The 115,343-nt window shown below is 28.8% G+C and carries 107 protein-coding genes and 1 pseudogene (2 of these 108 only partly in view); 24 read left to right on the top strand and 84 right to left on the bottom strand.

From position 1 onward, the window contains the following. Positions 1–77: the 5' end (the start) of a M14 family metallopeptidase gene (locus BTO18_RS11215; protein ID WP_226789086.1), read on the bottom strand. The gene continues 1,195 nt to the left of window position 1, outside the view; 77 of the gene's 1,272 nt are visible here — the first part of the coding sequence; its start codon is at positions 75–77; its stop codon lies off the left edge, out of view. A 125-nt stretch (positions 78–202) separates the two neighbouring features. Between BTO18_RS11215 and pdxR (BTO18_RS11210) the strand changes: the two genes are divergently transcribed. Next, on the top strand, positions 203–1,627 hold the full coding sequence (gene pdxR / locus BTO18_RS11210; RefSeq protein WP_146106919.1) for a MocR-like pyridoxine biosynthesis transcription factor PdxR: 1,425 nt from the start codon (positions 203–205) through the stop codon (positions 1,625–1,627). 50 nt (positions 1,628–1,677) lie between these two features. Here the strand turns inward: pdxR (BTO18_RS11210) and BTO18_RS11205 are convergent, their stop codons facing one another. From BTO18_RS11205 to pdxR (BTO18_RS11165), 9 genes are all read right to left on the bottom strand, one after another. Continuing rightward, positions 1,678–2,799, bottom strand: coding sequence for a T9SS type A sorting domain-containing protein (locus tag BTO18_RS11205; protein WP_105016304.1), 1,122 nt, complete (start codon positions 2,797–2,799; stop codon positions 1,678–1,680). A 32-nt stretch (positions 2,800–2,831) separates the two neighbouring features. Further along, the gene (locus BTO18_RS11200) at positions 2,832–4,088 is read right to left on the bottom strand and encodes a putative porin (protein ID WP_105016303.1); all 1,257 of its coding nucleotides are present in this window, start codon (positions 4,086–4,088) and stop codon (positions 2,832–2,834) included. A gap of 20 nt (positions 4,089–4,108) precedes the next feature. Further along, positions 4,109–5,638 (bottom strand): M14 family metallopeptidase, encoded by a 1,530-nt coding sequence (locus BTO18_RS11195; RefSeq protein WP_105016302.1) that lies wholly within the window; start codon positions 5,636–5,638, stop codon positions 4,109–4,111. 2 nt (positions 5,639–5,640) lie between these two features. Next, complete coding sequence (locus tag BTO18_RS11190) at positions 5,641–6,942, bottom strand: porin (protein ID WP_105017561.1); 1,302 nt, start codon at positions 6,940–6,942, stop codon at positions 5,641–5,643. A gap of 16 nt (positions 6,943–6,958) precedes the next feature. Further along, complete coding sequence (iadA, locus tag BTO18_RS11185; RefSeq protein ID WP_105016301.1) at positions 6,959–8,107, bottom strand: beta-aspartyl-peptidase; 1,149 nt, start codon at positions 8,105–8,107, stop codon at positions 6,959–6,961. Continuing rightward, entirely contained in the window at positions 8,108–9,490 is a 1,383-nt protein-coding gene (dcuC, locus tag BTO18_RS11180) for a C4-dicarboxylate transporter DcuC (protein WP_105016300.1), read from the bottom strand. 16 nt (positions 9,491–9,506) lie between these two features. After that, complete coding sequence (locus tag BTO18_RS11175) at positions 9,507–10,511, bottom strand: lamin tail domain-containing protein (protein WP_105016299.1); 1,005 nt, start codon at positions 10,509–10,511, stop codon at positions 9,507–9,509. Between the two features lie 92 nt (positions 10,512–10,603). Beyond that, a complete protein-coding gene (locus BTO18_RS11170; protein WP_105016298.1) occupies positions 10,604–12,367 on the bottom strand; it encodes a T9SS type A sorting domain-containing protein in 1,764 nt (587 codons plus the stop codon). Between the two features lie 133 nt (positions 12,368–12,500). Continuing rightward, complete coding sequence (pdxR, locus tag BTO18_RS11165; RefSeq protein ID WP_105016297.1) at positions 12,501–14,012, bottom strand: MocR-like pyridoxine biosynthesis transcription factor PdxR; 1,512 nt, start codon at positions 14,010–14,012, stop codon at positions 12,501–12,503. A 93-nt stretch (positions 14,013–14,105) separates the two neighbouring features. On the opposite strand from pdxR (BTO18_RS11165), the gene BTO18_RS11160 reads away from it, so the two are divergent. The 3 genes from BTO18_RS11160 to BTO18_RS11150 are packed head-to-tail and all read left to right on the top strand — an operon-like array spanning position 14,106 to position 17,554. After that, positions 14,106–15,161 (top strand): serine hydrolase domain-containing protein, encoded by a 1,056-nt coding sequence (locus BTO18_RS11160; RefSeq protein ID WP_226789087.1) that lies wholly within the window; start codon positions 14,106–14,108, stop codon positions 15,159–15,161. Further along, the gene (locus BTO18_RS11155) at positions 15,148–16,101 is read left to right on the top strand and encodes a hypothetical protein (protein WP_105016295.1); all 954 of its coding nucleotides are present in this window, start codon (positions 15,148–15,150) and stop codon (positions 16,099–16,101) included. The genes BTO18_RS11160 and BTO18_RS11155 overlap by 14 nt, the downstream gene beginning before the upstream one ends. Positions 16,102–16,117: 16 nt before the next feature. Next, positions 16,118–17,554 carry an SLC13 family permease gene (locus tag BTO18_RS11150; protein WP_105016294.1) on the top strand — a complete coding sequence of 479 codons (1,437 nt, stop codon included), beginning with the start codon at positions 16,118–16,120 and terminating at the stop codon, positions 17,552–17,554. A gap of 56 nt (positions 17,555–17,610) precedes the next feature. Here the strand turns inward: BTO18_RS11150 and BTO18_RS11145 are convergent, their stop codons facing one another. The 11 genes and pseudogenes from BTO18_RS11145 to BTO18_RS11095 all read right to left on the bottom strand — a co-directional run bounded on the left by BTO18_RS11145 (position 17,611) and on the right by BTO18_RS11095 (position 32,425). Then, positions 17,611–18,582, bottom strand: a complete 972-nt coding sequence (locus BTO18_RS11145) for a type I phosphomannose isomerase catalytic subunit (protein WP_105016293.1) — start codon at positions 18,580–18,582, stop codon at positions 17,611–17,613. 242 nt (positions 18,583–18,824) lie between these two features. Continuing rightward, positions 18,825–19,022 carry a hypothetical protein gene (locus BTO18_RS11140; RefSeq protein ID WP_146106918.1) on the bottom strand — a complete coding sequence of 66 codons (198 nt, stop codon included), beginning with the start codon at positions 19,020–19,022 and terminating at the stop codon, positions 18,825–18,827. Then, on the bottom strand, positions 19,015–23,007 hold the full coding sequence (locus BTO18_RS11135) for a T9SS type A sorting domain-containing protein (protein ID WP_105016291.1): 3,993 nt from the start codon (positions 23,005–23,007) through the stop codon (positions 19,015–19,017). The genes BTO18_RS11140 and BTO18_RS11135 overlap by 8 nt, the downstream gene beginning before the upstream one ends. 5 nt (positions 23,008–23,012) lie before the next feature. Beyond that, a complete protein-coding gene (locus tag BTO18_RS11130) occupies positions 23,013–23,225 on the bottom strand; it encodes a response regulator transcription factor (RefSeq protein WP_105016290.1) in 213 nt (70 codons plus the stop codon). 312 nt (positions 23,226–23,537) lie between these two features. Continuing rightward, positions 23,538–24,176, bottom strand: coding sequence for a response regulator transcription factor (locus tag BTO18_RS17865; protein WP_105016289.1), 639 nt, complete (start codon positions 24,174–24,176; stop codon positions 23,538–23,540). Further along, on the bottom strand, positions 24,169–25,458 hold the full coding sequence (locus BTO18_RS11120) for a sensor histidine kinase (RefSeq protein WP_105016288.1): 1,290 nt from the start codon (positions 25,456–25,458) through the stop codon (positions 24,169–24,171). The genes BTO18_RS17865 and BTO18_RS11120 overlap by 8 nt, the downstream gene beginning before the upstream one ends. Further along, positions 25,455–27,161, bottom strand: a complete 1,707-nt coding sequence (locus BTO18_RS11115; RefSeq protein WP_105016287.1) for a ligand-binding sensor domain-containing protein — start codon at positions 27,159–27,161, stop codon at positions 25,455–25,457. The genes BTO18_RS11120 and BTO18_RS11115 overlap by 4 nt, the downstream gene beginning before the upstream one ends. 28 nt (positions 27,162–27,189) lie before the next feature. Beyond that, positions 27,190–27,342: pseudogene (locus tag BTO18_RS18225) on the bottom strand (magnesium chelatase subunit ChlI family protein); the annotation flags it as partial. Beyond that, complete coding sequence (locus BTO18_RS11105; RefSeq protein ID WP_105016286.1) at positions 27,333–27,488, bottom strand: T9SS type B sorting domain-containing protein; 156 nt, start codon at positions 27,486–27,488, stop codon at positions 27,333–27,335. The pseudogene BTO18_RS18225 and the gene BTO18_RS11105, both read right to left, overlap by 10 nt. Further along, positions 27,467–30,841 (bottom strand): FIDD domain-containing protein, encoded by a 3,375-nt coding sequence (locus BTO18_RS11100; protein ID WP_105016285.1) that lies wholly within the window; start codon positions 30,839–30,841, stop codon positions 27,467–27,469. The genes BTO18_RS11105 and BTO18_RS11100 overlap by 22 nt, the downstream gene beginning before the upstream one ends. Positions 30,842–30,889: 48 nt before the next feature. Beyond that, positions 30,890–32,425: a YifB family Mg chelatase-like AAA ATPase gene (locus tag BTO18_RS11095; RefSeq protein WP_105016284.1), complete on the bottom strand. Its 1,536-nt coding sequence runs from the start codon at positions 32,423–32,425 to the stop codon at positions 30,890–30,892. A 98-nt stretch (positions 32,426–32,523) separates the two neighbouring features. On the opposite strand from BTO18_RS11095, the gene BTO18_RS11090 reads away from it, so the two are divergent. Continuing rightward, positions 32,524–34,200, top strand: a complete 1,677-nt coding sequence (locus BTO18_RS11090; RefSeq protein WP_105016283.1) for a S8 family serine peptidase — start codon at positions 32,524–32,526, stop codon at positions 34,198–34,200. 81 nt (positions 34,201–34,281) lie between these two features. On the opposite strand, the gene BTO18_RS11085 is transcribed toward BTO18_RS11090, so the two are convergent. The 9 genes from BTO18_RS11085 to lpdA form a co-directional block, all read right to left on the bottom strand. Then, positions 34,282–36,861 carry a phosphoenolpyruvate carboxylase gene (locus BTO18_RS11085; protein ID WP_105016282.1) on the bottom strand — a complete coding sequence of 860 codons (2,580 nt, stop codon included), beginning with the start codon at positions 36,859–36,861 and terminating at the stop codon, positions 34,282–34,284. A gap of 158 nt (positions 36,862–37,019) precedes the next feature. Beyond that, positions 37,020–37,406 carry a hypothetical protein gene (locus BTO18_RS11080; RefSeq protein ID WP_105016281.1) on the bottom strand — a complete coding sequence of 129 codons (387 nt, stop codon included), beginning with the start codon at positions 37,404–37,406 and terminating at the stop codon, positions 37,020–37,022. A 41-nt stretch (positions 37,407–37,447) separates the two neighbouring features. After that, positions 37,448–39,409, bottom strand: coding sequence for a protein-disulfide reductase DsbD family protein (locus BTO18_RS11075; RefSeq protein WP_105016280.1), 1,962 nt, complete (start codon positions 39,407–39,409; stop codon positions 37,448–37,450). Positions 39,410–39,411: 2 nt separating this feature from the next. Continuing rightward, complete coding sequence (tilS, locus tag BTO18_RS11070; protein ID WP_367889232.1) at positions 39,412–40,740, bottom strand: tRNA lysidine(34) synthetase TilS; 1,329 nt, start codon at positions 40,738–40,740, stop codon at positions 39,412–39,414. 88 nt (positions 40,741–40,828) lie between these two features. Then, on the bottom strand, positions 40,829–41,650 hold the full coding sequence (locus BTO18_RS11065; protein WP_105016278.1) for an alpha/beta hydrolase: 822 nt from the start codon (positions 41,648–41,650) through the stop codon (positions 40,829–40,831). A gap of 2 nt (positions 41,651–41,652) precedes the next feature. Then, positions 41,653–42,117, bottom strand: coding sequence for a type II secretion system protein GspG (locus tag BTO18_RS11060; protein ID WP_105016277.1), 465 nt, complete (start codon positions 42,115–42,117; stop codon positions 41,653–41,655). Continuing rightward, the gene (locus BTO18_RS11055; RefSeq protein WP_105016276.1) at positions 42,110–42,352 is read right to left on the bottom strand and encodes a hypothetical protein; all 243 of its coding nucleotides are present in this window, start codon (positions 42,350–42,352) and stop codon (positions 42,110–42,112) included. The genes BTO18_RS11060 and BTO18_RS11055 overlap by 8 nt, the downstream gene beginning before the upstream one ends. Next, complete coding sequence (locus BTO18_RS11050) at positions 42,349–43,674, bottom strand: anthranilate synthase component I family protein (protein ID WP_105016275.1); 1,326 nt, start codon at positions 43,672–43,674, stop codon at positions 42,349–42,351. The genes BTO18_RS11055 and BTO18_RS11050 overlap by 4 nt, the downstream gene beginning before the upstream one ends. Positions 43,675–43,751: 77 nt before the next feature. Further along, entirely contained in the window at positions 43,752–45,152 is a 1,401-nt protein-coding gene (gene lpdA, locus BTO18_RS11045; protein WP_105016274.1) for a dihydrolipoyl dehydrogenase, read from the bottom strand. A gap of 98 nt (positions 45,153–45,250) precedes the next feature. Here lpdA and BTO18_RS11040 point away from each other — a divergent pair, with 98 nt between their 5' ends. After that, positions 45,251–45,724, top strand: a complete 474-nt coding sequence (locus BTO18_RS11040) for a heme-binding domain-containing protein (protein WP_105016273.1) — start codon at positions 45,251–45,253, stop codon at positions 45,722–45,724. Continuing rightward, positions 45,725–46,963, top strand: coding sequence for a glycosyltransferase (locus BTO18_RS11035; protein ID WP_105016272.1), 1,239 nt, complete (start codon positions 45,725–45,727; stop codon positions 46,961–46,963). A gap of 7 nt (positions 46,964–46,970) precedes the next feature. Here BTO18_RS11035 and BTO18_RS11030 read toward each other — a convergent pair whose 3' ends face one another. Genes BTO18_RS11030 through BTO18_RS11000 form a run of 7 tightly spaced genes read right to left on the bottom strand, consistent with a single transcriptional unit; the run spans position 46,971 to position 53,001 of the window. Continuing rightward, the gene (locus BTO18_RS11030) at positions 46,971–48,191 is read right to left on the bottom strand and encodes a carboxypeptidase-like regulatory domain-containing protein (protein ID WP_105016271.1); all 1,221 of its coding nucleotides are present in this window, start codon (positions 48,189–48,191) and stop codon (positions 46,971–46,973) included. A 51-nt stretch (positions 48,192–48,242) separates the two neighbouring features. Then, positions 48,243–50,267 carry a M3 family metallopeptidase gene (locus tag BTO18_RS11025; RefSeq protein WP_105016270.1) on the bottom strand — a complete coding sequence of 675 codons (2,025 nt, stop codon included), beginning with the start codon at positions 50,265–50,267 and terminating at the stop codon, positions 48,243–48,245. Positions 50,268–50,320: 53 nt separating this feature from the next. Then, positions 50,321–50,800, bottom strand: a complete 480-nt coding sequence (purE, locus tag BTO18_RS11020; RefSeq protein ID WP_105016269.1) for a 5-(carboxyamino)imidazole ribonucleotide mutase — start codon at positions 50,798–50,800, stop codon at positions 50,321–50,323. 5 nt (positions 50,801–50,805) lie between these two features. After that, entirely contained in the window at positions 50,806–51,180 is a 375-nt protein-coding gene (locus BTO18_RS11015; RefSeq protein WP_105016268.1) for a type II toxin-antitoxin system death-on-curing family toxin, read from the bottom strand. Then, complete coding sequence (locus tag BTO18_RS11010; protein WP_105016267.1) at positions 51,177–51,356, bottom strand: hypothetical protein; 180 nt, start codon at positions 51,354–51,356, stop codon at positions 51,177–51,179. Before BTO18_RS11010 ends, BTO18_RS11015 begins: the two co-directional genes overlap by 4 nt. 23 nt (positions 51,357–51,379) lie before the next feature. Beyond that, on the bottom strand, positions 51,380–52,537 hold the full coding sequence (locus tag BTO18_RS11005) for a 5-(carboxyamino)imidazole ribonucleotide synthase (RefSeq protein WP_105016266.1): 1,158 nt from the start codon (positions 52,535–52,537) through the stop codon (positions 51,380–51,382). A 47-nt stretch (positions 52,538–52,584) separates the two neighbouring features. Then, the gene (locus BTO18_RS11000) at positions 52,585–53,001 is read right to left on the bottom strand and encodes a Rieske (2Fe-2S) protein (RefSeq protein ID WP_105016265.1); all 417 of its coding nucleotides are present in this window, start codon (positions 52,999–53,001) and stop codon (positions 52,585–52,587) included. 185 nt (positions 53,002–53,186) lie between these two features. Between BTO18_RS11000 and greA the strand changes: the two genes are divergently transcribed. Together greA and BTO18_RS10990 are read left to right on the top strand one after the other, a co-directional pair. Continuing rightward, positions 53,187–53,660, top strand: a complete 474-nt coding sequence (gene greA / locus BTO18_RS10995) for a transcription elongation factor GreA (RefSeq protein WP_105016264.1) — start codon at positions 53,187–53,189, stop codon at positions 53,658–53,660. A 121-nt stretch (positions 53,661–53,781) separates the two neighbouring features. Further along, on the top strand, positions 53,782–54,171 hold the full coding sequence (locus BTO18_RS10990) for an HIT family protein (protein WP_105016263.1): 390 nt from the start codon (positions 53,782–53,784) through the stop codon (positions 54,169–54,171). Positions 54,172–54,207: 36 nt separating this feature from the next. Here BTO18_RS10990 and BTO18_RS10985 read toward each other — a convergent pair whose 3' ends face one another. Next, a complete protein-coding gene (locus BTO18_RS10985) occupies positions 54,208–55,365 on the bottom strand; it encodes a sensor histidine kinase (protein WP_105016262.1) in 1,158 nt (385 codons plus the stop codon). 79 nt (positions 55,366–55,444) lie between these two features. Between BTO18_RS10985 and BTO18_RS10980 the strand changes: the two genes are divergently transcribed. Further along, the gene (locus tag BTO18_RS10980; RefSeq protein WP_105016261.1) at positions 55,445–56,305 is read left to right on the top strand and encodes a flavin reductase family protein; all 861 of its coding nucleotides are present in this window, start codon (positions 55,445–55,447) and stop codon (positions 56,303–56,305) included. A 13-nt stretch (positions 56,306–56,318) separates the two neighbouring features. Continuing rightward, positions 56,319–56,687 (top strand): DUF3127 domain-containing protein, encoded by a 369-nt coding sequence (locus BTO18_RS10975; RefSeq protein ID WP_105016260.1) that lies wholly within the window; start codon positions 56,319–56,321, stop codon positions 56,685–56,687. Between the two features lie 198 nt (positions 56,688–56,885). Here the strand turns inward: BTO18_RS10975 and BTO18_RS10970 are convergent, their stop codons facing one another. Both BTO18_RS10970 and BTO18_RS10965 read right to left on the bottom strand, forming a co-directional pair. Further along, the gene (locus tag BTO18_RS10970) at positions 56,886–57,122 is read right to left on the bottom strand and encodes a DUF1456 family protein (RefSeq protein ID WP_105016259.1); all 237 of its coding nucleotides are present in this window, start codon (positions 57,120–57,122) and stop codon (positions 56,886–56,888) included. A gap of 12 nt (positions 57,123–57,134) precedes the next feature. Further along, complete coding sequence (locus BTO18_RS10965; RefSeq protein ID WP_105016258.1) at positions 57,135–57,758, bottom strand: YqaA family protein; 624 nt, start codon at positions 57,756–57,758, stop codon at positions 57,135–57,137. 125 nt (positions 57,759–57,883) lie between these two features. On the opposite strand from BTO18_RS10965, the gene BTO18_RS10960 reads away from it, so the two are divergent. Next, positions 57,884–59,263 (top strand): short-chain fatty acid transporter, encoded by a 1,380-nt coding sequence (locus BTO18_RS10960; protein ID WP_105016257.1) that lies wholly within the window; start codon positions 57,884–57,886, stop codon positions 59,261–59,263. Position 59,264: 1 nt separating this feature from the next. Beyond that, positions 59,265–59,900 carry a leucyl/phenylalanyl-tRNA--protein transferase gene (gene aat, locus BTO18_RS10955; RefSeq protein WP_105016256.1) on the top strand — a complete coding sequence of 212 codons (636 nt, stop codon included), beginning with the start codon at positions 59,265–59,267 and terminating at the stop codon, positions 59,898–59,900. Between the two features lie 178 nt (positions 59,901–60,078). Here aat and BTO18_RS10950 read toward each other — a convergent pair whose 3' ends face one another. From BTO18_RS10950 to BTO18_RS10910, 9 genes are all read right to left on the bottom strand, one after another. Continuing rightward, complete coding sequence (locus tag BTO18_RS10950; RefSeq protein WP_146106917.1) at positions 60,079–61,047, bottom strand: glycosyl hydrolase; 969 nt, start codon at positions 61,045–61,047, stop codon at positions 60,079–60,081. A 167-nt stretch (positions 61,048–61,214) separates the two neighbouring features. Then, entirely contained in the window at positions 61,215–62,432 is a 1,218-nt protein-coding gene (locus BTO18_RS10945) for a thioredoxin family protein (RefSeq protein ID WP_105016255.1), read from the bottom strand. Positions 62,433–62,437: 5 nt separating this feature from the next. Continuing rightward, positions 62,438–63,184: a DUF4097 family beta strand repeat-containing protein gene (locus tag BTO18_RS10940; RefSeq protein ID WP_146106916.1), complete on the bottom strand. Its 747-nt coding sequence runs from the start codon at positions 63,182–63,184 to the stop codon at positions 62,438–62,440. A gap of 82 nt (positions 63,185–63,266) precedes the next feature. Beyond that, positions 63,267–64,082 carry a DUF4097 family beta strand repeat-containing protein gene (locus tag BTO18_RS10935; protein ID WP_105016253.1) on the bottom strand — a complete coding sequence of 272 codons (816 nt, stop codon included), beginning with the start codon at positions 64,080–64,082 and terminating at the stop codon, positions 63,267–63,269. A gap of 13 nt (positions 64,083–64,095) precedes the next feature. Beyond that, entirely contained in the window at positions 64,096–64,845 is a 750-nt protein-coding gene (locus BTO18_RS10930; protein ID WP_105016252.1) for a HEAT repeat domain-containing protein, read from the bottom strand. After that, positions 64,845–65,381 (bottom strand): RNA polymerase sigma factor, encoded by a 537-nt coding sequence (locus tag BTO18_RS10925; RefSeq protein ID WP_105016251.1) that lies wholly within the window; start codon positions 65,379–65,381, stop codon positions 64,845–64,847. The genes BTO18_RS10930 and BTO18_RS10925 overlap by 1 nt, the downstream gene beginning before the upstream one ends. Positions 65,382–65,518: 137 nt before the next feature. After that, positions 65,519–65,923 (bottom strand): large-conductance mechanosensitive channel protein MscL, encoded by a 405-nt coding sequence (mscL, locus tag BTO18_RS10920; RefSeq protein ID WP_105017558.1) that lies wholly within the window; start codon positions 65,921–65,923, stop codon positions 65,519–65,521. A 54-nt stretch (positions 65,924–65,977) separates the two neighbouring features. Continuing rightward, entirely contained in the window at positions 65,978–67,078 is a 1,101-nt protein-coding gene (gene alr, locus BTO18_RS10915; protein ID WP_105016250.1) for an alanine racemase, read from the bottom strand. Continuing rightward, on the bottom strand, positions 67,075–67,731 hold the full coding sequence (locus tag BTO18_RS10910; RefSeq protein ID WP_105016249.1) for a thymidine kinase: 657 nt from the start codon (positions 67,729–67,731) through the stop codon (positions 67,075–67,077). The genes alr and BTO18_RS10910 overlap by 4 nt, the downstream gene beginning before the upstream one ends. Positions 67,732–67,832: 101 nt before the next feature. Here BTO18_RS10910 and BTO18_RS10905 point away from each other — a divergent pair, with 101 nt between their 5' ends. Beyond that, positions 67,833–68,654 (top strand): DUF8457 domain-containing protein, encoded by an 822-nt coding sequence (locus BTO18_RS10905; protein ID WP_105016248.1) that lies wholly within the window; start codon positions 67,833–67,835, stop codon positions 68,652–68,654. A gap of 76 nt (positions 68,655–68,730) precedes the next feature. Then, positions 68,731–69,711, top strand: coding sequence for a glycosyltransferase family 4 protein (locus BTO18_RS10900; RefSeq protein WP_105016247.1), 981 nt, complete (start codon positions 68,731–68,733; stop codon positions 69,709–69,711). A gap of 6 nt (positions 69,712–69,717) precedes the next feature. Here the strand turns inward: BTO18_RS10900 and BTO18_RS10895 are convergent, their stop codons facing one another. Then, positions 69,718–70,056 carry an arsenate reductase family protein gene (locus BTO18_RS10895; protein WP_105016246.1) on the bottom strand — a complete coding sequence of 113 codons (339 nt, stop codon included), beginning with the start codon at positions 70,054–70,056 and terminating at the stop codon, positions 69,718–69,720. A gap of 42 nt (positions 70,057–70,098) precedes the next feature. Here BTO18_RS10895 and BTO18_RS10890 point away from each other — a divergent pair, with 42 nt between their 5' ends. Both BTO18_RS10890 and BTO18_RS10885 read left to right on the top strand, forming a co-directional pair. Then, complete coding sequence (locus BTO18_RS10890; RefSeq protein WP_105017557.1) at positions 70,099–70,554, top strand: DinB family protein; 456 nt, start codon at positions 70,099–70,101, stop codon at positions 70,552–70,554. A gap of 42 nt (positions 70,555–70,596) precedes the next feature. Continuing rightward, positions 70,597–71,745 carry a cystathionine gamma-synthase gene (locus tag BTO18_RS10885; RefSeq protein ID WP_105016245.1) on the top strand — a complete coding sequence of 383 codons (1,149 nt, stop codon included), beginning with the start codon at positions 70,597–70,599 and terminating at the stop codon, positions 71,743–71,745. Between the two features lie 49 nt (positions 71,746–71,794). On the opposite strand, the gene BTO18_RS18180 is transcribed toward BTO18_RS10885, so the two are convergent. From BTO18_RS18180 to BTO18_RS10870, 3 genes are read right to left on the bottom strand one after another with little or no spacing between them, the layout of a single operon-like run. Beyond that, positions 71,795–72,010, bottom strand: a complete 216-nt coding sequence (locus BTO18_RS18180; protein ID WP_105016244.1) for a PLDc N-terminal domain-containing protein — start codon at positions 72,008–72,010, stop codon at positions 71,795–71,797. A 3-nt stretch (positions 72,011–72,013) separates the two neighbouring features. Next, positions 72,014–73,630, bottom strand: a complete 1,617-nt coding sequence (locus BTO18_RS10875; protein WP_105016243.1) for an Ig-like domain-containing domain — start codon at positions 73,628–73,630, stop codon at positions 72,014–72,016. A 55-nt stretch (positions 73,631–73,685) separates the two neighbouring features. Beyond that, positions 73,686–74,375 (bottom strand): ComF family protein, encoded by a 690-nt coding sequence (locus BTO18_RS10870; protein ID WP_105016242.1) that lies wholly within the window; start codon positions 74,373–74,375, stop codon positions 73,686–73,688. A 99-nt stretch (positions 74,376–74,474) separates the two neighbouring features. Here BTO18_RS10870 and BTO18_RS10865 point away from each other — a divergent pair, with 99 nt between their 5' ends. Next, the gene (locus tag BTO18_RS10865; RefSeq protein WP_105016241.1) at positions 74,475–76,022 is read left to right on the top strand and encodes a glycine--tRNA ligase; all 1,548 of its coding nucleotides are present in this window, start codon (positions 74,475–74,477) and stop codon (positions 76,020–76,022) included. 208 nt (positions 76,023–76,230) lie between these two features. On the opposite strand, the gene BTO18_RS10860 is transcribed toward BTO18_RS10865, so the two are convergent. The 6 genes from BTO18_RS10860 to BTO18_RS10835 all read right to left on the bottom strand — a co-directional run bounded on the left by BTO18_RS10860 (position 76,231) and on the right by BTO18_RS10835 (position 83,063). Further along, positions 76,231–76,878, bottom strand: a complete 648-nt coding sequence (locus tag BTO18_RS10860; protein ID WP_105016240.1) for an Imm26 family immunity protein — start codon at positions 76,876–76,878, stop codon at positions 76,231–76,233. Between the two features lie 302 nt (positions 76,879–77,180). Continuing rightward, positions 77,181–77,678, bottom strand: coding sequence for a hypothetical protein (locus BTO18_RS10855; RefSeq protein ID WP_105016239.1), 498 nt, complete (start codon positions 77,676–77,678; stop codon positions 77,181–77,183). Between the two features lie 41 nt (positions 77,679–77,719). After that, complete coding sequence (locus BTO18_RS10850) at positions 77,720–78,241, bottom strand: DUF3575 domain-containing protein (RefSeq protein WP_105017556.1); 522 nt, start codon at positions 78,239–78,241, stop codon at positions 77,720–77,722. Between the two features lie 127 nt (positions 78,242–78,368). Continuing rightward, positions 78,369–81,746: a DUF8818 domain-containing protein gene (locus BTO18_RS10845; protein WP_105016238.1), complete on the bottom strand. Its 3,378-nt coding sequence runs from the start codon at positions 81,744–81,746 to the stop codon at positions 78,369–78,371. 58 nt (positions 81,747–81,804) lie between these two features. Next, positions 81,805–82,299, bottom strand: coding sequence for a methylated-DNA--[protein]-cysteine S-methyltransferase (locus BTO18_RS10840; RefSeq protein ID WP_105016237.1), 495 nt, complete (start codon positions 82,297–82,299; stop codon positions 81,805–81,807). Further along, the gene (locus BTO18_RS10835; protein WP_105016236.1) at positions 82,299–83,063 is read right to left on the bottom strand and encodes a TatD family hydrolase; all 765 of its coding nucleotides are present in this window, start codon (positions 83,061–83,063) and stop codon (positions 82,299–82,301) included. The genes BTO18_RS10840 and BTO18_RS10835 overlap by 1 nt, the downstream gene beginning before the upstream one ends. Before the next feature lie 102 nt (positions 83,064–83,165). On the opposite strand from BTO18_RS10835, the gene BTO18_RS10830 reads away from it, so the two are divergent. Both BTO18_RS10830 and BTO18_RS10825 read left to right on the top strand, forming a co-directional pair. Beyond that, positions 83,166–84,518 (top strand): DEAD/DEAH box helicase, encoded by a 1,353-nt coding sequence (locus BTO18_RS10830; RefSeq protein ID WP_105016235.1) that lies wholly within the window; start codon positions 83,166–83,168, stop codon positions 84,516–84,518. A gap of 157 nt (positions 84,519–84,675) precedes the next feature. Beyond that, positions 84,676–85,041, top strand: a complete 366-nt coding sequence (locus BTO18_RS10825; RefSeq protein ID WP_105016234.1) for a DUF8840 domain-containing protein — start codon at positions 84,676–84,678, stop codon at positions 85,039–85,041. A 145-nt stretch (positions 85,042–85,186) separates the two neighbouring features. Here the strand turns inward: BTO18_RS10825 and BTO18_RS10820 are convergent, their stop codons facing one another. The 4 genes from BTO18_RS10820 to BTO18_RS10805 all read right to left on the bottom strand — a co-directional run bounded on the left by BTO18_RS10820 (position 85,187) and on the right by BTO18_RS10805 (position 89,023). After that, on the bottom strand, positions 85,187–85,795 hold the full coding sequence (locus BTO18_RS10820) for a DUF6705 family protein (RefSeq protein ID WP_105016233.1): 609 nt from the start codon (positions 85,793–85,795) through the stop codon (positions 85,187–85,189). Positions 85,796–85,807: 12 nt separating this feature from the next. Continuing rightward, positions 85,808–87,301 carry a hypothetical protein gene (locus BTO18_RS10815; RefSeq protein ID WP_105016232.1) on the bottom strand — a complete coding sequence of 498 codons (1,494 nt, stop codon included), beginning with the start codon at positions 87,299–87,301 and terminating at the stop codon, positions 85,808–85,810. A 251-nt stretch (positions 87,302–87,552) separates the two neighbouring features. Next, positions 87,553–88,098, bottom strand: coding sequence for a hypothetical protein (locus tag BTO18_RS10810; protein ID WP_105016231.1), 546 nt, complete (start codon positions 88,096–88,098; stop codon positions 87,553–87,555). Between the two features lie 79 nt (positions 88,099–88,177). Beyond that, positions 88,178–89,023 (bottom strand): OmpA/MotB family protein, encoded by an 846-nt coding sequence (locus BTO18_RS10805; RefSeq protein WP_105016230.1) that lies wholly within the window; start codon positions 89,021–89,023, stop codon positions 88,178–88,180. Between the two features lie 115 nt (positions 89,024–89,138). On the opposite strand from BTO18_RS10805, the gene BTO18_RS10800 reads away from it, so the two are divergent. Then, on the top strand, positions 89,139–90,119 hold the full coding sequence (locus BTO18_RS10800) for an FAD:protein FMN transferase (RefSeq protein WP_105016229.1): 981 nt from the start codon (positions 89,139–89,141) through the stop codon (positions 90,117–90,119). A gap of 3 nt (positions 90,120–90,122) precedes the next feature. Here BTO18_RS10800 and BTO18_RS10795 read toward each other — a convergent pair whose 3' ends face one another. From BTO18_RS10795 to gpmI, 5 genes are all read right to left on the bottom strand, one after another. Beyond that, entirely contained in the window at positions 90,123–90,899 is a 777-nt protein-coding gene (locus BTO18_RS10795; RefSeq protein WP_105016228.1) for a class I SAM-dependent methyltransferase, read from the bottom strand. 26 nt (positions 90,900–90,925) lie between these two features. Continuing rightward, a complete protein-coding gene (locus BTO18_RS10790) occupies positions 90,926–91,300 on the bottom strand; it encodes a GxxExxY protein (RefSeq protein ID WP_105016227.1) in 375 nt (124 codons plus the stop codon). Between the two features lie 55 nt (positions 91,301–91,355). Beyond that, complete coding sequence (map, locus tag BTO18_RS10785) at positions 91,356–92,168, bottom strand: type I methionyl aminopeptidase (RefSeq protein ID WP_105016226.1); 813 nt, start codon at positions 92,166–92,168, stop codon at positions 91,356–91,358. 127 nt (positions 92,169–92,295) lie between these two features. Further along, a complete protein-coding gene (locus tag BTO18_RS10780; protein WP_211295600.1) occupies positions 92,296–92,874 on the bottom strand; it encodes a thioredoxin family protein in 579 nt (192 codons plus the stop codon). A gap of 2 nt (positions 92,875–92,876) precedes the next feature. Next, positions 92,877–94,394 (bottom strand): 2,3-bisphosphoglycerate-independent phosphoglycerate mutase, encoded by a 1,518-nt coding sequence (gene gpmI / locus BTO18_RS10775; RefSeq protein ID WP_105016224.1) that lies wholly within the window; start codon positions 94,392–94,394, stop codon positions 92,877–92,879. Between the two features lie 255 nt (positions 94,395–94,649). Here gpmI and BTO18_RS10770 point away from each other — a divergent pair, with 255 nt between their 5' ends. After that, complete coding sequence (locus BTO18_RS10770) at positions 94,650–95,036, top strand: ankyrin repeat domain-containing protein (RefSeq protein WP_105016223.1); 387 nt, start codon at positions 94,650–94,652, stop codon at positions 95,034–95,036. Positions 95,037–95,112: 76 nt separating this feature from the next. Here the strand turns inward: BTO18_RS10770 and BTO18_RS10765 are convergent, their stop codons facing one another. Both BTO18_RS10765 and BTO18_RS10760 read right to left on the bottom strand, forming a co-directional pair. Then, the gene (locus BTO18_RS10765; protein WP_105016222.1) at positions 95,113–95,328 is read right to left on the bottom strand and encodes a PLD nuclease N-terminal domain-containing protein; all 216 of its coding nucleotides are present in this window, start codon (positions 95,326–95,328) and stop codon (positions 95,113–95,115) included. 135 nt (positions 95,329–95,463) lie between these two features. Further along, complete coding sequence (locus BTO18_RS10760; protein ID WP_105016221.1) at positions 95,464–95,721, bottom strand: hypothetical protein; 258 nt, start codon at positions 95,719–95,721, stop codon at positions 95,464–95,466. Positions 95,722–95,885: 164 nt separating this feature from the next. Between BTO18_RS10760 and BTO18_RS10755 the strand changes: the two genes are divergently transcribed. Both BTO18_RS10755 and BTO18_RS10750 read left to right on the top strand, forming a co-directional pair. After that, positions 95,886–97,646 carry an aromatic amino acid hydroxylase gene (locus BTO18_RS10755; protein WP_105016220.1) on the top strand — a complete coding sequence of 587 codons (1,761 nt, stop codon included), beginning with the start codon at positions 95,886–95,888 and terminating at the stop codon, positions 97,644–97,646. Positions 97,647–97,654: 8 nt separating this feature from the next. Continuing rightward, entirely contained in the window at positions 97,655–97,969 is a 315-nt protein-coding gene (locus BTO18_RS10750; RefSeq protein WP_105016219.1) for a rhodanese-like domain-containing protein, read from the top strand. Positions 97,970–97,972: 3 nt separating this feature from the next. Here the strand turns inward: BTO18_RS10750 and BTO18_RS10745 are convergent, their stop codons facing one another. The 14 genes from BTO18_RS10745 to lacZ all read right to left on the bottom strand — a co-directional run. Then, complete coding sequence (locus BTO18_RS10745; protein WP_105016218.1) at positions 97,973–98,626, bottom strand: response regulator transcription factor; 654 nt, start codon at positions 98,624–98,626, stop codon at positions 97,973–97,975. Positions 98,627–98,671: 45 nt separating this feature from the next. Further along, on the bottom strand, positions 98,672–100,783 hold the full coding sequence (locus tag BTO18_RS10740; protein ID WP_105016217.1) for a tetratricopeptide repeat protein: 2,112 nt from the start codon (positions 100,781–100,783) through the stop codon (positions 98,672–98,674). A 701-nt stretch (positions 100,784–101,484) separates the two neighbouring features. Then, positions 101,485–101,892, bottom strand: coding sequence for a hypothetical protein (locus BTO18_RS10730; RefSeq protein WP_105016215.1), 408 nt, complete (start codon positions 101,890–101,892; stop codon positions 101,485–101,487). Positions 101,893–101,907: 15 nt separating this feature from the next. After that, complete coding sequence (locus BTO18_RS10725) at positions 101,908–103,002, bottom strand: hypothetical protein (RefSeq protein WP_146106915.1); 1,095 nt, start codon at positions 103,000–103,002, stop codon at positions 101,908–101,910. Positions 103,003–103,092: 90 nt separating this feature from the next. Next, positions 103,093–103,803 carry a DUF6498-containing protein gene (locus BTO18_RS10720; protein ID WP_105016213.1) on the bottom strand — a complete coding sequence of 237 codons (711 nt, stop codon included), beginning with the start codon at positions 103,801–103,803 and terminating at the stop codon, positions 103,093–103,095. A 68-nt stretch (positions 103,804–103,871) separates the two neighbouring features. Further along, complete coding sequence (locus BTO18_RS10715; RefSeq protein ID WP_105016212.1) at positions 103,872–104,822, bottom strand: GSCFA domain-containing protein; 951 nt, start codon at positions 104,820–104,822, stop codon at positions 103,872–103,874. Positions 104,823–104,828: 6 nt separating this feature from the next. After that, the gene (locus tag BTO18_RS10710) at positions 104,829–105,164 is read right to left on the bottom strand and encodes a hypothetical protein (protein WP_105016211.1); all 336 of its coding nucleotides are present in this window, start codon (positions 105,162–105,164) and stop codon (positions 104,829–104,831) included. Then, positions 105,164–106,741, bottom strand: a complete 1,578-nt coding sequence (locus tag BTO18_RS10705; RefSeq protein ID WP_105016210.1) for a T9SS type A sorting domain-containing protein — start codon at positions 106,739–106,741, stop codon at positions 105,164–105,166. The genes BTO18_RS10710 and BTO18_RS10705 overlap by 1 nt, the downstream gene beginning before the upstream one ends. 2 nt (positions 106,742–106,743) lie before the next feature. Beyond that, a complete protein-coding gene (locus BTO18_RS10700; RefSeq protein WP_105016209.1) occupies positions 106,744–108,366 on the bottom strand; it encodes a DUF1800 domain-containing protein in 1,623 nt (540 codons plus the stop codon). A gap of 707 nt (positions 108,367–109,073) precedes the next feature. Beyond that, on the bottom strand, positions 109,074–109,895 hold the full coding sequence (locus BTO18_RS10695; protein WP_105016208.1) for a T9SS type A sorting domain-containing protein: 822 nt from the start codon (positions 109,893–109,895) through the stop codon (positions 109,074–109,076). Positions 109,896–110,062: 167 nt separating this feature from the next. Then, positions 110,063–110,218: a hypothetical protein gene (locus BTO18_RS17655; RefSeq protein ID WP_170063259.1), complete on the bottom strand. Its 156-nt coding sequence runs from the start codon at positions 110,216–110,218 to the stop codon at positions 110,063–110,065. A gap of 26 nt (positions 110,219–110,244) precedes the next feature. Next, on the bottom strand, positions 110,245–111,834 hold the full coding sequence (locus tag BTO18_RS10690) for a DUF8693 domain-containing protein (protein WP_105016207.1): 1,590 nt from the start codon (positions 111,832–111,834) through the stop codon (positions 110,245–110,247). Then, positions 111,825–112,361, bottom strand: coding sequence for a hypothetical protein (locus tag BTO18_RS10685; RefSeq protein WP_105016206.1), 537 nt, complete (start codon positions 112,359–112,361; stop codon positions 111,825–111,827). The genes BTO18_RS10690 and BTO18_RS10685 overlap by 10 nt, the downstream gene beginning before the upstream one ends. Positions 112,362–112,551: 190 nt before the next feature. Continuing rightward, on the bottom strand, positions 112,552–115,343 hold the 3' portion of the coding sequence (lacZ, locus tag BTO18_RS10680; RefSeq protein WP_170063258.1) for a beta-galactosidase, LacZ type. It continues 421 nt past the right edge of the window; the window shows 2,792 of its 3,213 coding nt (coding positions 422–3,213); its start codon lies beyond the right edge, outside the window; it ends in the stop codon at positions 112,552–112,554.

The raw sequence follows: 115,343 nt of genomic DNA, 5'->3' as shown, positions 1-115,343 counted from the left end.
TTAGATGCTCCACAACCAAATAATAATATTACAAATGATATGTAAAATAGGTTATCTAAAAATTTAATTTTAATCAAAATTTATTATATAAAATTGCTGTATTATTATAAAAAATTAAATATATTGAAATAAATCGCTACATTGCACCTACCAATTCAAAAAAATTTTACCTACCAATTTGCAGTTTAATATTAAAAACTTATTGCTAGAATCAAAAAAGTGGAAACTAAAAGGGGAGGCTTTACACAGTAAACTTTACTTATCTATCAAAGAATTAATTATAAATGGGAGTATTCCTTTCGAAACTAGGCTTCCACCTAGCAGAATTTTAGCCAAAGATTTATCAATAAGTAGAAGCACTGTTTTAAAAGCTTTTGACTTATTATCTTTTGAAAGATTTATTTCTTCTAAAAAGGGTTCTGGGTATTATGTTAGTTTTAGAGTTAAAAAGAAAGAACTGAAAAATGAAAACTTAAGTTTAAAATATCCATCTATTTCTAAAAGAGCTCGCCTTTTTGAAAAATATAACCCAGATGTAATCGATAATTTTTCAAAAAAAAATATTGCATTTAGACCAGGTCTTCCTCCTTTAGATATTTTTCCAGTTCAAACTTGGAAAAATCTATCTAATAAATATTGGAGAAATGCCACTCCTACAAGTTTATCTTATGCACCTTCAGAAGGTTTAACAGATTTACGAGTTTCTATATCGAATTATCTTAAAATTTACAGAAATTTAGATTGTGATTTTCAGCAAGTAATTATTACTTCTGGCTCTTTGCATGCCCTTTATTTGGTTGGGAATGCTATAATTGATAATTCTGATAAGGTAGTTATGGAAAACCCTACTTACCCTAGAGCTCATAATCTATTTAAAAGTTTAAATGCAGAAATTATACCTTGCGAAATAGATAGTAAAGGGTTGATGATTGATAGTATAAAAAATACAAATGCTAAACTTATTTATACAACTCCATCTAATCAATATCCTTTAGGTGTAAAAATGACTAAAAAAAGAAGAGTTGAACTTTTAAAATGGGCTAGCAAGAATAATTCTTTAATTATTGAAGATGATTATGATCATGAATTTAGTAATTGGGAAAAACCTAAACCTTCACTATTTAGTCTAGACAAAGAAAATAGAGTTATTTATCAAGGTACTTTTAATAAACTATTACATCCATCTTTACGAATAGGATATTTAATTTTACCAAAGTATTTATTAAAACCAGTAAAATCTATCTATGAACAGTCTAGTAGATTTGTAAATCTTTCTAATCAAATAATTTTAAATAATTTTATAAAAAAAGATTATCTAAACAGACATATTAGAAACGTTATTAATGTATCTTTAAAAAGGAAATTACTTTTTATTGAATTAACAAAAAGTAGTTTAAAAATTAACTCAAATAAAAGTGGACTCCATGTAATTGGAGAGTTAAAAAATAAGTTTGATGATAAAAAAATTCACAAAATTTTATTAAAAAACGATGTTGTAGCTTTTCCTTTATCTAACTATTATATTACGAAAGAGCAAAGAAATGGGATTGTATTAGGTTATTCTTCTGTAAATGAAAAAGTAATGAAAGATAAAACATTGATTTTAAATTATATTTTGAATTCATAAAAATAATTTATAACTCTTGTTGCCAAAGAAATTTTCAATAAAAACAGTACTTATTTCTTCAAAAATTTTATTTTTTTATTATTAATATCTAAAAAGTAGCAGCCAGAGTTTAAATGAGAAATATCTATAACATTTTTTTTCTTTTCTTTACCAATAAAACTTCCAAGTATAGAATAAATCTTTATATCTGTTTCAATACCTTCAATATTTAAAATGTCGTTAGCAGGATTAGGATAAATTTTAATACTATTTTTAATATTGATATCACTTATAGACAAAGAACTCATTAGTATATATTGCAAAGCATCTTTTGCCATTTTTCTTCCTTCGTGAGAAATACCAGAAACTTCGTGTTTTTCCCAATTGAATTGCACATTCATATTTTGAGCAGTTGTTTCGCTAGTTTCAAAATAATAACGTCCTCTTTCCAATCTATGCAAACCTTGTTGATTATCTACTATTGTATTATGCCTTAAACCAGCAGCATTTGGGTCATTATCATCTTTACCTAAATGTATTATTAATTTTTTAGTGAAGGCTTTCTCTAAATCAGAATAGGGGAGTTGTCCATTTTGAATTCCATAAGGAAAAACAACAGTATTTTCTGGCACTGTATACCAACCAGCATTAGAACAAACAGCAATATCTAATTTGCTCTCTGGCATATAGGTTACAAAACGATGTAGAAATTGTGAACCAGCTGAATGCCCCCAAGCATTATACTTTTGTTGTGTGCCAGAAATATCAGCCTTTATTGTCTCAAAAATTGGATCTATAACAGAAAATGTCCACTCATTTTTCGGGTTGAATGTAGATATACTTGGGTTATCACCATCATCAAAAATATTAGCTAAATTATATTTATCTCCAGTTGGGAAATCTGCATCAGAAAACTCTGGCGCAAATACCATAAATCCGTTTGCATTTGCCATAGAAATCCAATAATCTCTATAATCATCTGCATTTCTATTAACTCCATGGAAAGAGAAAATAATGGGCATTTTTGTAATATCTCCATTTGGGATATGATAAAACACCTTTATCTGCTTATTATTTAGTGGAACTTCTGGAGTATAAATAAAAAAACCAGTAGAATTTGAACTTAAATTTTGACCAAAAACACTAAAAGAAAACATCAGAAAAAAAAGAAATAATACTTTACTTTTTTCCATAAAACAATATCTATAAATTACAATATACTAAATTAAAAAGCAATCTGAAATAGTACTTCAAATTGAGAAATACTACTACCAATTGATGGGTTTAAATTAGAATAAGCTGTTTGTACTTTTAAATTATTGCCTTTAAAATATTTGGTTAAACCAATAGTAAATGCGTTTGCATCTTGCAAAATTGAAGCTGTTTGGTTTTCAAATTCTGGACTCATACTTTCATAGCGAACATCAAAACTATAGCCACTTTTTGTTACATAACCTGTTTGAACATTAAAACTATCTCCCAAAACTAAAAATTGACTGATTTGTGTTGGTGCTAATAATTGTGTTGCATTTGCATCTGTATATACCAAATCTAAATTGCCAGCACTTGTGTTTACATATTCTGCTAAAAATGAAAAACCTTGGTATTTTAATAATATATCTGAATACAGTTGATTATAATCTGGCAAATTATTTGCACCATTAGCATCATACAGTAAAAAATCGCTGTGACCTTCTCCATTTGCGTTGCTTGCTCCTTTATTTGAACTTCCTGCAAAACCAACAACAAGTTTTAGCTTTTCTTCTCTACCTAAATCTGCACTTGTTAAATCGTTTCCATCTTTAAAATACCCTAAAGGATATAAATCTAAACGACCTCCAATCTTTAAACCTCCCAAATCTGTATCTCTAGAGTTTGCACCAAAAGAATTTCGTCCATCTCCAGAAGTGACAGCTAACATTGGTACTATTCCGAATTTTTCTCCAAATTTAGACTCTATAAAAACTCCAAATTCACGACCTGTACTACTAAAAGTTTGGCTTAAAAAACTACGATCGTTAAATTGTAATCGATCTTCTCTGTAGGTCATTTCTCTATTATTGACAAAAGTTTGCTTCTGACCAAAACTAATGGTGATATTTTCTGTTGGATGATACCCAATCCAAGCATCCATTAAAGGATCTGATAAACTATAATCTAGCTGAATTAAAAAACTCACTTTTTCTTTTTTTGCATTTCCAGAAAATTGCAAAAATGTTCTTTTAGAATTAAAATTGTTATCTGCATCAGAACCCGACATTTTAATATTTTGATAAGAGGGTTGAATAAAACCGCCTAAATTAAAATGATAATCGCCATCATTAAAAGAAAAGTCTAAACCGTTTCCTAGACTAAACATTGCTTTGTTTCGTTCTTCATCTTCAAATTCATCATCATCTTGTGCAATTGCAAAAAATGGAATACAAACACATATTAAAGTACAAAGTGTTTTTGTGTAATTAAAATTCTGAAATCGTTTCATATTCGATTGTATTTATTCTTTTATTTTAAAATTCTGTAAATAGGTAATATTGCGTCTTTTTTTGTTCTGATTAAACCAAAAGTTACAAAGCTATTTGGTGCTTCTGGTTCTAAAACTTCTACAACTAAATTTGCATTTTTTTGGTCTAAAGAAACTTTAAAGGTCCCTTTTGGAAAGTTCTTATTTAAAGTATGCAACTCTGTTTTTACTTTTTGTAAATTCATCTGTTCATACTTTTTTGAGTTTCTTTTGTAAGCAATAATTTTATAAGCTTCTACTTCTGTTTCTGTATCTTCATCTAATGTTGTTACTTTTACACCCAATACTTTTAGTTTTGCTATAATTTTTTGCTGATTTGCATCAATTAAATACGCTTTGGGTGTTGGTCTTGTTAGCGTTGCTGATGATAACCAAGCGTCTCTTTTTATAACCTCTAACTCAATAATTTCTTCTGTATCTAAATCTAGCACTTTTACTTTTCCTTTGTAGACTCTCCTTTTACTATTAACTACAATTTCTTTTTGAGTATCTATGGCCTTTTGAATGGTAGATTTAAGTTCCTTTTTATGTTTTATTGCCGTTTTTAAGTAAGAAATTGCCACTAAAAACATCGATTGTATTCTTCTCTTAAAACTAGTTCTACCTAAATTTACTCCTCTAATTTCTATTAAAGAAGAAACTGCATTGGTTAATGCATAATTTGTTGCACTAGATCTTGCACTTATAGAACCCTGTTTAAAATGAATATCTCCTTTGTATTTTGATGAAGATATATAAGGATGATTTCTTAATTTATTCTCTGTTAAAACATCAGAAGCATTTTTTACAAACACTTTTTGTGTAAATTCTCTTAAATTTTCTGGAATATTTAAGTTTGCACTGTACAAAAACATTACATCAAAAATATTTGCAACTCCAAAATTTCCTAATTTGGCAAAATCTTTTCTGTATGCAGTATATTCGTGAAAATCGACAGCAACTTCTGGAGTAAAATCAGAGAAAGCTTGTTTTAAAATAACACTTTCTTTTGCCATTAATTTGGTTTGATCTCTATTTAAATCTAACCCATTAGCTGCATATCTATCTTTTTTAAGATAACCATCTATATTAGCCATTGGTATTACAGCTAAATCAATATCATCTAATAAATGTTTGTAGTTTTCATCATTTAAAAGCTGATACATTATATACAAAACGCCTTCTGGACTTGCCATTTCATTTCCGTGCAAACCTCCTTGAAAAAACACTTTTATTTTTTCTTTTTTATTCGGGTTTGTCATTCTTACAAAAGGAATTTTTTTCCCTTTCTGACTTTCGCCTATGTAAGTAATCTGTACTTTTTTAGGATGATTTTTCTTTAAATCATCTATAAAAGCATATAATTCTTTGTCTGATGTATAGCCCTTTTTCTTTTTTAATGCTGGTGTTACATTTTTTACTTCCTCAAAATCTGGAAAGAATTTTTTAGTAATACTTTTTGTCTGCGGATTTAACTGCCCGAAAACACTTGCTGAAATAAATAAAAATAATATGTAGCTATATTTTATCATTCTTAAAAAGCCAGTGTTAACATTACTCTTACCAAACTTTCATTACCTGTAATGGGATTGCTGTTTAAATCATTTATGCCATCATTTGCATCAACATACGTGTATGATGCCTGTATTTTAGCACCATAACTTCTTGATAAATACTTACTAACCCCAATTGTGTAATAATTTGGTCTGTTATAAAAAGTAGCGTTATTTAAAAAGGAATGTTCATCTGCAATTAAGTGTGTGTATCTTCCATCAATTGAGATTCCGTTTCTAAATAAATACCCCATTTGAATGTTATAGGCTTCTCCTAACATCATTCTTCCTCTTACATAGTTTTCGATATCTTGTGTTCCATTTACTAGAAATGTTGAAGATGTAGAACCATCATTTCTAACTCTCTGTGTTATATTTCCTGGAACTGAAGCTGTAGATTTTATGAATTCTCCTAATGCTGAAAAACCTTTGTATTTGAATAAAAAATCGACTCCATATTTTGTATAATCTGGTAAAGCATCGTTATTGTTTGCATCTAAATACACAATAGCTCCACTATCTCTTCCTCTTCTGCTGCTCATTCCATTATTTTGACTCAAATGCACACCAACTACTAATTTTGGCGTTCTTTCTCTTACGACATCAGCTTGTCTAAATTGCCCAAAGTTTGTAAATAAACCGAAAGGAAGAAAGTCTAATCTTCCCCCAACTTTTAAACCTCCTCTATCACCAGAAAAAACGTTAGCTCCATCTCCATTTGTGAGCACGAAATATGATTTTAATTGTGAACCTCCACCTGTTCTAAAGCGTCCGTCAAGAAATAATCCAAATTCTCGAATACTTGCAAAAGCAGAGGTTAATCGACTTCTTTCTATGAGTTGTAATGAATTAGAATTCATAAACAATTCTCTATTGTCTGTTTGTGTTGCTCTTTGCCCAAAAGTTACTTTTATTCTGTTTGTTATTGCATATGTAATAAAAGCATCTAATAAATAATTGCTGTTTTCTGTTTCAACTTCATTTTGACCAGCCAAATCTACTTGTAAACGATAACTAAAACGTTCGTTAGCAGATTTTCCAGATAAACGCAAACGCAATCTTCGCATTCTAAATCTGGTTTCTGCATCTGTAGTTCCATTAGAATATCCTCTGACTTCAAAACCAGGTTGAATGTATCCTTGCAACTTTACAGTACTACCATTATCGTTATTAAAATTATAACCTTCTCCAAAACTATAACTGTTTAATTGAGTGTTTTGAGCTATTGACTCAACTACGAACAAAAAAACTATTAAAGCAATAATTATTTTAAAATTCCTCATAATTATATTTTTCATCTTAAGATTCAAAATTCCCTTTTACAATAACTTTACCATCTTTCATCATTTGTTTTCCTTTAGCAAATACATCAACTAGGTTTAAATCTTTATCAAAACAACAGAAATCAGCATCATTATTTACTTTGATAGTTCCTTTGTGTTTTAAACCTAAATTTTTAGCAGGATTTGTAGTGACCAACTTAAAAGCTTCTTCTATAGATACGTTTCCTTCTTTTACTAATAATATAGTTTCTTGAAGGTTTTTATGAATCATTGCACTTTTTGTACCAACATCTTTACCATCTGCGTCAAACTTTGTTAAACCTGCATGACCATCTGTACTAAATGTAAGATTATCTATAGAAACTCCTTGTTCTAAAGCATACAAAACAGATTTATAAGGAGCTATATATTGTGATGCTGCTGTGGTTATGTCTATCATTCCTCCTAATTTTGCAAACTCTATAGCTTGGTCAAATAAAGGTTTTGTTCTAGCTACGTGTGTTGGAGAGATGTGTTCTATTGGAAATTGATATTTTTGAACGAGTTCAAAAAGCAAATCCATTTTGGTATCTAAATCGCCTAAATGAACATGTAAAATTCCTTTTTTTCCACCAATAAATCCACCATTTCTTATTTGATTTAATTTTCTTAATAACTCAATTGCTGTTGGGTAAGAAGAACGGATATCACTTATCGCAATTTTACAGCCTACAACTTTATCAATAAAAATCATATCAGCTTGAATTGAATCTGTAATGGTTGGTGTATCAACTCCATAATAACCACAAAACATAGAGGTTGAAATACCTTCTTGTTCCAGAGCTTTTACTTTTCCATATAAAGTTCTAATGTCTCTAACTGTGCCATCTGTACCTAGTAAACTATTTATGGTTGTAGATCCACAAGCTATGAGTTCAGAAAGTTGTACTTCTGGTGTCATAGAAGAAAAACTTTTTTTGCCTCCTGCACCAATTACGTGAATATGCTGATCGATTAAACCTGGAGTAACTATTTTTCCTTCAGCATCCCAAACATTTGTTTTATCATTAATATAAGCGTCTAGATTATCTTCAATAGCTATAATTTTTTCGCCAACAATTAAAATATCTTTTGTACCCAAAAACTTTGGGCTATATAATTTTGTATTTTTTAGTATCGTAAACATTTATATATAGTGATATGTTAACATTATAATTAATGCTACAGTTAGAGGAATTAAATTTCTTTTCACAATTTGCAAAGTGGTAACTCCTGCAATTTCTGCAGTTGCAATAATAACACCTGCAACTGGCGAAACTGTTCTACCCATAGATGCAGATAATTGCATTGGTAAAATTATAGAGCTACTTTCTATACCTAAAGATTTTGTGATTTTAGGAATTAAAGGACCAAATGCAAAAAAGGATGCATTTCCACTTCCCATAAGCATTGATGCCAAGAAAATCATTACAGACATTACAATACCAATACCAACTGCACCTAAACCAGCATTTTCTGTAAGTGAAATTAATCCGTCTATAAAACCTAAACTTATCAATCCTTTTGCAAAAATATCTGCTGTTATAATTAACGTAACTACGGTTTTAAAAATATTACCCATTCCGTTCCAAAATGTTTGTAAAGAACTCATTACTTGTTTTATATTTCGGGTTCTAATCAGCTCAAAAATAATAGCGATGAATAAACTGATAAACATTGCTGTTGTTGTATCTAAAGTGATTGGTGTTGGAAAAAAGTCAAATATTTTGGAAAAGACAATCAATAATATGATTGGTAAAACAGGAATAATAGCATAAATAATTGGTGTATCATTTTGAGTAATTTCTTCTGTTTTAACATCAATCGTATTTGTTTTATCTTCATTTGTTTTGTCTTTTTTATCAAAATACTTATTTACCAAATAATACGTAATCATCATTGATATTGTTAAAGTCCAAACTAAAGGAATTTGATAATCTAAAAAGAAAACAATAGTATCTATGCCTGTTATTGATGTTGCACTTGCAGTTATTGCTGATGCTGGGCCAATACCAAAAGCTGTAGCTGCTGTAATTACAGAAACTGCAGATAATCTACTCACACCTAAATTGACCAAAATTGGAAATAAAGATGCCATAAGTAATAAACCCAAACCAGCTGCAGATGGAATAGCCGTAAATAAAATTTGGCCAATAGGGATAACCATAGATGCAGCTAAGTAAGGGTATTTTTTAAATAATTTTAAAGGCTTCATTGCAACTTGAACTAACATTTTAGAAGCTCCTATTTTATCGATATAGGCTACAAAACCGCCAATAGACATAATCATTAAACCTACACCTGAATTGGTTTTTGCAAAAGATTCTTTAATGTATCTAAATAAATCGAAACCAGAAAAACCTGTTGGATTTTTTAACACTGGTAAATTGTAATTTAAAATTTGAGCAACAATAAGCATTAACAAACCTGCAATTAGTAAAACTGCGTGTGGATTGTATTTTTTTAGCAAAAGCCTTGCAACGATTACTACAAAAAATAAGGAAATGAAAATGCCTAAATAACTGCTCAAAGTAAATTTTTAAATTTTAAAATGATGAACCATCTAATTTAGTTCCTGGTGAAAATAAGGCTCCATTAGCTGCTGTAATTGTTGAATGTTGCTCAAAACTACCTGTTAAATCCGGGTTTCTTGTGTATGATTCATTTGGATTGTTTGATAAAGGTTCAACATCAAAAGTCAGGATAACTGCACCTGTTGTATCTTTAATGGTTATTACATCTCCACTGTTATTCATATTTAATAATCCTTCAGAGGCTGTTTGAAAGGTAACAACTCCAAAATTTGTAGGTGCTACTCCTCCTCCAAAAAGAACTAATACTCCATTTTTAGGAATAATAGAACCAGTAGGAAAAGTGTGTCTTAATCTACTTGCATCTTCTATAGTGTAGCCAGAAATATCTAATTCTAATCCAGAATTAAAAAACTCTATAAATTCATCTTCATTTGCATCTCTTGTTCCATCTCCATTTGCATCTCCAGTTAAGTCAGAAGCTGGATCATACAAGACTTCGTTGATGATAAATCCTAAAAACGGACAACCATCATTTGCAATATCTCCTGGTGTATTAGGGCAATTATCGTTTGCATCTAAAACACCATCATTATCAGAATCTGCATCATCATCATGTAAAGAAATGGTAATTTCATTTATTCCCAATGCTAAAAATCCAGAAGCATTACCAAGACTGGCTATGATAGTTTCTTCACCTTCTATGTCTGTATCTTGTATGCTAGAAATAGTTAGAGAACCTGAAGTATTCCCTGATGAAATTGAAATACTTGTTCCTGAAGTTGAATAATCTGATGTAGAGGCTGTGCCAGTATAAGTGATTGGAATTGTAATATTTTCTGCAGCACTACTATTTAAAGTAGCAGTTAAAACAACAGATTGTGAATCCTCACCTAAATTTACAGTATCTACAGAGAGTTCTACAGCTGGTAATATATCTTCTGTTTCACAAGAAACTAAAACTAAACTCCCTAAAAATAAGGCGATAAAATTTTTAAATAAAGATTTTGAAATATTCATTTTCTTATTGATTTAATTTTCTAAATAATGATAAACCAACTAGTACTATTTTAATATAGCACTAGTTAAAATATATAAAATAGTATCTAATACTATTTCACCAATAATTTTTTAGTAATTGATGAATTTGCTTGTGATATCTTAATTAGATAGATACCTGTAGATAGATTTTCAATATTTAATTGTTGATTATTTACGAATTCACTTTTTACTCTTTTCCCTAAAAGATTAAAGACACTTACCTCTAATTTATCATTAGAATTAGATTGAATTGTAATAAATCTATTTCCTACTGAAACTGGATTTGGAAATAATTTAAAATTACTCTCATCTAAATTATCTATAGATAGTGTTGTAGCTCCATCAAGTTTTGTTCCTGGAGAAAAATCTAAACTAGTGTTTGCATCTGTATGTAACACAAAATTACCAGTAATATCTGGACTCCTAGTTACAGATACATTAGACCCATGATTAATTCCTGTTGATGAACTTGCATAAACAAGTGCAATATCATCATTTGTATTTTTAATCGTAATTAAATCTCCTCCATTTGTTAAGCTTAATGATCTATCATCTGCTATAGCTCCTTCTGATGCAGTTTGTACTATAGCTCCTCCAAAAGTTCCTGTTGGTGTTCCTCCACCAAATAAAACCAATGAACTTTTAGCTGGAATTATTGTTGATGCTGGAAAAATATGTCTAGGTGCATCATTGTTTAAAGCAGTTGCATCAAACATTTTGTAGCCACTAATATCTAAAGCAACATCTGAAATATTAAAAAACTCAATAAATTCATCTTGAGAAGGATCTCTTGTACCATCTCCATTTGCATCACCTTCTATTGCTGTTGTACCAGAATCATCACTTGCTGGGTCAAAAAGTACTTCATTAATGATTAAAGGAATACAAGCAGGACTTTCTACTGTTTTACTTAAATCGCAAACTCCACCATCTGCAGTATCATTAATTGTTACAGTAATATCTGTTCCTTCAGCAATTCCAGAAATTTCTATTGTACCTGTTGCCATTGATGTTGGATTATCTCCACCAACAGTACCTGATGTTGTACTTACAATAAATGTTTTTCCATTATTTCCACCAGCAAAATCAATATAGGCTGTATAAGTATCATCTGATGCTCCTACAGCTACAGTTGTACAAGATGTATTTATATCACCTAAACTTGTAGTACAAGTATTAGCAGTTGGTGTCCAACCAGAACCAGAACCTAAAGAATATGTGCTTCCTAGAGTGGCAAAATATGTTTCTAAATTTTTAGTTTTTGGATCTGCAGAATCTTGACAATTTGTAAAATCATCTAAATCATTTTCTGCTGTAATATCCCATTGTGAGCGATCCCAAACTCCTGTATCTGCAATGCCTGTTTTTCTTGTTGCTACTGCATCATTATGATTCCAATTAGATTCAGTATCGTTATCTGCATCTGTCATTGTTTTACCAAATTGACTTACAACATTTCCATTTAAGACTATTTGATAGCCATCATCTCCGTTTGTAGCTGTTGAAGTTATCACAGTATTTACATTTTCTGTAAAAGTTGTATTTGGAAATTCTGCTTGCATTAAAGGGATATCTCTTACTATATAAACAAAAGAATTTGTAACAGAACCTAAACCTGTAACATCTATTTTGGTTCCATCCCAAGCACCACCATTACTCATATAATTTACAGTTACTTCTGTTGAAAAATCAACAGTTCCATCAACATACAGTTCAACAGTTTTTACAAATGGATCTGCACACCCAGCTTCAATAATTTTTGTAATTGTTACATTTTGCGAAAAGCTTAAAAATGAACAAAAAAGAAAAGAAAGGAAAAAGTAGTTTTTTTTCATATTTATCGGTTTTATGTTTTAATAAAAATTGTTAGTGTAGTAAAGTTATAGTAGATTTAAACTTATATTTAATACCAATTCAATAAAATTATAAATACCAATATGCAAGTGTTATTAATTAGTTTATAAAATTTCAGAATTCTTTGTTTAAAATTTCTTTCATTTGTATTACTTTTTGTTTAATAACATTTAATCTTACAGCTGCATACCCAAAAATTAACCCTTGTTCTTTTTCCTTACTCAAAAAGCATTTACTTAAAGAGAATACCACTATTTTATGTTGAGATAACTTTTTTACAATTGCTAATTCTTTTTTTTCGCTTACAGGCTTTTTAAATTTTGCTATTACATGAAAGTTAGAAAATACTTTATGTTCTATGAACATTGTTTTGTTGTTATTTTCAAACTCTTTAACAAACGTTTCGTGTCTTAATTTAGCTGTTTTTGTGATGTTTTTAATATGCTGAAATAAATAATTTCTTTCTATAAATTGATTCATAACTACCTGAATAGAAGGTGTTACAAATCGATGAGAGTGTTCTTGCAAGGCTTCAATAGTTGGTCTTAAAAAATTTGGGACAATCATAAACCCTAATCTTAATGAAGGGTGTAACAACCTATTAAAAGTACTTAAATAAATAGTTCTATCTTCTTTATCTAAACTAAAAATGCTTGGTAAACTTTCTGTATAATTTGCAACTTCATTTTCATAATCATTTTCAATAATTAAGCCCTTATTTTTTGATGCCCACTTTAATAATTCTTTTCTTCTTTTTAAGCTCATTTTAACACCTGTAGGATAGTGGTTTGATGGTGTGGTGTGTATTAATTTTGGTTTTAAATTATTTAACGATTTTATTTTTTTTATATCAACTCCTTCATCATCAAGACCAACTCCAAGAATATTTGCTCCTTGACTTTTAAAAACTGAATGTACATTAGGAAAGGTAGGATTCTCTAAAATAGCAGCATCTCCTTTTTCTATCAATGCAGAAGTTATTAGGTATAAAGATTGTAAATTACCAGAAACAACAACTATTTGATTATGATTACATTTTATATTTCTACTTACATTCAAATAATTTCTGAGGCTTTTTTTTAGCTCTTCTAAACCCGTAGATTGATGATAAGATAATCCTGATGATTTTATATGTCTCCAATACGTGTTTAATAAATTTTTCCACTGATTTACTGGAAAAATATCCATAGGTGGTAAACCTGGTTTAAACGTTAAATGGCTATCATTAGGCCTATTTATTAAGGACATATTTGTTAAAAATAACTTCCCTTTTTTTGTAATTTTAGGATATTTAAGCTTTTTATTTTTCTTATTAAAATCGTTGTTTTCTATACTATTGATAGAATTATCGTAATTCACTCTATTTCCTGATCCTACTTTTGCTAAAATTAGTTTTTCTAATTGTAATAATTCGTAAGTTTTATTAATTGTAGTTCTAGAAAATCCCAACTCTTCAGCTAAATATCTTGTTGAAGGTAGTACCCAATTATGAGGTAAATCTTTATTTATGATACATTTTTTTATACTTCTATATAAAACGATGTAGATATTAAAAGGTTTTATTTTTTCTTGATTTTCATATTCTTCTTTAATTCTACTAATTGCAAACTTATAATTGGTATTCATAATTTATAAAAACTGGTGTTACGAATATATTAAAAATTCAAGTTAATTTGATACTAAACTAATTATTCATCATTATTAAAAATGATTTTTAGAATGACAATCAATAAGAATAAATTAGTGAAATATACCATAGTATTTTGTACGGTGTTTATCTTATTCAGCTGTAATACAGCAAATAAAAAAGGATATTCTCCAAAAAAATTAGAAGTTTTAAAAGCATTTTTAGAATCAACTGGTGCGACTTCTATGATAGTTGTAGTAGAAGGTGAAACTATTTTTAGCTGGGGAAATACATCAGAAAAACATATTATTCATTCAATAAGAAAACCCTTAATTCATTCATTAATTGGAATTGCAGTTCAGCAAAAAAAAATTGACACTTCTATGACAATGAAAGAATTAGGTATTCAAGATATAGCTCCTAAACTTACAGATATAGAGTCTAAAGCAAGAGTAGCTGATTTACTAAAGTCAAAATCTGGAGTTTATCATTTGGCATCAGCAATGACAAAAAATATGAAAAAATATCTTCCAAAACGCAACTCTAAACAACCTGGGACTTATTATTTTTATAATAATTGGGATTTTAATACTTTGGGAGCAATTTTAGAAAATCAAACAGAAAAAGGTCTTTATAATTTATTTCTAGAGAATATAGCAATACCTTTAAAAATGAAAGATTACAAAGAAATTTCTATAAATATTGATGGTGATTCTAAAGAAAAAACAGATATTTCTAATGTAGATGGATATTATAAATATCAAAAAAGTAAATCGGCATATCCAGCATATCATTTTAGAATGTCTAGCAGAGATTTGGCTTTATTTGGGCAGTTATATTTAAATAATGGTGTTTGGAATAATAAACAAATTGTGCCAAAAGAATGGATAGATGTTAGTACAAAACCATATTCTGTTTATAATAAAAAAAAGAGAATTGGCTATGGAATGTTGTGGAGATTAAATTTAACAGAAGATTTAAAAAAAATGAATTCATATTTCCATACAGGTAAAAGTATTCAATTACTTGGTATATATCCCCATTCTAAAATGGTAATAGTTCACAGAGTTAATACAGAAAGAAAATATGCATACAATAAAGAAGATTTAGATAAAACTATTCAACTTGTTTTTGATGCCAAAATTTAAAATAATGTATAGAGTTTCTTCGAAATTTTTTAAAATTCTTTTTTATATCATATGTGTATCTTTTATTTCTTGTTCTGACAGTTTATCAGAAATTAATATTGATGCATCAGTTTTAAACAAAAACACAACTGGAAGTGGCTTTTTTGAATATACAAATCAAGTATTACTAAAAGATAAAATCATCAAAACTTTCTATCATATTCCAACAAATGTTAATTCTAATACCAAAGTTTTATTTGTTTTTCATGGAGGTGGAAGAAACGCAAAAGATTACAGAGATGCTATTATAAAAAAAGCTAATGAGCATCAATTTATAGCAATTGTTCCTGAATTTTCTATTGAAAATTTTCCTGGAGGAGATGGTTATAATTTAGGAAATGTATTTATTGACGGAGACAATCCAACAGCAAATACTTTAAACCCTAAAAATGAATGGACTTTTTCTATAGTAGAATCTATTTTTGACTTTGTGAAACAGGAAATTGAAAATACTTCAGAAAAATATCAGATTATTGGTCATTCTGCAGGTGCTCAATTTGCACATCGTTTATTTATGTTTATTCCAAGCGCTTCTTATGATAAAATAGTTTTGTCTTCTGCTGGCTGGTACACAGTTCCTAATTTTACAATTGATTTTCCTTACGGATATCAAAAAAGCCCTTTAGAAAATATAAATATTAATGATTTATTTTCGAAAAAGATTTTTATACAAGTTGGAGAGTATGATAATGACCCAAATGCTTCAGGTTTACGTAGAAATCAATTTGCAGATGTGCAAGGCATTAATAGATTTGAAAGAGCATATCATTTTTATGATAAAGCCAAAGAATTAGCCGATTTAAATAATATCAGTTTTAACTGGAAAGTACGTACTAATCTTGGCTTAAATCACGATTATAAAACTGCTTTAACAATGGCATCAGATTTAATATTCAAATAAAATAAACGATAAACAGATGATTAAAAAAAGAATAGGTTTAGTTTTAGGACCATTATTGTTTGTGATTATTTTATCCTTTTTTAACCCTGAAGGATTATCTGCACAAGCAAAAGCTGTTTTAGCATCTGCTATTTGGGTAGCAGTTTGGTGGATTACAGAAGCAACCTCTATTGCAGTTACAGCATTGTTGCCAATTGTATTATTTCCTTTAACAGGTGGTTTAACTTTGAGTGAAACTACAGCTTCATTTGGACACAAATATATTTTTCTTTTTGTAGGTGGTTTTATACTATCTATAGCCATAGAAAAATGGAGTTTACATAAACGTATTGCACTAACTATCATAAAAGTTGTTGGTACAAATGTTACGCAAATTATATTAGGTTTTATGATTGCTACAGCTTTTTTATCTATGTGGATTTCTAACACAGCTACTGCAGTAATGATTTTACCTGTAGGAATGGCAATTGTTGCACAACTTAAAGATAATCCTGATACTATTGAAGATGAAAATAAAATATTTGGAAAAGCATTAATGTTAGCAATTGCATATAGTGCTTCAATAGGAGGAATGGCTACTTTAATTGGTACACCTCCAAATTTAGTTTTGGCAGGTGTTGTACAAGAAACTTATGGTACAGAAATTACTTTTGCACAATGGTTTTCTTTTGGATTTCCTATCAGTATTGTATTTCTATTTTTATGCTGGTTATATTTAACCAAAATTGCGTTTACTTTCAAACAAAAAACATTTCCTGGAGGAAAAGCTGAAATTGAAAAAAGATTAAAAGAACTAGGTAAATTCACTTTTGAAGAAAAAATAATTTTAGCTGTTTTTATATTAACAGCTCTAGCTTGGATAACTCGATCTTTTTTTATTAAACAATTTATTCCTGCTATAGATGATACAATTATAGCGATAATTTCTGCAATAATATTATTCTTATTACCAAGTAAACAAAAAGGAAAACCTATTTTAGAATGGAAAGACACCATCAATTTACCTTGGGGAATTTTATTACTTTTTGGTGGTGGAATGGCTTTGGCTTCTGGCTTTGAAAAAAGCGGATTAGCAGTTTGGATTGGCTCTCAAATGACGGCTTTAGAAACTGTTCCTTTACTTGTTTTATTGTTAATATTAATTGCTTCTGTAAACTTTTTGACAGAAATCACCTCTAATTTGGCAACAACTGCAATGTTACTTCCAGTTTTAGTTTCGTTAGCAGCTGCAATTGGAGTACATCCATATTTTCTTTTAGTTGGTGCTACAGTTGCTGCATCTTGCGCATTTATGTTGCCTGTAGCTACTCCTCCAAATGCTGTGGTTTTTGGTTCGGGTTTATTAAAAATCGAAGACATGGTTAAGAAAGGAGTTTGGCTAAATATTGCATCAATTATACTTTTAACATTAGTGGTGTACTTTCTGCTTCCTGTAATTTGGGATTTATTTTAAATATAGATTAATAAAAAATCTGAATAAAAATTTTACAGTTTTTCAAGATTATAAAACTAAAAATAAACTTCTAAAATTTTAGCACTTTTAGATTTTAATTGAACTTTTTTAATTGATGCAGGTAATAAAAGAGTTTCCCCTAGTTTAACGGAATATTTAATTCCTTCAGAAATCAAATCCATAGAACCTCTAACACATATATAGATTATAAAAGAATCGATTTCGGAATAATCTTTTTTAATAGTTGAATTAATGTCTAAAATATTGGTTCTAAAATAGGGGGTATGGACTAATTTATTAGAAATATTTTTGTCTAAATTATAATTGATTTTATAATTTTTATACAAATTAAAATCAATTACATCTATAGCCAAGTCATTATGTAAATCTCTTTTTTTACCAGTTTTTACATCAATTCTATTATAGTCATAAATTCGATATGTAATGTTAGAAGTTTGTTGAATTTCTGCTAACATAACACCAGCACCAATAGCATGAACTCGTCCAGTTGGGATATAAAATGCATCCCCTTCATTTACATTTTCATGATGCATTACATTCAAAATAGTATTGTTTTCTAAATGGTTTTTATAATCTTCTTTTGTCATTTTTTCTTCAAAACCAACAATTAATTCAGCATCTTTATCAGCTTGCATTACATACCACATTTCGTTTTTTCCAAAGGAATTATGGCGTTCTTTTGCCACTTTATTATTTGGATGTACTTGAATTGATAATGGAGTTTTTGCATCAATAAACTTAATCAATAAAGGGAATTCGTTGCCAAATTTTTTATATACAGCAGTTCCAACAAAGTCACCTTTAAATTGATCTATTAAGTCTTTTAGACTATTCCCCTTTAGCACACCATCAAATACCAAAGTTTCATCACCAGAAACATTTGAGATTTCCCAAGATTCACCAACGTTTTTTTCATCGTAATTCTTATTTAATTCCGTTTTTAACTTTTCTCCACCCCAAATTCTATATTTAAAAATTGGTTTAAATTTTAAAGGATAAAGTTTCATTTAAAAATGGTTCAGATTAAAGAACGATAAATATAATATTTACATTTGTTATCACAACAATATGGAGAGTTTTCTTTAAAACTGAATGACATATATGCAAACCACTAAAAAATAGTATTATTACTTGGTGCATGATTCATTTTTCATCAATAACTCCTGTTTCAGAAAAAGTAAATATATTAATAGTATTTAGTTTATTGACTTTATATTATAATTTTGTAATTCCTTTATTTTTTTAAACTTTATAATCCACTTCCAGGAGCTTCAGGACTTTGAGATTGTGCTTTCTGTGGATTTAATATTAGATAAGTTCCTAAACCTTTTAATACAGCATATTTACCATAGTTACCTATTTTTTTTATTGCTTCTTTTCGAGAGATTTCCTGTTCTATTTTATTCTGTTTGTGCATTGGTTTAGGCATTTTAGTTAAATTACTCAATGATTATTTTTTTGGTTTTCTTCCCTTTTTCAGTATTTAAAACTACGATATAAACACCTGTTTTTAGATTGGGTAATTGTATGTCATTTACTCCTTTAGCTGTAAAATTTGTTTTTAGAATTTCTTTTCCAAGAAGATTAAACAAGGTGAGTTTTGCGTTTCCATTTTGAATACCAACAACTCTTAAATTGTTTTTATCTGTTGTATAGATACTAATGTTTTCTGATGCGTAATTATTGTGTGTAGAAAGAGCAGAAGAGGCTGTATGTAAAAAGAAACGTCCAATTCCGTTTGTGTTTTCAGTAATGGTAACTGTATAACTTGTATCATTTAAATTGATAAAAGTATGGGTTTGTTTGTCCTCTAAATACACAGAAATGGTTTTTGGTAAGTTTAAAGATGCTGCTGAAATTGTAATTTCTGTATTGGCATCCACTGTAATTCCAACAGGAATTATCATACTTTCTAAATCTGAATTTGGCAAACATTGCAATGCAAAATCTGTTCCATTACTTTCTGCAACCAAATGTGTATAAATAGCTAAACTATTTGTATTTTCAGAAAAAGTACCTGCATCATAACCAAGGTCTAAACCAGCAGTTGTATTTTCAATATATTTTATTTCTGTGGCTATTGTTTTTTCATCATTAGAAATAGACAGTTTTATGGTTGGTGAAGTATTTGTGTTTTTAGAAAATAAATTTCCTGTTTGGTGTTTTTGCAATATTTTGTCAATAGTAAGTGTTGCTCCACTATTTGCAGCTTCTACAAAGAATGCTTGTCCTGGAGCTATGTATTTTGCACTTCCTGTTGCGTGGTTCAAAACATCATATTTGCCTTCTAAAGCATTCCATAGATATACAGCTATTCTTGTAGGGTTTAATTTTGCTGCGTTAAGCGTTAAGAAATTATTAGTTGCGTCAGCATCCGTATTTAGGCTTAAAAAAGAGGTATAGGGATTTCCAATTAAATTCCATTTGCTACCAACTCCTGCACTATTATCTGTTATTGAAAAAGGAACATTATCTGTGTGCAAAGTGCCAGAAAAAGTAAGTGTACCAGCAGTTGATTTTTTTATAGAATATCCTTTTCCTTTGGTAAAAGAACCAGCTACATCAATATTATTTGTACCAGTATTATCTGTATAATATTCATATTTGTTGGTAGCCAAAGCATTGTTGTAAGGCGCAATTGCGTATTTGTTTCCACTTCTAGCTACATCATCTTTAAAAGTATTGATATTTTGCCCATTTACAGGTGATGAAACTAAATGCCAATTTGTAGTTAAATATCGTTGATAACTAATGTTAGATGTTCCTGAATAACTGCCACCCAAAATAAATGAGCCACTACTTGTTGCATTAGAAAGAATGGTAAAAGTGCCATTATTTGTAAAATCTCTGTTGATGGTTAACGATTTGTTAGCATCAACAGTTAGAATTACTCCAGTATCTAAAAATACATCTTTGGCAACTGCGTTTGCAACAGTAACATTGGGTTCATTTGGTATTCCACCTCTAAACAAAATGCTTTTTGTTGCTGTAGGAATTCCATCTGACCAATTATTGATATCATTCCAATTGCTGTCAGTATTTCCTAACCATTCTGTAATTGTTGCATCATATTCATAAGCACCCATATCTATAGTTCCTGTTTTTCTTGGATTACCTAATAAATCTTTTGTTTCCATATTTTTAGAATCATCACCAGCATTTAAAACAGAAGAGCTTATTTTTAGTCGATAATCATTAGTAATTTCATCTACAAAAGATGGATTCATAAATGTAAAATTACCACCAGCATTTGTGATACCAGAAGTAATGCCTATACTAAACGAATTATTACTTACTGTTATAGAACCACCAGAACCAAATTTTATAAGGTCTTGAGTTGTACCTACATTATTATAAAAAATAGAATTGGCAACAGTAACAGTAGCACCAAAAGCACCAATTGCTCCAATATTATTTCCTGAATTTTTAGCAAACGTACAATTAATAACAGTTAACGTTCCTAAATTAGAATAACCTGCACCACCTCTTAATGTTGCAGAATTATTGTGAAATACACTGTTGAAAATACTTAAGCTACCTGTACCAGTTTTGAAAAATGCACCTCCATTACCTTTAAAGCTTCCCAAACCTTGAGCAATATTATTTCTAAAAATACAGTTCTTAACAGTTATAGCTGTTGCAGTACTATACATACCTGCTCCATAATCGCTTTCTGCTAGTAAACCACCATCTGCATAACTGTTTTCAAAAATAAAACCATCTAGAACTACATTGTCTTTTTCTATATAAAAAATGGTATGACTATCACCTGCATTAGCAGAGTTTGAGTTGTTTAAATCGCCACTTAAAATAGTTGGATTTTCATACCAGTTGCGTTCTGAAACCAACGTTTCTGTACCATTAAAACCACCATAAATGGATACGTTTTTTGGTGGTGAAAAATAAACACTCTGGTCTGAATTATGTGGTTTATAAGTGCCTTTGGCTACCCAAATTTCGTTATTAAAACAAGTTAACGGATTGTTTAATGCATCTTGTAAATTGGTGTATGCATTTGCCCAAGAAGTACCATTATTTAAACCTGTAGCTAACGCATTTACATATACTTTATTTGGGAAATCTAAACAAGGGTTTCTTGGGGTTTCATAAGCACCCATATCTACTGTACTTGTTAAATCTCCATCACCATCTGTAATTCTTGTATTGCCAGCCAAATCTGTGGTTTCTGTAACAGCAGTATTGTCTCCTGTATCTATAGCAGGAGATGTACTTTGTAAGGTAAAATCACCATTGGCTAAATCTGTAAATAAAGGGTTTGTATCTAAATTATTACCTCCATCTACTAGAAAATTATTAGTTGTCCAGTGACTAGAACCACTTCCACCATAATTCGCAACAATACTATTGCTTATTATGGTGTGTTTAGTTCCAACATTATTAGGTCTTGTTATAGAGGCTTGTAAAGCTGTTGTGCTACCATTATGAGTATTGTTCCAAAAAATAGAATTTTTTATGTTTAAATTTAAAGCTGAATGACTTTGGTCAATTGTACCTTCTGAACTAGAAGAAGTATTGTTGTTATTTACAAAAACACTATTTGTAATATCCAATGCTATACCTGCCATTGTTGAGCCGCTTAAATATATACCTGCTCCTCTGCTTGCAGTATTTCCATCAAAAACAGTATTGATTATTTTTACAGTTTTTTCAGTTCTAATACTTATTGCACCCCCATTTCCTCCATTGGTATTGTTTTTAAATGTAGAGTTTTTTATAGTAATCACTTCACCAATAGGTGCTTCATGTATACATAAAGCAGCTCCTACAAAACCTCCTAGTTTTGAAAAATGGTTCGTTATTTCGCAATTGTTTATTAATGATGTTACACGTCTTCCAATATAAATTCCAGGATACGACCCAAAATTATCATCATAACCTTCGGTAATGGTTAAACCATCTAAAATTACATCGATACTAACACTTACACTTGGGCTCATTTGTAAAATAGATAATGAGTTGTCTGTTGCTATTGAAGTATTCCCAATATTACCACTCAAACTGGTTTTGTAAGTTGTTGCGTTTCTAGATGCTAAATCTATAGCACCATTTGTTGGGGAGAAACCTCCATAAATATTTACATTAAATGTAATATCAAAATAAATAGTTCTGTCTGTACCAGAAGTTGGGTAATAGGTGCCTTCTGCAACATAAATTGTGGTTAATGTAGCACAATCTTTTACTGTTGTTAAAGCTGCTTGTAAATCTGTAAATGCATTTGCCCAAGAAGTACCTGTATTAGTACCTGTTGCTGCTGCATTTACATATACAATGTCAGCCGTAAAATCTCCACAGGCAAAATAATTAGTAGAAGCGTTGGTACTATTTTTAATATTAGTAGGGTTGTGTACTAATACATTGGCATTTATGGTATGTATTAAGGTTATAACAAATAAGAGTAGCGTTTTTTTCATCTCTATTATATTTTAGTTTCTATACACCATAACAACAATGCGTTGTTGGTAGGTTTTAAATGCAATTTTTTAATGATGTTGCTTCTGTGTTTTTCTACAGTTTTTGCAGAACAACCTCTTAAAGCGGCTATTTGATTAGAGGTTAAACCAGATTGAATCGATTTTAAAATCTCTTTTTCTGTAGATGTAATTAAAGATTGTGTTGTAGGATTTTCCATACACCAAAGTTCGATGTAAGTAAAAAAAGTTACGTACGTATAATTACGTATATTTTAAATTTATTGATTTCAGCCACGAATTCACGAATTTAATCTGTGGAGATTGTTTCTGTTTTTTGTTTTTAACGAAGCATACTTTTTAGATTGCAGATCAATCCTATCCATTTTAAATACGATACTAAATATCCTGCAAGGTGTTTTTTTGGGCCTTGTAGGTATTGATTGTCTTTTGAATATACCTACAAGGTTTTTGAAACCTTGCAGGATGGACTTAATAGACTTAAAATAGATGCTTATTAATTGAATTTGGGGTTACTCTAAAAGTTTTTTGTTTTGAGCACACCATTGTGTTAATTCGTGTGCCCTTCCTTTTAAATCTAATTTAGTAATACTGTTGCTTCTGTGTTTTTCTACAGTTCTTTTAGAAATAAAAAGTGCTTCAGCAATTTGAGTTGTAGATTTGCCTTCAGCAATTTTGAGTAATATTTTTTTCTCTGAAGAGGTTAATAAACGTATTGTATTTAATTGATATTGTACTTCTGATAAATTTAATGCTTCTATGGGCTTGCTAAAATATAAATGACCATTTAACACACTATTAATGCATTGATCTATGTTTTTTAAAGCATCGTCTTTAGCCAAATATCCTCTAATATTTAATTGTTTGGCTTTTAATGCATAAGCAGCTGTTTTATGATATGACAGTAAAATTATTTTTGTAGACAATTCTAAAGTTTTACATTTTTCAGCTACTTGCAAACCAGAAAGTTTTGGCATTTCTATATCTAACAACGCTATTTTTGGTTGATGTTCTTGTATGGCTTCTAATGCAGTTTGTCCATCAGTTACTTTGGCTAAAATTGTATGTCCTTTTTCTTGTAAATACATTGCCAATCCGTTTAATAATAAAGGATGATCGTCTGCAATGATTAATGTAGTAGGCTTAAACATTGGTGTATTTTAATTGCACTGTTGTTCCTTTGTTTTTTTCTGATGTAATTGTAAGTTTAGCAGGAATCATTTTACTTCTTTCTTGCATTGTTTTTAACCCTAAACTATCTATTTCATTGGCTTTTTCTGAAACTGTAAATCCTTTTCCAAAATCTTTAATTTCAATTAAAATAGTATTGCCATTTTTTTGCAAGATAATTTTTATAGATGGAGAATTTGCATATTTAATTGCATTATTGATTGCTTCTTGTACAATTCTATAGATGTGCAATTGTTGATTTTTAGAAAAATACCCATCAATATTTTCTATATGTGCATCAAAAAATATTTGTTGTGTATCATCTAACTTTATTACCAACTGGTTTATGGCTTCTGTTAGTCCAAATTTTTCTAACACAAAAGGATGCAACCCTAAAGAAACATTTCGCAAATTGATTAACGTCTTTTCTGCCAATTTTTGATTGGTGCTATCTTCTTTAAATTCCAACTGATTTTTAAGCAACATTAAATCTTGTGCAATACCATCGTGCAAATCTCTAGACAAACGTTTGCGTTCGTTTTCTTGTTCTTTAATTAAATCTTGTGCAAATTGTGTTTTTAGCTGATATTTTTTTTGTTGTTCTGCATAATACCAAATAGCGATTACCAAGAACACCAATAAAAGTAATAAGTAAAACCAAATTGTTTTGTAGAAAAACTCATCAACAGTAAGGGTTAAAAGTATGGGTAAACTCACTTTTTTATTGGCTAAATTGATGGCTTCTATTTCTAAATCATAATTGCCAGCAGCTAAATTAAATAATCTAATTTCTGTTTTGTTTCCTAGATTAATCCACTGTTGTTTGTTTAAGCGATATCTATAATTGATTTTGGTAAAATCATACATTCCAAATAAAGCAAATTGAAGATTTATAGTTTTATTTTCGGGAGATAAAGTGATTTTTTTTAGTGCATTTAGTTTTTCTGGTATTTTTTCAACAATGTCTTTTTTAAACTTTTTCTTATAGTAAGAAACTTGTGTAAGTTTTAAAGAAACATCTAACTTTTTTTTAGAAATTGTTTTTGGATTAAAATAACTTAATCCTTGTAAAGTACCTACTAAAAAAGAACCTTCAGTAGTTTTTAATGCACTATATCTGTTAGCTTCGTAAAAACTTAAACCATCATTCATCGTATATCTTGTTGCTTTTTTTGTTGATGGATTAAAGGCAATAATACCATTATAGGTATTCATCCAAATTTTATCATCAGTAAACAAAATAGTAGCTATACTTGCTTTCAAAGCGTCTTTATACAGTAATTGAAAGGTTTTTTTAATTGTGTTAAATTGATCAATTCACCTGAACTATTCCCAACTAAAAGTCCATATTTTTTATGAAATGCAATCGCTATAAAAAAATTGTTATTGAGTGCTGTTTTAGGTAATGTATGTAGTTTTATTTGGTCGTTTTCATAAATCAGTAAACCTTCATCACAAGTTAAATAAATGAGCTCATCAACTTTTAAAATTCCTTGTACATCATATTTTTTAGTGCTTTTAAGCACAATATTCTTTTTTGTTTTTTTATCAAACTTCATTAAATTATGTTCGTAAGTGCCATAATAAATAAAGTTTTCATCTGCTGTAGATGTAGCTACTGGATAATAGACATATGTTTCAACTTTTTTAGTTTTTTTATGGATGCTGAAAATTCCATTGTGATTATTTCCCCATAAATAGGTATCGTCTTCAAAAATACCTCTAGTGCTGTTGGGTATAAACAATTGATTATTATGTTTTAATGTAAAATTTTTAACAAGTTGGGTTTCTAAATTTAAAATATACCAACCATTTAATTCTGTGGCAACCAATATTTCATTTTTATTAAGTTGATGCATTGCTCTAATGCTTTTGCCTTCTAAAAATGTTTTAACGTTATTTTTTTTAAATGTATAATGATGGAAAAACCCATCATTAATAACGTAAAGTTCTTCCTCTAAATTTCTAGAAACTATTATAGCTTCTTCTTTTAATTTTGTTTGAATTACTTTTTTGATATCAATCTTATTATAATCGATTTGGAATTGTAATTGAGAATTAACGATATATTGTTTTAAAATATTACCATTAACATCTGCATTTGTTTTCCCATTAAATAAAATATTGTCATCAGATTTTTTTAAAATAGCTGTTTTTGTCCAGCTATTTTTTTTAGGATTGTATTGATACAATTCTTGCAGTTCTATAAAAGCGACGTAAGTAATATCATCCTCTTTAAACCAAGCGTCTATCTCTAAAAAATAATCTATTTTTTTATTTGTTAAACCTAAATCTTCTTTAGAAATGGTTTTTAATAAACGACCATTTTTATCATATAAACGAACACCTGAATGTGTGTCGCTAATCATATAAAAATCATCAAAAGGTATAAAATTTGAAAAATGAGGATATTTGTTTTTGTCTTTATTAACGATAGGTTTTTCAAGTTTTTTAAAACTCAATTTATTATTGATTCGATATAAATTGGTTTCATCTTTATCTCTAAAATATCCCAAAACATAATCTTTGTAAGGGAATAAATATATATTTAATATTTGTTCGTTTGAAGGAAGTTTGACTTCTTTAAAATGTAATGTATTTGGATTGATTAAAAAAAGTTTATCTTCATTTCCATAGGATAAAATGGCATAAAAACAACCATCAGTCCTTTTGACAAGTGCTATATTAATTGGTTTTTTACCTAAATGTTTTGGAACAGCAACAGTATGAAACCTATTACCATCAAAACGTTGTATAATGGCAGTTCTTTTATTGATATCTGTATCAAGAAGTTGAAGATTACTGCCAGAAACCCAGAGCCAGCCTAAATCATCAAAAACAGTAGATACTACTTCATAAACATTAAAACCATCTTGTAAAGTATAGGTATTTTTGTTTTTGGAAACATCATATTGTGCAAAAGTTCCGTAAGAAATGAATATCAGTATGTAAAGAAGATATTTCAAAAGAAAAATTTGTTTAAAAGTAAAGAAATTATCCTAACCAACCATCTCTATCTAAACTTCTGTATTGAATAGCTTCTGCAATATGATCTGGAGAAATAGCAGTTTCATTTGCTAAATCAGCTATAGTTCTAGAAACTTTTAAAATTCTGTCATAAGCTCTTGCAGAAAGGTTTAGTTTCTTATTAAGCTAAAATTTCCAGACCTAATTTTTACTTGATCATTTTGATTTACTAAAGTTACACGAAACCAATAATCGTTTGTTGAGAGTATTTTTCCATTATATGTTCCATCCCAGCCAACATCATTTATTGTAAATTTAGAAACCATTTTACCATATCTATTAAAACAGTAATTATTCCACTTTTATAGAAACTTTTGCTGATGCCTTTTATTTGCCAAAAATCATTTTGATTATCGCTATTTGGTGTAAAGAATTTTGGGAAACTAATTAATGCAATTTCAAAAGTTTGAGAACCACAGTTATTCTTATCATTCACTTCAACAGTGTAAATACCACCCTCTAAATTTTCAAAGAGAGTGTCGTCTTGATAATCAAAAAGGATATTTGAGTTTTCATCTAAAAGACGAAATTCATAATCACCTAAACCTAAATTTTGGGTATTTATTCTGATAAAATTATTTTCAGAATCATCTTGTACTTCAATATCATTAATGTTTATCGTAGAAATTGAAGATTCTCTAATTCTAATGCTTAATTCATCAGAATTACAGCCTTTGTCTGAAGTTGCAATTACGCTGTAAACTCCACCTTCAAAAACATCTACAGCTGCTGTTGTACCAACAATTACATTACTTTCATCTCTCCAAGTATAACTATAATTCCCTAAAGGATTATCAATTTGAATGCCTAATCTTGGGTTGTTATCCATACAGATAATATCATCTGTAATCAGGTTAAATGAAGGTTTTTCATTGACTATAAAATCGATTGTAGTTTCTTCGAAACAGACATCATAAATTGGGTTTTCTAAACGAACTTTTATGGTTTGAGTAGACGAAGCAAAAGGATTGGGCAAGGGGCTAGGTAAGGTATTGTTATTCTCATCAAAATACTTGACTATTAAACCTGTTTGACTTCCTAAAATAGTATTTTCAATAGTAGAGGTATCAAAATTTGTAATGCCATCAAAATCATCATCACAGACTTCTAGTGGTAGTATTGGGTTTGCTATTGGAACTGTATTTACTACAAAATCAATCGTAGTTTCATCATAACATTGACCATCTTTGTCTTGAGAATTGGTATTTGTTATTCTTGCTGTAATTTTTTGAGAATCAGTAATAAATGGATTTGGAAGAGGGGAAGAAAGTTGATTGCCTGTTTCATCAAAATAGCTCACTGCTACATTATTTTGACTACCTATTATTGTTGATTGAATAGCTGATGTATCAAAAGAGAATAAACCATCTCTATCATTATCACATTCAGGATCAAGATTTACCATATTTGCAACAGGAACGTTTTCAACATTTAAAGTAATATGAGCCCCTAAACCAAGGCAAGAATTATCCACTTTACTATCAACTCTAATATAAATAGTTTGTTGATTTGGAGAAGATGTATTTTGATAGTTATCTACATTAGTGATTTTATTTTCTTCTGCTAAAGCGTCGTTTTCATTTTTATAATAAGTAATGTCTAATTGTTGATTGGTAGGAAAAATATTGATAATATCATTAGTTACTGAACTAAAGTCAAAAGTTGCTATACCATCATTCAAGTTAACTCCATCATCACATTCATAAAAAATTTTCGAAAAGTTTAAAGGAATTTGAGTTGTAGAAATAATCAAATTAACTTCACTTATTCTTAAACAACCATTATTATTTTCTACTCTTGCACAAATAATATCGTTACTAGCAATTTCGTTTATATATGCTGTAGAGTTTTGTATAGGAGAAGAATTATTTTCTGCTAAATTTTTTTCTTCAAAAAAAGTAATAGTATAATTATCTTTATTTGTTACTATTTTTTCTTTTACTTCATTCAAGTTAAAGGAGCTAAAACCATCAGAATCGTTATCACATTGGTTTAAAGTAACGTTAGAATTAATTATGGGTAAATCAAAAACTTGAAAATCAATTTCTGATGTACAACCATCGTTTGTAAAATAGCTTATTTTTACTATTCCGCTTGCAACTGCTGTTACAATTCCGTTATTATCTATTGTTGCAATAGCACTGTTAGACGAAGCCCAAGGATTCGAAATTCTTGGAGTTCCACCACCAATAAGTTGTGTTGTTTCTGTTAGACAAATATTAAAATCGCCAGCTATACTAGTCGCTTTAAGTTGTAAATTTATAGGATTACTTTGTAAAAAATTAGAAGCAGATTCAATTTGAATTCTATAATCACCACTAGAGACTAAATTAGCTGGTAAATTACAATTTATTATTCCATCTGTATTTGTTCTTACAGAGCCAATTTCAATGGTGTTAGTAAAATTACCATTTTCATCGCTCAAAGAAGCTACAAATAATGTGTTTTGATCAAAATCACCAAACAATTTAAAAGAAATATCGAAATTCTCTGAAGAACACAATGATATTGGTGAAGGAGTGGTTATTTCAATATTTTTTAGTACATCTGTATATGTAGATAAAAATATACTTCCGTTTTTTTCATAAACAACTAAAACATGATTTGTCTTTGAACTTCTAGCAATATTATGGCTACCTCCATTAGCAACAACAATTGGTGTCTCAAAACTAATTCCTTGATTGGCACTTACACTTATCATTAAATCACCATTATCGGCTCTATAGCCATCTATCAAAGCTCCTTTATTATCTGCATATAGCGTTCTTCCTTCTGGAGTGATGGTGTTTTTACCAAAAGTTATGGTTTGTAAAACACCCGTTTTTGTGTTTATTCTATAACCAGAAGTACTTGGTACAGTTGGATCTCCATCTAAATCACCTCCAGCCACAAAAATAAATGTTCCATTAGGGCTGTCACTCAATGCATAGCTAGAAAAATAAACTTTTCCACTAGGAATTAGTGTTGTTGAAGTCAAAGATTGTCCTTGATCTGTACTCTCAAAAAGTAGTAAGTCAGGATTATCCATAGGAGTGTATACAATACCATTTAGATCTATTAAAACGTCAGCATATACCATTGAAACTCCGGTATTTATTTCATTAAAATTCCCTGTCCCGTTATTATCATTAGAAAATAGTTTTTTACCTTGTTGGTTTATTAAATAGATGTTATTGGCATACGAAGCAATATGAATATTACCAGCTATACTATCTCCTATAACTCTAGCATTAGAGAAACTGTCACCCAAGTTTACGCTTTTGGTAAAAAAAACACTAGTATTTTCTGTCCAAGCAATATATATAATATTACTTTGACTAACGTTAATCTCTGGCTCTAAAGAAATAGAGTTCGCAATTAGAATACTTGGTAAAAAACTTTCACCATTATTTATACTTTTTGCAAGTCTTATTTCAGTTCCGTTTGCATAAACAACATATATGTTTCCATTGGAGTCTGTTGCTACGTTTCTACTGGTATTTGCACTTCCTATTCCATTTGAATTTCCGAAATCACTTACTTCAACATCAGAAAAAACTGCAGTTTGACTGTGAATATTATTTGCAAATAATATAAGAATTAGTAAGAAAGAAGTGATTATTTTTTTGATTTTCCTCAATTTTTTTAAATATATAAATTAGTTCAACAATAGCTAAATAGAGCTTTTCTACCCCAACCAACCCTCTCTATCCAAACTTCTATATTGAATAGCTTCTGCAATATGATCAGGAGAAATATCATTTTCGTTTGCTAAATCTGCAATAGTTCTAGATACTTTTAAAATACGATCATAAGCTCTTGCAGAAAGGTTTAGTTTTTCCATAGCTGTTTTTAAAAGAGATAAACTTTCTGGAGATAATTTACAAAATTCACGAATCTGTTTTACACTCATTTGCGCATTATAATGTACATTTTCAAAATCTTTAAAACGCTCTGATTGTATCTCTCTAGAAGCTGTAACTCGCTTTCTAATTTCTACAGAAGATTCTCCTTTTCGTTCTTCGGATAATTTTTCAAAAGGAACAGGAGTCACTTCTATATGAATGTCAATTCTATCTAATAAAGGACCAGAAATTTTACTCAAATAACGTTGCATTTCTTGTGGTGAAGAGGTCATTGGAGAATTTGGATCATTAAAAAAACCAGATGGAGAAGGATTCATACTTGCTACTAGCATAAAACTTGCAGGATAAGTCACTGTAAACTTTGCTCTAGAAATGGTAACATCTCTATCTTCCAAAGGTTGTCTCATCACCTCTAAAACCTCACGTTTAAATTCGGGTAATTCATCTAAAAACAACACACCATTGTGTGATAGTGAAATTTCTCCAGGTCTTGGATATTGTCCTCCACCAACTAAAGCTACATTACTTATTGTATGATGTGGACTTCTAAATGGACGTGCATAAAGTAACCCTTCGTTTTTAGTTTTTCCAACTACAGAATGTATTTTGGTAGTTTCCAGTGCTTCGTGTAAAGTCATTGGAGGCAAAATACTTGGTAGTCTTTTGGCTAACATGGTTTTTCCTGATCCTGGAGGACCTATTAAAATAATATTATGACCACCAGCTGCTGCAATTTCCATGCATCTTTTTATAGATTCTTGTCCTTTTACATCAGAAAAATCAAACTCAGGAAAATCTATGTTTTTATAAAATTCTGCTCTTGTATCTACAATTGTTGGTGCTATTTTAAGATGGTTATCAAAATGATTAATTACTTCAAGAATATTTTCTGCACCTAAAACCTCTAAATTATCTACAATAGCAGCTTCTTTTGCATTTTCTTTGGGTAGAATTAAATATTTAAAACCTTCTTCTCTAGCTTTTATGGCAATTGGCAAAGCACCTTTTATGGGTTGTAAACTTCCATCTAAAGAAAGTTCTCCCATAATTAAGTACTCATTTATTTTATCAGAATTAATTTGATTTGAGGCAGCCAAAATTCCAATAGCTAGAGTTAAGTCATAAGCTGCACCTTCTTTTCTAATATCAGCAGGTGCCATATTTATGATAATTTTTTTACCAGGAAGTTTGTAATTATTGTTATTTAATGCTGCTGAAATTCTGTAAGAACTTTCGCTGACGGCTTTGTCTGGTAAACCTACCAAATGATAGCCAATTCCTTTGTCAATATTAACCTCAACAGTAATTGTAGTGGCATCTATACCAAAAACAGCAGAACCGAAAACTTTAACTAGCATATTTTTTTGTTTAAATGTAAATAAAAGAAATAAATTTTTGTTTTGTAATATAAAATGAATGATATTTAAATTATACTTGTCTTAAATCTAATAATTCTATGAAAAGATATCTTTATTTAATTTTACTAATAATCTTTTTTTATTGTTCTGATAAAAATAAACATTATCATCCAATTAAATTTAATCAGAAATTTAATTCAACAAAAGAATTGAATGAAGTCGAATCTAAAATATGGTTTACAAAAGATGTTTTGTTAGATTCCATTCCTGGCATAAGTCTTAATCGTGCTTATGATAGTTTACTATCAAATATTAAGGTGAAAAAAGAAATTATTGTCGCAGTTTTAGACACTGAAATAGATATTAACCACGAGGATTTGGAGGGTAAATTTTGGGTTAATCTTGATGAGATACCAAACAATGGTATAGATGATGATAATAACGGATATATTGATGATTTAAATGGTTGGAACTTTATTGGTAATAGTAAAGGTAAAAACATAATTTATTCAAGTTTAGAATGTGTTAGAATTATTCAGTTGTTTAGTGAAAAATTTGCTGATAAGAAACAAGATGAGATAGCTGAAAGCCAAAAAAAGGAATTTCAAACTTATCAAGATGCTATAAAATACTACAATCAGAAGTTGAAGGTAATTCAAGCTGATAAAGAGTATGCAGATTTTTTGTACAATGGATATCCAGCAGCAAAAAAAGCGTTAAAACATATATTTCCTAAAGAAAATTATAATACTAAAAGTTTAGATAGTTTATATAATTTATACAAAATAGAAAATAAGAAACTAGCAAATCACGCATATTTTCTCTCTGACTTTATAAAGTATGATTTATCTGAAGAGTGGATTAATAATTATAGAAAAGGGGTTATCAATAAAATAGATAAAACTTATAATTTAGATTATTTTGACAGATTAGATATAGACTCTTTCCCAAACAACATAAACTTCAAAAGTTATGGAAATAAGCATATCAGTAATAACATTAATGAATTTTATCATGGGACTCTAATAGCAGGATTAATTGCGGCTAAAAGAGAAAATAATATTGGTATTGATGGCATATCTGAAAACATTAAAATAATGCCAATTGCAATTTCATCTAATGGAGAAGAGAATGACAAAGACATTGCTTTAGCAATAAAGTATGCTACTGATAATGGAGCAAAAGTTATTAATATGAGTTTTGGTAAAAACTTTTCTCTTCACAAAGAATGGGTTTTTGAGGCTATTAAATATGCTGAAAAGAATGATGTTCTAATTGTTTCTTCTGCTGGAAATTCTAGTTATAATTTAAATGAGTTTAACAATTATTTCCCAATAGATAATATTAGTAATAATGAAGAAATTTCAGATAATTTCTTGCTAGTTGGTTCTTCATCCAGTTCATTAAACAAGGAGTTAATGTCATATTACTCAAATTATGGAAATATAGATGTGGATTTATTCGCTCCAGGGCAAAAAATTTACACGACCATGCCAAAAAATAAATACAAGTTTGATAGCGGCACTTCTCTATCCTCAGCTATTACTTCTGGAGTTGCAGCATTAATTTACTCTTATTATCCTGAATTAAAGGCTTCTCAAGTTAAAAAAATTTTAATGGACTCTGGATTAGAATTTTCTATTGAAGTAAAAACACCTACAAAAGAGAATAAGAATAATACTACTCCTTTCAATAAGCTTTCTAAATCTGGGAAAATTTTGAATGCTTACAATGCCTTAATAATGGCTGATAGTATTTCTATGTTAAATAAATAATAAAGGTATTATTCTAAAAAAATAACAAAAAAAAGTGCAACCTTTTAAAGTTACACTTTGTATATATTTTTAAATGATAGTTTAAGCCGAATTCCGACTAGCATTAATATTACCAAATAAAGAACGCATTACCATTTTTTCAAATACTTCAATCTCTGCTTCATTACCTTCGGTTTTCTGCAAATCTTGTACTTTTTTAAGAGCATATTGCTGAATGGTTAACAATGGTAAAACGATTTTTTCACGAATTTCAATTGAAGCTTTTCCTACTGGGAAATTCTCCATTAATTCAGAATGACCAGTTAGTTTTAATAATAAACGTTTAGTTGTTTGATATTCTTCATGAATCAATTTCCAGAAATCACCATAAATTTCATCGTCTGCCATGTAAGAGGTTAATCCAAAGAAAGATTTGGTTAAACTCATCATACTATTTTCTAACAAAGTTTTAAAGAAATCGGATGAATTATAAAACGCTACAATCTCATCAAATCTACCAGCGTCTTCGTATTTTTTTAAAGCTGTACCTACACCAAAAAAACCTGGCACATTTTGTTTTAATTGACTCCAACTACCTACAAAGGGTATCGCTCTTAATTGAGAAAAATCTAGGGTATCAGAATTAGAGCGTTTACTGGGTCTACTACCAATATTTGTCTTTGCATAGTATTTTAAGGTACTCATTTTTTCTAAATACGGTAAAAAGCATGGATGTTTTTTAAAATCTACATAAGCTTGATAACTAGTAGAGGCTAAATCTTCGATTAAGTCTCTATGAGTTCCATTAATTTGATCTTTTGTAAAAACCTCATTTTTTATACCAGAACTTAACAATTGTTCTAAATTGTATTGAGCAGAGTCTTGGGTACCAAAATTGGAACTAATGGTTTGTCCTTGTATGGTTAATTGAATTTCTTTGTCTTCAATAGTTGGTCCTAAAGAAGCGTAAAATTGATGTGTTTTTCCTCCACCTCTTGCTGGTGGTCCTCCACGTCCGTCAAAGAAAATTACTTCAATATCAAATTCTCTAGAAACCCTTGTTAAGGCTTCTTTTGCTTTAAAAATCCCCCAGTTTGCCATTAAATAACCACCATCTTTTGTTCCATCAGAAAAACCTAACATAATGGTTTGTTTGTTTTTTCTTTTAGATAAATGATGTCTGTAAGCTCTATTAGAGTATAAAGTTCGCATTACATTTTCGGAATTTTCTAAATCGTCTACGGTTTCAAAAAGAGGAATAACATCAACAGGTAATTCGTTTTCAAAACCACATAAATTAAGCATAGCAAACGTTTGCATTACGTTGAGTGCAGTTTGGTTATTACTAATAATATACCTGTTTGCACCACGTTCTCCATTTCTTTGTTGAATGGTTTTTAAAGCATAGATAGACTTGATAGTTTTTTTAGACATTTCATCTGTAAGAACTTCAGGGTCTATATTTCCTTTAATAATTGCCAAAATCTCAATCTGTTCTTCTTCTGATAAGTGGTGATAGTTTTTAGGGAAAGTAGTATCGCCAGCAGCAAGCAAATCTGTTACAATTTGGGTGAATGCTTTATGATGTACTCTGCTATCTTGTCTAATATCTAAAGTCGCAAAATGGAAACCAAAAATGCGTACTTTATTAATAAAATCATTCAATTCTTCTACAAATAATGAATCGTGTTTTGCTACAATGATTTTACGTGCGGCTTCAAGTTCTGATAAAAGAATTTTTTGAGAGAAATTCACTTTTGTATAGCTTCTAACAACATGTTTGTACAAACGCTTTTCAACTCTTGCTAAAATTTCTTGAACTCCATCAAAAGTAAAACGTCTTTTTAAACGTCTAACATCTCTATAATAATTTCTTAAGATTGATTGACGCAAACGTTCTGCAACATCTAACGTAATTTGAGTAGTCACAAACGGATTTCCATCTCTATCTCCTCCAGGCCAAAAACCTAAATCTATAATTTCATTATCTGTTGGATGACCATCATAAATGTGATGTTGAATATAGTTGTAAATTTTACTTACAGAATCGTAAAATACATTTTCTAAATACCAAATTAAACTAACAGCTTCATCATAAGGCGTTGGCTTTTTCTTTTTATAAAAAGGAGTTTTACCAAGTTGAGCTAATAATTTTTTGATGAGTAATAAATCATCATTTTGAATCGCTTTATCTAAATCAGTAATAATACCTAAAACTGAACCTGGATAAAATTGAGTAGGATGTGCAGTAAGTACAACTCTAACTTTAAATTCTTCTAAATATTTTTTTAGTTCTTCTTTTTTATCACTTAAAATGGCTGTTTCTTTTGAGTTACGAAGTGTACCAAAACCATCCATATTATTTACAATAGGGAATGCTGCATCTTCAATAGCATCAAACAAAACAACTTGACGTTCTATGTATTGAATAAACTGAAACAGTAAATCTTTTTTTTCTTTTTCTGTAGGATTATCTTGAAATTTCTTAAAAAATTTCTCAACGATTTCTGTTGGGTTTTTCCCTTTTTGAAATCCTTTTTCACATAATTTATGAAACAAAGGCAACAAGACACCAGTGTTATTTATAGTATCAAAAGGAAGTGTGATAAATATGCTGTTGTAAATTTGATATTTAGACAACACATTATCGTTAAACCTTGTCAATTTTGGTAATGCAGACATAATCCTTGAATTTTATGCTGTGAAATTACAAAAAACCAAAAATAAAGAACCTAGGTTTTTATGAATAATTAGTTTAAAATTTACGAAAACGATAGAATTTTAGCTTAATTTTCAGAAATGCTTAATTTCTGATAAAAACTTTTGAATTTGTTATTTTTTTATTGGGTTGGTTGTATGTTAAGTGGGTTTGGGCATTGTAAATTCCAATGAGTGGGATCGTGTTTTCTTATCCAACCCTTAAGTAAGTATTCATCTCTATAAGATATATAGTCATCATAAATAAATTTTGAAGGGGTAACACCAATATCTCTAAAATTGAAAGAAAATAAATTTAAGTCTAAACCATCTTGATTTAAATACACAAAACGAAGATTATTCAATTTTAGTTTTTTATTGAAATTCGTAAATGAGTTAGCATTATTAGAGAAACTAGAGAACGTATAAATACTAGTTATTTTTTTTGATTGGTGAGTGTTCTTTTTTTGAGCACTGAAAGAAAAACTGAATAATAAAGTAAGTAATAGTATTTGATATTTTATTTTCATAATGTTTGGCTTTACATAATTGTATCAAAATTCATACCAATTTACTTAAAATTTCGTAAACCTTCTTGCAACCAAGTATAATAAGTTTCATTGTCAGTGTATTGTTGTGCAGTATTTAAAACTTCTAAATTTGGACTTAATAGAACATAATAAGGTTGTGAAGCGTTTTTAAAATTTATTACTTGAAATGTTGACCATTTATCACCCACAGTTTTAATTCTTTTTACTTTTCCATTTGGTTTTAAAAAATCGAACTGTTGGTTTGTTGGTAATTCTTTTTCATTATCATCAACATATAATGATATTAGGATATAATCATTTTTTAAGGTTTCATAAATATTAGGAACACTCCAAACATTTTCTTCCATTTTTCTACAGTTTACGCAAGCCCAACCTGTGAAATCTAATAAGATTGGTTTGTTTTTTTGTTTAGCCACAACAAGGCCTTCTTCAAAATCTTTGTAGCATTCTAAACCTAAAGGACAATCTGTTTCTTGCTCATAAATACTATAGAATTGAGGAGGAGGAAAACCACTTAATAAACTTAAATTCCAAGTAGGGTTTTTTAAAATTCCTGGAGTAATATAGATGACAAAAGAGATAACCAAAACACCAAATGAAATTCTTGCAAAGGATAATTTTCTTATAGGAGAATCATGAGGGAATTTAATTTTTGCAAACAAATACAAGGCTAAACCTATAAAAATAATAATCCAAATTCCGATAAATACTTCGCGTTTTAATAAACCCCAATGAGCAACTAAATCTGCATTTGATAAAAATTTAAATGCCAGAGCAAGTTCTAAAAAACCTAAAACTACTTTGGTAGTATTTAACCATCCACCAGATTTTGGTAAAGAGTTTAGCCAATTAGGAAACAATGCAAATAACGCAAAAGGCAAGGCTAAAGCCAAACCAAAACCAGACATGCCAGCTGTGAGTTGTGTTGCTCCACCATCTGAAGTTAAAGAACCTGCTAATAAAGAACCTAAAATTGGTCCTGTACATGAAAACGAAACAATAGCTAAAGTTAACGCCATAAAAAAGATTCCGATAATTCCTCCAATAGATGAGGCAGAATCCATTTTGTTTCCCCAAGAACTTGGTAGTGTAATTTCATAAAATCCGAAGAACGAAAAAGCGAAAAACACCAAAACCGCAAAAAAGAAAATATTTAACCAAACATTAGTTGAAATTGTATTTAAAATTTCTGGGTCTAAATTATCTAAAAAATGAAAAGGTAAACTCAATAAAATGTAGATGAGAACAATAAAAAACCCATACAGAATAGCATTAAAAATACCTTTGCTTTTATTTTGAGATTGTTTTGTAAAAAATGAAACTGTTAAAGGTATCATTGGGAAAACACAAGGTGTTAATAAAGCTAATAAACCGCCTATAAAACCAAGGAAAAAGATACTAAATAAGCCATTTGCATTCTCGGATTTTGTGTTTGCAACATTTTTTAAAAGTGATGTATTTTTTAAATTTAATTTTAATTGTTTTGTTAAAGCAGAACTTCTTTCATCAACCGAATTTGAAATATTAATTTCATTTTTAGTTAGAGAAAGTGTAAAAGGTTCATCAATATTTATACAGGCTGTTTCACAAACTTGCCCAAAGAAATTCAGTTTTATTTGTGTAATTTCTTTATTTGTTAGTTGAATTCTTTGTGTAATTATTGCTTTATCTTTAAAAACTATTTCTTCTTTTTCCCAAACTTCAGAATACTTTTTAAAAGTATCTTTTTCATCAGCTTTGCCTATTAATTTATAACCAGTTTCTCCTTCTACAATCGAAATTACCAAAGGTAAAGATGCTTCATCAGGATTATATTGAGAATATAAATACCACCCTTTGTATAGTTTTGCATCAAAAATGATATCATATTCTGTATCAGATATTTTTTTTACTGAAGTACTTATTTTTATAGGTTCTTCTGCAGTTTGTGCATTTAAAACCAATGTAGACAAAAAGATGAAAAGTGTGATGAATTTCTTCATTATTATAAAGTTATTTGTAAAATATTTTTTGTGTTTATATTTACTGATGAACGTCTATCTTGTCTATGATTAATAACCCAAATAATCTCATTTTCAGCATTACAAAGTAGCCAAGCATTTTGTTTTTCTAAAAGTGAAAATTTTTCATCTTTAAAAAATTTGCTCAACTTCTTTTTTCCTTGCATTCCTGTTGGATAAAGATAGTCTCCATTTTTCCATTTCCTTAGTATTAAAGGATACTTTAACAAATCTTTATCAACCAGAATTGCTTGTTTTTTTTGTGTTGATTTTTCGTCTACTTCTTTAAAAACTAAATGAATTGGTTTTGTAATTTCTGATGTATTTTTATCAATTTGAAAAAAACTTTCGACTTTACTCAAAGTGACATCTTTATTTTTAGATAAAAGTAAAAAATCTCTGTCTTTAATTAATTGATGAGAACTAGAAATAACATATTTTCCAGATTCAGCATCTAACAAATTTACAACGTCATTCCACTCTGTAAAATTATATTTTTTTAAAAGTTGATATAAGTAAGCTTTTGGATTTGAAAGTGAGGTTAACTTGGCAATATCAAATTTAATAATACCATTTTCAGATTGTAGAATTTCACTAGAAACTTCATTAATTCTATCTTCAACAATCTTTTTAGATTCTTGTAAATGATTTAAAGTTTTAGAAAAAGAGCTTAATAAGCTAGGATTAATTTCTTTTAATATTGGAAGTACCTGATGTCTTATTTTATTTCGAATATATTTTGTTGATGCATTACTAGCATCTTCTCTCCAAGTTAAGTTGTTTTTTGTTGCATAAGCTAAAATTTCATCTCTAGAAAATGGGAGTAGAGGTCTAATAATATTTTCGTTTTTTGTAGGTATTCCTGTAAAACCTTCTAGACCTGTTCCTCTTGTTAAGTTAATTAGAAATGTTTCTAAATTATCATCTGCATGATGTGCTGTTAAGATATAATCGAAATTGTGTTTTGCAGCAAGTACTTGAAACCAACTGTAGCGTAACTCTCTAGCTGCAATTTGAGTAGAAAGTTTATTTTTAATTGCAAATTGATTAGTGTCAAATTTTTTTGTAAAAATCTGATTACATGATTTTTGAGATAATTTTATCGCAAATTTCTCATCTAAATCACTTTCTTTTTCTCGTAATTTAAAATTACAATGTGCTAAAGAAACATCAAAATTTAAAGTATTTAAAAGATGAGTTAAAACTACAGAATCTAAACCTCCAGAAATGGTCATTAATAATGATGCATCCTTTAAAAAAGGAAAATTAATATTGATATGTTTTGTGAATTTTTGAAGCATTTGTACCTTCAAAAGTAAGAATTTTAGTTGGCTTGTCATTCCTGTAGAAACAGGAATCTATAATCTTCAAGATTCTGAAACATATTCAGAAAAATTGTAATTAAAGTTTAGCATTTAACCAGTTTACAACATCTTCTAGCATTTCTACTTTGCATAAATCGTTATGCAATTCATGATAACCATCTTTGTATAGTTTTAGAGTTGCTTTATTAGTATTATTTGCAAATTCTTGTGTGCCCTTAAAATCAATTATTTTATCATCAGTTCCATGTAAGAGAAACATTGGCATCATTAATTTATTAGCATTTTCAATCGCCCATTTTCCAGTGTCAATAAAGGTTAAAGAAAAATTTGGACTTATTTTATTATGAATTAAAGGATCATTGATGTACGCATCAACTTCAGTTTTGTCTCTAGAAATATGATTTGCATTCAATTCATTACTCATTGTCATAGAAGGTGCAATTTTTTGTAGCAATTTACCAACTGCCAATTTAATTTTAGGTGGTTCAAAAGCCAATTGTAAAAACGGACTTGTTGCAATTACGCCATTTAAATTAGAAGTCTTTTTAAGAACATAATTTATAACAACATTTCCACCCATAGAATGCCCATACAAGAAAATAGGTTTTTCAGGAAACAACTTTTTCGCTTTTTCTATTGTTTTGTTAACGCTTTCTAAAACAGCTTCAAAATTTGGATTATGACCACGTTTTCCTGCTGTTTTACCATGGCCAAAATGATCAAAGGCTACTACAGAAAAATTATTATCGGTTAATTTTTGAGCTACATGTTGATAACGTGCAGAATGTTCTCCCATTCCATGAACTAAAACAACAACAGCTTTAGTAGTATTTGCTGTCCAAGTTTGACCGTAAAATTTGGTGTTATAAATATTGAAATTGAATTCTGAATGTTTCATAATTAGTGCTCTTTAGCGTATTTTATATCATCAGATGTGTTCATTTTTTGATCTTTACCTAATGAGACGATGCTGTAATTTAAGGAATCTTTTGATAATGTATAAATAAATTCATTTTTCCAATAATCTTGAGTTATATTTTTTCTCAAAGGATTGTTTCGAATAATATCTTTTAATTGGTTAGGATATTTACCAAATTGTTCTTTTTCAGCCTCAAGAATCTCAACTATTAAGTTTAACTTTTTGTTTGTTTCTTTTATTGATTTATCTTTTAGTTTAATGTATGATAATATTGATAAGCTAATGATAAAAAGTAGGAAGAAAATTAAAAGAGGTTTATTAATAGGATGCCAAACTATGCTTTTAGGAAGATTGTTTTCTTTTTCAAACTTTCTTCTTTTTTTAACTTTAAACCAATGTTTAATATCTAGATAAAGTTCTAAAATAAAAGCAATTAAATCAGCCATTATTTCTACTTTTTAACCAAACTCTAATCTCTTTTTTTAAAGACTGTTCTGGTTTTGGTAATGGAATTGTTCTCCCAAATTGCTTACTTCTGTTAAATTTTGAAAAGGTTATTTTTAGTTGTTTCCATTCTGCTGGATACATTTTTAAAAACCCACCAAACATATTAATTTCATTTGGCTTTTCTTGTAAACTCTCAAAAACCGCACTGAATTTTTCTTCTTTTTCTTTAATCATTTTTCATTAGAATTTAACAACACAAATCGCATCGCTTTTGCCTTAAGTAAACACTCTTCATATTCCTTTTCAGGAATCGATTTTGCAGTGATTGCACCACCAACAGAATACGAAATGTATTTTTTTACAGAATTGTATAAAATACTTCTGATGACAACATTAAAATCAAAATCGCCATTTGGTGTAAAATAGCCAACTGTACCAGAATACAAACCACGTTTAGTTTCTTCGAGATTTTCGATAATTTTCATCGCAGAAACTTTAGGAGCGCCTGTCATACTTCCCATAGGAAACGTATCTTTTAAAACGGTTACAGAATGCGTGTTTTCATCAATTTCTGAAACCACAGTAGAAATCATTTGGTGTACTTGCTCAAAAGTGTACACTTTACAAAGCTCTTCAACTTTAACACTTCCTTTTTTTGCTGATTTTGATAAGTCGTTTCTAACCAAATCTACAATCATTACATTTTCTGCACGCTCTTTAATATCTCTAGATAAATCTGATGCTATTTTTTCGTCATCAATTTTACTTCGTAATCGTTTTGCAGTTCCTTTTATAGGTTGCGAAATAACTTTATTTCCTTCTTTTCTAATATATCTTTCTGGTGATGCAGATAATAAATATTGATGTTCAATTTTTAGGAAAGTAGCAAAAGGTGGCTTTGAAATTTCATTTAAATCTTGATATACTTTAACTGGATTAATACTACTATTTTCAGCATAAAATTCTTGACAAAAGTTAGCCTCATAGATATCTCCTCTTTTAATGTGTTCAATTACTTTATTCACTTTAGAATGATATTCGTCTTTATGAATTCGAAGTTTTATTTTGATGTCAGAGTCAGCTGATTCGTTTTTGAGATTTCTCGATTGCACTTGAAATGATAAAGTAGAAATATCCTTAAAATCAGTTTCTATGTCATCATCTACGAGTTTAAGGTATTGAAATTCAACAGTATTTTGGTTGATGAAAAACAATTTTTGAGGTTGGAAAAAGTACAAATCAGCAAAATCTAAACCATCAAAATTTTTGGAAGAAAGTTGCTCTACATCGTTCTTAACATCATAAGAAATATAACCAAAAATATAATCTTGAGTAGTAGATTGGTATTCTTTTAACTTCTCAAAAGCATTAGAATAATCAGTTTTAATCGAAGTAAATTCTTCAACAGCCAAACCACAATCAAAACTAGAATATTGCTGTTTGTAGTTGTTTGAGTCTAACCATAAAACCGTTTCAAATTGTTGTGCCCAAAGCAATATTTGCTTTTTAAATTGATCAACATTTTCAAGCTGAAAAGTTTTAATGGTTCTTTGCATAGAATTGTAAAAGTACTTGAAAGTTTTTAGAACAAAAAAACCTCACAAAAGTGAGGTTTTTAAATTATTATTTTTGTTTAAGCATTTAATGGTTTTCCATCCCAAGCAGCTTTGGCAGCTTCTTTTACAGCTTCAGAATATGTTGGGTGTCCATGGCAAATTCTAGCTAAATCTTCAGCAGATGCTCTATATTCCATTGCAACTGCAGCTTCCATAATTAAATCTGCAACTCTAGCACCAACCATATGAACTCCTAAAATTTCATCTGTATTTTTATCTGCTAACACTTTTACAAAACCGTCAATATCTCCACTTGCTCTAGATCTTCCTAAAGCACGCATAGAAAATTTACCAGCTTTATAGTCAATTTTTGCATCTTTTAATTCTTGTTCTGTTTTACCTACAGCAGCAGCCTCTGGCCAAGTGTAAATAATTCCAGGTACTAAATTATAATCAATATGTGGTTTTTCTCCAGCTAAATATTCAGCAACAACAACACCTTCTTCTTCTGCTTTATGCGCTAACATTGCACCTTTTACAACATCACCAATTGCATAAATATTTTTAATATTGGTTTGCAAATGGTCATTAATTTCAACTTGCCCTTTTTCGTTTACTTTAACACCAGCTTTTTCTAAACCTAAACCAGCTGTATACGGTTTTCTACCAACAGCTACTAAACAGTAGTCACCAGTAAATGTTACTTCTTCCCCTTTTTTGTTATTTGCTTTTACAATAATTTCATCTCCATTTCTTTCTACAGCAGTAACACCTGTGCTAACATTAAATTTTATACCTTGTTTTTTAAAAACCTTTGTCAATTCTTTAGAAACATCAGCATCCATAGTTGGTGTAATTTTAGGTGCATACTCAATTACAGTAACGTCTGCACCTAATCTTTTATAAACAGAACCTAACTCTAAACCAATAACTCCACCACCAATCACTAATAAATGTTTTGGCACTTCTTTTAATTTTAAAGCTTCAGTAGAAGTTATAATTCGTTCCTTATCAATATTGATAAAAGGTAAAGTAGACGGTTTTGAGCCAGTTGCGATAATAATATCTGTACCTTCAATTACTTCTGATGAACCATCATTTTTTGAAATTTTTACATGAGTGGCATCTTCAAAAGAACCCAAACCTTCAAAAACTTCAATATTATTTTTATCCATTAAATATTTGATTCCTCCAGTTGTTGTTTCTACAACTTTAGCTTTTCTATCAACCATTTTTGTAAAATCGAAAGATGGTTTTTCTACAGAAATTCCATGCTCTTCAAAATGATGAACAGCATCATAAAAATGGTGAGAAGAATCTAATAGTGCTTTAGAAGGAATACATCCAACATTTAAACACGTTCCTCCTAAAGTGCTATATTTTTCGATAATAGCTACTTTTTTTCCTAATTGTGATGCTCTAACTGCTGCAATGTATCCTCCAGGACCAGAACCAATAACAATAATATCGTATTTCATTTTGTAAGAAATTTAGAAACACAAATTTACATATATTTTTAGAGATTTATAAAGGATTTTAGTAGTTTTACAATTGTAATAGTATTAAAGTTTTACCAATGAAAATTCTTAAAAAAGTAGGTGTCGTTTTATTAATCATTTTAGTTATTGCTCAATTTTTTGGTCCAGAAAAAAATGATGGAAATATAGATACTGTAAATGCTTTTATTGCTGAAACAAATCCGCCAGCAAATGTTTTAGAAATAATGAAAACTAGCTGTTTTGATTGTCATTCAGCTAAAACAAATTACCCTTGGTATAATAGTATAACACCAGTAAATTATTGGTTGGACAGTCATATAAAAGATGGTAAAAAACATCTTGATTTTTCGAAATGGAATGAATATTCTTTAAAAAGAAAAGAGCATAAAATGGATGAATTGTATGAAGAAGTTGAAAAAGGAGAAATGCCTTTAAATTCATATACTTGGACACATTCTGAAGCAAACTTAACACAAGAACAAATTGATGCAATTGTTACATGGGGCAAAAAAGTGCAAGCAGAGTATAAGCAAAAAATGACTGCTAAATAATTGAATAGACAATCAATTTTAATCATTGGAAATGTTTGGGTTGAACCAAATTCTTCTGCTGCAGGTAGTAGAATGTTACAATTAATTGAGTTATTTTTAAAGCAGAATTATAATATTACGTTTGCATCAACTTCACAAAAAAACAGCAATGCTTTAGATTTAAAATCTCTAGGAATTGAAGAGGTATCTATTGAGTTAAATTCAGCTAATTTTGATGATTTTGTTCTAAACCTAAATCCAAATATTGTAGTGTTTGATCGATTCTTAACTGAAGAACAATTTGGTTGGAGAGTTGCTGAAAATTGCCCAAATACTTTGAGAATTTTAGATACTGAAGATTTACATTTTCTACGCAAAGTAAGACATCAGCAACTTAAAAAAGGGGGGGAGTTTACCAATAAAGCTTTATTAAAGTCTGATGATACAAAAAGAGAAATTGCTTCAATTTTACGTTGTGATTTATCTTTAGTAATCTCAACTTATGAAATGGATTTGCTAAAATCTGTTTTTAAAATTGATGAAAGAATCTTGTATTATTTACCTTTTTTACTAGATAAAATTAATGAACATCAAATAAAAAATTGGAACTCTTTTGATAAAAGAGAACACTTTGTGTTTATTGGTAATTTTTTGCATAAACCTAATGTTGATGCTGTACTCACTCTAAAAAATCAAGTTTGGGGTAAAATGAGAGCATATTTACCAAATGTTGAGTTGCATATTTATGGAGCATATGTAACACAGCAAATTCAACAATTGCACAATCCCAAAGAAGGTTTTGTCATTAAAGGATTTGCAAAAAACTCAAAAGAAGTTATTCAAAATTCTAAAGTACTTTTAGCTCCCTTACGTTTTGGAGCTGGAATTAAAGGAAAATTAACAGAAAGTATGCTTTGTGGTACACCAAGTGTTACCTCAACTATTGGAGCAGAAGGGATGTCAAAAAATAATTTATGGAATGGATTTGTAGAAGATGATTATAGCAATTTTGCTTTAAGAGCATCAGAATTGTATCAAAATAAAACCATTTGGTTAAAAGCTCAAAAAAATGGAATTGAAATAATAAACTCTTTTTACGATAAAGAAAAATTAAGTAAACCTTTTATAAATCAAATTAAGTTAATTCAAGATAATTTAGAAAATCATAGAACTCAAAACTTTTTAGGGAGTTTGTTACAGCATAAAACCTTACAAGCCACAAAATATATGAGTAAGTGGATTGAAGAGAAAAATAAATAGTTAATTTTTAGTCTTCTGTTGGTATATAATCTAAAGGCAGTGTATTTGCAAATTTCTCATAAGACCAATATCCTTCATATAAAACGTCTAATGGATTAACTAAATTGCCTGTTACATCTAATATTATTTTATCATCAATAGGAATAATGGAAGAAGTTTGTGGTAAAGGCTTTCTTCTTTTGCTAAAGATATTTCTTCTTAAATAACCCATCTCTTCTTTTTCTTTGGTATAAACTACACTTAAGTTATTTTCAAAAATTAGTTGATACGTATTATTTTTAAAGCCAAGAATATCTTCTTTTTTTAATTTAGATTTATACAAATAATCTCTAAATTTTGGTAAACGTGATTTTCTAGTAGTTACTAATGCAGAATCTAAAGCAGTTTTTGGGTTGTCAATTTTTTTGGAAAAATTAATCATTAAACCTCTATTCAATCTTAAAAGCTGTCTTGCTTTTCTAATTTCTTCATCAGAAGGTCTTTCTGGGTTTAGAACTCTCTTAAATTGATTTACAATAAACCCCTCTTTAGTGAAAGTATCATTTAAAAGTGACTTGTAAAAATGTACTGGAGAACCATTATAAGCTACTTGTCTATTCTTTTTCCAACGTCTTTGCTTACGTTTTCCACCTTTTAGTTCTTGATATCTAGTATATCCGAGATAGGTAATGTAATTTTTATGTCTAATAAAACTTTCTAATTCGTAAGTGATTAAATAACCTAAAGCTTTATGTTTTATTTGTAATGGTTTTCTTGCATAAGCTGTGAGTTTATTTTCTTTGTAATCGTAATCAAAACTCAACACTTTTGGGTTTAAAATCTCACAATCTTCAGCTAGTTCTGTAGTACCAATAAACTCTCTTTTAAAAACAGCTAAATTATTTTTCCATTTATCATCATAAACAGTTTTTTTGATAACAATTTCATCTAATACATTTTCCTCTTCAACAAGAGCAAATACCAAAGGTTTTGTGTAAGTAGATGTATTTAAGGAATATGCAATCTTTTTATATCCTAGATAAGAAACAATCAACTCATGTTGACCTTCTTTTACAGGGATTGAAAATTCGCCATCAGCATTTGTTGTTGTACCTAACATAGTATTGTTTAAGTACACAGCTACGCTTTCTAAAGGACCTTTTTCGTCATACACAGTACCTTTAATAATTATTTGTGAAAAAATAGAATTCACAAACAAAGCTAATAAAATAAAAAAAATGGTTCTCATCTTAATTATATAACGTATCAAAGATAAATTTATAACAATCTTTTAGAATTTTTATTCAATTTTTAGTAAACCAGCTCTTTTTAACAAAGCATCTGGTTTTGGTGCTGCACCTCTAAATCGTTTATATAAAACCATTGGTTTTTCAGTACCACCTTTTGATAATATATTTTCTTTGAATTTTGTAGCTACTTCTTTATTAAAAATCCCTTCTTCTAAAAAGTATTCAAAAGCATCAGCATCTAAAACTTCTGCCCATTTGTATGAGTAATAACCAGCAGAATAACCTCCTTGAAAAATATGAGAAAACGCTGTACTCATACAATTTTCTGCAACATCTGGATATAGTTTTGTTTCAGCAAAAGCCTCTTTTTCAAATGCTTTGATAGATTTTATATTTGAAGGATTTTCAGAATGCCATTTCATGTCTAATAACCCAAAACTCAATTGACGTAAAGTTTGCATTCCTTCATGAAAACTTGCAGATTCTTTAATCTTTTCAACATATTTCATTGGGATAACTTCACCAGTTTCGTAATGTTTGGCAAACAACTCTAAAGCCTCTTTTTCATAACACCAGTTTTCAAAAATCTGACTTGGTAATTCAACAAAATCCCAAGAAACAGAAGTTCCTGATAAACTATTATAAGTTGTATTTGCTAACATTCCATGCAGTGCATGGCCAAATTCGTGAAACAAAGTAGTAACCTCATTAAATGTTAATAATGATGGTTTTGTAGCTGTAGGTTTTGTAAAATTACAAACGATAGATACATGAGGTCTATCATTAATTCCGTCTTTTGTTTGTTGAGATTTGTAACTCGTCATCCAAGCACCATTTCTTTTTCCTTTTCTAGGATGATAATCCGCATAAAAAACAGCAATAAAATTCCCATTAGTATCAGTAACATTGTAAGTTTTTACATCTTCGTGATATTTTTCAATATCATTTACTTCTTCAAATTTTAAATCGAACAAACGATTTGCAATTTCAAAAACACCATCAATTACGTTTTCTAATTTAAAATATGGTTTTAAAATCTCTTGGTCTAAATCGAATAATTCTTTCTTCAGTTTTTCTGAATAATAAGCACCATCCCATTTTTGCAGTTGCTCTATTCCGTCTAATTTTTTAGCATAAGCTGATAAATTTTCAAATTCTTTTAGAGCAGCAGGTTTCGCTTTTTCTAACAAATTATTCGAAAATTCGATTACTTTCTCTGGAGATTCAGCCATCCGTTCTTCTAAAACAAAATGAGCATGCGTTTTATAACCTAATAAATTCGCTCTTTGTTGGCGAAGATTTACAATTTCAAGAACTATTTTTTCGTTGTTAAATTCATTATCTTGAAATCCTTTTTTACCTGCAGCGATTGCCATTTTTTTGCGCAATTCTCGATTATCAGCATAGGTTAAAAATGGAATGTAACTAGGGTAGTGTAAGGTAAAAATATAGCCTTTTTTATCTTGCTCTTTTGCTAACTGACTCGCTGCTTCTTTTACAGATTCAGGTAAACCAGAAACCTCCTTTTCATTAGTTAAATGCAATTCGAAAGCATTGGTTTCAGCCAATATATTTTCTCCAAACTTTAATGATAATTTAGATAGTTTTGCATCAATTTCACGAAGTTTGTTTTTATCTTCTTCTTTTAAATTTGCACCATTTCTAGCAAAACCTTTGTATTGTTTATCTAACAACATTTGTTGTTCTGCAGTTAAATCTAGATTTTCTTTAGCATCAAAAATAGTTTTAACTTTTTTAAATAAAGCTTTATTTAAGGTGATGTCATTTCTAAATTCACTTAACCAAGGTGATATTTCTTGCGCTATTTTCTGAATTTCTTCATTTGTTTCTGCTGAATTTAAGTTGAAAAAAATACTGGTAATTCTTCCTAATTTTGAACCTGTAAAATCTAAAGCAACTGTTGTATTTTCAAAAGTTGGAGTATCAGTATTCTTAACAATAGCATTAATTTCATCTTTCGCAATTTCAATTCCTTTTTGGATTGCAGGTTTGTAATGTTCTGGCTTAATTTGTGAAAAAGGTGCTGTATTAAAATCTTGTAAAAGTGGATTCATTTTTAAAAAATGTGTAATTGTTTATTTGTTTAAACGTGTAATTGTTGAAAAACCTATTTTTTTATTCTTTCAGAAGCTTTTTCAACCTTTATTTTTAAACCTTCTTTGTAAGCGATTATTTTATCTAGAACACATTTGTCTGAAGCACCAATAATTTGTGCAGCTAAAATACCTGCATTTTTTGCGCCATCTAAAGCCACAGTTGCAACAGGGACTCCTCCTGGCATTTGTAAAATGGATAAAACAGAATCCCAACCATCTATTGAGTTTCTACTTTTAACAGGAACACCAATTATAGGTAAAGGACTCATACTTGCGACCATTCCTGGTAAATGTGCTGCACCTCCAGCACCAGCAATAATCACTTTAATTCCTCTTTTATGTGCGTTTTTAGAATAGTCAACTAATTTTTCTGGAGTTCTATGAGCAGATACAATATCTACTTCAATTTGAATATCCATACCTTCTAAAATGTCTATTGCTTCTTGCATTATTGGAAGATCAGAATCGCTTCCCATTATTATTCCTACCATATTTTTTATTTATTCAAATGGTCAACCAACCAAGTTTTAATTTCATCAAAATTCATTTTACCTTCTGAAGCTTTAATTACAAATTTATAGGTATCTTCTTTTGATGCATTAATTGAAAAACCACCTTCTATCAGTAACATTTTCATAAAGGCATAAGCCATTCTTTTGTTTCCATCAATAAATGGATGATTAATGATTAAACTTTCGAAAAGTGCTGCAGATTTATCAATAATAGATGGGTATAAATCTTTTCCATCAAAAGTTTGAAATGGTCTATTTAATGCAGATAAAAGTAAAGATTCGTCTCTTAAACCATAAGAACCACCTGATTTTTCAGAGATAATTTTATTCAGTTCAATAGCAAGTTTTTTTGATATCATTTTGCCAATTCTTCAAATAACCATTGCTCTTCTTTCAAAAGATTTTTAACAATTGTAATTCTATTTTTATCTTTTGATGATAGTTTTTGTAAATAATTTAAAGCCTCTTCTAAATTATCATTTGAGAGGTTGTCAATTATATTTTTTAGATTTTTCTTTTTTTCTATAACTGTCATAATACATCAAAAATACAAAAATACTATTTGCTTATCACTCTTATCGTTTCTTTAACTTTTTGCGCGGTTGCTCTTGCTTTTTCAACATCAGCATTTACTATAGTTACGTGTCCCATCTTTCTAAAAGGACGTGTTTCTTTTTTCCCATAAATGTGAGGCGTAACTCCATCAATTTTTAAAATTTCTTCTATATTTTGATAAAGAACATCACCAGAAAAACCTTCTTCACCAACTAGATTTACCATAATTCCTGCAACTTTACTTTCTGTGTTTCCTAAAGGAAGATTTAAAATAGAACGTAAATGTTGTTCAAATTGATTTGTATAACTTGCTTCAATTGAGTAATGCCCAGAATTGTGTGGTCTTGGAGCAACTTCATTTACTAAAATTTCATTGGTGGCTGTTTGAAACATTTCTACAGCTAATAAACCTATAAAATCTAATTTTTCAACGACTTTTAAAGCAACTTCTCTCGCTTTTTTAGCTACTGATTCTTTAATTCTTGCAGGGCAAATAACATATTCTACTTGATTTGCTTCTGGGTGAAATTCCATTTCTACAACTGGGTAAGTAGTTGTTTCTCCATCAGCATTTTTGGCTACAATTACAGCTAATTCGTTTTTAAACGGAATTAATTGTTCTGTAATACACTCCACATTAGGTAACGATTCTAAATCAGCAAAATTTCTTACAATTTTAACGCCATTTCCATCATAACCAAAACGTGCAGCTTTCCATACAAAAGGAAAATCAATAATATTATTTTCTATACAAAGTACTAGTTCTTCTAAATACGCAAAATGAGAAAAAGGTGCAGTTGGTATTTTATTGTCAAAATAAAAATTCTTTTGTCTTGCTTTACTCTGTATTACTCTTAAATCTTTTGGCTTTGGATAAATGGCTAACCCTTCTTCTTCTAGTTTATCAAGAGCATCTAAATTTACATTTTCAATTTCAATAGTTAGTACATCTACAGTTTTACCAAAATTATATACAGCATCAAAATCTAATAAATTTCCAACAACAAAGGTATTGCAGATTTCAGCACAAGGTGCGTTTACATTATTATCTAAAATTGAAGTATGAATATCGAATTTTTGAGTTTCTGCCAAGAGCATTCTACCTAATTGACCACCACCTAAAACACCTAGTTTAAAATCTGAAGAAAAATAGTTTTTCACTTTATATCTTTTTTCACAAAAATAAGCATCTAAAGCTAAAAAAACTATTAAAAATTTGTGATTCGGATTGCTGTTCCGTTTCTAAAAACTTGATACTGAATTGCAGGGCATTGTGCATTATCTGTTTGAGGAGCACCACCAAAGTCTACACTGTATGTGCTTTCATCACAGGTACATTTTAAAAGCCTATTTTCAAAAATCATAGCATTGTCACAATCATTGTTAGGGCAAAGTTTATCAAAAGCAACAAAGTCATTTCCGTTTTTATTAAAGAGTAGAATACCTTTTGTGCCTCCATTTATGTCTGCATGACCTCCTGGAGTTTGTGCATTAATTAATTGTGGGTTATTTAGATCTGTATTAAGATTTAAAGGTAAAGTTCGAATGCAATTTGCAAGATTTTCATTACTAGAACATGAAAAAAGTAGGATTGTTAAGCCAAAAAAAAGGATTTTTTTTATCATTTAAGTTTCTCATTTCTTTTAAAACGTAGCTAATTTACAAATATTTTGTACATTTGTAACCTGAATCTCATTCCAGTTTTTGGTGATGAGATTTTTATTTTAAATTACTTGACTTTAAACGAGTTAAAAAAACAGATTCATCTTCATAAATAGTATTTAGATGGATTTTTTAAATTATAGAAAACATGAGTAACATATCTTATTATTCACCTGAAGGATTAAAAAAATTAAAAGATGAATTAATTCATCTTGAGCAAGTTGAAAGACCTAGAGTAACTCAAGAAATTGCAGATGCAAGAGATAAAGGAGATTTGAGTGAAAATGCAGAATACCATGCAGCAAAAGAAGAACAATCTCATTTAGAAACCAAGATAGCAAAGTTGAAAAATGTGGTAGCAAACGCACGTATTTTAGACGAAAGCCAATTAGATACTTCTAAAGCACTAATACATTCTAATGTAAAAATTAAAAACACAACAAACGGAATGGAGTTTACGTACAGATTAGTAGCTGATTCTGAAACTGATGTAAGAAAAGGTAAATTATCTGTAAACTCGCCAATTGGTAAAGGTTTGTTAGGGAAGAAAGTTGGAGAAGTTGCAGAAATTAAGGTGCCTAATGGAATTATGAAATTTGAAATTGTAGATATTTCAAGATAAGTAATTAAGAGGATAAATGAATAAGTAATTTCATTTTAAAATATAAGTTCGGGTTTTGGCTATGGTTAAAACCCGAATTCTTTTTTATATATTTAGTCTTCATTAAAAAAAAATCATAAAAATGAGCATATTTACCAAAATAGTAAATGGAGAATTGCCAAGTTATAAAGTTGCCGAAAATGAAGATTTTATTGCTTTTTTAGATATTAATCCTAATGCTAAAGGGCATACTTTGGTAGTTCCTAAAAAAGAAGAAAATAAAATTTTTGACCTATCTAAAGAAGAATATGTAGCATTAATGGACTTTTCTTACAGAGTTGCTAAAGCTTTAGAGAAATCGATAGTTTGTAATAGAATAGGAATGAGTGTAATTGGTTTAGAAGTGCCTCATGTACATGTGCATTTAATTCCGATAAACGGTATGGCTGACATGCAGTTTATGAAAAAAGAAAAACTTTCTAATGATGAGTTTGTGGTTTTAGCTAAAAATATAGCTGGGAATTTTGAATAAAAGTAAAATATGAGAATGAAAAGCCTTTGTATTTAACTAAATCTTATCTAGAACAATCTGAAACGTAGTTCCTTTCCCTAATTCAGATTTCTGCACAAATATTTTTCCATTATGATAATCTTCTACAATTCTTTTAGAGAGCGATAAACCTAAACCCCAACCACGTTTTTTTGTTGTAAAACCTGGTTTAAATATTTGTTTAAACATTTTTTTTGGCATTCCTTTACCAGTATCAGAAACTACAATTTTTACTTTTTTAGATGAGTTTTCTATACTTAAATTAAGTTTTCCTTTCCCTAACATTGCATCTATAGCATTTTTTATCAAGTTTTCTATTACCCAACCAAAAAGTTCTGTGTTTATATTTGCGTCAATTTTATTGTCTTTAGAAGAAAAAGAAAAAGAGATTTGTTTAGAGCTTCTCGATTCTAAATAATCAAAAGCTTGTTTTGTAATTGCTACAATATTTTCTTTTTTCAATTCAGGTTTTGAGCCAATTTTAGAAAAACGATTGGCAATTGTATTTAAACGATGTACGTCTTTTTCAATTTCTTCAATATAAGTTTCATCAATTTTCTCCATCTTTAAAATAGAAATCCAACCAAGAAGTGATGATAAAGGTGTGCCAATTTGATGTGCAGTTTCCTTTGCCATTCCTGTCCATAACTTATTAGTTTCTGCAGCTTTATTAGAGTTATAAAACAAATAAATTACCGTTAAAAAAAGTACTAAAATTAAAAGTAAAGCTAAAGGGTAATAGGTAAGTTTATCTAACAAATCAGAGTCTTTGTAGTAGATATAATCAGTTTTTCCTAAATAATCGACTCTAATGGGTCGATTTTGACTTTTCATAATAGCTAACTGTTCTTTAAGATATTCAGGATCATTTTCTTTTTTAGGATTTAAATTATTTGAACCCTTTATTTGACCATTAGAATCAACTAAAATAAAAGGAATATCTTTGGTTTTACTTATTATTGTAAGTGGTAAATCTGAAATATTCTCATCTAATTCTTCTACACTAGTGGTGTTAAATTCTTTAATTGCCTCTCCATGTATTTCCATCTTATCTCTTTCTGCTTGCTTAAACTTCTGAAAGAATGAGTAGGTATTCCATAAAATAAGAACAACAATTATAAAAGATACAAGTATTGTAATTCTTTTAAATAATAAAGTATTAGAAAAGAAATTCATCAAAAACAAATATAAAGATTTCAAGTATATAACTCGTTTCAACTTTACATAGTATCTTTATACATCAAAATTTAATAATATGCTTTCTATAAATCCAAAAGATATAACTGTTGGTAAATTACATGGCTATTTGCTAGGGGCTATTGCACCAAGACCAATAGCATTTGCAAGTACTGTTGATGCTAAAGGTAATCCTAATTTATCACCATTTTCCTTTTTTAATGTATTTGGGGCAAATCCTCCTACACTAATTTTCTCACCTGCAAGAAGTGTTAGAAATAATACTACAAAACATACATTAGATAATGCAGAAGAAACCAAAGAGGTTGTAATTAATGTTGTGAATTATGCTATAGTACAACAAATGTCTTTAAGTAGTACAATGTATGCAAAAGGTGTAAATGAATTTGAAAAAGCTGGGTTAACTATGCTTAAATCAGATATTGTACAACCTTTTAGAGTAGCAGAATCACCTGTGCAATTAGAGTGTAAAGTAACAGATATTATTTATACAGGAACAGAAGGAGGTGCAGGGAATTTAATAGTTTGCGAAGTTGTAAAATTACATGTTAATGAGGATGTTTTAGCAGATGATGGTAGTATAGACCAATATAAAATTGATTTAGTTGCTAGAGCAGGAGGTAGTTTTTATAGTAGAGCTAGAGATAGTTTTTTTGAAATTCCTAAACCAATTTCTTCATTAGGAATTGGTGTAGATGCAATTCCTGATGAAATAAAAAATAGTGATATTTTAACAGGAAATAATTTAGGAATGTTAGGCAATGTAGAACGAATACCTGATGTGAAAACTGTTGATAACTTTAGCAAAGAACATCCTGAATTTATTGGGTTAGAAACCTCAAAAAAACATACATTTGCTCAAGAGTATTTAAAAATAAATGATGTAGAAAGTGCTTGGAAAGTGCTTTTAATTAAATAGTTAAGATTATAGTATGGAAGTTATAGGAAAAATTAAATTGATTGGAGATGTTCAAACATTTGGATCTAATGGATTTAGAAAAAGAGAATTAGTTGTTACTACAGATGAGCAGTATCCACAAATGATAATGATTGAATTTATTCAAGATAAAACAGATTTATTGAATAATTACAATGTAGGGCAAGATGTAAAAGTATCTATCAATTTAAGAGGTAGAGAATGGATAAATCCACAAGGAGAAGCAAAATATTTTAATTCTATTCAAGGATGGAGAATTGAAAATTTAAGTCAAGCTCCACAAGCTCAAAACTTACCACCTGTAGATCAGTTTCAGCCAGCATCTAATGTTTCTGATGAAGAGCCAGACGATTTGCCATTCTAAAAAAGCTTGAATTTTAGATACAAGACTTATTTGAGTCAAGAATCAATGTAAGAAAAGAGTGCAATTTCTAATAGTTGCACTCTTTTTTTATAAATTTATTTTGAATAATAGGTAATGTGAAATGTTTTTATCAGTGAACCTAGCTTACTTTTGTTAGTCTTGATTCTTATATCTAAATATCCAACAGTCCAAAAAAATCTATGATTTTTTTGGCATTGGTCCACGCAAATGAATTATCAGTCCATTGAGAAAATTACGTAGAAATTGATCTCCACATTCCATATATTTTGGATGATCTTCTTTTCTAAAAATTGCTCCTAATTCTCCTTTTGTTACTTTAAAATCGACTAAAGCACAAATTTCGATAATATCTGTATCTCTTAATTTATGAGCTACTCGAAGTTTTTTGAAAATATCATTATTGGTTAATCCCATAATATTATTGTTTTAATGAACCACTTTAAAAATAGCCCAGCCATAAATAGCGAATCGTAATAATCTAAATAACCCAAAAAAAACGACATTTTTAAAAGGATATTTTATCATACCAGCTGCCATACACGCTATAGAAAAAGGCAAAGGCAGTAAAGCACCTACTAATATTAAAATACCTCCCCATTTTTTTGTGTTATCTAGATTTTTAGCCATTTTAACCTCTAAATAATCACTAATAGATTCAATTTTCAGTGTCATTCTTCCTAAAAAATAAGTTATTAACCCACCTGTGTATGAAAGAACAGCTAGAATAGATAAATTTAAAATAGGCTCATTGGTTTTTTTTGTCCAAGCAATAAAAATTTCTGGAGGAATTAAGCCCAGCAAAGTTTCAGAGATAAAAAATACACTTAAAACTGAAGTTCTTGAGAAAGTTTCTGTAAAATAACGAAGCCCATCATTTATATTGTAAACGTATTTATTAAATAATACAATTGCTAAAACAATACCAATTAAGGGTAAAAAAGCTTTTTTTAAACTTTCCCAAACAAATAAGTAAAAACCAGTTCTAGCATAGTATTTATGCACAAGTTTTACTCTTTCTTTTTGAGTTTTTTTTCTTTTTTTTCTAGGCATTTATTGATCTAACACATTAAAAAATGATTTGCAAAAATAGTGACAATATTTTTATGATTTTGTATTAGTTGTTAGATTAACTCTTTTTTAAGAATTTACTAAATTAGCATACAAACTAAAAGAAAATGAAGGTTACTAAAATTATTGAAAATATATTTAAGAACTATTTACCTTCACCTTTTACAATTGCAATTTTAATTACTCTTTTTACATTTTTGTTGGCATTTTTTTTCACAAAACCAGAGACTAGTGCTTTAGTAAATTATTCAATAGAAGTTTTACAGTTTTGGGAGAATGGAATTTGGTCTAATAACCTGTTGGTTTTTGCATATCAAATGATGTTGATATTGGTTTTAGGTCATGTTTTAGTGTTAAGCAAACCTGTAAGTAAGGCAATTTTAAGTATCACAAAATATTGTACAAATACAGCAAATAGTGCAGCAATCATTGCTTGTTTAACGATGCTAGTTGCTTTTTTTAATTGGGGTTTAGGATTAATTTTTGGAGCATTATTAGCTAGAAAAGTTGCAGAACATGCACAGCAAAAGAATTACAAAATTAATTACCCAATAATTGGAGCAGCTGGTTATGTTGGTTTAATGGTTTGGCATGGAGGAATTTCTGGTTCAGCACCAATAAAAATTAATGAAGATGGGCATATAAAAAACATCATGCAAAATATATCTTCGGATGAAATTTTACAACAAATACCAAGTATAATTGATTATTCTGAAACTGTTTTTAGCTGGTGGAATTTACTAATATTTTTTACAGTTTTAGTAACTGTATCTTTGACATTCTATCTGTTGGGTAAAAAAGCAAAACTTACAAAAATTAATTTACCTATTTATCAATTTGATAAAGGTATAACCATAAAAACCAAAGCAGAAAAGTTAGATAATTCTAAATTTTTAGGAATTTTATTCGGAATTATTATAATTATTACTTTTGGTATTCGCTATTTAGATGATATTAAACAACTAAAAATCACACCTAACTTAATTAATTTTTTGATGTTAGGTTTAGGTTTGATTTTACATGGAAGTTTTAAAAAATTTACAAATGCAGTAGGTGAATCAATATCTGATATTTCTGGAATTTTAATTCAGTTTCCTTTGTATTTCGGAATTATGGGAATTATGAATCAATCTGGAATGGTAAATCAAATTTCAGATTTTTTTGTATCAATCTCGACAGAAACTACACTGCCAATTTTTACATTTTTTAGTGCTGGTTTGGTTAATATTTTCGTACCAAGTGGAGGTGGACAATGGGTTGTTCAAGGGCCAATTGTTGTAGAATCTGCTTTAAAATTAGGTGTTCCTTTACCTAAAGCAATTATGGCTTTAGCCTATGGAGACCAAATTACAAATATGTTACAACCTTTTTGGGCTTTACCATTATTAGGTATTACCAAATTAAAAGCAAAAGAGATTTTACCTTACACTTTAATTGCAATGGTTGTTGGAGCAACAATTTATATTTTAGGCTTGTTATTAATTTAGTATGATATGGCTCACTGACAAAATACAGTTTCCATCTTATGGACTTGCAACCAAAGAAGGCATTATAGCTTTGGGTGGAGATTTATCTACAGAGCGATTAACATATGCTTATAAAAATGGAATTTTTCCTTGGTTTTCAGAAGGAGAACCCATTGTATGGTATTGTCCACCAGAAAGAATGGTGTTGTTTCCAAATGATTTAAAAATTTCTAAATCGATGCGAAAAATTATCAATAAAAACAAGTTTAAAATTACAGAAAATAAGGCCTTTGAAGAAGTAATCTATAATTGTAAAAATATTGATAGGAAAGATGGTTTTGGAACTTGGATTACTGATGATATGGAACAAGCTTATATTAAGCTTCATAAAAAAGGAGTAGCAAAATCTATAGAGGTTTGGCAAGGAGAAGATTTAGTTGGTGGTTTATACGGATTGGAAATAAATGATATTTTCTGTGGAGAAAGTATGTTTAGTAAAGTGTCTAATACTTCTAAATTGGCTTTTATACATTTAATTAACTGTAATAAATACAAATTAATTGATTGCCAGATTTATAATAAACATTTAGCAAGTTTAGGTGCTAAAGAAATTGATAGAGATTTGTTTTTGAAGATTTTGAAAAATGAAATTAGATAATTGGATTTTTTCTAAACACTTCTACTATAAATCATATTTTTTTACAATATTTAGATAAATATCAATTAGTCACCAATTTTTATAAATTACTCGTCTTAACTCAAATAACTAATTATATATGTTGCTGATTTAAGTTCTTATAATTCAGTTTTATATTTTTAAGAGTAGATAGAGTATATTATTGATTTTTTAAATATTTTTCTTTTTGTATTTCTTCTAGCCATTTTTTAGAGATATACTCACTCTTTTGGATTCTAGAATCTACATTTTTAAAATAATCATTAGTAGCCCACATTATTTGAGATTTCCATTCAACATTTATGTAGCTAAAAGCTTTAATGACATCTTTATTGTCTTCAATAGTTTTAAAAAAAGGGATAAACCATTTTTCCCAAACCAATTTAGCTTCCTTTTGATTACTTAAGTTTGCATGAAAATTACCAAATTCATCTTTTAAAACTGGGCAAGCTTCTGCAATAAAAACTGGTTTGTTGTTTTTTCTTGCAAAAGTCAACATTTCTGTATCTGGATTGTTAAAATAAGAATATCCACACCAATCTACATATTCATCTCCTGGATACCAATCTTCTAACACTTTTTGGTTTGAACCTGTTCCTTTAGATTGCCATACAAAAGCAACATTATTTACCTCCATTTCTTTAAGAATATGATGTATTCTTTTAAAAGCTTTTAGGTAATATTTCTTCTTGTAATTGTTCCAATCCCAACCATCAAACTCATAACCAATTCTTAAAAAGACAGATCTTTTTGTACTTTTAATCCATAAACCTAGTTCTTTTATCAAATTATCGTGTTTGCCCTTTGCCACATTTTTATCATGATTTACCATTGATAAACCAATGGAAAGCATTGTGTTTTTAAACTTTGGATTATCTACATAAAATTGCAAACATGTATCACCTGCACCCCAATTTGCTTTGGTTTTTGTGCCATCTAAACCTTTTATATAGTAACTAAATGAGTAATCTCCAGGAGATAAATTAGTGTAAGCAGTTATTCCTGCAGGAATATTAAAGGTATCTACATAACCAGCATTATAATTTTCAAAACCACCAACAGCTTCTAAATCTTGACCAATAAAAAATAAGACTTTACCATCATTAGGCTCAAATTTATTGGATTTCATTTCTTGCTTTTTTTGTTGATTAAAACTCTTTGCGCAGAGAAAGATAGATAACAATATGATAAAATTGTATTTCAATTTAGCATTAATTTTAACTTTTACGAATTTAAGCAAAAACAAACAACCATCTCTAAAATGAGATGGTTGTTTAACCAATAAGATTTTTTTACTTAAAGTTTTTTTATTAAATTTTCTAATTTTGTCGTTTTTCTGCCTTCTTTTTTTCCTGCTTTAATTGCTATTTGTGCTACTCTTTTGGTATCTTTAATATTCCCAGACTTATGTAATAAAAGAGCATAAGTATCTAAATAATCATATTGAGGTTCTTCATCAGTAACCTCTTTCATCCATTTTAAACAATGTTGAATTACTTCTTTATCTTCACATTTTAGATATACTTCCCAACTAAAATGATTGGCATATCCATTACTAAATTTCCTCTCTTTTTTTAATTCTATATAAATATCTAATAGTTCACTCCATTTATTTTGAGATTTTAATAAATCTTTTTTAGCACTGTCTATTATATTTTTAGCACTTTCTTTATTTAAAGCTTTCTTAACATAGGCTTCAGCTTCAATAAATTTTTCATTATTTTTTTCTAAAATAGCTTCGTCAAACCTACCAAAAGCTATTGAAAACATTAATTTTTTTACATCTGTCTCACCAAAAAGATTTATATATTTTTCCTTATTATTAAGAACAGTATATGCGATTTCTTTAGATGTTTGGCCTCCAAAATAGGTTAGCGTAGAAAAATATTCTTCTGAAAATTTATTTTTATGAGTAACCCAATATTCATTTAAATCTGCTGGATTAAGTTTCGTATTTGTTCTGTTTACAAAATCTACATAAAATTTTGGGTATTTAGTAGCATCTATATCATTTGAATAACCTTTAATTACTTTATTTTGATTATTAAGAACTATACTCTCATTTTTAAAATCGAGAACACTTTTACTTAATGTTTTAAAATTACTCCCTGCAAAACCGTATTTTCTATTTAGTACAAATCCCTCGTTATTCAGTATTAAACCTGTTGGATAGCTACTAATATGATGTTTTTTAGATAAGTGAAAAATAGTATCGTTTTCTGCATTGTATTTTAAAAGTATAAAATCACGTTTAAGGATATTCTTTATGGAGTCATTTTGAAATATTAGTTTATCTAACTTTTTGCAAGGTGCACACCAAGTTGTATAAAAATCGATAAAAATTAACTTATCTTTTTTAGAAGCTATTTTTAAAGCTTGTTTATAATTTTGATCAATTACTATAAAATCTTCAGATAATTGAACTTCATTAGAAATTAAAGATTGCGAGGATTTTTTTTCATTTTTACAACTAAAAAATAAAATGAAAATTATAAATACAAATGTATATTTCATGATAATTATATTTTTCGCAAATAAATATCGCCACTAATAGTGTTAAGATTTAAAGACGCAGTTCCTTGATTAATTTTTGCATGAATTTTAGAACCATAACCCTTCTTCTTGTTTTTATCAAAATCGATGTCTAAATCAGAATAAATACCTCCTGATAAAGATTTTGCAGTAAAAGTTGCATCAGAAATATAAATATCGATATCGCCACTAATCGTTTTTAAATACATGTCTTTAGAATGTTTTTTTATAGTGATATTACCACTAATTAAATTTAAATTTAAAACCCCTGCATAGCTTTCAGCTTCTACGCTTCCTGAAATACTTTTCACTTTAAGGTTCATGTTTTTTGGCACATAAATTACATAGTCTACAATATTACTATGTCTGTGACTATGACAATCATCATCATCTTTTTTACTTTTATCATCATTATCATGACTATGCTTATGAGAATAATAACTTCTATATTTCTTAAAATACTCCCCATAATCTGATATTACAGTATAATAACCACCAACATTTTTTGTTTTAAAGCTAAAGTAATCATTGTGTTTATTATCATCAATATTAACAGTAGCTTCTACTGAAATTTCATTTTTATTCCAATTTTTAACAACAATATTGTTGGCAAATTTTACATTTACTAAAACATCGTCTATACCATTAGATTTTGTGTTTTCTGTAATTTTTTTTTGAGCTGCTAGGTTGTTAAAAATCAATAACAATCCTATGAATAAGAGAAATCTTTTCATTTTGTATATTTTAATTAAGTGAGTTGATTATTTAAAGCTGAACTATAAAATGCTAGTTCAGCTTTAAAAGTTTGGTTAAATTTTACTTTTTACGTAAATAAATATTACCCATTGATGATTTAATATAGATTTTTACACCACCACCATTTAATTTAGAAACAATACTTTTTCTACCACTTACATTTTTTAAGCCTTTCTTTTTTGGTATTTCAAAATCAAAATCTGTGTACACTGTGCCTTGAGTTCTTAATTCTAAATCGGCTTTAGTGTTTGCAGGTAAAGCAATATCAATTTCTGATACTGAAGAACTAATTGTTATAGGTGATTTTTGGCTTACTACATCAAAATCAATATCAACTTTAGCAACATTAGCATCTATAGTAATTGGACCAGTGACATTTTTCATTTCTACTTTTCCAATATTTGAAGAAGCTTCCACCTCACCAGTAAAACCCTCAACATAAATAGAGCCTAAATTTCCAGAATCTAAAGAAACATTCATGGTTTTAGGTAGTTTCATAGATAAACCACGTCTTTGAAAATGAGATTTTAAATCGTTAACATATAATACACCATCTTCTTTGTAAATTGAAAAGCCAAATCCTTTAGTGTTATCTTTTCCTCCTGGATAAACAGCTGTTAACCCTTTTCTTTTGTCTTCTTTATTTTGTTTTCTTTTTTCTCTATCACTTCGTATACTCCAGTGAACATTATCCTTGTCTTTTTTAGATTTTGTTTCCGAAATAATAAATTGATTAGTAGTGCCCACTTCTAACTTTATAGTTGTATTAGATGATAATACTACTTTTTTTATTCCTGTTAAATTGTATTTAAACTCTTTATTCTGTGCAGAAATTGTTGCACCAACAAATAAGATGATAACAAATAATTTTTTCATGATTTCTTATTTTTTATAATAAACTTGATAAATTTAATTTTAGTTGTTGTTTTACATATTGAGGAGTCTCCTCGTTGTCGAGCATTTTTTCCATAGGTTTAATTGCTCTTTTTTCTTGTATATCAGATAAAATTTGAATTACTTCTAGTTGAATAGTAGGGTTTTTATCCGTTTCAAGACTTTTTATAAAAGCATCTCTTACCATTTTTTCTTCTGAAAATTTACTTAATGCTTCTGCTGCAGCCAGACGCACATTGGTATTTTTGTCAAAAAACAAACGATTGATTAATGCTTTTAAAATTTTTGTATCTTTTATAGAAAAATCTTCTGTAGATATTACTGCTTCTATTCGTTTGCTTGCAGAATTATTTTCTAATAAAGCCAATACTTGGTTTTGATTGTTATTTACTTTAGATTCATTTGATTGATATTTACCTAGTAAAAAAGCACTTAATACGATTACAATACTTGCAGCAATCCTTAAAAATTGTTTCCAGTCTGTTTTGGGTTTCAATTGCACAACTTTTGGTTGTTGATTTTCGATTTCTTGTGCTAACATTTTATCGAAACTCAATTGTAAATTAGCAGAAGGAGTTTCCATTTTTTCACTGTTTAGAATGTTTAAAAATGAATTTAATTCTTCTAATTCTTTTCTTAAAGTTTCCGAATTTTTTAATTGATTTTCTACGTCAATTTTATCTCCATTAGAAAGAGAACCCTCTAAATATAAACTCAATTTGTTTGTAATATCATTCTGCTTCATTATATTTCTGTTTGAAAATAAATTTCCTTTAACTTCTTAATAGCTCTATGCACTTTCACTTTTACAGCATTTTCTGTACTGTCAATTATTTGTGCAATTTGCTCATATTTTATTTGCTGAAAACGATGCATTACAATCAATTCTCTATCAGAATTCGATAATTGTAATAACGCTTTTTGCAAATGATCTAACTCTTCTTGATTACTTTCAGAAACTAATGTTTCATTAGCACTCAAGGTATCATCATCAATTAAATTTGAACGTTCTTTTTTTGTTTTTTGATAATGACTAGAAAAAATATTGCGAGCAATTGTATATATCCAAGCTGCAAAATTTCCACTTTTATAAGATGTTCTGTATTTAATTACTTTTATAAAAACATCTTGAGTTAAATCTTCACTAACCATTTTATTATGAACCATTTTGTTGAAAAAGTTATACATACGTACATTATATCTTTCAAACAGAATTGTTAACTGCTCTAATTTGCCACTGGCAATTTGTAACATGAGTTCTTCGTCAGTTAAATGTTTCAACGATTGTTTTGGTTAGTTTCTATTATTAAAACCATCAATTTACAAAAAGGTTACATTTAGAATTAAATTTTTTTGCACAAAAAAAATCCTGAACAAAAAGTTCAGGATTTATACACACGTTTACTTTAAAAAATGAATTATTTTTTAGAAAGTAAATCTCTTATTTCGGCTAATAAATCTTCTTGACTTGGGCCTTTTGGAGCTTCTGGTGCTGGCTCCTCTTTCTTTTTAGTAGCATTTACACCTTTTACTATCATAAACATTACAAAAGCTACAATAATAAAATCGATTACGTTGGTAATAAAATCGCCATATAAAACAGCAACCTCACCTGAAACTTTTCCTGTTGCATCTGCAACACCTTCTTTAACAATCCACTTCATGTCTTTGAAGTCTGCATTGAAAATTAGGCCAATAAGTGGAGAAACAATTCCACCTGTAAATGAAGTTACTACTTGTTTAAAAGCAGCACCCATTACAAAACCTACTGCAATGTCAATAAGGTTTCCCTTCATTGCAAAATCCTTAAATTCTTTAAGCATTCCCATTTTTAATTGATTTTTAATTTGTTAGTGGTGCTAATGTACTAATTTTTTTTATCTCTTTAACACTTTCTTAACACGTTGAGAAATGGCTGTTAAAGTTTCATATACTATTGTTTCTGAAACTTCTGCAATATGTTTTAACATTTCTTGGCTGTTAAAAACGATAACTTCATCACCTTCATTGCAATCAATTTTAGTAACATCAACCATAATCATATCCATACAGACGTTACCAATAATTTTAGCTTTCTGATTATTAATAAACACATATCCCTTTTTGTTTCCAAGTTTTCTTGATAAACCATCTGCATGACCCACAGGAATTGTAGCTGTTTTAGAATGTTTTTTAGCAACAAAAGCTCTATTATAACCTACAGTTTCTCCGGGTTCTATTAAATGAATTTGAGAAATAATTGACTTTAAATTGTGTGTGTTTTTAAGTTGAGCAGTTTCTTTTTCGTCGTTTCCAAAGCCATACAAACCAATGCCAATTCTAACCATATCAAATTGAGCTTTTGCATAATTTACAACTCCAGAAGTATTTAGAATATGTAATAAGGGTTCATAGTCGAGATGCTTATAAAATTGTTTGGCTATATATGCAAAATTATTTAGTTGATTTATGGTAAACTCCTTTTCTTCTAAATCTTCACTAGCTGCTAAATGAGAAAATAGCGATTGTACTTTTACATGATTGGTCTCTTTTAGCTTACTAATTATAATTGACAAATCATTATGCCAAAAGCCCAACCTGTTTAACCCTGTATTGAATTTAATATGAATGGGATAATTCATTAAAGGGGCTTCATCTGCAAGTTTTAAAAACGCATTAAATATTTTAAAATTATATAAATTAGGTTCTAACCTGTACTCTACAATAGTTTGTAGATTTTGTATTTGAGGGTGTAGCACTAAAATGGGTGTTTTTACTTTAGCCTCTCTTAGAGCAATACCTTCATGAGTGTAAGCTACAGCAAAATAATCTACTTTGTCTTGTAGGAATTGAGCCACTTGCACACCATCACTTCCATAACCAAAAGCTTTAACAACAGCCAATATTTTGGTGCTAGGTTCTAATTTTTGTTTAAAATAATTTAGGTTATGCTCTAAAGCATTTGCATCAATTTCTAGAACAGTTACATGATTGTTCATATTTGTGCTGAATTTACTTCAGTATCATCTGAACTTGTTTCAGAACCTTTTAAGTTAGATTCAGAATTTTCTTTTTGCTTTTGCAAAGCTTTGTAATAAGCAGCTCTACTTAAGGGTTCATATTCTTGAGTTTCACCTAATAATACCAAATCATCATTTTGTGCTTTTCTAAAACTATAATGAGCTAAATTTCCTGTATGTGTACAAACTGCATGTACTTTGGTTACATACTCTGCAGTAGCCATTAAAGCTGGCATTGGGCCAAAAGGTTTACCTTTAAAATCCATATCTAAACCAGCTACAATCACACGAATTCCTCTATTGGCTAAATCATTACAAACAGCAACAATTTCATCATCAAAAAATTGAGCTTCATCAATACCAACAACATCAACATTATTGGCTAATAATCTAATATTTGACGAAACTGGCACAGGAGTTGAACGAATTCTAGAATCGTTATGAGACACTACTTCTTCGTCATCATAACGTGTATCTACTGCAGGCTTAAAAATTTCTACATTTTGTTTGGCAAATTGTGCACGTTTTAGACGTCTAATCAATTCTTCTGTTTTACCAGAAAACATAGAACCACAAATTACTTCTATCCAACCAAATTGTTCTGTGTGATTTACAGTATTTTCAAGAAACATTTTGTAATTTTAAGCGTTAGAATTTTATAATTTTATTTAATTTTCGGCGTTTACAAATTTATAAATATTTAGCAGTAAATAGTAACTATAACAAACAACTTATGCACAAAAAATTAGAAGCAGATTTAATTAGTTTAGCACACAGCATTTTAAAAATGAAAAATAAAGAAGATGTATTTGCGCTAAAAGATAAAGCTAAAGATGTTTATGAAAAGTTATCAATGCTAGCATTTGTAGAAGAATATGTTAATGTTACTCCTAATTTAAACGAAACAAAATCTGAACTTGAAGAACAAGTAATTACCGCTTTTGAACTAAAAGAAAAGCAAATAAATTCTGAAATGAATCAGGGTAATGTTTTAACAGAAAGCGAAGATGAAAAAATTATTTATAATTTAATTGATGAACCAAAAGAGGAAGAAAAGCAAGTTGTTATTGAAGATAAAAAAGAGGTAATAGAAACTAAAACAATAAAAGAACCTAAAGTAGAAGAAATTATAGAGCAACCTTTTGATGAGCTAGAAGAGCTTATGTTTGCAGATAATACTACTGCAACCAATTTTAAAAATGATGTAAAAGATGTTGGAGAAAAGAAAACACCTACTTTAGAAGACGAATTGCAAGATACCATTTCTGTTGATGTTATTGCAGATTTGTTTGAAAACGCACAACCAAAATCTTTAAATGATAAATTATCTGCAAATATTCAGATTGGACTAAATGATAGAATTGCTTTTGTAAAACATCTTTTTGAAGGTGACCAAGAAAACTATAATAGAGTAATTTCTCAATTAAATACGTTTAAGGCAGAAAAGGAAGCTAAAAAGTTCATTAAAAATATGGTAAAACCAGATTATGATTGGTCTAATCAAGAAGAATTAGAAACTAGGTTTATGGAAATTATAACACGTAAATTTGCCTAAATAAGTTTAAAGTTTAGAGTTTAAGATTCAATATTGATGCTTCAAACTTCAAACTTCAAACTTCAAACTTAATTATTTGAAACCAATATTAATACATACCCACTTTCACAAACGAAAAACAGGAGTCACTAGAAGCATAGAAAATGTACTCCCTTTTTTTGATGATGAATTTGAAACTTATGTCTATGGTTCTAATATTGATGGAAAACATATTACTACTTCAAAACTAAAATCCTTTTTATTTTCTGATGCTAAAATTGTGGTGCATTGCCATAGAAACAATGAGATTTTAAAAATGCTTTGGTATCGAATTTTAGGAGCAAAATTTACTTTAATAGCTACAAGACATGCAGAAACCAAACCATCATCGCTTACAAAGTTTCTTTTAAAAAAAGCAGATAAAGTTGTTACACTTATTAAAACGATGAGTGCCAATTTAGGCATACCAAACACCATAGTTGGTCATGGAATTAAGGTTGATGAATTTATACCAAATCCAAAAGCAAAACTCAAAAACGTTGCTCAAAAAAATATTATTCTAAATGCAGGTAGAGTTCGTAAAGCCAAAGGTCAAATCATTTTATTAGAAGCTGCAAAAGTTCTGCAAGATCATAAAGATTGGGCTTTGGTAATTGTTGGCAAATCTGATAAACCAAATTTTTTAGAAGAACTCAAAGCAATAGCCAAAAAACATGGTTTTGAAAATCAAGTACATTTTATTGACGAAACTAGAGATATTATTAAATATTATCAAGCATCAAAAATAGTAGTAGCACCAAGTTTTTCTGAAGGTTTTTCTCTGGTAACAGCAGAAGCAATGGCTTGTGAATGTTCTGTAATTGCTACAAAAAATGTAGGTGTGCATTCAGAATTAATTACGCATAATAAAAATGGATACCTGTTTGAAGCAGGGAATAGTGAAGAACTACAAACATTACTTAAAAAAAGTATAACAGCAAAAATTCCCCATTTAGGAAAACAAGCTAGACAAGAAATTTTACAAAATTGGAGTGCCAAAAAAGAGGCAGAAAAATTGATGAAAATATATAAAAACTAAAATTTTTTATTTTTTCATTTCTTCAACAACCTTTTTACTATTACCAATAAAAATTTGGTTATCAATTATAAAAACTGGGCGTTTTAAAAAAGTGTATTCTTGCAAAAGGTAATCTTTGTAGTCAATTTCAGATAAATCTTTGTTTTTTAAATCTAATGACTTGTATAGTCTTGCACGTTTGTTAAATAAAGCTTCATAACTTTTAGAAAGTTGGTACATTTCTTCTAATTCATTAGCTGTAATAGGGTTGGTTTTTATTTCTTGCTGTTCAAAACCTTCTAAATTTAGGTCCTTTAAAATTCTTCTACAAGTATCACAAGTTTTTAAAAAATAGACTTTCTTCATTTTTTATCAATTATATTTACAGTATCAAAATTAATGATAAAAATGAATACTCAATTTGATATTTTAAGAAAATCTAGAGAACTTGTTATTAAAGAATTAGAAGGGTTAACTCTAGAGGGAATTCATAAAATCCCTGAAGGTTTTAAAAATAGTATTGCTTGGAATGTGGCACATTTGGTTGTAACACAACAATTGTTGCATTACAAATTATCTGGACTAAATCCTTTATGTACAGACGAGTTAATTGAAGCACATAGAAAAGGAACATCGCCAACAAAAACTTTTACAGCAGAAGAATTTGAAGAGGTAAAAGAGTTGTTAGTTGCCCTACCAAACACATTAGAAGAAGATTATACTGCAGGCATTTTTAAAAATTATACAGAATACCCAACAAGTACAGGTTTTGTGTTGAGTTCAATAGAAAATGCAATACCTTTTAATAATTTTCATGAGGGGATTCATTATGGAATTATAAGATCAATCAAGAAATTTTTGTAAACTTTTGTCTTTTTTTAGACTATAGATAGAAATATATAAAACATGAAATTTAATACCAAAACAATTCACGGAGGTCAAAAGCATGAAGAAGCTACAGGTTCTGTTATGCCTCCAGTTTTTTTAACATCAACATACGCACAATCCAGTCCTGGCCAGCATAAAGGTTACGAATATTCAAGGGGAGCAAACCCAACAAGAACCGCTTTAGAAAATAGCTTTGCAGCAATTGAAAACGGTACACATGGTTTTGCATTTTCATCAGGTTTATCTGCAATTGACTGTGTTTTAAGAACCTTAAGTCCAGGAGATGAAATTGTAGCTGGTGATGATTTGTATGGTGGAACTTATAGAATGTTTACTCGTTTGTTTAAAAAATATGGTTTAGAATTTTCTTTTGTGGATATGAATTCAGTTGCTAATGTTACTGATGCCATTACAGAAAAAACAAAATTAGTTTGGCTAGAAACACCAACAAATCCGTTAATGAAAATTGCTGACATAGAAGCGATTTCGTCAGCTGTAAAAGCTATAAATTCAGATATTTTAGTTGCAGTTGATAATACATTTGCGACCCCTTACTTACAACAACCATTAAGTTTAGGTGCTGATATTGTTATGCATTCTGCAACTAAATATTTAGGAGGGCATAGTGATTTAGTTATGGGAGCTTTAATGGTAAAAGATGCAAAATTAGCAGAAGAGTTACACTTTATTCAGTTTGCAGCAGGTGCAGTAGCTGGGCCAATGGATTCTTTTTTGGCTTTAAGAGGTATTAAAACACTACATATTAGAATGCAAAGACATTGTGAAAATGGAAGGGCAGTTGCTAATTTTTTAAAAAATCATCCAAAAGTAGGAGAGGTATATTACCCAGGTTTTGAGGATCACCCTAATCATGAAGTGGCTAAAAAACAAATGAAAGATTTTGGAGGCATGGTTTCTTTCCGTTTAAAAGATGAGAGTAGGGTAGCTGCATTTCAATTTTTAGAAAATACACATGTATTTACTTTGGCAGAATCTTTAGGAGGTGTAGAAAGTTTGGTAAATCATCCAACAACAATGACTCATGCTTCAATACCAGAACCAGAAAGGTTGAAAATAGGAATTACAGATTCTTTAATTCGCTTAAGTGTTGGTATAGAAGATGAAGAAGATTTACTTGCAGATTTAGATCAGGCTTTAAATTTATAATTAAGTACACCTTCTATTAGATTATAATAGGTGGAAGGTGTTTTATACTTTAAAACCTAGATTTTTTTCTAGGTTTTTTTAGAATAAACTTTCTTTTTAATTGAAAATATATTATTGCTCCAATAATTGGAATAAAAAATACAATTAAAAACCAGATTCTATTTAATCTATCATTTTCAAATTTTGTTTTAGTAATATCATTTATCGCTTTAAACCAAAGTATAATTGTTAAAACAATAAGGGTAATAAGGGTTAGGGTTTTCATAGTTTACTCAATGGTAAAATTTTCTTCCAAATAAAAGTTGGCTCTTAAATTATAGTTGTTTATGGCTTGATGGTATATTATTTTTTCTGGTTGAATGCGTTGTAAATAACTACCTGTATCCCATTTTCTATTATTATTCTTATCGATAATAACTCTAATGGTATATTTTTTAGGTTCTAATAAATCAAAAATAACCTTGTTAGAAGAGTTTGTAAACTGGCGTTCAACAAGTTCATTTTGTTCTCTACCAGTTAATAACTCTACAATAGTATTTTTATTATTAGTGTTATTTAAATTGATAGTAATTCTACCATAATCATCAATTTTTTTGGTAACAAAGTTATACGTTAAGGTATCATTTTTAATATCAAAAATATCAGTAAATGTATTTGGTAATGCTGTAAGTTTATATTTTTGACTAGGTTCTTTCTTAAAAAGAATACCAATTTTGTTCTCTTTTTTAGAACTTAAAATAGTATAGTTTACAGCTAAAGTATCTTTGTCAAAAAGTGTTATTTTGGTAGTGTCAATTTTAACAATTGGATTATTACTATTAACAAAAAAAGTATCTCTAAAATGTAAAACACTTTTAATTGATGCATTTATTGCTAAAGAATCTAATTTTTTCTTACGCAATCTAACAGTAACAGTATCAATATAATCAGCGTTAGAAATGGTGAAATTTAAAGAATCAGTTTTAAAAGGGCTAAACCAATAATTTAGCGTGTCTTTATCAGTTTCATACTTGGCTATACTTTTAAAATCTTTTGGGACATCAGAAAGAAGGTCAACTTTTAAATCTCTCAATCCACCTTCAAAACCAAACTGAATTTTACCTTTAGTAATTTCTTTGCCTCTTTTAAATTTGTAAGGTTGATTTTCTTTAAACAAAACAATTGGCTTTTTTATAATACTATCTCTAGGTAATTGAATAGTATCTGCAACAAAACCAATTTTATCAGTTTTAGAATTAAAAATATAATCACTAGAAGATTCTTGTAATGCTAACATTAAGTATTTACCCTCTTTTAGATTGGTAAAGTTAAAAAGTGTAGTATCTAAAGTACTTGTAATATAGTTTGGTTTTTGTTTATAGATAATTGAATCTCTAAAAGAAGTGTCTAGTTTGTAGAGAAGAACATTAATATTTTTAGGAGCTTCAACTAATTTAGCATCTACTATTGAACCAGACGTTTTGAGTGAATCTATATAGCTTCCTGTAGAAAAAACATATTTAAAATTTTCGAGTTTATTTCCTTCATTATTATCTTGAACTGCGTTACCAAAGTTAAAAATGTAAGTTGTATTCTTTTTAAGTGTATCTAAAATCTCTATTTTAATAAAATCGCTTGCAGAACCTTGAGGAGAAACCAAAGGAGGATTTTTCATAGGTGGTGATACTACGAATTGCTTGTTCAATTCTTTTAGAACGATAAACTCATTAAATTCTAGTTTTACCTTGTCTTCGTTAAAATTTGTAGCCCCATAAGGTGGATTTGCAACTACAAATAAAGGTGCTTTTTCATCTTTAGGGCCACCATCAGGTCTTCCTGTTCTTGCACAGTTTGTAAAAAGTGATGTAAAAAAAAGAATAAAAAGGAGTCTATAAACGATTTTCACAAAAATAATTTACTGCAAATTAACGATTAATTTTTCAATATAAAATCATAAACTTTTACGCTGTGTAAGCAATAGTTAAAATACTTATTTTACAATGTTTAGATTTTTGAAATTGTTTGGCACAAGCTACCAAAGTAGCACCTGTTGTAATAACATCATCGATAATTAAAACATGTTTATTGTTAAAATATTTAGGTTGTTTCAAAGAAAATTGTGTATCAACATTAGTAAAGCGTTCAAAACGAGATTTAAAGGTTTGTGTTTTAGTTGATGAAATTCTAACTAAATTATTTTCTACAAGCGGAATCTGTAAATGGTAGCTTAACCTTTCTCCAAATTTAGTTACTTGGTTATATCCTCTTTCTCTAATTTTTTTAGAATGTAAAGGTACAGGTATTATAACATCTACATTTTTAAATTCTTCATTTTCTTTTAAAATTTCTCCTATCCAATTGCCAAAAAATATTCCAATGTCTTCATTATCTTTATATTTTAACTCATGTATTAGCTTTTTTGCAATTCCTTTTTTTGTGTAAAACAACAAAGCAAATGCTTTTTCAATTATAACACTGCCATAAAAAGTATGTAATATTTTATTATCACTGTAATTTGTAATGTTTGTTAGGGGCAAATCGTGCCTGCAAATTGTACAAATAGTGTGTTCATTTTGTAGTAACTTATCTTCACAAATAGCACATAAATCTGGATAAAATATCTGTACTAGATTTTTTAAAATTTCTTTCATAAGTAATAGCAATTCAACCTAAAGATAATAAAATTAGCTATACAGATTGTTGTTTTTTTAGTTGATAAATTTATGCAAACGTTTATCTTTGCCCTCATTATGGCAAAACAAGAAGATCAGTTTAAAAAGGTTTTATCACACGCAAAAGAATATGGTTATGTATTTCAGTCTTCTGAAATTTATGATGGTTTAAGTGCGGTTTACGATTACGCTCAAAATGGAGTTGAGTTAAAGAAGAATATTAGAGATTATTGGTGGAAAGCAATGGTGCAAATGCACGAAAACATTGTAGGTATTGATGCTGCCATTTTAATGCATCCAACTACTTGGAAAGCTTCTGGTCACGTAGATGCTTTTAACGATCCTTTAATTGATAATAAAGATTCTAAAAAACGATACAGAGCAGATGTTTTGGTCGAAGATTTTAGAGAAAAAATCAATCAGAAAATACAAAAAGATGTTGCTAAAGCACAAAAACGTTTTGGTGATGCTTTTAATGAGGAAGAGTTTAGAGCTACAAATCAAAATGTAATTCGTCGTCAAAAACAAATTGATGAAATTTCTGCAGAATTGACAAGAGTTCAAGAAGAAAGTGATTTGGTTGGCTTTAAACAATTAATTGTAGATCTAGGAATAGGTTGCCCAGCTTCAGGTTCTAAAAATTGGACAGAAGTAAAGCAATTCAACTTAATGTTTGGAACGCAAATAGGAGCATCAGCAGAAAATTCTACGCAAGTATATTTAAGACCAGAAACAGCACAAGGTATTTTTGTAAACTTTTTAAATGTGCAAAAAACTGGACGAATGAAAATTCCTTTTGGAATTGCACAAACAGGTAAAGCGTTTCGAAATGAGATTGTTGCAAGACAATTTATTTTTAGAATGCGTGAGTTTGAACAAATGGAAATGCAATTTTTCGTAAAACCAGGCACTCAAAAAGAATGGTATGAAAACTGGAAAGGATCCCGTTTAAAATGGCATTTAAGTTTAGGAATGGGAGAAGAAAACTATCGTTTTCATGACCATGATAAATTAGCACATTATGCAGATGCAGCAGCAGATATCGAATTTAATTTTCCTTTCGGGTTTAAAGAATTAGAAGGAATTCACTCAAGAACTGATTTTGATTTAAAAGCACACGAAGAATTTTCAGGTAAGAAATTACAATATTTTGACCATACAGAAAATAAGAGCTATGTGCCTTATGTAGTAGAAACTTCTATTGGTTTAGATAGAATGTTTTTAGCAGTTTTCTCAAACTCATTACAGGAAGAAGCATTAGATAATGGAACCACAAGAACCGTTTTAAAATTGCCAGCAGTTTTAGCACCTTACAAAGCAGCAATTTTTCCTTTGGTTAAAAAGGATGGTTTACCAGAAGTTGCTCGTAAAATTATGGATGATTTGAAATGGGATTTCAACGTTTTTTATGATGAAAAAGATGCAGTTGGTAAACGTTACAGAAGACAAGATGCTGCAGGAACTCCATTTTGTATTACAGTAGATCACGATTCTTTAGAAGATAATTCTGTTACCATAAGACACAGAGATACAATGGAACAAAAGCGTGTTGCCATATCAGAATTAAAAGAAATTATAAAAGCCGAAGTTGATGTAAAAACTTGGTTGCAGAAAATAGATTCATAACAATTTTTTTCAATAAAAAAAATAATCCTCATCAATTTTTAATTTTGATGAGGTTTTTGTTTTTATAAAATTTCTCTAAATGGTTCAAATAAAACTTTTAAAATAATTATTGTAGCATTTGTATCCTTAAAGTTAGTGGTAATTTTTTTTGATTCCTGTAATTTGGGATTTAAATTAGTTTTCAGATAAAATTAAAAACGTATTAGTATTACCATAAAATTGCTTTACCCTTAATATGATTTGGGACTTCATTAAAAGGAACAGTATAATGCATATTATAGTATAATTTTAAGTTTATCCAATCTTGCATATCGTAAAAATCTTCTATTTTTAACTTTTTACGATTTAAGACCTCCATTGATAGTCTTTTTTCAATATGATTGTGAGATAAAGCTGCATTACCTTCCAAATGCTTTACTTGGTCATAGTTCGCTGATATTCGTTTAAATGGTCTTCCCTTTTCAAAATAATTCCAACTAGTTGCATCTTTTTCATATTTATGTATAGCAAAAACATCTGAACTAAAGCCTCTAAAATCAGGGATATTTTGCTCATAATTTCTTAATAAACTTGTTCCAACAATTTGATATTTAGAATTTTTAATAGCATATAAGATATCTATAACGAATAAAGGACCTGTTAGTGGTTTTGATTCAATAAATTTAATATAATTAAAAATATTTTCTTTTTTTTCAATGTAATTATATGGATATATTATATAATGAAGAGTTGTAGATAGATCAATTTCAGAAAAATCACACATATTAACTACTTTTGCAAAAGTATAGCCTAAATCAAAATTCAACTTTATTCTTATAATTGTTCCACTTTCTATTTTTTTATTTTTTTTTGCCATATTTCTCTAAACAACAAAACTGATATTTTATACAATTCGCTTTTATTATTAATTATTCTTTTTTTTCTTAAAATCTCCTGTCAAATTTGGAATTCTTTCTAAAGAGTAATGACCTGATTTCTTTATGTTTTTATTTGAAACAATATCTAAAACACCATTGAATTTATTGGTTAAAATAATACTTTCAGTGCTGTTTTCATTAATGTTTAAATCGTTAGAAATCGCTATTGCAGATTGTGTTTTTAAGAATAAATTTTGTGGATAATGTTTCGAAATTTTAGCTTTTGTAATGGCTTTAAAAATTAAAACCTCCAGCCAACATTTAAACCAACTCTTGGTACTAAAACTGGTGAGTCTGTACCAAATAAATTACGTCCAACTCCACCATATAAATCTATCACTAATCCTCCACTTGAAATATATTTTGTACCAACAGCAACACCTAAAGCACCATCTGTATATTTTACATCAAAAATACCAGAATCTTTTACAGATTCCTTCTTTCCAGAATTTATGCCTAAAAAACCTTCCCCAAAGAAGTTCCATTTTTCATTGGTTGTAAAATAATGACGATAATAAGGAGTAATCATCATGTTTTCATTATACCTAAAATCAATATTTTGTTCAGCCAAATTAAAGAGAGCAGAAATACCAAAAGAAGAATCTTCATTGATATAATTTTCATAAGAAAATTCTAAACTTCGAATCACAAGTGCATCTGCAACATCTAGCTTAATTTCTCTTTGAGTAAAACTTAAACCACTTGTAAGTATAGTAAAAACTATTAATATTTTTTTCATAAAATTTTATTGAATTTGCATACTAAATTACAAAAATAGAATTAAAATCTATATCCAACAGAAATACCTATTCTACCATAAGCTTCATTATTATCACTAGAGACTAAATTACGTCCAATACCCAGTAACAATTCTGTAGTAAAACCTTTTTTTGATACAAATTTACCTCCAACAGAAACACCCATAGCAAATCCAGTTTCAAATTTTTCGTTTGTTCCAAAAATAAAAGGATTGTCTCTAGCAGAAAATAAAGCACCAAAACCTTCAACAAAAAAACCTCTTGCAAATTTCCCAGAGAAATATCTTCTATAATAAGGAGTTATAGCAAAATTTAAATCAGTTTCAGCTGTATCTGTATTTAAAGTTGCAGCGATACCAAAAGAAGATTCTTCATCGATTAATCTTTCATAAGAAATATCTATCCATTTTGCTGCTAATAGTGTTAAGGCATTTATTTTTACTTCTCCTTTTTTATCTACATCTTGTGGAGGAGTATTTTCTTTTTCTTGAGCATTTAATGTGATGCTAACTAGTAAAACAATAAGTAAAGTAATTTTTTTCATTTGTTTGATTGTATTAAGTATTAGATTAGTATTCTTATCAAAGAACATACCAAGATTATAACTTTTTAATAAGTTGTAATATTACTATATACAGACGAATAAAACCAAAAATGGTTGCGTTATTTTATCAAAAATTTGCTCGTAACTGCACACTTCCTGTATGAATCGTTTTAGAGTTTTCACTTTTTCTACCTAAATAGCTCAAGTTTAGATTTAAAAATGAATTTAGTTTTTGATTAAAAATTAAATTCCAAGTATAATTAGTACCAGCTTGCAAACCTTCTAACATTTGGTAGGCTACTGGTGAATTTGAATTCCCTTCAAAATCATTTAAAAATACATTTACATTTGCAGATATCTGGTTTTTCTTTTTACCTATATAAAAGTATTCAACCCCAAATTTTTGTTGTTGTAACTCTTCCATATTTAAAATAGTATTGTGCTTGTTTTTAAGATGATAAAAAGCTGTAAACCGATTGTTAGTGTTGTATAAAAAACTAATTTTTGGCTGGAGTTCATTGGTATTAATTGTATAGTTTCTATCTGTAAAATTCTCCGTTTCTAGTTTATTTATAGATGTATTTCCCATAAATTCAATCAACCAAAATGTTGAAAATTTATGAATATAATTTATTTGATGTAATTTGATATTATTTTCTTGATTTCCAATAAAAAACTGTTGTTTAGATTGTGAATTTCCATATGTAAAAGTTGTACTATGCTTTTGTAAATCTTTATTAAAATATAGGCTGTTTCTAAAATTTAAATTAAGGCTTATTAATGAACTTTCATCAAAATCAAAAGGGTTAAGTTGAAATGAATTATCTATTCTTTCTTGCTCATTTTCCACAGTTAAAAAAGCTTGATTGTAAAAATAGGAAACAAATTTTTTAAATCCTTTTTTAGTTGCCCAATTTCTTGGATTTAGAGTTACGTTCTGTTGCCATTTTGCACGTTGAGTAGCAATAAAACGCAAATTGGGTTTAGGTAAACGCAAGTAATTGGCTTGATCTTGAAATTGAGCTACTTCAAACTCATTAAAATCTTTTACACCATCATTATTATAGTCAATCCAAGTGTAAAAGCCTAAACCTGGTTCTGTAAGTACATATATATAATCTTGTCTAGCTACATTGCCAGAAGAAGTTTCATAAACTGTGCTTAAATTTAAAAAATTATCAAATAGTTTTTGATTGAATACTATTCTTGAATTTAATGCTTTTTCATCATTTGTAAAGCTATTTTCTGTAATTCTATAATTTGCAAATACACTTAAATTGGTGTTCTTATTTTTTATTAGTTTACTGTTGATGTAAAATGTTTTTCTATTATTAATTTCGGTAAATCTATTCGATTTAATACTATCATTATCTCTATAATTTACCCCGATTTTTGCAAATATCTTGGTGGAATCTCCTATACCAAAATAGCCTTCATATTCTTTAAAACGATGACTAGTATTTATAAATTGACTGGCGTTCTCATTTTCTCGTAAATTGGTTTCAAAATTGATAAACGTACCAAACCAAGATTTTTTTAAACTATGTTCTGCATTAGCTTTAGCTCTAAAAAATGAATTATTTTCTAGTGGTGATGAATTATTTAGGAAACTAACATCAGCAAAAAAAGTGGTTTTATTGGCTTTCAGTTTTGATTTAAAATCGTGTTTACTGCCTTTAAAACCATTGTCATAACTTAAATTATTAAATCTGTAGCTGATATAATCATCTTTTTTATTTGTAAGGTTAAATTCTGATTGAAAAAAGTTTTTGGTAGCTCTATTTGTTAAGATATTCCAATCTCTATTAAATTCTACAGGTTCCCAACCTTGTTCTGAAAAGAAATTTTTATCGGCAAATTCATGGCTAATTTTACTAGTTAGTTTCCATTTTTTATCAATTAATGTTTGTCGCCAATTTACTTTTGCAGCTAAAGCCACGTTTTGATCATCGCCAATGGTAGAAAATAAATTAGCATCATAATTACTAACTGCAATTTCAGCATCTAGACTTGTTTTTTTAGTTGCATTTAAAGCAGGTTTTACAATAAATAGTTGAGATTTAGAAGGAGCAATTAATCTAACAACTGGGCTAAAATCTCCTTGATTAACTCCAACAAACTTAAAAATATTACCAATAGCAATGGTATTGTCTAAAATATAATCGCCATTATTTACGCCAACATTGGTAAAAGCAACTGTGTATAAAACATCGTTTTCATTTGTTGAATATTCAAAAAACTCGTTATTTCCAATAATTACCTTTTTATACAATACTTTATTTTCATTAAAAGTATCTATAAAAGCACTTTCTGCAAACATGGCACTTGTATTATTACCAGCATTGGCTAAAATTTGTTTTTGAGCATCTGTTAAACTTTGTTGTAAAGGCTGACTTTTTACATCATTTTCACTGTAAAAATAGCCAGCAATACTAAATTTTTCTCCCTTGTAAGATGCTTTATTATAGGTAATAAAACGTGTGTAATTTCGTTCTGCATATTGAAAATCAATCCATACCCTCATATCATTTGTAATAGGATATGTAGTATTAAAGGTAATTTCACCCAAATTATAATTTACCATATAATCTTCGTTTTCGCCACGTTTTATTTGAACTCCATTTACATATACTTGCTCACTACCTTCAATAATTAAAATTGCACTTTCGTTATTTGCTCCAAAAATTTTATAAGGGCCTTGGTTACCTTCAACTCCTGTAAATGTAAATGTGTTAAACTTACCTCTTACAACTGCACCAGAAGCCAACACATTTATTTTGTCATTAATATTAGCTTCAACCTCTAAACCTGCTACTTGTTTTGCAAACGGAAAAAAGAAGGTTTCGTTGTTTTGAATAGATAAATCACCAGCTTTTACACGCCAATTTTTGCTTTCCATTTCTATAAATACTCTATCAAAATCTGTTAAGTTTTGAGAGTATCCATTCTCTTGAATAGGAATATTGGTGTCAAAAATATTTGCTCTTAAGGTTACATTTTCTGATAATTTACCAGCAATTTCTAGGTCTAAAGCAGAATTAGTTACTGCATTTTGGTTATTGCCAGTAGTTACACCTCTCGTAATGAATCCTCTTGTTTGTAAACCATCAAATAGCTTTATATCATTAGCTTTTTTGTTAGTGGTTAGGCTGTATAAAGTACCATTACTATTTGTGTTTTGTAAGATGAGTTTATCATCAAAAGGAGTGTAAGTCTTTGTGATGAATTCTGGAATTCTAAAATACTCAACAATAATTTTAGGGTATTTTTTACTGTTAATAATAAGTTGGGCTTTACTAAAATCAATTTGATAAGCAGTTTTTTTAAGTACAGTTTTTAATGAATCTGTAATTTTAAATTTTTGAGAATTTATAGGAACAGAATCTAATTGAATGGTGTCTTTTTTTACCTCAATAATTTTTTTCCTAAAATCTGTGGAAATTGTTTGCGATTGGATTGAAAACCCAACAAAAAACAAAAAGAAAAAAAGAATTTTTTGAGACATATAAAACAAAACGTTCTTAACGTAAAAATATGTTTTTTATGTTTTAAAAAAGCTGAAATTAAAAAAGAGATTGTTGTTTTGCAGGATTCTCATGATTTAGCAACCATTTTTTACGCCAAATTCCACCTGCATAACCTGTGAGAGAACCATCAGAACCAATAACTCTATGACAGGGAATTATGATCCAAAGAGGATTTTTGCCATTGGCTGAAGCCACAGCTCTTATCGCTTTTACATCGCCTAAAGCTTTACTTTGTTCTAAATAGCTTCTTGTTTTTCCGTAAGGAATTTGTAAAAGACTTTTCCAAACTTTTTTTTGAAAATCTGTTCCTTTAGGATTCACAGTTAAACCAAAACTAGCTCTTTTCCCTTTAAAATATTCTTCTAATTGCACTACACATTCTTGTAGACAATATGGTACTGATTGATGTAACAATTCTTCTGCAACAGAATAATCATCCAAAACAGAAACAGATTGAATTCCATTTTTATCACCAACAATTTTTGCTATTCCTATTGGGGTTTTGTAGTATGTGGTTTGTACTTCTTGCATTATATACCAAAAATTTCTTTAGAATTTTGAGTTGTAATTTCAGCAATTTCATCAAAAGTTAAACCATAAATATCTACTAATTTATCAACAACATTGATAATATAAGAGCTCTCATTTCTTTTTCCTCTATATGGTGTTGGTGCTAAATAAGGTGCATCTGTTTCTAAAACAATGTGTTTGATGTCTATTTCATTTAAGAATTTATCAATTTTCCCATTTTTAAAGGTTGCAACTCCACCAATTCCTAATTTCATATTGTAAGAAATGGCTTTTTGAGCTTGCTCTTTAGTTCCAGTAAAACAGTGAAAAATTCCGTACAAACCTTTTCCTTTTTCAGTTTCTAAAACTTCAAAGATTTCATCAAAAGCATCTCTACAATGAATTACAATTGGTAGTTTTTTTTCTTTTGCCCATTTTATTTGAGTTCTAAAAGCTTCTTGTTGTTGAGAGAGAAAACTTTTATCCCAATACAAATCGATTCCAATTTCACCAATTGCGTAGAAGCTTCTTTTGTCAATCCATTCTTTTACGTGTGCTAATTCCTCTTTGTAGTTTTCTTTTACAGAGGTTGGATGCAAACCCATCATCAAAAAAACATCTTCAGGATTTTCTTTCTCTAAAGAAAACATTTGTTCTGTATAAGAAGAGTCTATAGCAGGAATAAAAAAGCGAGAAACGCCTGCATCTTTTGCACGTTGTATCATCGCTTTTCTGTCTTCATCAAATTGTTCTGAATATAAATGGGTGTGTGTATCTGTAATCATCAAAAAAAGTTGAATATTGAATAACAAAATTAAGAATATTAGTGCTGATAAAATCAAAAGATTACATCTTTATAAACTGTATCTTTGTATAAAATGTAAAGGATGACTTTCAAAGATTTAGACTTATCGAATCAACTACAATATGCGATTGATGATTTGGGCTTTGAGAACCCAACTCCAATTCAAGAACAAGCATTTTCAGTTGTTAGATCTGGTAAAGATGTAGTCGGAATTGCGCAAACAGGTACAGGAAAAACCTTTGCATATATGATGCCAATTTTACGCGATTTAAAGTTTTCGAAACAACAGCATCCAAGAGTTTTGGTGTTGGTGCCAACTCGTGAATTGGTTATCCAAGTTGTAGATGAAATTGAAAAACTATCAAAATATATCAATACAAGAGTTTTAGGAGTTTATGGAGGTACAAATATCAATACGCAAAAACAAGCTATTTTACAAGGGCAAGATATCATCGTTGCAACTCCAGGTCGTTTATACGATTTAGGTTTGAGTAATGCTTTAAAGCTAAAATCTATCCAAAAATTAGTGATTGATGAAGTTGATGTAATGTTAGATTTGGGTTTTCGTTTTCAGTTGATGAACATTTTTGACATCATTCCAGAAAGGAGACAAAACATTCTGTTTTCTGCAACCATGACAGAAGATGTAGATGCCTTGATTTACGATTACTTTAAAAATCCGAAGAAAATTTCTATTGCAGTTAGTGGAACACCTTTGTATAATATTGAGCAAGTTTCTTACAATATTCCTAACTTTTTTACAAAAGTGAATTTGCTACACCATTTATTAAAAGACAAAGAAACCTATTATAAAGTATTAATTTTTGTTGCTTTTAAAAGAACTGCAGATTACTTGTTTAAGCATTTAGAAGAAGCGTTTTCTAGTGAAATTTGTGTGATACATTCTAACAAAACACAAAACTATAGAATACGTTCTATTCGTCAATTTGATGAAGGTAAAAATCGAATTTTACTGGCAACAGATGTTATGGCTCGAGGTTTAGATTTTGATAATGTAAGCCATGTTATCAATTTTGATACACCAGATTTTCCTGAAAATTATATGCATAGAATTGGTAGAACTGGTCGTGCAGAAAAAGCAGGTAAAACCATTTTATTATCCACAGAAAAAGAGCAAAAAGCTAAAGATGAAATAGAAATTTTAATGGATTATAAAATTCCTGTTTTAGAAATCCCAGAAGAAGTTGAAATTTCAAAATTGTTAACTGAAGATGAACGCCCAAAAGAAGATAATGAGCAATCTAAAAACAGAACTGGTTTAGAATATGTGCCTGGACCAGCGTTCCACGAAAAGAGTGAAAAGAATAGTAAAGTAAATTTAGGAGGTTCTTACAGAAGAGAAATTGCAAAGAAATATAAAAAACCAAAAACGAGAGGAGATAAAAACTATAATCGTAGAAATAAGAAAAAATAAAATTAAGCCAGTTTGTCATTTCGACCTTGTGGAGAAATCTAAAATCAATATTTAGGTTTTTCGAATTCATTGTTTTGCTCTGCAAAGCTATCTTTGATCAAAATATATTTTGTTTTCGATAATACTCAAAATGACAGTTAAGAAAAATTAAAAAATAATGCAGATTTTAACAAAACAAGAGTTGCATAATTTGGCAATGAATATAGTAGGAGAGAAGCTTACCAAAATGGGATATGAATTTCAGGCAATAAATAGTCAGTTAAAAAGACATCCGCAATTTGTATTGTTTAAAAAAGGAGAGCCTACCATTTTTGTGTTGGTAAAAGCGACTAATAATTTACAAAACCCCAATGATTACGATTCTATTTGGATGGAAACATTTCTAAATCATGCAAAAAAACAAAATGCTAAAGTTTGGTTTGCAGGTGTTGGTATTGCCAATGCAGAAAGTGTGGAAAACCCTGTTTTTAAAGATCAACCTTATTATGTAGCTTTTGATGATTTTGTGAGAGTTTTGGAATAGATTCGTTTAACGGTTTTGTATATGGAAGATAGCAGTTGAAAACACTATTACTTTTCAAAGTATAAATAAAGATAGCAGAAAAGAATTACACTTTAGGTCTAACTCTTAACTGCTATTTTTTATATACGTAGTTGTGGTTTGTATTTTATTGTTTAATAAGCACAAAATTTTTTATTCTCCAGGGTAATGTTGGGTCTGGAGCTCTTCCGCTAATTTCTCTAAGATAATTCATTACCATATTTGCTTTTAATACTTGTTGTCCATTAATGGTTCTTTTAAATAACCTTAAATCACCTATATGTCCATTTAGCGGAATATCATTTATGGACAAGTCTAAATTTTTTTCACCTTCTACACAATCATTAACTGGTAAATGTTTACAATTATTATATATGTTGTTTCCTCTAATACTAGCATTACGTCCAATACTTGGGTCGTTAGCATCAGAAAGTGTATTTATTTTTTCTACACCATCTTTAATGTATTGATAACCACCACTTAATAAGTCTTCATAAAATTTACCATTAAAAAACTTTATGCTTTTTACTAATTTTATTTTTAATGAAGTATTACCATTAATATAGAGCCAAGTGCCTTCAAAAGTGTTTAGAGTATTATTAACGTCCTTATAATAGGAGTTGTTAGGAGCTTTACTTTTAGTAATATTTGTATCTTCCATATTTAATATAGGGCTTTGAGCTTTACAATTATATAGTGCTACTATAAATACTGCTATAAATATTATTTTTTTCATCATTTTTAATTTTTAATTACAAGGGGTTTCATTTACAATTTGGTTATCATTTGTATCCAATTCTAATTGTTTCCAATTATTTAAATTTGCATCTGTAGTTTTATACAGCGAAATACCATAACTACCATATAAGTCTAAAAAGGTTTGCTCTAAATTACTGCTTTTTCTATAATCCTCTGTCATTTCTTTCATTATACTTTTTATTTTTTCATCATCATTATTGCCATTAGCATTATCCATATCATTTTGAATTTTAGAAATAAGTGTTTGTATATTGTCAACTCTAATAGTATAGGTTAAATTGTTGGGAGTAACAGACATTACAAAAACTTCATCATTAAAATTATCGTGAGAATCTGTATGTAAAGTTTTAAGTGCTCTAATATCTAACCAAGAAAAGATAGAAATTGTACCTTGAGGGTGTGTATGCATTTGACCTACCCAAATATTACCAGACGTAAAGTGCGATCTTGTATCTGAAGGACCTTCTTGTATTCCGTTTTCATCAGGTACGTTTTTTCTTGTGCCATTTATCCATTTGTTTTTATAAGCAATAGACCATTCTTTATTCCCAATCCCAAGTTTATTTCTTAACTGATTAACCATTGGTACTATGTTAGATCCTATTGAATCGTTTTTAACTAATCTTTTAAGTCTCACGCAATTGATGTCTTTAATACAATCTCCACTACTGTTTTTTATAAACCCTGCTTTACAAATACATTTATTAGTTGCTTGGTTATAAACTTCATTTTCTCCACAATTTTGTAAATTATCATTATTTCCACCACCATCATCCCAACCATTGCAGTTTACTTCACAAGTATTTGAACTACCTGAAGTTCCATCATCTTCTCCATATAAAATAGCAATAGGTACGTAATCACTTGTATTATTAGATGCAGTAATTTCGAACCCTTCTAATTCTTGAGTATTACAAATACAATACTGGTCAGAAGAATCGTGTCCACAAAACATTCTGCATTCTGCTGAAGCATCAGTAGTACTTCTATTGTAAAAATTGTTTTGTTTTAAAGTATAGACATTCATCATTACCCCATTTAAATATCTAAATGCTTTTTTTACTTTTCCGTTTAAATTAGTTAGTGTTACTTGACCAGAAAAGTATGGAGTTTCTTGAATTAAGTTTGGATACATATTATAAACAACACTTTTAATGGTATCATTTATCTTCAATAAAAGTATTCTACTATATAGACTACTACCTTCAACTTTAGCAGGTATTACTGTTAATTTTGATTCAGAATTTGTTATGTTTTCAAAACTTATTTTAGAAATATCATAAGTCAAATAAGAATTGTAGCCTTTAGCTAAAGTCTTATTTTGAGTTAAAAAAGAAGCAGATTCTTTTTTAGAAACTGTTTTTAATAAAGAAGTGTTCTTATTTACTTGATTTAGTTCCCCTTTCTCACAATTAAATAAAAATAAAGAAATTCCAAAGAGAAGGATTCCGAGTTTGATAAAGTTAATTTTTCTTTTTTTCATATAGATTAAATTTAATAATTACTATTCAATTTTTACTAATTAGGAAACTGCAATTTTTGAGCATTCAATTTAGCCAATAAGTAGGCGAATATAAACCACAACTATTATGATAAGATGAGTTTTAACTCATTTTATCAGAAGTTAAACGAAGTTAGCTGATTTTTTTGAGAAAGTCAAGTATAATTTACCCAAAATAGACAGTCTTTTTATTTGATTTTCAGTATTATATACATAGTGTAATTACCCACTTTTTATTTTTTAAACACATTTAGTTGCTCTTTCAAATCCTTAATAGAATTACAATTATTCAGTTGATTATTATCAATTTCATATAAATCTGCAAAAGTTATAAAAGTAGAATTATCAAAACGTTTTCTGGTACTTCCTTTTGGGTAAAACCTTCTTTTTTTTGTAAACCTTTCTTTATCTATCCAACCACAAATGGTAAGTTCTTGTTTAGTTTTATGATAACTACAAAAAATGTAAACTTCAGTTTCAAAATAATCTTGGAGTTTTAAAAAGTTATTGGTGTAATTAGAACGAACATTTGTGGTTCTCCCCATGGTTTTTACATCAATTTTTAAGTTGTTGTACATTATATCAACTCCATTATCAAAACCTAATTTTCCATCAATTAAACCTTTATTAAAAAGATGCATCACAACACTTTGCCCAATAATACCAGTTAATTGTTGTTGTTTTGACCCATTTGCAGTATATCTTTTTCCAAAATTATATGCATTTATTTGATTTTTACAATGTTCTAGAATAGCATCAGAAACCTTTACAGTAAACATAGCAGAATTTTTTGTTTAAAGATATAAAAAAAGACTGTCTCGTTAAAAGACAGCCTTTAATATATAATTTTAAAAAAAACTATTCAGCATCTTGCTCTAACAAATCGAAAAATTCGTTAAGTCTTGGCATAATAATAATTTTTGTTCTTCTGTTTTTAGATTTATTCTCTTTCGTATCATTTGGTGCTAAAGGTATGTATTGACTTCTACCAGCAGCAATTAATCTTTGTGGTTTAACACCATATTTGTATTGTAAAATTCTTGTAATAGAAGTTGCTCTTAAAGCAGATAAATCCCAGTTATCTTGAATTAAATTTCTTTTAATTGGGGTAGCATCTGTATGCCCTTCTATCATTACATCCATTTTTGGTTGGTCATTAATCACTTTTGCTATTTTTTCTAAAATAGTATATGCTTTATCAGTTACATTGTAGCTACCACTTTTAAATAGTAATTTATCAGAAATTGAGATAAAAACCACAGTTTTCTCAACGTTTACCACAATATCTTTGTCTCTAATACCATCTGTTAAATTCTTTGTTAAGTGATATTTAATGGCAAGATTTAAAGAATCTTTTTGAGTCATGGCACTTCTAATACCATTAATAAATTTATCTTTTTCGTCTAATTGAGTTATGGTTTTGTTAATACCATCTATAGACGATTTATTTAAAACAGTTAAATTCTCTACTTGTTTTAAGGCATTTTTCTTGTCCTCTTTTAAAGAAGAAACCTGCTCATTTAAAGATTCTACTCTATATGTTTGTTTTTCTTTTTCTATTAAACATTTTTGTAAAGTAGTTTCTACTTTTAGCAATTCGTCTTTTGTATCACTTTGTTTTGCTTCTAGTTCTAAAAATTTCTTTTTAGAAACACAAGAAGATAATATGAAAATAGAAAATAAGAATATTGATATTTTTTTCATCTTTAAAATATATAAATTTATGGCACAAATTTAACAAAAAGCATATATAAAAATAGTTTTATAGGTCTTTTTATGAAAAAATTATATGCTATTTTTGGTATTCTTAAGAATTTGTATGGAAATTATTAAAAAGTCGTTATTTTATTTTCTTATTGTTATTTTATTTTCTTGTCATCAAAAAATAGAAAAAAAGGATTTTATACTAAAAGGAGGTGTTTTTGGCACATCATATAAAATAAGTTATTTAAATGCAGACAAGAATTATCAAGAATCTATAGATAGTTTATTCTTATTGATAAATAACTCATTATCAACTTATATATCTACATCAGATATTTCTAAAATAAATAGTGGAGATTCAACAGTGGTAATTGATGATTTTTTTAAGGAAGTATTTTTAAAATCTAAAAAAATCTACAAAGAAACAGACGGTTTTTTCGATCCAACTGTAGGAAATCTAGTAAATGCTTATGGTTTTGGACCCAAAAAAGAAAAGAAAAATTTGACTGATGAAGACATTGAAAATTACATGAAATTTGTTGGTTTGGATAAAGTAACCTTACATGAAAATAAAATTGTTAAAACGAACCCTAATATCTTTCTTGATTTTAATTCTACAGCAAAAGGTTTTGGTCTTGATGTAATTGCTCGTTTTTTTAATTCTAAAAATATCAATAATTATTTGATAGAAATTGGTGGCGAAATAAGAGCAAAAGGCACTAAAAAAAATAACAAACCTTGGCTCATTAAAATTGTAGATCCTGTTAATATTAGTAGTGGTTTTAAAGTGATTGATCTTTCTGATAAATCTATGGCAACTTCTGGTAATTACAGAAAATTTAGAGTTACAAAAAAAGGGCAAAAATATGTACACACAATAAACCCTAAAACAGGAAGAGCTACTGAAAGTAATTTATTAAGTGCTTCTGTTATTGGTAGTGTAGATTGTGCAGATGTTGATGCTTATGCAACAGCGTTTATGGCTATGGGTTTAGAAAAAACTAAAGCATTTTTAAAAGATAAGCAACACTTAAAAGTAATCTTGATTTACACAAACAAAAATGGGAATTTAGAAGAATATGCTACTTATAAGTAAATGTTATTTCTTGTAACAAACGGGTAAAATTTCTCCTTTCATTAAGCAAAATTCTTCAATTTTTTCTGATGATATTTTCGTAGTGAAATCAACTTCATCTACTGTAAAACCTACGCTCCTCAACTTATCAAAATAATCTAAACCATAAACTCTCACATGGTCATATTGCCCGAAAATTTTAGCTCTTTCTTTTTTATCTGTGATAGAGTTGTCTTCAAAAGTTGTTTTTCTTGAAGTATCTTGTGGAATTTGAAAAATACCAAAACCACCTTTTCTCATCACTCTAAATAACTCCTGCATAGCTTTAGTGTCATCAGAAATGTGTTCTAAAACATGATTACAGAACACAACGTCAAACTCATTGTCTTTAAAAGGTAAGTTACAAATATCTGCTTTTACATCTGCAATTGGGCTTTCTAAATCTGAAGTGATATAATCTAAATTTTTTTGTTTTCTGAAGATGTCTAAAAAACATTGTTCAGGTGCAATATGTAGTACTTTTTGTTTTTCTTCGGATATAAAAAAATCAGTTTCATCACGTAAAAACAGCCACATTAATCTGTGTCTTTCTAATGATAATGTTGATGGAGAAAGTGCATTTTCACGCTGTTTTCCATAACCATAAGGTAAAAATTTACGAAAGCTTTTCCCATCAATTGGATCTGTAAATCTATTACCTCTTAAAGTAAAAGCTATTATTGGACGTACCAAATAACTGACTTTAATTAGTAATGGTCTTGGTATTTTGTTTAGTATGGATTTGAATATTTTGTTTGACACGGATTTCACAGATTTTCACTGATAAATTATAGAATTACTCTTTGATATTTTAAACTATCTTCTCCAAAATTAATCAATAAGCCTATTTTCAATTTAGAAACTGCTAAATAGTTTAAGGTTTGTTTTACGTGAGATGAAGTTAAACATTTTATTGCTTTAATTTCTAAAACTATTTTATCGTTTATTATAAAATCTGCTCTGTATTTGTGAGGAAGAATGTTTCCTTTATAATTGATGTTAAATTTTTGTTCTTTGGAATATTTAATATTATTGTCAATAAACTCTATTTCAAGAGCATCACTATAAACCACCTCATTAAAACCTTTGCCTAACTGATTATGAACTTCCATACAAAGACCTATAATTTTATAAGTATCTTCTTTATAAAGTAGATTGTCCATATTATTTAGCAATTTTTTAATCCGTGAAAATCTGTGAAATCAGTGTCAAACTTTTTTAAATAATCTCTTGTCGAAATTCATTCTCTACATCAGTAACAATACCCAAAGCCTCATTTATATATTTAAAAGTAGAAAGCAATTCTGGTTTTCCATTGACAATAGCAACATCATGTTCAAAATGAGCTGAAGGTTTATTGTCTAAAGTTGTTATTGTCCAGCCATCAGCATGTTGTCTTATTTTATGCGTACCCATATTTGTCATTGGCTCAATAGCCACAACCATTCCTTCAGCAAATTTTTTTCCTCTTCCTCTTCTTCCGTAATTTGGCATTTCTGGGTCTTCGTGCATTTTACGTCCTAATCCATGACCTACCAACTCTCTTACAACTCCATAACCATGTTTTTCTGTAAAATTTTGAATTGCAAAACCAACATCGCCAACTCTGTTTCCAGCCTTAAATTCACGAATACCGACGTATAAACTCTCTAAAGTAACATCTAGTAAATTTTTTGTGGCTTCATCAATTTCACCAACAGCAAATGTGTATGCATGATCTCCATAAAACCCATTTTTTAAAGCACCACAATCTATTGAGATAATATCACCTTCTTTAAGAGGTTCTTTAGTTGGGAATCCATGGACTACTTGTGAGTTTGGACTCATACAAAGTGTATTTGGGAAATCATACAAACCTAAAAAACCAGGAACTGCTCCATGAGCTCTTATAAACTCTTCTGCAAGTTTATCTAAATATAAAGTAGTAACCCCAGGTTTTACTTCTTTGGCAAGCATACCTAAAGTTTTGGAAACAATTAATGCACTTTCACGCATAATTTCTATTTCCTCTCTGGTTTTAATTTTAATCATATTGAAAAAATTGAAACGCAAAGTTACTATATTTATTGATAATTATTAGTGAGGGTTTTTGACTCGGATTTTACAAACTTTCACGGATTCTTATGAGGCAGTTATCCGTGAAATCTGTGTTTTTTGATTACTCACTCTTATCATAAGAATGTTTATAAGGTTCTCCTGTAACAATTTTTAGAATATCTTTTTCTATAGTTTCTCTAGGCCTTTCTACAAAACGACCTACTTCTTTTCCATTTTTATAAAAAATAAAAGTTGGTACTCGTAAAAGATCAAATCCTTCTTGAAGATTATCTGGTGTTTTTTTATTTCTACCTACTGTAACCAATTCAAAATAATTTTCATCAAAACCTGCTTCTTCTAAAATTTTGTAAAAGCGAGGCACATTTCTTTTACTATCACCACACCAAGTTCCCATAAAGCCTTTTATGGTATAGTTATTTATAACTGGCTTTAATTTAGTGATAGTTTCTTCATCAACATTATATTCAGAATACCTACTGTTATACCAACCTTTATAACTTGGATCTTGAAACATTTCTTTGTTTGCAATTCCAATTAAATAACCTCGGTCATTTTTTTCTGCATTTGCTTCTTTTGCTGGCAATCTTTTAATCACTTCTGTTTTTAATTCTAGTGCAGACTTTTTTGAGTTACAAGCTGCTAAAATTACTGTTGATAGTATGAGTACTAAATATTTCATAATTATAATAGAGATTTTTGAGTCATTTCTTTAGGTTGATTTACACCAATTAATTCTAAAATAGTTGGAGCAATATCGCCTAAAATACCACTTTTTATTGATTTTATTTCATCATCAATTAAAATAAAAGGAACAGGGTTTGTGGTGTGTGCTGTATGTGGAGAACCATCAGGGTTCATCATAGTTTCACAATTACCATGATCTGCAATTAACAAAGTAGAATATCCGTTTGCTAAACCAGTTTCAATCACTTCTTTTGCGCAAATATCAACAGCTTCACAAGCTTTTATTGCAGCTTCCATAATTCCTGTATGCCCAACCATATCTCCATTTGCAAAATTTAAACAGACAAAATCTGCTTCACCTTTTTCTAAATCTTTACATAAAGCATCTTTTAACTCATATGCAGACATTTCTGGTTTTAAATCGTAAGTGGCTACTTTTGGTGAATTTCTTAAAATTCTAGATTCGCCTTTAAAAGGTGTTTCTTGTCCACCAGAAAAGAAGAATGTTACGTGAGGATATTTTTCGGTTTCTGCAATTCTTATTTGTTTTTTACCAGCTGCTGATAAAACTTCTCCTAATGTATTTTTAATGTTATCATTATTATAAATCACATTAATTCCTGTAAAAGAAGCATCATATAAAGTGATGGTTGTAAAATATAAGTCTAATTTTTTCATCCTAAATTCAGGGAAATCATTTTGAGATAGAACGTTTGTTAATTCTCTTCCTCTATCTGTTCTGTAATTGAAGAAAATAATTGCATCACCTTCTTTTATAGTGGTTTTTGGTGAACCATCTTCGTTTGTAATTATAATAGGTTTATGAAATTCATCAGTTAAACCAGCTTCATAATTTTGATTGATGGTTGTAATAACATCTGTAGTTTTTGTGCCAATTCCGTTTACAACACCATCATAAGCTTCTTTAACACGTTCCCATCTGTTATCTCTATCCATAGCATAATAACGCCCAGTAACAGAAGCTAATTCTCCTGTGCTTTCTTGCATGTATTCTTGAATATCATTGATAAAATACGTTCCAGATTTAGGATCACAATCTCTACCATCTGTAAATGCATGCAAGAAAACATTATTTACTTCATTTTCTTTAGCAACATCTAAAATTCCTTTTAGATGGTTGATGTGCGCATGAATACCTCCATTAGAAACCAAACCTAATAAATGGACATTTTTATTGTTTTCTTTGGCATATTGAAATGTATCCAATAACACTTTTTCTTTACCTAACGTTTTTTCTTTTACAGCTTTATTTATTCTAGCTAAATTTTGATATACAATTCTACCAGCACCTAAATTCATGTGGCCAACTTCAGAATTCCCCATTTGTCCTTCAGGCAAACCAACATGTTCTCCATCTGTTCTTAATGTTGCATTAGGATATTTGTTATATAAACTATCTATGTATGATGTTTTTGCATTGTAAATAGCAGAGACTTTTGGGTCTTGAGTAATTCCCCAACCATCCAAAATCATAAGAATAACTTTCTTGTTCATTTTTCTATATTATCATGTAAAAATAAGAAAGATTTTAAAGCTATTTCTAAAATTTTACGAAACCGATAAAGTTGATTTCGTCAATTAAAAAAGAGAAAATGAATATTAACATAAATTAATTTTTTTTTAAGTTAAATAATACATATGCGTTAAACGCTTGTTAAATAAGCTTCGCCTTTGAAACATAATACAGTTTTTATGGTCTATTTAATATAAACACCAAAATAATTTTATTAATACTAAAACCTATCAATCATGAAAAAACTTTTTTTACCAATGCTAGTATTCTTATTAGCTTTTTCTACTACCAATGCTAATTCAATAGATTTAAAATCTCATACATCAGTATCTGTAAAAGCTGGTTACATAACCAATGCTTTTTGTAGACTTATACAAATGGGTAACTATGAGGCTGTAAAATCTCTTATAGATACAGGAGAAGATGTGAATAGAAAATCTAAAGGTTTAACGCCCCTTATGTTTGCAGCAAGACAAAATAAAGTTAAAATTGTAAAATTATTGATTAAAAGTGGTGCTAAATTAAATACTAAATCAGAAAATGGTGCGAGGCTAACAGCATTACAAATTGCAGAAAGATCTAAAGCTGTAGACGTTGTCAAAGTTTTAAAAGAAGCTTTGTAATAGTAATTATTTTTGAATTAATTAGAAAAACTGCCTCTTGTAGGCAGTTTTTTTGTAAAATTATTTGAGAGATAGTTTAAACTAATTTATGTTTTCTACCAATAATAACATAAAAAAGCGAGCCTAAAAAAGGAACAAATAGCACAACTAAAGTCCAAATGATTTTATTATTATTTATAAATTTATTTTTCAAAACATCATACAAAGCATAAATAAAAAGAACTAATGCTAAAAGTAACAATGTTTGAGTAACAAATAACCCAAAAGAGAAATCATTCAGTAAAGTTTCCATAGTTTTTATATATTAAAAATAGTATTTTAAGCCAAGATACTATTAATTTCTCTTTTTTATTGTTTATAAATTCATATTTTAGATTTAAGATAAAAACTCAAAATTTTATCCAGTAAATTTTATCGAATAGCGTTTTTAATATTTTGCAAAACCAGCAAAATATATAATTGTTGACATCCCAACTATAAAAATCAAAATATTTTTTATTTTCCTTTTTCTATTTTCATCAGAAAGTTTTTCTCTGATGTTTTTAAGTTGACAGGGTGTAGCTTTCCCATCAAAAGAAACCTGAATATTATTTCCTTCTTTGAAGTTTTTTATCTTTTCAAAAGCGGAAATACGTTTTCTTCTGTTGTGTTTTAAACTTGTAATCATGTGTGATGTAAAACTCATAGCAGTATCTTTTTATATATGTAGCAGAAAATGAGAAAATGTTACAATTACAGATTTAATAGTAAAAACTATAAATCATTTTTAAATTAATTTTTAACAAGAAAAAAAGGAGGATATTATTACAAAATTCGTAATTTTACAGGGCAAATTTTACTAAATTTTTAATGGAATCACACTTTGAAATGAACGAAGTAACTAGCAAGTTACCCAAGCATTTACACAAGTTTGTTGTAAAACAACCCTATGATGAATATACGCCTCAAAATCAAGCTGTTTGGCGATATGTGATGCGAATGAATGTTGATTATTTGAGTAAAGTTGCACATCAATCTTACATTTCAGGATTAGAAAAAACAGGAATTTCTCTTGAAAATATTCCAAAAATGGAAGGAATGAATAGAATACTCAAAGAAATTGGTTGGGCAGCTGTTTCTGTAGATGGTTTTATTCCTCCAAATGCATTTATGGAGTTTCAAGCTTATAATGTTTTGGTAATTGCTTCAGATATGAGAACCATAAATCATATCGAATATACACCAGCTCCAGATATCATTCATGAAGCTGCAGGTCATGCACCTATTATTGCAAATCCTGAATATTCTGAATACTTGAGGCGTTTTGGAGAAATTGGTAGCAAAGCAATTTCATCTGCCAAAGATTATGAGATGTATGAAGCTATTCGATTGTTATCAATTTTAAAAGAAAATCCTAATTCTTCTGAAAAAGAAATAAAAGAGGCTCAAGAAAAAGTAGAGTGGATACAAGAAAATATGGGAGAATTGTCTGAAATGGCCATGATTCGAAATTTACATTGGTGGACAGTGGAATATGGTTTAATTGGCAGTTTAGAAAATCCTAAAATTTATGGTGCAGGATTGCTTTCATCAATTGGAGAGAGTGCTTGGTGCATGCAAGATAAAGTAACTAAAGTGCCTTATTCTCTAAATGCAGCAACTGTGAATTTTGATATAACCAAACCACAGCCTCAATTATTTGTTACTTCAGATTTTGCTTATTTAAGCTTAGTATTAGATGAGTTTGCAAATACGATGGCATTAAGAACAGGAGGCTTAAGAGGAGTTGAAAAGTTGATTAAATCTAAAAGTTTAGGTACAATTGAATTGACAACTGGTATTCAAATTTCTGGAACCTTTGATAGAGTTATCAAGTTCAAAAACAATAAAGTAGCCTATTTTCAGACTACAGGATTTACAGCTTTAGCGAATAGAGATAAGGAGTTGATAGGTCATGGAATTAATGTACATAAAAATGGTTTTGGAAGCCCAGTAGGAAAGTTGAAAGGAATTAATTTACCTATTGAAGATATGAGTCCTAGAGATTTAAAGGCTTATGGAATTTACGAAGGAGAGTTCATGACATTAGAGTTTGAAAGTGGTATTATTCTTAAAGGAAAAGCAATAACTGGTACTCGAGATTTACGAGGAAAAATTTTAATTATTACTTTTGATGAATGTACTGTAACTTATAATAATGAAGTTTTGTTTCAACCTGAATGGGGTTTGTATGATATGGCAGTTGGTAAAGAAGTAGTTTCTGCGTATGCTGGTACAGCAGATGTAGATTCTTTTGCAGATTTTGGTAAAGTATCTGAAACAAAAACCCACAAAATTATATATACTGATGATGAAAAAGAATTGTATACTTTATACGATCAAGTAAAAAAAATGCGTGAGGCAAATACAGCATCATCAAAGAAAATAACAGAAATATTCAATCAGTTAAAAAATGATTTTCCTCAAGATTGGTTATTGAATTTAGAACTTTATGAATTAGCTTTGCAACATAATTATAAAATTCAATCTGGTATTTTAATGCATTTACAAGATTTACAAAAAAATGTAGCTTATAGTAAACTAATTCAAAATGGATTAAATTTATTAAAGATTGAAGTTCATCAACTTTAAAAAGGATTATGGGATTATTTGGAATATTTAGTCAAAAGGATTCAACAAATGAAATTAAAGAATACCTTGAAAAAGATGCAGTAATTTTAGATGTAAGGACACAAATGGAGTGGGATGAAGGGCATATTTACAACTCAAAACATATTGTATTGAATTTAATTCCTGTTGAAATTGATCAAATTAAATCTTGGAATAAACCCATAATTGCAGTTTGTAGAAGTGGAGGTAGAAGTGGGCAAGCCACTCAATTTTTAAAACAAAATGGGCTTGATGTTATCAATGGTGGTCCTTGGCAAAATGTTGCTCAATATTTAGAAGAATAAATCCTAAATTAAATTTCTTTTTTGGGCTTTCATCACAGCTTCCATTTTACTATGTACTTGCAATTTTTTGTAAATATTTTCTATATGTTTTCTAACAGTGGATGGAGATATGATTAGGTTATCAGAAATGTCGTTATAATTTAATCCTTTGCTTAAATGAGTTAATATTTCTGTTTCCCTTTTGGTTAATTTAATATTGTCATTCAGCTCTCTTTTGGCAAGTAAAAGTGTTGGGTTTCTTAACAAATTTAAAGTTTTTACAGCAATACTTGGCGTCATTGGTGCACCACCTTTGGTAACTTCTATAATGCTATTGTATAGATTTTCTGCATCAATTTCTTTAAGTAAATAACCATTTGCACCTGCTTTAATAGCTTTAAATACACATTCATCATCATCTACAACTGTTAACATAATCACTTTTATGTGTGGGTATTTATTTTTAACCAGTTCAGTAGCTTTTATACCATTCATTACTGGCATTTGAATATCCATTAAAATAACATCTATATTATGATTTTCTTCTAATTTTCCAATTAATTCAGCACCATTATTTGCATGATATTTTACAGATATGTTTTCAAAGAAAGATAATTTTTCTTTAATCGTTTTTACTAAAAAATAGTTGTCTTCTGCAATGCAAACTTTTAAGTTCATAGTTTATTTTATTTCTATAAAAGTAACATTAGATTTTTTAAATTTTTATACGTCATTTGCCTTATTTTTTAGAGGAACTTCTAAAGTTATGGTTGTACCTTTTGTTTCTTTTGAAATAATTTTGACAGAACCCTCAATTTCACTCATTCTCTTTTCCATATTAGATAAACCATTACCAAGTTCTGTAGAATTTAAACTAAACCCTTTTCCATTATCAATAACATTGGCAATAAAAAGTTGTTCTTTTTTGTTTAGTTCTATTTTAATAGTATCAGCTTCAGCATATTTAATGCTATTATTTATAGCTTCTTGTATAACTCTAAAGATATTCATCCCTGCAAGTGATGTAAAATTCTCGTTTTTATCAATGGTATATTCTATATCAAATTTTGTGTTAGGTACCGCGTTTTTTGCTTTTTCTACAAATGATAAAATTCGTGTATGCAAATCTTCCACAGTAATTTCACTTTTGTTCATAGCCCAAATTGTATCACGAAGTTGATGAATGGTATCTCCTGTAAAAGAACTGATATTTGATAATTTATCTTTTAGTTTTTCACTAGCATCTTTAGAAATAAATTTTAGATTGTCTATAGATGAAATAATAAAAGTAAGTTGGGAGCCAATATTATCGTGCAAATCTCTAGAAATTCTTAAACGTTGTTCTTGCAAACGATTTTGAGTTTTTATAGTTGCTAAAGCGTCTTTTAAGTCAATTTCTTTTTGGAGTTGTTTCTTTTTAAACAGGTTTCTTTTGTAAACAGCAAAGAAAATAATTCCTAAAATTAATAATGCAGCAGTTAACAAAATAGCATATAAATTTCTGTTTTTAATGGCTAATTTTTGAGTTAAAAGTTCTTCTTTCTGTTGGGCAATTTCTTTCTCTTTTTTGGTGGTTTCATACTTTACTTCAAAATCTGAAATTTTATCTTTTAATGAATTTTTAGAAAGTTCATCTTCAAATTCTTTTTGCTTTAAAAGATATTCAAATGCTTTTTTATATTGTTTTTTTTCTTGGTATAGTACTGATAGGTTTTTGTATAATTTAGCTAAATCTGAAGGATTATTCGCTTTTTCTATCATGGGTTTAGCAAGTAATAAATTTTGTTCTGCACTTGCAATTTTTTTTGTTCTAATATAATTCACACCAAGATTTAAATAAGTGACTCTTAACGTTTGTAAATCTTTAGTTTTTTGTGCTTCATTAATAACAGATTTATATATTTCTATAGCTTTTTTTGGTTTTTTTCTTACTGTAGCTAATTGAGCCATACCCGTTTTATTAAACAATATTATTTTTCCATAATTTATTTTTTTTGCAACATCTAAAGATTTTTGATAGTAATTTTCTGCATTAACATATAAAGAGGTGTCTTTTTCTTCTTCTCCAATTTCCTTGTACATTCCAGCTACATTAAATAAGCTATTAGCAACGTCTACTTGACTACTGCTATTTTCTTTAATTTTAAGAGATTTTAAGTAAAATTCTAAAGCTTTCCTATATTCTTTCATGTCTTCATAAATTAGACCAATATTGTTAAAAGATTTACCAAGTGCAGTAGAATCATTTAATTTTTCTGCTAAAGAAATGGCTTTTTTATGGATGTCTAAAGAAGCTTCAGCTTTACCTAAATAAGACATAGCAAGTGCTTTGTTATTTAAAAATCGCAGTTGATCTTCTTCATTTTTATTACTTTCAGCTAGCTGTAAAGCTTTGTCAAAGTTTGTTAAAGCTCCTTTAAAATCTCCTTGATAAAAGTTAAGCACACCAAAATCTCCAAAATATTTAGTTTCTAAATCATAATTTTTAAAATCTCTTAGTTTTTGATTTACTTTTGTATAATATTCTTGAGACTTTGTGTAATCTCCTTTTATGATATAGAATTGTGCATATTTTAGTAAAGCTAGAATATTTGTTCTTTTTAAGCTCTCTATATTTTCTGTTAATTTAATGGTTTTATTAAGGTATATTTCTGCAGAATCTTTTTGTAAACTAAAAAACTGATCAATTAAAAGTATATATGTTTCTGCTTTTTCTTCTGTAGAAATTTCTTGTTTTAAAATAGTTTTTAAACTATCTATCTTTTTATTTTGAGAAAGAGAAGCTAAAGAACTAGTCACAAAAAAAAAGAGTAGGAAATGTTTTATATATCTCATTACGAAAAAATATGAAGTGATTATTAGGTTAGTTGTAAAATGACACTTACAATTTACAAATTATTTTAATAGTTGTTTTTTTATTGATATTAAAAACTTTTTATTTTTAACTAAAAATTTTTGATAATGAAAATTCTAAATTGAAAACCTTTATTCTTATAGTTAAAAGTTGTTGGTTTGTCTTTTTCTGTAAAATATCAATTTTTTGCGATTTGTTTTTTAAAGATGATGTTATGTTTTTTTCCTGTAAAATAGCATTTTTAAGTATATTTAATTTGTAATTTTCTGAAGTTTTAAGTTTTTTGAAATCAACAATAAAAATCACAATCAATAAAAAAAATAATGAAGTTAAAATAGAGATTAGTATAGTAAGTTGTAAATTCATAGTTGTTTTATTTTATATATGGGCATAGATTCTCTGTCTTTCAGGTTAATTAATAGTATTAAAAATTATAACTTTAGTTCAATTTTAATAAAGTCTGTTTGTTATAGAAACTCAAATCTCTTTAATATTTGAGCTAAAAAAAATACGGCAGATGCCGTATTTTTCGCCTTTTCATAGAATCCAATTATTAGTTTTTAGAAACATTAAGTTTTCGTTCCTTAACTTCTATTTTATCATTTGTGTAACCTTTTCTTGTTATTCATTTTACATTAGATTTTAATAATTTCATGTTTTCTTGATATTAATTAAATTAAAATCAATTTGTGTTGTCATTTTTAAAAGGAATAACTTTTAAGGTTTTAAAAATGTTATTGCAAATATGAAAATCTACAGGTTTTTTATTAAAAACGGAATCAGATATTTGAGTTGCAAAGATTTCAAAAATAGCTTTGTAAGTTTCACTTTCTGCAGCTTCTTTTGTGGTAACCATTCTAAATTGATAGTTCCCATTTTCATCATCTTTAGATAATTGAATCGATTTTTCATTTTCACCAGCAAAACCAGAGCTTATTAAAAAATCACCAAGTTTTTCGGCATCTGCCTTGTCAACTTTATTGGTATAATAGACTTCAGTTTTGTTGTATTGTAATTTTTCTCCATAGCCGGAACAACTTAATATAAAAAGAGAAAAACAGATTAAAACGATATTTTTAGTAAGTTTCATGGAATAAGGTTTTTGTTATTTTATTTTGCTGAAGAAAGCATCTAATTGTTTTGTCAAAAATGTGTTACAAGCATTATAAAAACCATCTGCATATTTTTTACCATCAACATTTATCCATTTTGCTGTGGTAGAAAAACGATCAGCTTTAGCTGCTAAATAAGTGGAAAACGTAGAAAATGATGTGGGTACAAAAGAACCTTGTTTTTGGTAAGCAACAACTTTTTGCTTTTTTAATACTCCATTAATTTCTACATCATCTTTTAAAGTTCCTGTAAAAGAAGCTTTAGATCCAAGCCCTACTTTACCTTGCATAAAGCTAATATTTGAGTTTGCAGGATAATGATTTGTTGCTCCTTTTATTTTTACAGAACCAAAGATTTTACCAGCTATACTTTTCTTTTTCTTTGTTTTTACAGGTACAGATATCATATAACTACTAGCTAAACGTAAGTTTGTTTTTAGCTTTACTTTTGCAGCTCTTCCTTTAAACATATTAGAACCATTTTCTGTAAACATTACATATAAATTTACATCAACAATAGTTGCTCCTCCAAGAGCTTTAGAAAGTTTTGCTTGATTTCCAATACCACCTAAAAAACCTTTCTTAACTTCCCCTTTATTTGTTTTTCTTTTATAGAAATAAGAATAACCTTCTGGCATTGTATTTATAATACCCGAAAAACTTTCCTTTACATCAGGGCCAGTTTCTTTTTTCCAGTTTTTGTATAAATCTGTTTTACCTGCTTCATCAGCAGAAACAATTTCATAACCTTCACTTTTTAATCGAGCTATAAAATTATTGTATAGTAAATTGGTTTTTTCTTGCATTAAATTTGCTTCAATTCCACCTAAACCAATGGCTGCTCTTGCAGTTGCATTACTTGTATTTCCGCCAATTCTACCTCCATTACCACCTACTTTAAAGTCAACAGCCTCTTTATAAAACTCATAATTAATGTTAAAAGAATTGATATAAATTTTCTTTGGTGCTTTTTTCATAGTTTTAGCTCCATAGAATTTATTTTTCACTTTAATATCTCCAATTTCTTGAGAAATTAAGCTTATAGAGAATAATAAAGCAAATAAGAAACTATAATTTATTTTTTTCATTGTATTCATTTTTAGGATTTTTTATTACAACAAAATTGAATAAAATGAAAAGGGTAAACAATACGTCAAATGACGTATATTTAAAAAATACTATTCTGTAAGTGTTAAGAGTTGTTTTTTTATTTCTGATTTTGAAGCTTTTTCATTAGCAAGTTTTTCTGATAAAACATCTAGTACTTTTGAGTTCTCTTTTATAGATTCCATAACTAAATCTACAATTAATCTAAAGAGAATGAGTAAAATTGCAGCTATAATACCTGCTTCTGCAAATACGATAAAAAAGAAAGATAGAATAACTACAAACTGCTGAATAAATATCCTTAAGTAAGGTTTAAACATAATATCCTTTGCTGAAAATTTCAAATATTTTTTATGATGTAAAAAGTCTGAAATAAACTTTCCTAGATGAGTAAAAATAATAGCAGGTAATGCATATTTTATATCCTCTAAAGATAATATTGTAGCGTAGTTATCAAAAATATGAAAAGGTTCTTTTATAATTCCTTTCCCTTCAATACTAAATAAAGCAAAAGCAAAAATAGATTGGATACCTACAAACATGCCATAATGAATCAAGAAAAAGAAAATTAATCCAAACTCATGTTTTTCTGACTTCCCAAAAAAAATACTCCAGAACATTTTTAAAGCATTAAAAATACCTATAATGATTGTTTCTAAAAAATAGGCAAATAAAATTGTCATTGGACTTGCTTTGCCTATGTATAAAAGAAATAATAGATAAATAGAACTCAACCAAACAAAAGCGTTCTGTGGAGTAGGATAAAAGATATTTTTAAGCATTATAACTTTATTTAAAATGTAAATTTCGAATAAAGTTAAAAATATTTAAATACGTCAAATGACGTATTTTAAAATTTTATAAACGAAAATTGTTGAGTTATTTTTTCCTTTTTAGATAATAAACTTTGTAAAAACTCTTGATGTTGTTTAGAGTTTTCATTAAATGGCTTGTGAGAAATTCCTTTCTGAATAGTATCAACTTCTTTTAGAATGGGTTTTGTATCTTCAGAAAACCAAGTTTCTACAAATCTTTCCCATATATAATTTATGGCAATTTTATTTGGATGTACCATATCTTCATTGTAAAAACGATAATCGCGTAATTCGTCCATTACAATTTCATAAGAAGGAAAATAATAACTTTTTTTTCTTGGTTCAACAACCTGATGAATAGCTGCAATTAAGTGTGCTTTACTTTGAGTATTCTCTACAAAACCATCTTTTAGATGACGAACAGGTGAAACTGTAAAAATAAAATTGACATCTTTATTTATAGTTCTGATTAATGCTACACATGATGCTAAACTTTCAGAAATTTCATCAACTGTTAAAAGCTCTTTTAAAAACTTTTTTTGCGGAATTTTATGACAATTCGTAACAATTGTATCACTTTTAATATGTCTATAAACCCAAGATGTGCCTAATGTTATGATGATATGAGAAACTTCTACAAGTTGTTTTTTTGTAGAATAAATTCTAGAATTAAGGTTTTGAAGTAATTCTTGCTTTCCAGTTGTACTTACACTTGAATGTGCATCAAATGAGTGCCAACGTTCATTTTGTGAAATAATATCTTTTTCAGTATATCTTTTTTCATTTATTGCATTTGTAATCAATTTTTCGATAGCAATAGGATGAAATAAAATTCCAAAAGGATTTTGTGTAGATTGGAATTTGAAATAGTTAAATTTATCACCAATATTTTCTGAAAAGCATGAACCCAGCAAAAGTATTTTTGAATTGTAATCTATTTGATTATGAAGTTGTCTTTTTAAAGGTATTTTTGTTTGTAGGTTCATTAATAATTATTCAACTAGTTTTTCGAGCATAAAGTTATATTTTTCTCTCCAATTTTTCTCTCTTTTTTTATCTAATATTTTAAGATGAGAGAGTATCTCTTCAATTCTTACTTTATATATTTTTACTTTAGATGTTGCTTCAGATAAACGATTAAAGTACTCTGTGTGAAACATTAAATTATATATACTAAATGTTACAGAAAAAGGAGCAATATCTGTATTTCTTTCAATTGTAATACGTGCTCCAAAAATATTTTCTTCATCAATGATAATGATGCCGTTTTCAGAACCAAGAGAATTTATCGTATTTGCATCGTCAAAAATTTTCCAATTATTTACCACTAGTATTTCAAAATCTTTTTAGTTTTAGAAACATTTTTACTTTGATAATGTATAAAGTAATTTCCTTTAGGTAAAGAAGAAATGTTAATCTTAATAGTATGTTGAATAGAACTATATTTTTTATTTGCAATCTGTTTTACAATAGCACCAATAGAATTATATAAAGTAATCCTCAAATTTTCATTATTACCAAAAAACTTGATATTGATAAAATCAGCTGTAGGATTTGGATATACCTTTACTTCTGATGTTGATAACAATACATTATCTGTTGACAATGCTGCAGAACATCCAGATTTAAAAAGTGGTAACGCATCAAAACTATCAAACAAAACAGCGTTAGATTCAGATTTTGTAGCTCCTAGCCAATCTGTTAAAATAGTACTGTAAACATTTCTAAAATCATATTGCATTTGTATTCCTTCTTGATCATCAACTTGAGTATTAATTTCTGGAGCATCACCTAAAACTTGATTTTTTGCACAGTTTCCGAATACAAATAGTGGAGCAGCTGTTCCATGATCTGTTCCAAGACCTGCATTAGAACGTATTCTTCTTCCAAATTCAGAATAAGTCATTCCTAAAACTCGATTATCAATATTAAGTAATTTTAAATCATCTTGAAAAGCAAGCATAGCATCAGATAATTCTTGTAATAATACAGCATGTTTTCCTGTTGTAGTTTCGCCTTCTACAACTTGATTATCATGATTATCAAAGCCACCAATTTGTACAACATATACTTTGGTTTGCAAACCACCTGAAATTAATTTAGCAACATGTTTTAACTTTTCTGATAAATCTGATGAGGTATATTTATCTGATACATTATTTCCAGAGTTCGATGCATTTTTTATGCCTTCTGCATAAGCATTGGTTTGTTTAATAGTATCATTCACAAAACTTAAAGCATTACTATAACAATTATTAGGAATTTTACCAGTATTAGAAACTAAAGCAGTGCCAGGATTATCTGGGTCTTCAAGAGCCATAGAAAAGTTAGTACTTGTACCTTGGCATGTTTCAGAAACAACTTTACCTACAGTAATTGCAAAAGGATGAGGATTATTTTCATTAGGATAACCTTCAGGAAAGGCATTGTGATTAATATCAAAAAAACGACCTATCCAACCTGAAGAAATGTATTCATTTGCATCTGATGCAGAATGCCAAATATCTGTTGATCTAAAGTGAGAACGATTTTGATTTGGGTAGCCTACATTTTGTATAATTCCTAATTTTTCTTGATTCCAAATTTCTTGAATTCCACTCATGGCTGGGTGAAAACGAGTTGTACTATCAACCGTTAATAAATCAGTATCAGGAATAATAATATTAGAACGTACATTTTGTAAATTATCATATTGATTTAAATCAAAAATGGTGTTTAACCCATCATTTCCACCTTGTAATTGTATTAAAACTAATACGTTATTATTATCTGATGAAAATTGAAATGCTTTTGGTTTCTCATTTGCATAAATTGGGAAACCACTTAAGGCTATAGGTAGAGAAGCAGAAGCAATTGAGCTTAATTTTATAAAATCTCGTCTATTTAATTTCTGATTTTTTCCCATAATTACATCATTTGAAATTCAGACATTTGAACCATCACAGCAATTAAGCCTCTTAATTTTTTATCAACAGATAATGCTACAGAAACATCAGAGGGATTTCCTAAATATTCTCCATACTCAATAGTCCATTCTACATCTGGTAACCCAGGAATTAAAATATCTTTTAAAGCAATGATTTGTTCATTAGTTATTTGGTAATTAAATAGTTGATTTGCCAATTCAGAAACCAAAATATTTGGGTTAGTTGCATTTTGAATACCTGCAACAATTTGTAAAACAGGTACTAGAGGTGGTACTGTATATTTTTTCTCATCAATTACTAAATCACCTCCAGTAACTAAAATTCTACAATAATCTAATCTTTTTGGTAGTAAATAACTATTTACCCAACTTTTATAATATAAAGGGGCTTGATAATAGGCTTTCCAACCTGCAACATCTGGATGATGAAAAATTGATTGATTTAAATCTGTACAAGCTAAATAAAGTACCAAAGCAAATTGATATTCTTCTTGAACTGATGTTTTTGGTGCAGAAACTAACAGTGATTTTGTAGCAGAAAACATCAAATCAATTGGACTTTTTATCATACAAAATGTGTTCTCAAAAAAGTGATCTGATGTTAATAAAACTTGCAAAGCTGGTGCAATTTCATAATCATTTTCTCTGATGATTTTTGCTAATGGCTCAATAATATTATCCTCAATTTCAGTAGTGATTTCAGAATTTACAAACCAAATATATAATTGTCTAGTAATAAATCTTGAACATTCTTCTTGTTCAAAAATTTTATCAATTAAATCTTTGTATTCGTTTTCTCCATTTTCAGAAATTACGGCATTATTAAATCTATGTGATAAGGTTTTACTTCCTTTTGTATGAAACCAATTAGAGAAAAAAGGAACTAAGCCTTCTGCATGTGCAATGCCTCTAACTCTCCATCCAGTAAGTACTTTTGCCATTTGTACTACATCGTTTTCTGTGTAATTTGTGTAATCTCCATTACCAATAGCATCTCCTTTACCAATGGTAAATAATTCTAATAATTCTCTAGAATAATTTTCATTTGGAGCTGTATTAGTATTTTGAGAACCACTCAAATAGATGAGCATATTTGGGTCAATAGTGATTTGTTTGGTTAATTCTTTAAAATTTCCAAGAGCATTTTCTCTTAAAATTTTCATGTATAAAAACTCTCTGTGAGGATTTGTATTTTCAGATACAAAGTGGTTGTGCCAAAATAAAGTTAGTTTTTCTCTGATTGATAAACCTGCATCTTGCATTTGTAAAAAAGACCAAGCATAGTTAGAACGATTTCTTGATCTAAAAACTCGATTTCTTTCTTGGCTTGTAGGCAAATCTGGATAAGCAGGTGCATTTACCCAAGTTTCACCATAGTTTACATCTGGGTCGTTTATCTCACCTCTACCAGTTCCATCTGGTTCGTATTTTAGAGGAGTTTCTGGCATTGGTTTTATTTCGAAAAGTTTTGAAATTGTGCCAGACAAACCTAAAGAAACTGACTCTTCTGTCAATGCTTGTGTTACCCCAAAAGAGGTTCTTTTTAACAAATGTCTTGCTTCAATAGCAGACCAATTTCCAGAATAGGTGTCTAAATATGACATATAGTTTAGTTTTTAAGTGGGTAAAAACTAATTGAGATGATCTCAAAGTTAACTTAATTTGTAATAATCTACAAATTGAAAAGCTTATGAGTTAGACAGTTAAAAACTAAAATGGTTTAATTATTAAATAAAAAGGAACTTGTATGCCAAATTCCTAAAGCAGAAATAATTAATATGATTATTATAATTATAACACCAATTAAGAATGCGTATTTATTTTTTACTTTTTTCAAATCGAACAAATTTAAACTAAATATTCTTTAGCTTTAGCTAAAACTTTAGGAATTATTCTCACAAGAAGTTAACTGATTTACTGTTAATTTTATTTTGTAAGATTTTCTAATATGTATTTTAGTTGTTTTAATGAGGTATCTTTAAATTTGTATTGGAACATAAATTTTGTGTTCATAAATGTGTTTACATTACTAAAATCACTCGTAAAAATATCTACTTCTCGATTTATAGAAGAAGATAAAAAGATTGGTATTGAAAAATTCTTATTCTTTAGTATTCGATAGGTTTATTTAATTATTTAACTTTAAACCAAACATCTTAAAGCGTTATAATAATGTTCTCTTCGAAATTTATTCAAAAAAAGGATGAATATTTAAATTCACCCTTTTCTATTATAAATAAGTAAGTGTATTATATTTTTAAATTTATATCTCCAACTAATTTGTAGAGTTGAATTTTCGTAAAAATTAATGTTATTTTTTTAAGATTTTTTTAGTAACATTATTACCATTCTGATCTTGAATCCTTAAAAGATACAATCCTGTAGATAAATTAGATGCATCGTATTCAGTATCACTAATTTTAGACAAGCTATGAGTTACATTTTTACCTAAAATATTGAATAAAGAAATATCGCTAATTTTTGTGCTGTTGTTTAAATCAATTTTAAAAGTAGAAGTAACTTCATTTGGATACACAGAAGTGTTATTTTCTAATGAAAAGTTTTTGGTACTTAATGGGTTTTGAGCTTTAAATGTAAAATTGTCTACATATGCAAACTTATCAGTATTGTTTAAGACTAATCCTTTAGGGTCATTTTGAAAACCTGCATCACCAATAAATATAATTGCATTTATTGTAATCCCATTTGTACCTCCATCTAATTCAAATACTATTTCTTGCCATTCACCAGCTGTTGCAGTGTATTTATTTAATGCTCTTTGACTTCCTGAACCATCTACACTAGCATCTGCAGCATTAAATCGAATGGTGATGTCTGGTTGTGCAGGATAATTTGCCATAAAAGTAAAGTAGCGTATTTCACCAGCAGGAACAGTGTAAGCTGTAGCTAAATCAAAGGCCATTAATTCATACCAAAGACTAGTTGTTCTTCCTAGTTTTGCAACATTTGCAGATGTATTTCCAGTTGTATTTGGGTTGGCAACAACTGAAATTTCTGCACCATACCTTTTCACAGGAACTGGAGAACCAGTTTCAAAATCATTAACAACTGTTTGTGCGAAACCAAAAGTTGTAATGCAAACTAAAAAGAAAAAAGTAATTTTTTTTATCATAATAATAATTTTAAGGTTAAATTTTTATAAAATTATAAATTATACATCTCAAAAAAATAGATGAAAAAATCAAAAACATGGATTAAAATACTTTTATTTTAAATTTAAAAACAGAAAACTCCAATATTAAACTTATTGGAGTTTTCTTAAAAAAATACTTTTTTGTATTAAAAACCTGTACCTGGATTTTCAGGGCTTTGGGCTTGTGCTTTTTGTGGATTTAAAATCATATAAGTTCCTAATGCAGTTAATGCTGCATATTTACCATAGTTGCCAATTTTTTTAATTGCTTCTTTACGAGTAATATCTGTATTTTTTGTCATTATATATCTTATTAAGTTTTAGTAAATTATTCTAAAATTATCTTTTTGTTCAAACTCCCTTTTGCTGTTTCTAGTTTAAAAATATAAACACCAGTGGCTAGTTTTGGTAATTTTAACTCAATATTACTTTGTGGTGAGGAAAATTTAGAAAACATCACTTTTTTTCCTAATAAATTGTATAATGATACAGTTGCATTGCTATTATCTAAACCAGATATTCTTAATATATTATTGTTTTTTCTGTACACATTTACATCAACTAAAGTGCTATTATTAGCTGATAATGCTGATGATGAAGCATGGATAAAAAATCTACCTAGTTCATCAGAACTTGCATCTAATGTTGTTTTGTAATTGTCTTGACTTAAATTTATAAAAGCATTTTTCTTTTTATCTTCTAAATAGATATTTACAGAATTGGGTAAGTTTAGACCACTTGCAGAAATAATAAACTCCTTATTAATTTCAGATTTGATACCAATAGGAATTACCATAGACTCCAAGTCTGAATTTGGTAAAGATTGTATCCCAATTTTTCTTCCATTATTATCTAATAATAATTCTGTATAAATTGCTAAATCATGATTTACACCTCCAAAAATAGAACCATCAAAACCATTATCAAAACCTTTTGATGTACCTTCTATATAATACAATTTTGTACTGAATACTAAATCATCTTGAGCAATTTTTAAATCAATTTCAATTCTAGAATTTGCACTTTTTAAGAAAGAATCTGATTTATGACTTTGATTGGCAGTGTTAAAAGTAACTACGTTAGAACCTGCTGTTCCTGCACTTACAAAAAAACCTTGCCCAGGTGCAATTTCAAAAGCTGCATCTGTTCCTGACATTTTTTGTACATAGCCACCCATATTAGCTCCATTTTTATTTTCGTCCCAAATCCAAATGGTTTCTTCAGACAATCTATTTGTGGCATTATTATCAGTAAAGAAAGTACCTAAATTTATATAACTTGTAAATGGGTTTCCAACAAAATTAAAGAAATTAGCTCCATTTTGAGATATACTTGGCTCTACGTTTGTACCTGTAAATGTACCTGTAAAAGAAAGATCATTACTTGCAGCACCATTATCAATTTTTGCTATTAAACCTGTTCCTGCATTAATTACATCTGTACTTGATGTTGTAAAATAATTCCAATCTGTGCCATCATTATTATAGGTTGCTAACCCAATTCTACTGCCTCCAGAACCTGCTGCAAAAGAGTTTTCTGCTTGTAAAGTAGTTACTGTTGCACCAGAAACGGGTGATGTTACAGAGTACCAAGCATTAGATAAATCTGAATCTTTAGTTATAGTTCTTTTATAGGTTATTGTACCTGTACCAGTAGATGATGATGCTATTAAAGAGCCTCCTGAATTTATTGTAATATTAGCACCAGAATTTAATGTTAAAACATCTACTGAAACACCAGATGAGGAACCAACAATAGGATTAAAAGGAGTCCCAGAAGGTATTGTAACTGGTACAGTTTGGTTTGGTAAACCTCCAGTCCAATTTGTTGATGTAGCCCAATCTGAAGTAGCACCATTCCAAGTTGATGTATACACTTTATTTGCACTATCATTAATTGTTATATTATCTATATACACGATGCTAGATGCAGATCTAGGTCTTCCTCCAACAAACCCATATCTGTATGAAAATCAATTCTATACAAAGTACCTTTAGAAAAATTAGATGAAGATGGTGTATCTAAAAGGGGTATTACTACTTCTTGCCAACTATTAGTAACAGCTGTGTATGGATTTGGTCTAATAATATTTCCATTTGTTCCATTAGAAGCATCACTAGGACCATCAGTTCTCAATCCTAAATCTGTTAGAACACTAGAGTATACTTGGAAGTGTATAAATTTAGTATCTGATGTTGATACTGCTAAATCAGGATCAACGTTTATACCTACCAAAGCCCACCAGTTATCTCCACTTGTTCTTTCTATTTGTAAACAATTATCTGAAGCATTTATACCTGTCTTATCAGGGTTTGCAACCACAGTAGCAGTAAATCCTCCAATAGCACCAATAGGTGCAGCAGAACCAGTTTCAAAATCATTTACGGTCTGTCCAAACGCAAACGTAGTAATTAGAATAAAAAATAACGTAATATTTTTAATCATCATATAAAATTTAAAGTTTTGTTAAATTTATGATTTTAGGGTTTTTAAAAAATAGACGGAAATTATCTAAATATGGATTTTTTTATTAATTTGATAAATATTAATATCCATAAATATCATTTAATCAAAATATTGTATTTCTTTTTAAAATATGATAGTATGAAGAAACTGCAATGAATGTTAAAAAATTCTAATTAATAGGAAGAATAGTGTAGCTAAATTTCATTTTTTTTGGCTTTATCTGATACTTTTCTAATGGTTTTGCCCACCAACTTGTGTCTCCACCAACGCCCATTTGTTTATAATCGATATTAACATTTACAAGATCTCTTGTAATGATATCTGTTGTATGGCGTTGTTGTTTCTTCTTACCTGCATCAAAATCTGAATTGTATTGATGATGCACACTAAAACTAAACAACTTTGTTGCTAAAATTTTAATTCCTTCTCCAGATTTATTAGTTAACGTGAGCCATCTAGTATCTGTCCTATAACCATTTTCTTGAGGTCTTATATATGGATAATATAAGTCTGCCACATTTGCTTTGTAATTCCCTATAAAAGCAGCTGTATTTCTATCTTGATAGTTTTCTTGCGGACCTCTACCATACCAATTTACTTGGTTAAATTCATTATTTATGATAAAATTACTTCCAAAACGTGGTAAATTAGGTAGTCCTTTTTTAACATCCTTTAATGTACTAGTAACAGTTATTTGACCTGATGCTTCAATTTTATAATCTAGTTGTACTTTCCCTGAATTTTCTGGTAGCTGATATACCACTTGTATCAGTGCATTTTTATCTTTTGTTGTTTTTAAATTGATATTATTATTGCCTTCTTTAAGAGTTATGGAAACTTTTGTCTGATTTTCTGTTGCGTTTTTCCAAATAGCATAATGTTTTGGCATATTAAATCCAAAATCATTATCTAAAGTAGCTCTCCAAAAATTCGGTTTTATTCCTTTTTTGATGATATTTCCATTACCATAATCTAAAGCAGTAAGCTCTCCAGAATTTTTATCAAAAGAAACTTCAACGTTGTTAGATTTTAGAGTTATCTTTTTTTCGTTTGATGTTAATTCTAATTTACTTTTTGCGCTTGATAGCAATATAGGTGTATAATTTCCATAGATAAACTGTTCTTTTGCTAGCTCAAAACCTTTATCTACTAAAGCTAGTTTATCAATATTTTTTGCATATATATTTAGTGTATATTCTGCTTTATTTTTATCAACTTTAGGCAATTTTAAAGTTATAATTCCTGTTTCTCTTGGTTTTACATCTATAGCTTCTACATCTCCTTTTGCAATTTCATTTCCATCTTTATAAAGTTGCCAAGTATAATTGAACCTGTTTAAATTGGTAAAAAAATATTCATTATAAACAGAAACTTTACCTGTTTTAAAATCGATATTTTTAAAATGTATATTTTGATATACTTTTTTCATTTCTGCTAATGCAGGATGAGCAGATCTATCAGGATTTACAACACCATTTAGACAAAAATTCTTATCATTTTTGATGTGTGCTGCTCCAAAATCTCCTCCATAACCCCAGTATTTTTTACCATCAGCTGTTTTAGCTACCAAACCTTGGTCTACCCAATCCCAAATAAATCCACCTTGTAGCACATCATACTTTCTAATAACATCCCAATAATCTTTAAAATTACCTAAACTATTTCCCATTGCGTGAGAATATTCACATAATATTAGTGGTCTTTTTGGGTTGTTTTCTGCGTACTTAATAAGTTGCGGAATTCTATCATACATTGGTGCTTGAATGTCTGTATTTTTATACATAGTAGCGCCTTCATATTGCGTTGGTCTAGTACTATCATTTTCTTTTAACCATTTATAAGTTGCAAAGAGGTTTTCTCCATTGCCAGCTTCATTCCCTAGAGACCAAGTAACAATTGATGGGTGGTTTTTATCACGCTCATACATTCTTATAGTTCTATCTAAATGCATTGCTTTCCATTTTGGCAAGTAAGCAGGATGTACGCTTTGTTTCTTCTTATTATTGTCTAAACCTTGGTTTGTAGTTCCCATTCCATGAGATTCTATATTTGCTTCATCAATCACATAAAAACCATATTCATCACACATTTTGTAGAAAAAAGGATTTTTTGGATAGTGGCTACAACGTATTGCATTTACGTTGTTCTCTTTCATTATTTTTAAATCTTTAAAGGTTAGCTCTTTAGAAATTACGTGTCCTTCCTTTTCATTATGGTCGTGCAAGTTGACTCCTTTTATCAAAATAGGTTTTCCATTTACCAAAAATTGATTCTTTTTTATTTTGATGTTTCTAAAACCCGTTTTTAAAGATGTAGATTGCAATACACTATCATTACTATCTTTTAAGGTGATTAAAACTGTATATAAATTTGGGGTTTCTGCTGACCATTTTTTGATATTAGGAATTACATCAGAAAAACTTTTTGAGATTATTTTTTTTGAAGGAACATTAAATTTCTCAACATATTTTTCAATTTGATTGTTATCCTTAAAAAGTGTCGTAACAATTTTTCCAGAAGATAAATTGTCAGACGTGTTTTCTATTTCTAATTCTAGATTTAATAGCCCTTTTTTGTAATCAGCACTTAAATCTCCATTAAGTTTTATATCCTTTAAATGGATTTTGTTTTCAGCTCGCAGATACACATCTCTTTCTATACCACTTAATCTCCAAAAATCTTGATCCTCCATATAACTAGCATCAGACCAACGTAAAACCTGCACAGCAATTTGGTTTTCTCCAGATTTTACGTAATTAGTAATATTAAATTCTGCAGCAGTTTTACTACCTTCATTATACCCAACTTGTTTTCCATTTACATAAACATACATTGCCCCACTAACACCTGCAAAATGGATATACACATTTTTATTTTTCCATTTTTTTGGAATATCAATAGTGCGTTTGTAACTCCCTACATTATTTAGATTATGTTTGATAAATGGAGGGTTTATAGGAA

The sequence above is a fragment of the Polaribacter porphyrae genome (genome assembly GCF_002954685.1).
GTDB lineage: Bacteria > Bacteroidota > Bacteroidia > Flavobacteriales > Flavobacteriaceae > Polaribacter > Polaribacter porphyrae.
This window is presented reverse-complemented; position numbering and strand designations above follow the sequence as displayed.

What these genes read in the sequence shown, in the direction of transcription:
- BTO18_RS11205 (WP_105016304.1), bottom strand. Translation starts at nt 2,799, where the DNA reads ATGGAAAAAAGTAAAGTATTATTTCTTTTTTTTCTGATGTTTTCTTTT.
- BTO18_RS11200 (WP_105016303.1), bottom strand. Translation starts at nt 4,088, where the DNA reads ATGAAACGATTTCAGAATTTTAATTACACAAAAACACTTTGTACTTTA.
- BTO18_RS11195 (WP_105016302.1), bottom strand. Translation starts at nt 5,638, where the DNA reads ATGATAAAATATAGCTACATATTATTTTTATTTATTTCAGCAAGTGTT.
- BTO18_RS11190 (WP_105017561.1), bottom strand. Translation starts at nt 6,942, where the DNA reads ATGAGGAATTTTAAAATAATTATTGCTTTAATAGTTTTTTTGTTCGTA.
- iadA (WP_105016301.1), bottom strand. Translation starts at nt 8,107, where the DNA reads ATGTTTACGATACTAAAAAATACAAAATTATATAGCCCAAAGTTTTTG.
- BTO18_RS11175 (WP_105016299.1), bottom strand. Translation starts at nt 10,511, where the DNA reads ATGAATATTTCAAAATCTTTATTTAAAAATTTTATCGCCTTATTTTTA.
- BTO18_RS11170 (WP_105016298.1), bottom strand. Translation starts at nt 12,367, where the DNA reads ATGAAAAAAAACTACTTTTTCCTTTCTTTTCTTTTTTGTTCATTTTTA.
- pdxR (WP_105016297.1), bottom strand. Translation starts at nt 14,012, where the DNA reads ATGAATACCAATTATAAGTTTGCAATTAGTAGAATTAAAGAAGAATAT.
- BTO18_RS11160 (WP_226789087.1), top strand. Translation starts at nt 14,106, where the DNA reads ATGACAATCAATAAGAATAAATTAGTGAAATATACCATAGTATTTTGT.
- BTO18_RS11155 (WP_105016295.1), top strand. Translation starts at nt 15,148, where the DNA reads ATGCCAAAATTTAAAATAATGTATAGAGTTTCTTCGAAATTTTTTAAA.
- BTO18_RS11150 (WP_105016294.1), top strand. Translation starts at nt 16,118, where the DNA reads ATGATTAAAAAAAGAATAGGTTTAGTTTTAGGACCATTATTGTTTGTG.
- BTO18_RS11145 (WP_105016293.1), bottom strand. Translation starts at nt 18,582, where the DNA reads ATGAAACTTTATCCTTTAAAATTTAAACCAATTTTTAAATATAGAATT.
- BTO18_RS11135 (WP_105016291.1), bottom strand. Translation starts at nt 23,007, where the DNA reads ATGAAAAAAACGCTACTCTTATTTGTTATAACCTTAATACATACCATA.
- BTO18_RS11130 (WP_105016290.1), bottom strand. Translation starts at nt 23,225, where the DNA reads ATGGAAAATCCTACAACACAATCTTTAATTACATCTACAGAAAAAGAG.
- BTO18_RS17865 (WP_105016289.1), bottom strand. Translation starts at nt 24,176, where the DNA reads ATGTTTAAGCCTACTACATTAATCATTGCAGACGATCATCCTTTATTA.
- BTO18_RS11105 (WP_105016286.1), bottom strand. Translation starts at nt 27,488, where the DNA reads ATGGTTTCTAAATTTACAATAAATGATGTTGGCTGGGATGGAACATAT.
- BTO18_RS11095 (WP_105016284.1), bottom strand. Translation starts at nt 32,425, where the DNA reads ATGCTAGTTAAAGTTTTCGGTTCTGCTGTTTTTGGTATAGATGCCACT.
- BTO18_RS11090 (WP_105016283.1), top strand. Translation starts at nt 32,524, where the DNA reads ATGAAAAGATATCTTTATTTAATTTTACTAATAATCTTTTTTTATTGT.
- BTO18_RS11085 (WP_105016282.1), bottom strand. Translation starts at nt 36,861, where the DNA reads ATGTCTGCATTACCAAAATTGACAAGGTTTAACGATAATGTGTTGTCT.
- BTO18_RS11080 (WP_105016281.1), bottom strand. Translation starts at nt 37,406, where the DNA reads ATGAAAATAAAATATCAAATACTATTACTTACTTTATTATTCAGTTTT.
- BTO18_RS11075 (WP_105016280.1), bottom strand. Translation starts at nt 39,409, where the DNA reads ATGAAGAAATTCATCACACTTTTCATCTTTTTGTCTACATTGGTTTTA.
- BTO18_RS11065 (WP_105016278.1), bottom strand. Translation starts at nt 41,650, where the DNA reads ATGAAACATTCAGAATTCAATTTCAATATTTATAACACCAAATTTTAC.
- BTO18_RS11060 (WP_105016277.1), bottom strand. Translation starts at nt 42,117, where the DNA reads ATGGCTGATTTAATTGCTTTTATTTTAGAACTTTATCTAGATATTAAA.
- BTO18_RS11055 (WP_105016276.1), bottom strand. Translation starts at nt 42,352, where the DNA reads ATGATTAAAGAAAAAGAAGAAAAATTCAGTGCGGTTTTTGAGAGTTTA.
- BTO18_RS11050 (WP_105016275.1), bottom strand. Translation starts at nt 43,674, where the DNA reads ATGCAAAGAACCATTAAAACTTTTCAGCTTGAAAATGTTGATCAATTT.
- lpdA (WP_105016274.1), bottom strand. Translation starts at nt 45,152, where the DNA reads ATGAAATACGATATTATTGTTATTGGTTCTGGTCCTGGAGGATACATT.
- BTO18_RS11040 (WP_105016273.1), top strand. Translation starts at nt 45,251, where the DNA reads ATGAAAATTCTTAAAAAAGTAGGTGTCGTTTTATTAATCATTTTAGTT.
- BTO18_RS11030 (WP_105016271.1), bottom strand. Translation starts at nt 48,191, where the DNA reads ATGAGAACCATTTTTTTTATTTTATTAGCTTTGTTTGTGAATTCTATT.
- BTO18_RS11025 (WP_105016270.1), bottom strand. Translation starts at nt 50,267, where the DNA reads ATGAATCCACTTTTACAAGATTTTAATACAGCACCTTTTTCACAAATT.
- purE (WP_105016269.1), bottom strand. Translation starts at nt 50,800, where the DNA reads ATGGTAGGAATAATAATGGGAAGCGATTCTGATCTTCCAATAATGCAA.
- BTO18_RS11015 (WP_105016268.1), bottom strand. Translation starts at nt 51,180, where the DNA reads ATGATATCAAAAAAACTTGCTATTGAACTGAATAAAATTATCTCTGAA.
- BTO18_RS11010 (WP_105016267.1), bottom strand. Translation starts at nt 51,356, where the DNA reads ATGACAGTTATAGAAAAAAAGAAAAATCTAAAAAATATAATTGACAAC.
- BTO18_RS11000 (WP_105016265.1), bottom strand. Translation starts at nt 53,001, where the DNA reads ATGATAAAAAAAATCCTTTTTTTTGGCTTAACAATCCTACTTTTTTCA.
- greA (WP_105016264.1), top strand. Translation starts at nt 53,187, where the DNA reads ATGAGTAACATATCTTATTATTCACCTGAAGGATTAAAAAAATTAAAA.
- BTO18_RS10990 (WP_105016263.1), top strand. Translation starts at nt 53,782, where the DNA reads ATGAGCATATTTACCAAAATAGTAAATGGAGAATTGCCAAGTTATAAA.
- BTO18_RS10985 (WP_105016262.1), bottom strand. Translation starts at nt 55,365, where the DNA reads ATGAATTTCTTTTCTAATACTTTATTATTTAAAAGAATTACAATACTT.
- BTO18_RS10980 (WP_105016261.1), top strand. Translation starts at nt 55,445, where the DNA reads ATGCTTTCTATAAATCCAAAAGATATAACTGTTGGTAAATTACATGGC.
- BTO18_RS10975 (WP_105016260.1), top strand. Translation starts at nt 56,319, where the DNA reads ATGGAAGTTATAGGAAAAATTAAATTGATTGGAGATGTTCAAACATTT.
- BTO18_RS10970 (WP_105016259.1), bottom strand. Translation starts at nt 57,122, where the DNA reads ATGGGATTAACCAATAATGATATTTTCAAAAAACTTCGAGTAGCTCAT.
- BTO18_RS10965 (WP_105016258.1), bottom strand. Translation starts at nt 57,758, where the DNA reads ATGCCTAGAAAAAAAAGAAAAAAAACTCAAAAAGAAAGAGTAAAACTT.
- BTO18_RS10960 (WP_105016257.1), top strand. Translation starts at nt 57,884, where the DNA reads ATGAAGGTTACTAAAATTATTGAAAATATATTTAAGAACTATTTACCT.
- aat (WP_105016256.1), top strand. Translation starts at nt 59,265, where the DNA reads ATGATATGGCTCACTGACAAAATACAGTTTCCATCTTATGGACTTGCA.
- BTO18_RS10950 (WP_146106917.1), bottom strand. Translation starts at nt 61,047, where the DNA reads ATGAAATCCAATAAATTTGAGCCTAATGATGGTAAAGTCTTATTTTTT.
- BTO18_RS10945 (WP_105016255.1), bottom strand. Translation starts at nt 62,432, where the DNA reads ATGAAATATACATTTGTATTTATAATTTTCATTTTATTTTTTAGTTGT.
- BTO18_RS10940 (WP_146106916.1), bottom strand. Translation starts at nt 63,184, where the DNA reads ATGAAAAGATTTCTCTTATTCATAGGATTGTTATTGATTTTTAACAAC.
- BTO18_RS10935 (WP_105016253.1), bottom strand. Translation starts at nt 64,082, where the DNA reads ATGAAAAAATTATTTGTTATCATCTTATTTGTTGGTGCAACAATTTCT.
- BTO18_RS10930 (WP_105016252.1), bottom strand. Translation starts at nt 64,845, where the DNA reads ATGAAGCAGAATGATATTACAAACAAATTGAGTTTATATTTAGAGGGT.
- mscL (WP_105017558.1), bottom strand. Translation starts at nt 65,923, where the DNA reads ATGCTTAAAGAATTTAAGGATTTTGCAATGAAGGGAAACCTTATTGAC.
- alr (WP_105016250.1), bottom strand. Translation starts at nt 67,078, where the DNA reads ATGAACAATCATGTAACTGTTCTAGAAATTGATGCAAATGCTTTAGAG.
- BTO18_RS10910 (WP_105016249.1), bottom strand. Translation starts at nt 67,731, where the DNA reads ATGTTTCTTGAAAATACTGTAAATCACACAGAACAATTTGGTTGGATA.
- BTO18_RS10905 (WP_105016248.1), top strand. Translation starts at nt 67,833, where the DNA reads ATGCACAAAAAATTAGAAGCAGATTTAATTAGTTTAGCACACAGCATT.
- BTO18_RS10895 (WP_105016246.1), bottom strand. Translation starts at nt 70,056, where the DNA reads ATGAAGAAAGTCTATTTTTTAAAAACTTGTGATACTTGTAGAAGAATT.
- BTO18_RS10890 (WP_105017557.1), top strand. Translation starts at nt 70,099, where the DNA reads ATGAATACTCAATTTGATATTTTAAGAAAATCTAGAGAACTTGTTATT.
- BTO18_RS10885 (WP_105016245.1), top strand. Translation starts at nt 70,597, where the DNA reads ATGAAATTTAATACCAAAACAATTCACGGAGGTCAAAAGCATGAAGAA.
- BTO18_RS18180 (WP_105016244.1), bottom strand. Translation starts at nt 72,010, where the DNA reads ATGAAAACCCTAACCCTTATTACCCTTATTGTTTTAACAATTATACTT.
- BTO18_RS10870 (WP_105016242.1), bottom strand. Translation starts at nt 74,375, where the DNA reads ATGAAAGAAATTTTAAAAAATCTAGTACAGATATTTTATCCAGATTTA.
- BTO18_RS10865 (WP_105016241.1), top strand. Translation starts at nt 74,475, where the DNA reads ATGGCAAAACAAGAAGATCAGTTTAAAAAGGTTTTATCACACGCAAAA.
- BTO18_RS10860 (WP_105016240.1), bottom strand. Translation starts at nt 76,878, where the DNA reads ATGGCAAAAAAAAATAAAAAAATAGAAAGTGGAACAATTATAAGAATA.
- BTO18_RS10855 (WP_105016239.1), bottom strand. Translation starts at nt 77,678, where the DNA reads ATGAAAAAAATATTAATAGTTTTTACTATACTTACAAGTGGTTTAAGT.
- BTO18_RS10850 (WP_105017556.1), bottom strand. Translation starts at nt 78,241, where the DNA reads ATGAAAAAAATTACTTTACTTATTGTTTTACTAGTTAGCATCACATTA.
- BTO18_RS10845 (WP_105016238.1), bottom strand. Translation starts at nt 81,746, where the DNA reads ATGTCTCAAAAAATTCTTTTTTTCTTTTTGTTTTTTGTTGGGTTTTCA.
- BTO18_RS10840 (WP_105016237.1), bottom strand. Translation starts at nt 82,299, where the DNA reads ATGCAAGAAGTACAAACCACATACTACAAAACCCCAATAGGAATAGCA.
- BTO18_RS10835 (WP_105016236.1), bottom strand. Translation starts at nt 83,063, where the DNA reads ATGATTACAGATACACACACCCATTTATATTCAGAACAATTTGATGAA.
- BTO18_RS10830 (WP_105016235.1), top strand. Translation starts at nt 83,166, where the DNA reads ATGACTTTCAAAGATTTAGACTTATCGAATCAACTACAATATGCGATT.
- BTO18_RS10825 (WP_105016234.1), top strand. Translation starts at nt 84,676, where the DNA reads ATGCAGATTTTAACAAAACAAGAGTTGCATAATTTGGCAATGAATATA.
- BTO18_RS10820 (WP_105016233.1), bottom strand. Translation starts at nt 85,795, where the DNA reads ATGAAAAAAATAATATTTATAGCAGTATTTATAGTAGCACTATATAAT.
- BTO18_RS10815 (WP_105016232.1), bottom strand. Translation starts at nt 87,301, where the DNA reads ATGAAAAAAAGAAAAATTAACTTTATCAAACTCGGAATCCTTCTCTTT.
- BTO18_RS10810 (WP_105016231.1), bottom strand. Translation starts at nt 88,098, where the DNA reads ATGTTTACTGTAAAGGTTTCTGATGCTATTCTAGAACATTGTAAAAAT.
- BTO18_RS10805 (WP_105016230.1), bottom strand. Translation starts at nt 89,023, where the DNA reads ATGAAAAAAATATCAATATTCTTATTTTCTATTTTCATATTATCTTCT.
- BTO18_RS10800 (WP_105016229.1), top strand. Translation starts at nt 89,139, where the DNA reads ATGGAAATTATTAAAAAGTCGTTATTTTATTTTCTTATTGTTATTTTA.
- BTO18_RS10790 (WP_105016227.1), bottom strand. Translation starts at nt 91,300, where the DNA reads ATGGACAATCTACTTTATAAAGAAGATACTTATAAAATTATAGGTCTT.
- map (WP_105016226.1), bottom strand. Translation starts at nt 92,168, where the DNA reads ATGATTAAAATTAAAACCAGAGAGGAAATAGAAATTATGCGTGAAAGT.
- BTO18_RS10780 (WP_211295600.1), bottom strand. Translation starts at nt 92,874, where the DNA reads ATGAAATATTTAGTACTCATACTATCAACAGTAATTTTAGCAGCTTGT.
- gpmI (WP_105016224.1), bottom strand. Translation starts at nt 94,394, where the DNA reads ATGAACAAGAAAGTTATTCTTATGATTTTGGATGGTTGGGGAATTACT.
- BTO18_RS10770 (WP_105016223.1), top strand. Translation starts at nt 94,650, where the DNA reads ATGAAAAAACTTTTTTTACCAATGCTAGTATTCTTATTAGCTTTTTCT.
- BTO18_RS10765 (WP_105016222.1), bottom strand. Translation starts at nt 95,328, where the DNA reads ATGGAAACTTTACTGAATGATTTCTCTTTTGGGTTATTTGTTACTCAA.
- BTO18_RS10760 (WP_105016221.1), bottom strand. Translation starts at nt 95,721, where the DNA reads ATGAGTTTTACATCACACATGATTACAAGTTTAAAACACAACAGAAGA.
- BTO18_RS10755 (WP_105016220.1), top strand. Translation starts at nt 95,886, where the DNA reads ATGGAATCACACTTTGAAATGAACGAAGTAACTAGCAAGTTACCCAAG.
- BTO18_RS10750 (WP_105016219.1), top strand. Translation starts at nt 97,655, where the DNA reads ATGGGATTATTTGGAATATTTAGTCAAAAGGATTCAACAAATGAAATT.
- BTO18_RS10745 (WP_105016218.1), bottom strand. Translation starts at nt 98,626, where the DNA reads ATGAACTTAAAAGTTTGCATTGCAGAAGACAACTATTTTTTAGTAAAA.
- BTO18_RS10740 (WP_105016217.1), bottom strand. Translation starts at nt 100,783, where the DNA reads ATGAGATATATAAAACATTTCCTACTCTTTTTTTTTGTGACTAGTTCT.
- BTO18_RS10730 (WP_105016215.1), bottom strand. Translation starts at nt 101,892, where the DNA reads ATGAAACTTACTAAAAATATCGTTTTAATCTGTTTTTCTCTTTTTATA.
- BTO18_RS10725 (WP_146106915.1), bottom strand. Translation starts at nt 103,002, where the DNA reads ATGAAAAAAATAAATTATAGTTTCTTATTTGCTTTATTATTCTCTATA.
- BTO18_RS10720 (WP_105016213.1), bottom strand. Translation starts at nt 103,803, where the DNA reads ATGCTTAAAAATATCTTTTATCCTACTCCACAGAACGCTTTTGTTTGG.
- BTO18_RS10715 (WP_105016212.1), bottom strand. Translation starts at nt 104,822, where the DNA reads ATGAACCTACAAACAAAAATACCTTTAAAAAGACAACTTCATAATCAA.
- BTO18_RS10705 (WP_105016210.1), bottom strand. Translation starts at nt 106,741, where the DNA reads ATGGGAAAAAATCAGAAATTAAATAGACGAGATTTTATAAAATTAAGC.
- BTO18_RS10700 (WP_105016209.1), bottom strand. Translation starts at nt 108,366, where the DNA reads ATGTCATATTTAGACACCTATTCTGGAAATTGGTCTGCTATTGAAGCA.
- BTO18_RS10695 (WP_105016208.1), bottom strand. Translation starts at nt 109,895, where the DNA reads ATGATAAAAAAAATTACTTTTTTCTTTTTAGTTTGCATTACAACTTTT.
- BTO18_RS17655 (WP_170063259.1), bottom strand. Translation starts at nt 110,218, where the DNA reads ATGACAAAAAATACAGATATTACTCGTAAAGAAGCAATTAAAAAAATT.
- BTO18_RS10685 (WP_105016206.1), bottom strand. Translation starts at nt 112,361, where the DNA reads ATGATTAAAAATATTACGTTATTTTTTATTCTAATTACTACGTTTGCG.